The organism is Pseudomonas sp. TNT3 (assembly GCF_010095445.2).
In the GTDB taxonomy this organism is placed as follows: Bacteria; Pseudomonadota; Gammaproteobacteria; order Pseudomonadales; family Pseudomonadaceae; genus Aquipseudomonas.
Genome location: NZ_WFGV02000008.1, coordinates 1 through 113,873, shown reverse-complemented (window position 1 = coordinate 113,873; position 113,873 = coordinate 1). Strand labels below are relative to the sequence as shown.

The following is a 113,873-nucleotide window of genomic DNA, read 5'->3' as shown; positions in this document are numbered from 1 at the left end:
AAGCTGGATCAACCTAGGTGGATAAAAGCCATATCAGATATAGGCCAGCCTCCATCGATTTTAGTGGAGTTAAATGGCGAACCGCCCTCCATTTAGATATCACTGCGGAGGAATGCAGGGCGTTCGAACCAAGCAGCAACAGAGCCTACCGTGCTTCACCATTGAAAGGAGATCATCGTAGATATGCCTCGGTAATTTCAGAACGAAAGTGCCCAAGCTCCTGAGAGACAACGAGCTTTGCTTCCTCACGGGTGAGTATGTATTGCATTGTGCTCAGTCGCTCCTGAGCGTAACTATGACGGAGTCCGTGGGCACCTTTGGACCAGCCAAGTACTGTTTTCGAGACCGAACCGAACGACTTGCTCCATGGTTGGCCACCACCAATCGCGTACAGCTGTTGATAGCGAACTCCCCGATCAATGACGGTGCGCGCCTCTGATAGACGGGTCCACTCCAAACGCCTAGCCAAGTGAATTGGTATGCGCACTTCGCGGGTAAGACCGCCTTTGCCGTAAACCGTATAAGCAATGGAGCTCTCGCGGATGCCGGAAAATTTCAAGGGATGCGCAGGACGTACATCAGGAAATTTATGGTGGATACGCCGCAGCGTTAACAATTCATGGGCGCGCAGGCCTGAGGCATATGCGATCTCGGTTGCTAACTCATTGTGAGGTGACTGACGTGTTGCAATTAGAGCTACTTGTTCACGAGTGTAGGATCTCGACTGCTCAGACAATCGGCGTCCAAGAGTTGGCTGACCAGCCTTCCCCTTGGATGCAGTTGGGGCAGTGCTCTTGACGACTTCCAACTTGTTACCTGGTGCAAGCTGAAGAGTGAGGTACTGCATCATCGCTTGCAGCGCTTGCCGTTCCATATCCACAGTTTTCTGGCCAACAATCTCGGCGCGCTGCCGCAAGTAATCGAGTGCGCGAGCCGGTGTCATATCGCGGAGGCTGCCCAAACGATACTCTTGTAGGTAAACAGTGATCCGCTTTAAGCGCTGCTCGTAGTTTCGAACTGTACTTACTGACTTGATATGGTTGCCTTGTAGTTTTTTCATCACCGACGCGGCCTGCTTCGCTGGTTTGGCGAATTTAGCCATCTACACGATTCCTGTGAAGCCAGCGATTTACTGTGGAGCGTTCGACTTTAATTCCTTTTTCCGCTAGCCATCGTTTCAACTCACTACCATTACAACTAACCGAATCGAGCTGAAGCAACTCGTGCTTGTAGATGTCGAGCAATGAACGACGCTGGGCATAGGTTCTGGGTTTTCTCCGAATCCTAGATTCAGATTTGAGACGTTCGGCAACGGCCAGCGTATTGAATTCGCTCATATAGTATCTCTGTTTTGTAAGAACTTCTGACCGTTTCCGGTTCAGCGACACACATCTGAAGATAGTTCGTTATGTGCCTGTTCGCCCCCCTTTGCACTGGTATGCAGGCGGGGACTGTTCACGCCTCCTGGTTCACGTCCAGGCTTCGTTTTCGCCGTTTAAAGTCCGGCTTACGCGACCACTTCCCTTTCACTGGAGGGCTCCAGCACTCAATCGCCGCGAATGACACGGTTCGATTTCGTGTCCTGCCTTCCTTTATTGCGTCTGCGAATGACGTAGAGGCGTACGGACCGGGCAAGGCGGTTTTGAACTTGATCAGATTACGCAAAATAAGATATGTATGCAATAAAGTTAAGGTGCGTTATTTTTGTTGCGCTAATATGGTCTTGGCTTTGATTCCCGCTATGTAACTCGCCAGAATGGCGCGTTACATAGCGGGAATAAATTAACGCAACATTTTTATACGTGCTGCAACTAAACCAAGGCGAAAAAATGCAAAGAGCTGGGTGGAAACACGAGAAGGTTGTGAATAGGCTGATTAGCATCAACAACAAAACTTGAGAGCGGTATGCCTGAAAAAAATACACATGCGGCTATCCAGATCAGCATCGACCAAACCGGACAGATTGAGAGCCCTCACCTTATGGGGTTGGCTGAAAATGTGATTCATCGCTCTTGGGGAGGGTTTATCTTTCGTAAGGGGAAGGGCGTTAAAACAGCCAGTCTTCTGCCGCGAGATAAAACGGAGCAGTGGATCAATGTTTCTGGTGTGGTACGTGGCAGCTATCTGGTATTTGGCGCATCGATTAAGCAGCCAGACAATTCATGGGAAAAATCCCACTCGTATTACCGGGTTGAGCAGCGTTGCGAGCATTGGATCTCCCTATTACCTTTGACGGAATCGGAGGTGCCCTCTATCTACGATATAGCCCCGGCAGCCAGCCCGCGACTCTATGCATTAGAGGCTCATCTATCCATGCTTGAGCAGCAACTCGAAAATCTTCGGCAGCAAGTAGACCTTATGCGGACCTCTACGGATTGACTTAACAGTACCTCCCTTCCACTCCCCGTTCACCGTGGTCCTCCGTCGGGCACTCCTGTGCCCCTGAGGACTCACCTGGATTCAGTATCACACAACTCAAATACCTCTGAGAAACCATTGGGGTTCATCAAGGTGCCGTCAGCAGGATTTCTGAGACCACTGGAACATAGCTGGGAAAGCCTTTTGATGGCACTGGCAAACCACAGCGGTTCATAGCGGCACCTTGGCGAAACACTGATATTCATCCTCCCACCACTGAGATTTCACCGAGAGCCCTCTGGTCTGGCACTGCAATTCACGCCAGGGCATCCGGATAACTAGTGAATTCCCCAGAAAGCCCCTGTTTATTGTCGCAATGCACAAATCAGCGCGACGGTGTTGCCGTTCCTGGGTAAACCGTTGCGGAGCCCTCGCCCCCCAGCTGGGGAATTGACGATTTTTCGTGGCGTCCCGATGACACGCCCCGCCCCCCGGTTAGCGTTTGCCTCTCAAATGAAATCTGAGGTGTGAAATGAAGCGGCTGTGGATGACGCTTTTCTTCGTGGGACTGGGGTTCTGGATCGGTTCAAATCGCTGGTTGCCGCTGTGGGGCATTATTGCGTTGGCGGTGCTGGGCGCTGTTTTGTGGGGCTGGGGGGCATGGCTGGAACATCGGGAGAGGGCAGACCATGATGAGCGCTGATCTAGATGAGCTAATTCTCGTCAGTTGTCTCTGTCCGGGGCTGGTCTGGTCGGCATCCTCGACGCGGCCTTTGATCGTTGCAAGTGATGGAACGGTGCTGCGACTGTACTGGATGCCAGTGCTTCTGCGATTGGATCTATTTCGCGCTGAATTGTTCATTGGCGAGCTTAATGGCGAACGAAAGGTGATGTTGTCAAAATGACACCTTTATTTTGGCCTGTCATTTTGGCTATCCCTACTCCCCTCACAGGACGCTAGGAAACAGGCGTCATAGATATCAAGAAAGGATGTTATGCGCACTTTATTCGAACTGGCGGCAACGGTTGTTGCCGCCTCTCTCCTTGCTGGCTGCGGTGGCGAGGATTTCAATGGGGCTTACCGATTTAAAGACTCAAATGTGAAGGGGACCATGGTTCTCAATGTTCATGGTGATGAAGCAGAGCTATTTGTGGATTTTGAGAAAGACGGCATCAAACCTCTCGGTAAAATGAAGGTTTCGGTAAAAGAGGAAAAACTTATTCTTGATGCCGTGAATGGCTCTACACGTCTGGTGATGAGGCGTAACGTCGATGAGCGCAGCCTGGATTGCCTTAATTGCAAGGTGCTCGGCACGAAGAAGGATGATTTGGTTTGGAATTATGATCCTAACGGGCCATATGACGTAGGGCAGCTACTGAAGGATCAGGCCCGCAAGAATGAGGAAGCAATGAATGCCGAATTTGAAAAAATGCAGCAGAAAGCTCGGGAGCAAGATCGACGTAATGCAGAAGCCCCGAAACTGACGTCATATGAAGGTGACTGGGTCTATCAGCGCACCACGAAACAAGACCCGTTGACCATCATGACCATCTGGCGCAAAAGCCAGATCAAAATCTGGTCGTTTAACTTTGAGAACATGGATTATCGCCTGGGACATGAAGTTCCCAAGTTCGAGGTCACCGAAGCTGGCTTAAAAATCGGTGATGGCCCCAAAGCGCATCTTTACACCCTCAGCGCTGACAAAAATATACTGACCTGCATGGACTGTACGAAGTCTCAGCGTTGGGTCAAGACTGATCCTAAGAAGGATCTCAGTGACCGTCATTACGCCCGTCAGATGGCCGGCAATCCGTGACACTCATGATCTGTACGCGGGAAGAAAGGCAGCATAGATAATGAGCTAAGACGATATTGGTCAGCTGCTCCAGATGGCCCTGCGGCATCGATCCTGAAGCTGGTCGGTGCGGCAGGTATGGTTTACAACCTAATCCGCTCCACCTCATCCAGGCTGATCTCGTCGCGGCGCCAGTCATATACCTATTCGGATACGCAACAATAAGTTGAAGCGTCACGCAGATACGGTCCCTGGATGCAAATGCTAGCGGCAATCCACTCACCGAGCTTATGCTGGCCAATAGAGTCGCTTCAGTGGGACGATGCGTTTGGTTTCCGCGTCAGTGGCGTGGTAGTGCTCAATCAAAGCCCTCACCACATGATCCACAGTCCACATAGCCAATGGGATGGATGCACGGTCAGCCTCATACTGCGCGTCTTTGCTGAAACCGCCTGTACTAACATAAAGACCACGATCATCCTTGTGCCGGCCACCAAGAAAGCTGCGGATGTCCTGACTACCCATCTGACCCTTGCGATGCTTGACCTCAACCACAATGCGGGGGTGCTCAAAGCCGAAGCCATCGGGTGAGGCGACGATGTCTTTACCACGGTCAGAACCTGGTGGTGAAACCTGAGTCTTGTAGCCCATCGCACGTAGAATACCTGCGACCAGGTGCTGCATCTCATCCCAGTCGAGCTCACTCACTTGATCCTTGATTCGCTCTAACGCCTGAGACTCAATGTCGGCCAACGGATCAGCAATACTTTCTTCAGCCTCGTCCTCCACTTGCGGTACTGGATTGCCCTTCAATGCCGCGATCACTTCGGCTGCGGCACTGGAGGGCACTTTGAATAAGGTTAAAGTTGAGCCTAGGCTGTTCTTGGTACTAATACCCAAATTGTCACGCGGCAACTCCTGTTGCTGCCACTGCACTTTGCGCACCAGTGACATACCTTGCTCAGCCCATTCGGGATGGTATTCGGCCGCGCCCTTGACATTGCCGACCATATAAAGGCGATTGGCAGGTGAATAAGTCACTACCCAATCACCATCCTGAATCTCGTTCACGAAGCGCCACACTTGAGAGGCACCCGAAATCACCGTGCCTTGCTTCATCTGAGGCTCAACGGATTGGTAGAGAGCAATTAACTGTTTACGCCCGACGCCAGGCTTCGCATGCGCGGCCAACCGGCTCCACCCGATTGCGGCCACCTCACGCTCCCGAAAAGAGTCGTATAAGCTTCCAGCTTCACCACGCACCATCCACATCCGAGCCATCTTATCTCTCCTGACATCACACCATCATCACAATTAATCAACCACCTTAGATCGCGGCAAACTCAAAGAAACCTCGCGAAACGCGAGCAGAGCCGCTTCGAGATGATCAATGATCTCCAACTGCAAAACATCCGGTGGCGGCAGGTCATCTAAGTTGTCGAGGCTATCGTCTTTCAGCCAGAAAATGTCCAGACTGGCCTTGTCGCGGATCATCAAGTCATCGTAGCTAAAGTACCTGAAACGCTCGGTTTCCTGCCTCTCAAAACGGTTTTCCGCGTTGTAGCAGGTGATGAAATCTTGCAGGTCGTCCAGCTTCAGCGTGCGCGTCTTCAGCGTGAAGTGTTTGTTGGTGCGCAGGTCGAAGAACCAGACGCCCTTGGTGTGCACACGCCCATCTTTGGGCGCGCTGTCGAAGAACACCACGTTCGCTTTCACGCCCTGGGCATAAAAGATGCCCGTGGGCAGGCGTAGCACCGTGTGTACGTCGCAGTTCTCCAGCAACTTCTTGCGGATCTTTTCGCCTGCGCCGCCTTCAAACAGCACGTTGTCGGGCAACACCACAGCCGCTTTGCCGTCCACCTTCAGCATGCTAACGATGTGCTGCAAGAAGTTGAGCTGCTTGTTCGACGTGGTTTCCCAGAAATCCTGCCGCTCGTAGGTCAGCGCCTCTTTGTCTTCCTCGCCCTCTTCATTGGTGATGGTCATGCTGCTCTTCTTGCCGAAGGGCGGGTTGGCCAGCACGTAATCCACTTTCAATTTGGGCTCAGTGATCAACGCATCTGAACGCGCCACTAAGGGCTCACCATCCAACTCGCCAACGTTGTGCAGAAAAAGATTCATCAAGCACATGCGGCGCGTGTTTGGCACAATCTCGTTGCCGTGGAAGGTCTTGTCGCGCAGGAATTCCTTTTGTGACTTGTTCAGCTTGGCTCCAGGCCGCGTCAACCAGTTGTATGCTCCCAGGAAAAAACCGCCTGTGCCGCAGGCCGGATCCGCAATGGTTTTCATCGGCTCGGGGCGCACGCAGGCCACAATCGCCTCGATCAGCGCGCGTGGTGTGAAGTATTGGCCCGCGCCGCTCTTGGTGTCTTCCGCGTTCTTCTGCAGCAGGCCTTCATACAGATCGCCCTTGGTGTCAGCCCCCAGGCTGATCCAGCTTTCGGCATCAATCAGCTGTACCAGACGCGAAAGCTTGGCCGGGTCTTGAATCTTGTTCTGCGCCTTGAAGAAAATAGCGCCAAGCATGCCGGACCCTTGTCCCAGCTTGTGCAGCGTAGCCAGGTAATGCGCTTCCAGCGGTTCGCCCACTTTGGAGGTCAGACTGGCCCAGTCATAGCCCTTCGGGATGTGAGTATCGCGGTTGTAGGGCTCCTGCGCGTATTCGTGCGCCAGCTTCAGGAAAAGCAAGTAAGTGAGCTGTTCCAGGTAGTCTCCATAGCCCACGCCGTCGTCGCGCAGGGTGTGGCAGAAATTCCAGACTTTCTGGACGAGGGAGTTGGTATTCATAAAAGTGACTCCACCCAAGCCTTATCGCGATGTGTGCCAATGGCAGATCGGAAAAAACTCGCGTATTCGTGTTCGTAGGAAAGATGTTTTTTCAGTTCAGCAATGACGGCAGGATTGGCTGCGTCGCCTACGACAGCAAGCAACGTGGCGAGCGTCTGCCACCGACTGCGTTTGTCCTCAGGGCTGTTCCATTCGTTGAATCCAAGACGGTCAATCGTGTACCGCGCACGCTGGAATTCCCAAGTTCCAGTTGGAGCCACTGGCTTGACCTCGCCGTCTATACCGTGGGCTAGCAGTTCGCAGTCAGCAAACACGCACGGGTCCAATAGCATAGGCAGCTCCGCATCCAAAGGGGCTGCGGGTAGCGAGCAACGCTTTGCCTCATCCTGAATCGGAAACTCATTGGCTTTACCATGCAGGGTGTCACCCTCGTCTTTCTCTGGACGATTGCACCGTTGGCACGAAAGGCGGAAGTTCCACCATTCATAAGCCAACCAGAAGTATCCGTTATGATCAGCCAACTTGACCCCATCCACTGTAATGCCCAATTTGGGCCGAAAGTGGTCGACATCAAAAGGCGCGCGCGCGCTTTTCGCTTCGCAGTACCAGCACTTTTCTCCGCTGGCATTTGCGAGCCACTTTTTGAGCAAGCCCCAGCTACCGTTCTTCTTGATGTAAGCGGAGCGGAGATCATGCGAGGCGAACGCCCCAACCGTCGTTATTCTTCTGGAGTAGATTTTGGGCCAGCGCGCGGGCAAATGAGGTGGCAATGGAATCAGAATGAACCTCAAGTCTGCCCCTCCTGTAAACTGCGCAGCAGGCTTTGCACTAAGGCATCGAGGGCCTTTTGTTTGTTTTCTGGCGTGACAACGGCACCCTCGATATCGCCATCTGCAGCCAAATCAAATCTTGCACGAAGATACTCTTGCTCCAACCGGTCACGCGAAGCGAAGTTGAAGTCCAAACCTTCTAGCCGCTGGCGGATGTCTACCAACTTCTCCCGTTCAGCCTCGCTGAGAGGCTGCTGCTGGGTGGCGAGTTGATGCAATGCCAACAGGTCGTCATTAGTGGCTTTGTCCAAGCTGGTGCCCAAGCCGAACATATCGCTGGTTACGATGCCAGCGAATCCCAAGCCTTTAGGGTCGACGGCCGGGTTCTCCGCGCGCACCGTGCGGCTGTCTGTTTCGCGGTACAGTATTTGAACTTGTTCCTTGACCAGCTCTGCAATGGCCAAGGGGTTATGAGTCGTCAGCACGATATGGCTGTTATCTTGGCCGTCACTGTTCTGCCCGACAAATGATTTCAGGTAGTTAAGGTAGTCCACACACCACCGTGGATTCAGGTGCGTGTCGGGTTCATCCAGCAAGAACAGGCTTTCATCTTCAGCGGTAAAGCGCAGCAAGCCTAACACCGTCAGTAACTGTTGTTCACCCTCGCTGAGCTCACGAAACGTCACGCTGCCGTCGTTTTTCTTCAGACGCACGCGGATGCGCACCTCCTCGATCAATTCGGAGACGTAGGTACTTTCCAAGTCACGGAAGAACTCATTTGCTGGCTGACTACCTACAAGATCTCTCAGCGACTCCACATCCTTTATATACAGGTACTTATATTCGCGCTCAGACGTGTTCTTGTTCCATATGGACTTCTTCAACTTCCTTTTGATTGTGATCGGCGCCAGCGACACCTTCATCAGCCGATCTAGAAACCGCTGAACCAATCCTCTTGCGTACCAGAATCTAGGGTCTCCCTCTTTCGAACTCCAAGGCGGGTCGCGCAAGACAAAAAGAACGGACTCGATCCCATTATCTGGATCAATACCAAGTTCCGTCGCCAAAAAATCTTTCACTTTTTGGTCAGGCCGGATCAGGAATGCAAGAAGAACAAACTGGCTGTGGACAGGCAAAGCATAGAAGAGTCGCTTTGGCGCTGGGTCAGTCTCCGAATCTAGAAGATCCTTGTAATAGGTCTCCAGGTAAGGACGAAAAACCTCATACATACGCGGGCTCTCACCCGAGTAGTAGCTGAACACGTAGCGTGGCAAGTACTCGTAATCCGCACTCAAGAAGGCAGTGAGCTTGATAGACTCACCCTGTGGTGACTTGTCAGCATCGCCTTCAAAGTCAAAGACGCTATGGCCCAAGTCGCGCTGCTTGATTTGCCTGGCATCAGCGACGCGAATAAGAAAGGCATCCTTCTTACGGTCCGGGTCGGCATCAATTTGAATGTGGCGCAGGCTCTCGCCTGAGCCCATGCGGTATGCCAACTGAAAGGCAAAGACGGGGCTGCGCTTCTTAGCAATCAAATCTCTGAAGATGATAGCTAGCGCTTCTAGCACGTTCGATTTACCAGTGCCGTTCCAGCCAATTACGACCGTGACCCAGTGATCCTCATCGAAATCGATGGTAACGTTTTTCAAGTTCTTGAACTGGTGGGTCGGGCTGTCTTTCGCGCTGCCGATGGTGAGCTTGTCGAGGCGCATGGTTAGTTTGCCAATAGTTTCAAACGGTCGTGGAGCTTGCGGCCCTGCTCATCTGTGACCGCTTCAACGGCCAGCCGCCCCGCCTTGTCCAAGGCTCGCAGCTCGGCATAGAGCTCTTCAATCTGAGATGTCAGCGCACCATCGGCTACACCGCAGCGACGGAAAGCTTCTTGCGCAGGAGTCCAGTCACCCGCTTCGGCGAGCACATCAATCAGTTTGCTCACCACGGCGGCGATCTCCTTCTGTTGTTTGGTCTTGCGTACCTTGGGTAGCTTGTCGCGCTCCGCCTGCTCAGCGCGGATGCGATGCAGCATTACGCTGGCGGGTTCGTCGTTCGGGTTTTGCGGCACCAATTGACCTGCGAAGGCGGCGCGCAGGATGTTTTGGCGTTGGGCGGCGCATTGTTTGAGAGCTGCTGTGATCGCCGCTTCACTCTCGCCTGCTGCTTGCAGTTGAACGGCTACAGCACTCAACAGCGCACGAATTTCGAATGGGCCTGCGAGCGGTATCGACACGGCGGCAACCTGCTGCAGATTCAAGCCAGGTTTGCCTGCGCCATAGGCCTCCTTGTTCAATTGGCCGCGCCCCCCAGCGTCCGAGATGAGGAACAGATGTAAAAGCTCTGCGAGTTCTGGTTCGACAACTCGGATCAATGCTACATGTTGGCTGACGTAGGCCTCTTTCAACTCCGTTTCCACGAGCGCTGCTTTCCCAACATTGGCGCCCGTAATTGTCAGGAGAACGTCGTCTTGCTGGACCCGGGTTCGTGCGCCTTCCGATCCTTTCGGAGGATTCACGAATGCGATATCTGACAAATCCAACCAGTCCTTGTTGATGTTTTGAGAGCGAATAAACGTTGCACCGGTTTCTGAGTAATACTCGGCCCAGCCCCGCGAACCGCTCGTAACGAACTCAGTTAGCTGATCCACGCTCGCCCACACCCACTCTTCCGGCAACTCCGGTAAACCAGAGGTATCCGCCTGCATCGGGTTGGAATATTTCTTTTGCCAGTCTTTGGGCGGGGTTTTGCCTTGGTTCTTGAATTTTTCGAGCTGCTTGGCTTCCCAGCGGGTGCGACGCTCAGTGAGGATGCGCGCCAGCAATTGTGCGCCGGTCTCTTGCAGAGAGTTCTGTGCTCGCTGCTCTTCGCGCCACTTAGCGGTAAGCGTACCCTCCACGGCGGCTTTCAGCAGCGATTGGCGGTATTGCTTGAGCTTCTTCTGCGCGGCCTTGAGTTCGGCCAGACCTTCATCAAGGTCCGAGAGAAGTTCTTCGAGCTTGGCGACAATTCGGGTTTGTTCGGCGCGGGGTGGAAGATCTATCGCGAACTTTCCCAGGGCATCGTATTTCACTCGTGGTCTATCGCCTTCATATTGACTGCAGGCGAACTCAACAAAGTCGGATGTCGACATTCGACTCAACAGGAAATTAGAATCAAACACTTCCGATTCTGGATAGACGATGAACTCAGCTGAAGCCAGTCCGGCAAACTTTGGCCTAACGACTTTATTCAGGTACGGGCGCATACGACCGTACAAAACGTCGCCAGCCTCGAAGCTCGCTGAGCTACTTGACATGGTTGATGCAGGTACTGTCCCAAGGATCGTATTTGTATGAGCTTGCACATGCTCCAACCCAATATATGGAGCACTTGGGCTATTTGCTGGCGAAACACGCTCGCTCCTCGGGTGGATAAGCTTCTCCAGAGGCTCGCGCGCCCAACCCTTCGGCAATTCACTCACGCCACCAACTCCTCATTCATTTCGTTCATCAGTCCATCTAGTTCCTTGCCAAACAGCCCCCAGGCCTTTTGCAAACCACCCTTGTCGGCCAGTTCGGCATAGTCAAAATCGTCTCGGCTGATGCTACAGCTGCTGGCAATATGGTCTTTCATTAGGCGCAGCCATTCAGTTTGTTCAGCCGTGAAGGCATTGCCGCGCTGAGCGTTGTGACGGAAGATCCATGTTTGAAAACGCTTATCCACTTCATCAGCAAATGGCTTCAACTCAGCGTCCAACCCGAGTGCAAAACGCACCAGTGAGACGAGATCGGTGAGCTGGCGCTTGCGATCCACACCTTTGACTTGGCCGGCCTGCACGCGGGCATAGGCACTCCACAAACGTTCGGTGGTGAGCATCAGCGGCGGTTTGCTCAAGCGTTCGTGCAGGTCTTCGATCATTTCGAAGGTGAGCGCGCGGCGCTGGAAGGGTTGCTGGTAGAAAAAGTCCAGCGCAGCGATTTCATCTTTATGCTGCTTTATGTATCCGGCAAATGTTTGGATTACCGCCCTGGCTTGTTCTTCGGCCTGCTCGCTGAAACCGGAAAATGTCACCTGATCCAGATTGATGTGGTCGATAAGCTGCTCGCGCTCGCGGCGGGCGTATTCGATCTCGTCACGCAGCGTCGGTTGATCGAACGGGGCGCATGCGGCGGCCACACGCTCAGCGCGGGCGGCTTCAATCTCTTCGGGCAGCAAGGTGTCCTCAGAGCGGGTGATGCCCTTGGCCTTAGCGGCGTCCAAAGCGGCTTGCACGATGGCATCAGGGTCCAGCGCGGCAATCAGCCCCTTGCCCAGCTCGGCCACGGGAATGCCGCCGCTGGCTTTCTCGATCCGAGCCCGGGCCTTTTCGTCTAGTTGCTTGGCCAGCCGCACCAAGCGATTGGCGAGCGAAAGTACAGTGTCGTCGTCGCGACTACCCATCGCTACGCCTTGCAGCAGGTCCTTCAGCGCTATGCCGGGCTTTTTCTCCAGCGGGCGGCTTTCTGTTTTGAGGGACTTTTCCACGCCCACCGCGTCGATCAACACAAAGCGGGTTTTGGCACCATCGGCACTGTTGCTGACGCGTTTGAGGCTCTCGCCATCGAGGCTGCGCACACCGCGCCCCTTCATTTGTTCGTAGTAGCCCTTGCTGCGCACATCGCGCATAAAGAGCAGCACTTCCAGCGGTTTCACATCGGTGCCGGTGGCGATCATGTCCACCGTCACGGCGATACGCGGGTTGTAGTCGTTGCGAAAGCTGGCAAGAATGCTGTCAGCGTCTTCTTCAGCTTTGTAAGTGACTTTTTTGCAGAAGGCATTACCCTGCCCATAGACCTCGCGCAGGATGTTGATAATGTCGTCGGCGTGGCTGTCCGTCTTGGCAAAGATCAGCGTTTTGGGTGTTTCTTTGCGCGCCGGAAAAATCTGCGTTTCCACAGCAGCTTTCATGGCCCGAATCACCTGCCGAATCTGGCTCACATTCACCACAGAGCGATCGAGTTCCTTGCCGGTATAAGCCGTATCTTCTTCGGTTTCACCCCAGCGTTTCTTGCGCGTTTGCCGGTCACGGTGGTCGACATATTCCTTGGCTTTGAGTTCGGCACCTTTTTGGGTAATTTCGGTTTCAATCTCATACACGTCGTAACCGACGTTGACGCCATCAGCCACTGATTGCTCATAGGTATATTCGGCGACGATGTTTTCGTTGAAGAAGCCGAAAGTGCGTTTGTCTGGCGTAGCGGTGAGACCGATCAGACTGGCATCGTAATAGTCGAGCACCTGTTTCCACAGGTTGTAGATGCTGCGGTGGCATTCGTCGATGATGATGAAATCGAAAGTTTCCACTGGCACAACGGGGTTGTATCGGACGAGCTTCACTTGTTTAGCCGTCTGCTGCACTTCGTTGAGCGAGACATCTTCGACCGAGTCATCAATCGGCTCGCCGCTCAGAATGGAGTACATGCGCTGAATGGTGCTGATGCACACCTGCGAGTGCGGGTCGATGCTGGGCGAGGCCAACCGCTGCACATTGTAAAGTTCGGTGAACTTGCGGCCATCATCCGGCGGCGTATAAGCCATAAATTCCTGATGGGTCTGCTTACCGAGGTTGCGGGTATCGACCAGAAACAGGATGCGCTTGGCACCGCCGAACTTGAGCAGGCGGTATACGGCGGTAATGGCAGTGAAGGTTTTGCCCGCTCCGGTAGCCATGTGTACCAAGGAGCGAGGTTTGTTCAGTGCCAGCGACTGTTCCAAGCCGGTAACGGCGCCGATCTGGCAGTCGCGCAGGTTGCGCTCGGGCAGTGCGGGCATTTGCTCGGCCAGACGACGGCGTAGGGTTTCCGGTTGAGCCAACCAGATCGCAAGCGTTTCAGGCTTGAAGAAATTGAATATTTCGCGCGAGCGAGGCGCTGGATCAGCGTTGTCGGTAAAACGGATAATCTGTCCGGTGGCCTCAAACAGAAAACGCAGCGGCGTATTGTCCTTACGCCACTTGAGGTTGGAGATGGAGTAGCGCTCGGTCTGTCTTTCGGTGGCGGTGAGGTTTTCGCCATCGCTATCTTTTTTGGCTTCGATGACCCCCACAGCAGTGCGGTTCACGAACAATATGTAATCAGCCGGACCAGTGTCGGTCGAGACTTCACGCACGGCTACGCCAACACCTGCGGACAGGTTGAGCTCTTTCATGCCCTGGATAACCCAGCCGGCTTTTTCAAGCTTAGAGTCAATTTGCTGACGGGCTTTTAATTCTGGAGTCATGATGCTGATCCCTGCAAATTCCGTGCATATGGATAGGGACAAAAACCACTCCGCTTCCAAACCTCATCCTAATCCCACAGGACTGGCAAGCCAATCTCAATTGGCAACCAATTGGCAACGAAAACAGTAAAACTCTTTTCAAGAATAAAAAACGCAAAACATAAAAAAATCCAACCACCGCTAAGTGATTGGATTTCCTTGATATTTATGGTCGGGACGGAGTGATTCGAACACTCGACCCCTAGCACCCCATGCTAGTGCGCTACCGGACTGCGCTACGCCCCGACTAGGCGTGAAACTCGCCCCTCTTCTCGAAGGACGCTCAAGAATATATCGCAAGCTTTTGAAAACTGGAAGTATTTAAAAGCAGAAATTATTTCTTGAGAACAATCAGCACATCTTCCAATTCAGCAATCATCTGCCGAATCATCTGTTTGTACTGAGTGGTGTCGTCTTTGGCTTCATCGCCGGATAAACGCAAGCGTGCGCCGCCGATGGTGAACCCCTGATCGTAAAGGAGCGCGCGGATCTGCCGGATCATCAGCACGTCTTGTCGCTGATAATACCGGCGGTTTCCGCGGCGTTTGACAGGGTTGAGTTGAGGAAACTCCTGCTCCCAGTAGCGCAGCACGTGTGGCTTTACTGCGCACAGCTCGCTAACTTCACCAATGGTGAAGTAGCGTTTGCCTGGGATGACGGGTAGCTCGTCGTTATGACTTGGTTCCAGCATAAGCCTCAACTCGGGCCTTCAACTTCTGCCCTGGACGAAAGGTGACCACACGGCGAGCCGTGATCGGGATTTCTTCTCCCGTTTTCGGATTGCGGCCAGGCCGCTGGCGTTTGTCCCGAAGGTCGAAATTGCCGAAACCGGACAATTTGACTTGTTCGTTGTCTTCAAGAGCGTGCCTGATTTCCTCAAAAAACAGTTCGACCAATTCCTTGGCCTCCCGTTTATTCAGGCCCAGCTCTTCATACAGACGTTCCGCCATTTCAGCTTTCGTCAGAGCCCCCATACGTCACTTCCTTAACGTGGCGTTCAACCTTTGTTCGAGCGAGGTGAGGATGTTTTGTGTCGTGCTATTCACCTCATCGTCATTAAGAGTGCGCGATGGATGCTGCCAGGTCAAGCCGACGGCGAGGCTTTTTCTATCAGGATCAATGCCTTTACCCTGATACACGTCAAATAGCCTGAGGTCTGTCAGCCATTCGCCTGCATTTTCACGGATTACGTCCAATACGGCACTGGCTGCGACGTCTTTGTCGGCCAGCAGCGCGAGGTCACGACGCACTTCAGGAAAACGCGATAACTCCTGGAATTTAGGCATTTTGCCCAACGCCACTTCAGCTAAAACCAGCTCGAAGACGAAGACCGGACGGTCGAGACCGAGGGTTTTCGATAATTCAGGGTGGATAGCACCGACGAAGCCTACCAGGCGACCTTCTCGTTCGATGCGCGCGGTTTGACCCGGGTGCAGCGCAGGGTGTTTGCCCGGCACGAAGGTGAACGAATCGAGTGCGCCGGCGAAACCCAGCACCGCTTCCACGTCCGCCTTGACGTCGAAGAAGTCCACGACATCGCGACCCTGTGCCCAACCTTCCGGCAGGCGGCTGCCGCACACGACACCAGCCAACATCGGCTCTTGCTTCAAGCCTTCCAGCTGACCGACGAAGCGCAGACCGCTTTCGAAAAGACGGACGCGGTCCTGTTGACGGTTCAGGTTGTGCTGAAGCGCTTTGACCAGACCTGGCCACAGGGACGAACGCATGGCGGCCATGTCGTTGGAAATCGGGTTGGCCAGCAGCAGCGGCTCTACACCTGGATTAAACAACTCGAATTGTTTCGGATCGATGAAGCTGTAGGTAATCGCTTCCTGGTAACCACGGGCGACCAGCAGACGACGCAGTTCCGGCAGATCGCTGCGGGCTTCTGCCTTGGCTTGCGGAGCCAGGCGCGCTTGCGGGTAACGAACCGGCAGGCGGTTGTAGCCGTAAAGACGGGCCAGCTCTTCGATCAGGTCGACTTCCAGGCTGATGTCGAAGCGGTGGCTTGGCACTTCAACGCGCCACTGCCCTGCCCCATCGGCGGAAATTTTCAGGCCCAAGCCGTTGAGCAAGCGCTCGACTTCAGCCGATTCCATTTCCATGCCGAGCATCTGGCTGATGCGCTGGGAGCGCAAGGTCACCGGTGCGATCGACGGCAAGTGCTGTTCGCTGACGGTTTCGATGACCGGGCCAGCTTCACCACCGGTGATTTCCAGCAGCAGGCCAGTGGCGCGCTCCATGGCTTCACGGGCCAACTGCCAATCCACACCACGCTCGTAGCGGTGCGAGGCGTCGGTGTGCAGGCCATAGGAACGAGCCTTGCCAGCCACAGCGATCTGATCGAAGAACGCGCTTTCCAGGAAGATATCGCGAGTCGTCGCGGTGTTGACGCCGCTATGCTCACCGCCCATGACGCCAGCGATTGCCAGGGCACGGGTGTGGTCGGCGATCACCAGCGTATCGCTACGCAGGCTGACTTCCTGACCGTCGAGCAGTACCAGCTTCTCGCCTTCTTCGGCCATGCGCACACGGATGCCGCCATTGATTTCAGCGAGATCGAAGGCGTGCAGCGGCTGACCCAGTTCAATCATTACGTAGTTGGTAATGTCGACGGCGGCATCGATGCTGCGCACGTCGGAGCGACGCAGGCGCTCGACCATCCACAGCGGGGTGGGCTTGGACAAGTCGACGTTACGGATCACACGACCCAGGTAACGTGGGCAAGCTGCCGGGGCCAGCACCTCAACCGAGCGCACTTCGTCGTGCACGGCAGGAACGCTGGCAACCACTGGGCGAGTGACTTCGGCGTCATACAGCGCGCCCACTTCACGAGCCAGGCCGGCCAGGGACAGGCAGTCGCCGCGGTTCGGCGTCAGGTCGACTTCGATGCTGGCGTCGTCGAGTTTCAGGTATTCACGAATATCCTGACCGACCGGCGCATCAGCCGGCAATTCCATCAGGCCATCGTTTCCTTCACCGACCTGCAGCTCGGCTTGCGAGCACAGCATGCCGTTGGATTCAACGCCACGCAGCTTGGCTTTCTTGATTTTGAAGTCGCCCGGCAGTTCGGCACCGATCATGGCAAACGGGATCTTCAGGCCCGGGCGCACGTTTGGCGCGCCGCATACCACCTGGAAAGTCTCCGAGCCATTGCTGACCTGGCAAACACGCAGCTTGTCGGCGTCCGGGTGCTGTTCGGTGCTCAGCACCTCGCCCACGATCACACCGGTGAATTCGCCGGCGGCCAGCGTAACGCTATCGACCTCAAGACCGGCCATCGACAGACGAGCAACCAGCTCGTCGCGACTTACCTGCGGGCTTACCCAGCCACGCAGCCATTGTTCACTGAATTTCATCCTGCTCTCCTAAGAATTCGTTACGACTAGCGAAATTGCGCGAGGAACCGCAAGTCGTTGTCGAAGAACAGACGCAAGTCGTTCACGCCGTAACGCAGCATGGCCAGACGCTCAACGCCCATGCCGAAGGCAAAGCCCGAAAACTCTTCCGGGTCGATCCCGGACATGCGCAGCACGTTCGGGTGAACCATGCCGCAGCCCATCACTTCCAGCCAGCCAGTCTGCTTGCAGACGCGGCAACCTTTGCCGCTGCACATCACGCATTCCATGTCGACTTCGGCGGATGGCTCGGTGAACGGGAAATACGAGGGACGGAAACGCACTGCCAGTTCTTTCTCGAAGAACACGCGCAGGAACTCTTCGATGGTGCCCTTCAGGTCGGCGAAGTTGATATCGCGGTCGACCAGCAGGCCTTCGACCTGGTGGAACATCGGAGAGTGAGTGATATCCGAGTCGCTACGGTACACACGGCCTGGGCAGACGATGCGGATCGGCGGCTGTTTCGATTCCATGGTGCGGACCTGGACCGGCGAGGTATGGGTGCGCAGCAACATGTTGGCATTGAAATAGAAGGTGTCATGCATCGACCGGGCCGGGTGATGGCCTGGGATGTTGAGCGCTTCAAAGTTGTGGTAATCGTCTTCGACCTCAGGGCCTTCGGCGATGCCGTAGCCAATGTGGGTGAAGAACTGTTCGATACGTTCCAGAGTGCGAGTGACCGGATGCAGACCACCCGAGGTCTGGCCACGGCCAGGCAGGGTCACGTCAATGGACTCGGCAGACAGTTTGGCGGCCAGGTCGGCCTCTTCAAACAGTGCCTTGCGGGCATTGAGAACCTCTGTGACACGCTCCTTGGCAACGTTGATCAGGGCGCCGACTTGCGGACGCTCTTCTGCCGGCAAATTCCCCAGGGTCTTCATCACCTGAGTCAATTCACCCTTTTTGCCAAGGTAGTGAACCCGGATTTGCTCCAGGGCATTGATATCTTCAGCGCTTTGCACAGCCTCTAGAGCTTGAGAGACGAGCGCGTCCAGGTTTTCCATGTACAGACTCCAGATACAAAATAGGGGAAGAGCTTGAAGGCTCTTCCCCTATTTATGACGTTTAACACCTGGCCCCACAGAGATGGGGCCGGGTGACTGTCGGGGGTACTTAAGCCAAGGTGGCTTTAGCTTTCTCGACAATCGCAGCAAACGCCGCTTTTTCGTTCACTGCCAGATCAGCCAGAACCTTACGGTCGATCTCGATGGACGCTTTTTTCAGGCCGGCGATGAAACGGCTGTAGGACAGGCCGTTGATACGTGCACCAGCGTTGATACGAGCGATCCACAGAGCGCGGAACTGACGTTTTTTCTGACGACGGTCACGGTAGGCGTATTGGCCTGCCTTGATTACCGCTTGCTTGGCAACACGGAATACGCGCGAGCGAGCGCCGTAGTAGCCTTTAGCAAGTTTCAGAATTTTTTTGTGACGTTTACGGGCAATGACGCCACGCTTTACACGAGCCATGAGTTACTTCCTCTATTCTTGACTAAATTAACGAAGGCGCAGCATGCGCTCGACTTTTGCCACGTCACACGGTGCCAGCAAGCTGCTACCGCGCAGTTGACGCTTACGCTTGGTCGACATTTTAGTCAGGATGTGGCTCTTGAAAGCGTGCTTGTGCTTGATACCGTTAGCAGTTTTCAGAAACCGCTTAGCAGCACCACTTTTAGTTTTCATTTTTGGCATGTTCGGATACTCCGCATTCAGTTGATAAACATAATCAGAAGGCCTGCCGTGCCCTATTGATTACTTCTTCTTTTTCGGGGCGATGACCATGATCAGCTGGCGTCCTTCCATCTTAGGATGCTGTTCGACCGAACCGTACTCGAGCAAGTCACCTTCAACTCGCTTGAGGAGTTCCATCCCCAGCTCCTGGTGGGCCATCTCACGGCCGCGGAATCGCAAGGATACCTTGGCCCTGTCCCCATCACTCAGGAAACGTACCAGGTTGCGCAGTTTTACCTGGTAATCCCCTTCCTCCGTCCCTGGACGAAACTTGATTTCTTTAACCTGAATCTGCTTCTGGTTCTTCTTGGCTGCGGCAACCTGCTTCTTCTTCTCGAAGATCGATTTGCCGTAGTCCATCAGCTTGCAGACAGGAGGTACTGCATCGGCGGAAATTTCCACCAAATCGAGCTTGGCTTCTTCAGCCTTAAGAAGCGCGTCTTCAATTGACACAATCCCAAGCTGCTCGCCTTCAGCCCCAATTAACCGAACCTCGCGTGCCGAGATATTCTCGTTGATCGGGGCTTTCGGTGCAGCTCGTTTATCTTGTCTCATTTCACGCTTAATAGTAATTACTCCGAATCTGGGCGACCACGCCGGGAAACCGCTTGCGCGAGAAACTCAGCGAACTGGGCGACGGGCATCGAGCCCAGGTCAGCACCTTCACGAGTACGCACAGCGACAGTCTGCATCTCGACTTCCCGATCTCCGATAACCAAGAGATAGGGAACCTTGAGCAAAGTATGCTCGCGGATTTTAAAGCCGATCTTTTCATTTCTCAAGTCAGACTTGGCACGAAATCCGCTTTCGTTGAGAGTTTTTTCAACTTCAGCAGCGAAATCCGCTTGTTTATCAGTGATATTCATAATCACTGCCTGGGTCGGAGCCAGCCACGCAGGGAACGCGCCCTCGTAGTGCTCGATCAGGATTCCGACAAAACGTTCGAAGGAACCGAGGATCGCCCGGTGCAACATAACCGGGTGCTTGCGACTGTTGTCTTCGGAGACGTATTCGGCTCCCAGACGGACAGGCAGGTTAAAATCGAGCTGAAGGGTACCACACTGCCAGACACGGCCAAGGCAATCTTTCAGCGAGAACTCGATCTTCGGACCGTAGAACGCCCCTTCTCCCGGCTGCAGATCGTACGGCAGGCCAGCACTATCAAGGGCTGCAGCCAATGCGGCTTCGGCGCGATCCCACAGCTCGTCGGAACCCACGCGTTTTTCCGGACGAGTGGACAGTTTCATTTCGACGTCTTTAAAGCCGAAATCGGCGTAGACGTCCATGGTCAGCTTGATGAATGCAGCGGATTCGGCCTGCATCTGCTCTTCTGTGCAGAAGATGTGGGCGTCGTCCTGAGTGAACGCACGCACGCGCATGATGCCGTGCAATGCACCCGATGGCTCGTTACGGTGGCAGGCACCGAACTCGGCCAGACGCATCGGCAGCTCGCGGTAGCTTTTCAGGCCCTGATTGAAGACCTGCACGTGGCAAGGGCAGTTCATCGGCTTGATCGCGTAATCGCGGTTTTCCGACTGGGTGGTGAACATGTTGTCGGCGTAGTTGGCCCAGTGCCCGGATTTCTCCCACAGGCTACGGTCAACGACCTGGGGAGTCTTGATCTCCAGGTAACCGTTGTCGCGCTGAACCTTGCGCATGTACTGCTCGAGCACCTGGTACAGCGTCCAGCCGTTCGGGTGCCAGAACACCATGCCCGGCGACTCTTCCTGGGTGTGGAACAGGCCCAGACGCTTGCCGATCTTGCGGTGGTCGCGCTTTTCAGCTTCTTCGATGCGCTGAATGTAAGCCGCCAGCTGCTTCTTGTCGGCCCATGCAGTGCCGTAGACGCGCTGTAATTGCTCGTTTTTGGCATCGCCACGCCAGTAGGCGCCCGACAACTTGGTCAGCTTGAACGACTTCAGGAAGCGGGTGTTCGGCACGTGTGGACCGCGGCACATGTCGACGTATTCTTCGTGATAGTACAGGCCCATGGCCTGCTCATTCGGCATGTCCTCGACCAGGCGCAGCTTGTAGTCTTCGCCGCGGGCCTTGAACACTTCGATCACTTCGGCGCGCGGAGTGACTTTCTTGATCACGTCGTAATCTTTCTCGATCAGCTGCTGCATGCGCTGTTCGATGGCGGCCAGGTCGTCCGGGGTGAAAGGACGCTCGAAGGCGATGTCGTAATAGAAGCCTTCGTCAATGACCGGCCCGATGACCATTTTGGCCGTCGGGTACAACTGCTTGACCGCATGGCCAACCAGATGGGCGCAAGAGTGGCGAATGATCTCCAGCCCCTCTTCATCCTTTGGCGTAATGATTTGCAGCGTGGAATCGCTGTCGATGATGTCGCTGGCGTCAACCAGCTTGCCATTGACCTTGCCGGCCACGGTGGCTTTGGCCAGACCGGCACCAATGGATGCGGCGACCTCGGCTACGGAAACCGGGTGATCGAATGAACGTTGACTGCCGTCGGGAAGAGTAATAGTTGGCATGGCGCCTCCTCTCCTAGTGGTGACCCCTACCAAAGGTCACGTGGGTTGGGATGAGCCAGTACAAGATCCGGTCCAGGCCATTCAATAACGAACGCCTGCCTTACAGCGGCAGGAGCCTTGCGGCCAACCGGAAAACCGAACCAGAGTGACTGGGATTCAAATCAGGGTTATTCGGTCATCTGCCGCTGCCGGGACTGAAGGTCATCCGGAGCCTGCAAACGCCCGAGCGGGGCATGCTAGCACAGATGAACGGTCGTCGATGCAACGAGCCTTTAGACAAGGGCAGATCGGGCAATTTTGTGCCAGAGTGCTGAACTTGAACCCGGCTTTACCCCTCAGATAACAAGACATTGACCCACAAGGAGCATCCCAGCATGCGTCTGAATCGTTTATTCGCCGTCATCGCCCCCGTAGTCCTGCTGCTGCCGCTGACTGCCCATGCCGACTGGCCCAAGGGCGAGCGCGAGAAATACATGGCTCAGTGCACCCAGGCGGCCACCCCGCAGATTGGCGCGGCCGCGGCAAAAGCCCACTGCGCTTGCGGTGCTGATGCAATCAAGTCGTACCCGGCCAGCGACATTCAGGCATTGATGGACAACAAGGCCAGTGATGCCCTGAAACAAAAAGCACTGACCCAGATTTCTTCCTGCAAGGCCGATAACAAGGCAAAAAAATAAGCGCAAAGACGCGCTTTGAGGGGCTCAGCGACCCATGAAAAGCCCCTGAAAATCGTTTTTTCGTACAATTTATGCAGGTTTTACAGCTTTTTTTATCGTCTTTACTTTCGACTGAAAGCCCTTTAAACCGGGGCTTTCAGCCGATTCAAGCAACAAGAAAAGCGTGACAGCGGGGCAAACAGCTCCTCCGGGGGGCTCCCAAAGCGAACATTTCGACTATGATACCCCGGTGTGCCCAGTTGGCCTGAGCAGCACAGTACTACTGAAAATATATGTTTCTTGGAGATACACCATGTCTAATCGCCAAACCGGCACCGTTAAATGGTTCAACGATGAAAAAGGCTTCGGCTTCATCACTCCTCAAGGTGGCGGTGACGACCTGTTCGTACACTTCAAAGCTATCGAAAGCGACGGTTTCAAAAGCCTGAAAGAAGGCCAGACTGTTTCCTTCGTGGCTGAGAAAGGCCAAAAGGGTATGCAAGCTGCTCAAGTTCGCCCAGAGTAATTTCCAGGCGCACTAAAAAAACCCCGTCCATGTGACGGGGTTTTTTATGGGTCAAACAAAAGTCCGGAGCAATCAGCCGCAGTTGACGCGCGTGACCACCCGATTGGCATCGGTGTTCAGGTTCAAGCGGTCAGAGCGGTATTCCAGAGTGACCATGTCGTCGGGCATCAGAAACCGGGCATTTTGTGCGCCTGCGCGGGTACGCGCCTGTTCCAGCAATTCAGCGGAAGCCTTTTTGCCGATGGTGAATTCGGCTGCCTTTGCTTCGCAACGGCTATGACCTGCGTCAGTCGTCGTGACAGGGTCAGTTGCCGACTCGGTAGACGTACTGCTGCAACCAGCCAGCAACGTGGCGCCCAACAAAATACCCAATGACGCGAACTTCCAAGGCATGCAGCCTCCTCTTTTCAATAGTTATGCTGAGATTGTGCGACCACCGTTCCGACGTTTGGTTTCACCCAACGTGGTAGCACCTTGCCCTCAACGAATTAAACGCAGAGTTTGCCCGAGCGCTCGAGAGTTGTTCATCCCTCAATCGTGACCGGATATGAACAGTCCTTAATACACGTCGATGTAGTCGAACGGCGGGTTCGGCCAGTTCTCCTTGAGCGCGTTGAAGATTTGCATGACCCAAACCTCATCGCTGGCAGCGACTCGTCCGACATAGCCGGAGCCTTTCGCCCAGGTCTCCAGACGAAACAGCAGCCCGCCAATATCGGTGCCGCCAACAATGCCGGAAGACAGGTAGGCGATACCGCCTTTGGTCACCCGCAGCTGAGTGTGTTCATCATCACTGGCAGAGGCCAGGAGTTGACGGACGGACTCGAGGGTCAAGCCGCCAGGCGTGTTCAAATCGATCTGCACAACGAGGTCCTTGGAGAGTCTACAAAGGCCAAGTGTCGCATAGCCCTCTTCTCATGCCTAAGTCGGAGTGCCAAATGCCGCGCAAAATGGTTAACTCCACAGCCAGACATCCCCGACTTCACGAGCGCCTTCATGACCACCGTAAGTATCGACGCCGACATCAAAGCCAAGTGGCCGCAGGGTCACAGCTCCTACAGCCCCGGCAGCCCGGAAGAGTTGGCAATTATCGGCATAGATCTTTTGGTCAAGGAACTTGGTACCGAAGCAGCGCAGTCATTTATCGCGCAGATCTTCGAGAAGTACCCCCCAGACTATATGGGTGTGACGCAGTCAGGGCGAGGGTAAAACCCCGCAGGCTGGCGCCTGCGGGCGAATCTTATTTCAAACGGGCCAGACGCTGGGTCAGCAGGTCGAAGAAACCCTGAGCATCCCCGCTCTCAACCCAGAAAGCGTTCTTCGGCGCTTTCAGGCCGTCATACCAGTCGACGATAGTCTGGCCGAAAGTCGGACCTTCACGGCTATCAACCACTACGTTGACCGATCGCCCCGTGAACAACTCTGGCTTGAGCAGGTAAGCGACGACCGTGGCGTCATGCACCGGGCCGCCGGGAATGCCGTAGTGCTCCATATCGCCCTTGACGTATTCATTGAGAATATCGCCCACCAGCTTGCTGGCGTTGTTGTTGAGTGCCGCGATCTGTTTCAGCCGCGCTTCGCTGGTGAGGATTTTATGAGTTACATCCAGCGGCAGATAAGTCAGCTTCACACCGCTTTTAAGAACGACTTCCGCAGCCTGCGGGTCGGCGAACAGGTTGAACTCGGCCACCGGGGTGATATTGCCGCCATTGAAATGGGCGCCGCCCATAATCACCACTTCCTTGATGCCCTGAACGATTTCAGGCTCCTGGATCAGCGCCAGCGCAAGGTTGGTCTGCGGGCCAAGCATGGCGATCGTGATGCTGTGGGGTTTGGCTGCTTTCAAGGTATCGATCAGATAATTAACCGCGTTACCCTCGGCCAGGCCTTTCTTGGGTTCGTGCACCGTGACACCCGACAGACCTTCCTTGCCATGAATGTTCTCGGCATAGATAGGCGTGCGCATCAGCGGCCTCGGGGCACCGGCATAGACCGGCACCTCTTCGCGCCCCGCCCACTCACGAGCCAGCCGCGCATTACGGGAAGTCTTGTCCAGCCGCACATTGCCGGCCACGGTGGTCAGCGCTCGAATATTCAGCTCTTCCGGCGAGGCCAGGGCGAACAACAAGGCAACCACGTCATCCGCACCGGGGTCGGTGTCGATGATCAAATCGATTTTTTCCGCCGCCTGGGCGCTTGTAGCAGTAATCAGGGACAAAAGCAGAAGACTCCGAAGCATTTGGTGCAGTTTCTGAGCATAGCGGTGCATAGCGCACTCCTTGTGCGTGGGGAAACAAAATGAGTCAAAGGACTGTTAAAACGTAACGCCCGATATCAGGACGATGTTGCAGTAAGGCTGGCATTCGCCGGTACGAATCACCGCTCGCGCCTGCCGGCTAAGCACCTTGAATTGGTCGTGGCTGAGCAGCTCACGCCGCCCCAGATCGCCGGCGGCATTCAGCTCATCCAAAGCCGCCAGTGCCGTCGGCTTTTTGTCGAGAATCTCCTGGGCCAACACATGGCTTTCCACCTGCATTTCACTGAGCACGACCTTCAGGGTACTGGTGAAGTCCGGGATGCCGTGGGTCAACGCCAGATCGATCAGTTCCACTCCTGCAGGCACCGGTAGACCGGCATCGCCGATCACGATCATGTCGCCATGCCCCAGTGACGCGATCAGCCGCGAAAGCGCGACGTTGAGCAAAGGTGTCTTCTTCATTGTGTTTTAAAGGCCTGTACGTCGAGTAACGTGGGAATCGAAGGTTGCGCGCCAGCTCGGGTCACCGATAGCGCAGCGGCAATCTGGCCGAAACGGATCGCGTCGACTTCGTTTTGGCCCGTCGCCAGTGCGGCGGCGAATCCACCGACAAAGGTGTCGCCAGCTGCCGTGGTGTCGACAGCCTTCACCTGGGGCGCCGGAAAGTGTTCGAAGCGGCTGCCACTGGCAAACAGCGAGCCTTGAGCACCGAGCGTGATGATCACTTTGCCGGCGCCCAGGGCAATCAGCCGAGTGGCAGCAGCTTTGGCGGTTTCCAGAGAGTTCACAGGCAAACCGCTCAAGGCTGCGGCTTCGCTTTCATTGGGGATGAGGTAGTCGATGGCCGCATACCAATCCGCTGGCAGCGGATGACTGGCAGGCGCCGGGTTGAGGATCACGGTTTTACCCAGCTCTCGCCCGCGCTTGAGCGCATGACCAACGGTGGCATCAGGGATCTCAAGCTGACAGATGATCACGTCGGCAGCCTGCAGGACGGGATCGAAGCAACCGATGACCGCAGGCGTCAGCGCACCGTTGGCACCTGCGACGATCACGATTGCGTTCTGGCTGTTGTCGTCGACCACGATCAACGCCACGCCGCTCGACCCTTCTACGCAAGTGACCGCCTGGCAGTCGATCTGCTCGGCGAGCAACGCGCCGCGCAACTCCTCGCCGTAGGCATCGCTGCCAACGCAGCCGACCATCGACACCTGCGCACCGAGCCTTGCCGCAGCAACGGCCTGATTGGCGCCCTTGCCGCCGGACACTGTGGCAAAGGAGTTACCGATCAGCGTTTCGCCGCCTTGGGGCAGCCTTGGCGCCCGGGTGACCAGGTCCATGTTCAGGCTGCCTATTACCACTACTTTTGCTGACATTCGTCACTACTCGTCAATTCTGGTTTAGCGATATTCCGAGAACACCCCGGCCAATGGCGCAGTCGATTCTCGCAGGACAATGCTGGGCGTCACGATCCGTTGATCGGTGGCCATGTCCGGTGTGGCGATCCTTCGCAAAAGCACTTCAGCGGCCATCTCCCCGAGCTGCAGGATCGACTGCCCCACGGTCGTCAAGGCCGGGTAGACATAACGGCTCATCTGGATGTCGTCGAAGCCGATGACCGACAACTCGCTTGGCACGCGAATATTGCGCTCGGCAGCGGCTCGCAACACGCCGATACCGATCATGTCGTTACCGGCGAAAATAGCGGTGGGCGGATTGTTTTCCAGCAGGATCGCAGCCGCGCTGTAACCTCCCGTGCTGGTGAAGTCGCTTTCAAGCCTGCGCTCCGGTGCTACGTCGACGCCCGCCTCTTTCAAGGCCCGGCTAAAACCGGCCAGACGCATCTGGGCCACACTGGTACTCGCCGGCCCGCCGATCGTCGCGATGTCCCGATGCCCGAGTTCCAGCAAATGACGCGTCGCCAGGTACGCGCCATATTCGTGATCGATGCGTACCAGGTCGGCATTCACGCCTTCCAGATTACGGTCGACAATCACCATGGGAGTGCGCACACCGGCGAGACCTTCCGCCAGCCCGGCATCCCCACCGGCCGATGCCACGATCAGTCCGTCAATGCGCTTTTCCAGCAATACCCGCAGGTAGCTGCGCTGTTTGTCCGGATTATCGTCGGAGTTGCAAAGAATCACGCAGTAGCCATTGCGCTCACAATAATCCTCGATGCCGCGCGCGAGTTCGGCGAAGTATGGGTTGAGGCTGTTAGGCACCAGCAACCCGATGGTCGCCGTGGTTTTCGCCTTCAACGACCGGGCGACCGCGCTAGGCACGTAGTCGAGGCTTTTGATCGCCGCCTCGACTTTGATCCGCACTTCTTCGCTGACCGGCCGTGTCTTGTTCACCACGTGAGACACCGTGGTGTAGGAAATTCCTGCAAGCGCTGCGACATCCTTGATAGTTGCCATGAATCAGGTCCGCCGGCTTGCGCGCTGACTGCGATAAGTATCCAGCACCACGGCGATCACGATGACTGCACCGGTGATGATCCGTTTGGTCGGTTCCGTTGCGCCGATCTGTGCGAGCCCGGCCGCCAGGACGGAGATGATCAGAACGCCGAAGAAGGTACTGATCACCGAACCCCGGCCGCCCATCAAACTGGTGCCGCCGATCACCACCGCCGCGATCACCTGCAACTCCAGGCCTGAGCCGGCATTCGGATCCGCCGCTTCCAGCCGGGAAATCTGGAACAGTGCGGCAATACCGGCCAGCAGCCCCATCAGACTGAACACCAGAATCTTGTAGGGCTTCGGATTGATCCCTGCCAGGCGCACCGCTTCTTCATTGGTGCCGATACCGATCAGATAGCGACCGAACACGGTACGGGTCAACACTGCCTGAGCAATGATGATGATCAACAAAGCGATGATGAACGATGGCGAGATGCCAAATGCAATCGGGTTGGACAACCATGCAAAAGAATCACCAATGTACGCAGTGCGCGAACCGGTCATTTGGTAGGCCACGCCGCGGGCCATTTCCAGCACGCCCAGGGAAACAATGAACGACGGAATGCGCCATGCCACGGTGATCGAACCGGTAATGGTGCCGGCCAGCGCCGCAACTGCCATGCCGAGCAACGCCGCAGGCAGCACGCTCCAGCCCCAGCCCAGAATCGCCACGCTGACCGCCGACGCCGCAAGCGCCAACACCGAGCCCACCGACAGGTCGATGCCGCCGATGATCAACACGAAGGTCATGCCCACGGCCAGCACCATCAAGTCCGGAATCTGGTTGGCCAAGGTGCTGAACGTGTCGTAGGACAGGAAATGGCTGCTCAGGACCGAGAACAGCGCGATCATTGCCAGCAAGGCACCGGCCAGCCCCAAATAGGTGCCCAGGCCGTAAAAGTTGCCACTACGTTTGCCGACAGGTGCTGCAGTTTTCATGGAAGATCCCTTGGCGCCGCTTCGTTGAGCAACGCATCACGTTTTTGGTAGCCGGCAAACGCGGCTGCAAGCAAGTCATCCTGGGTCCAGGTATCGCGCTCGAAGGTTTCGATCAGGCGCCCCGCCGACAGCACGCCGATGCGGTCGCAGATCAGCATCAGTTCGCGCAGATCACTGGACACCACCACCAGAGCCTTGCCCTGGCGAGTCAGCTCACCGAGCAACGCATAGATGTCGAACTTTGCACCCACATCGATACCGCGAGTTGGCTCGTCGAACAACAGCACCGAACAATCGCGCTCAAGCCAGCGCCCTATCACGACTTTCTGCTGGTTACCCCCGGACAATTCCGACACCAGCTGCGTCGGGCTGGAACTGCGAATGCGCATGGCATCGATCTGGCGTTGGGCCAGGGACATTTCGTCACCATTGTTGACGATGCCGCCACTGGAAATCACCGGCATATTGCCCAACGCGATGTTGGCGCTGATCGACTGAGTCAGCAGCAAACCTTCGCCTTTGCGGTCTTCGGTAATCAGAGCAATGCCGTGACCGACGGCATCCGCTGGCGAGCGGATACTGACAACCTGCGCCGGTGAACCCAGCGCTACCGTGCCGCTGTCGGCAATGTCCGCGCCGAAAATCAGGCGCAGCAACTCGGTGCGCCCTGCCCCGATCAAACCGGAAACCCCGAATATCTCACCGGCACGGACTTCGAAAGAAACGTCGCGAACCTTGTCGGAACGGGTCAGCCCTTTGACCGTCAATGCGGGGGCGCCAATGTTGCGCGGCCCCATGTCCATGTGCTCGCCCAGTTCCCGGCCAACCATCAAGGTGACCAGTTGCTCGCTGTTGTAGTTGGCCATCGGTTCGATGCAGACCAGGTTGCCGTCACGCAGTACTGCAATGCGCTGGGCAACTTGCGCCAGCTCTTCGAGTCGATGCGAGATATAGATGATAGAGACGCCACGCGCTTGCAGGCGGGTGATCTGCTCGAACAGCATTTCGACTTCGCGGGCCGTCAACATGGCGGTCGGCTCATCGAGGATCAACACGTGGCAGTCGCCGATCAGGTTGCGGGCGATCTCCACCATTTGCTGGTGACCGATGCCAAGTTCGCCTACCAGCGTGTCCGGATCAATGGCGTCCAGGCCGACCTGGGCCATGGCTTCGATCGCCGCTTTGCGCAATTGCTTGCGACTGATCCAGCCGCCGCTGCTGGGCAGGTTATCGAGGAACAGGTTTTCCGCGACCGACAAGGTCGGCAACAGATTGAGTTCTTGCATGACCATGCGGATACCCAGGTCTTCAGCCTGGGTCCGGCTGCCGGGACGATAATCTTGTCCCTGGAATTGCATCTGACCGGTCGTCGGCGTCACCAGCCCACCGATGATCTTCGACAGCGTGCTTTTCCCGGCGCCGTTTTCACCAGTCAGCGCCAGCACTTCCCCGCGCATGAGCGTAAGGTCGATGCCGGTCAGGACCGGTTGGGCGTACGTCTTACCGATGCCGTTGACCGAGAGGACAGCGTTCGGGGCGGAAACTGACATAGAAATCTCCATGCACTCGCCCAGACGGGCGAGCACCGTAGTGTCACCAGAAGGACTACTTGGTCACCAGTTCGACTGGAGTTTCGATCACGCCATTGGGACCGCTGTCGACCTTCTCACCCTTGATGATTTTCAACGCGGTTTCGATACCGAAGACTGCTTGCTTGGCGGCGAATTGGTCCGCAGTGGCCAGGACACGGCCATCCTTGAGCATCGGTTTAATCGCGTTGATGTTGTCATAGCCGACCACTTGCACCTTGCCGGCCTTGCCTGCTGCGCGCACGGCAGACACTGCACCGACGGCCATGCTGTCGTTACCTGCCAGCAGGGCTTTGACTTGCGGATACTCGCTGAGAATCGAGGCGGCGACCTTGTTGCCTTTGTCGATTTCCCAGTCACCGGACTGCAACGAAACGACCTTGATCTGGGCGGCTTCCATCGCGTCCTTGAAACCAGCGGTGCGCGCCTGGGCATTGGTGGTGGTGGACACGCCTTCAATGATGCCGACTTCGTCACCGGCCTTCAGTTGCTTGGCCAGATACTCGCCGACCAGACGCGCGCCTTTGCGGTTGTCAGGCCCCACAAAAGGCACGGTGATATTTTTGCTTTTGACGACGGCTGGATCGAGTTGATTGTCGATGTTGATCACGGTGATACCGGCATCGATCGCTTTCTTGATCACCGGGACCATGGCTTTGGAATCAGCGGGTGCAATGACCAGCGCGTTGACCTTGGCCAGGATCATTTGCTCGACAATGCGCGTTTGTCCGGCGGTGTCGGTCTCGTCCTTGATGCCATTGGAGATCAGATCGAAATCTGCGGAATGATCTTTCTGGTAAGCCTTGGCGCCGTCTTCCATGGTCAGGAAGAATTCGTTGGCCAGCGACTTCATGACCAGCGCAACTTTAGGTTTCTCAGGGGTTTCGGCGAAGGCCGATGAGACAGGCAAAGCGGCAGATACGGCAGCCAGCACAGCGACAGCGAGAAGGCGTCCAGCGAATGGCAGCTTCATGGGTTCACTCCGATCTTATGATTATTGTGAGCAACGCTTGCGCAGGTTGGTTTAACAACGCTCTTTAAGGCAATCAGCCCGTCTGAAACATGTCGCAAACGTTTGCGTAGACCGAACTATGCGAACCCGGCCGAGATTTGTCAACGACCGAGAATGCCAATTTTTCGTTGTTACCCGAAATAACAAGACCTGAAAATCAAGCCGAGGTGCTAACCAAATTGCCGGTAGCAGCGCCTTTGGTTAACTCCGCTGCCAAGGCTGCCGCCACTTCTGAAATTGCCGCGGCGGTACCGGTGATTCGTTGCTGGATCGACACGATGGCTGTGATTTTGGCTTCTGCATTCGCAAACCTCGCCGCTTGCGTCGCCGCCAATTGCTGCTGTTGTTCACGCATTTGTTGTTGCAGCTCTTTCATCCGCTTGAGCAGCATCTGCACGGTAATGCTTTGAGTGCTGGCGGTACTTTCGGTCTTTGAATCGCCCTGCACACCCGCTGCGCCGACAGATTTTTTATCGCCATTTTCCAGCCCTGAGCCTGATGCGACCTTCTCTGTCGCATCGTAATTCAGGGTATCGACTGTCGTTGCAGTCTTACCGCCAATATTGATAACTGCCGCATTTGATGGACTGATTGTCAGCGACATCTGAATTCCCTCCCAAAAAAGATCCGTATGGAGGCATCGACCGCTACGCGAGTTTCTTTAAAGGTAATTTGGCAAACATGAGCGAGTGAAATTTCTGACAAGAAAGGGTGCGCAGCACTTTTCGGTGGGCCGAACGGAAAAGCCGCATACGTTCGGAAAGCCGGACGTTTCTTTGCGACCAAGCGGCTGCATAGATCAATAAATTCTTTATATATCATTTAGTTACATCATTAAATTAACTCTGGATATTACTGGTACAGCTCTTGCTCCTTTCCCTACACCTCAAGCGTTCAGATCGACCTGAGGCGTATCTAGATGAACCTGCACTCTGCACCGTCTCACCACTAGAGAGAAAAATAATGACATCTGCTTTGAAGACCTTTGTACCGGGCGCCTTGGCCCTTTTGCTCCTCCTGCCGACTGCCCTCCAGGCAAAAGAAGTTGAAACCCGACAGAAGCTCGCTAACGTGGTCATCCTCGCCACCGGCGGCACCATTGCCGGCGCAGGCGCCAGCGCGGCCAACAGTGCGACTTATCAAGCGGCGAAAGTCGGTATCGAACAATTGATCGCCGGCGTTCCGGAGCTGAGTCAATTGGCCAATGTTCGCGGCGAACAAGTCATGCAAATCGCCTCGGAGAGCATTACCAACGACAACTTGCTGCAACTGGGTCGTCGAGTGGCGGAGCTGGCCGACAGCAAAGACGTTGATGGCATCGTCATCACCCACGGCACCGACACTCTCGAAGAAACCGCCTATTTCCTCAACCTGGTGGAAAAAACCGACAAGCCGATCATAGTGGTCGGCTCCATGCGTCCAGGCACTGCCATGTCCGCTGACGGCATGTTGAACCTGTACAACGCCGTGGCGGTGGCCAGCAGTAAAGAGGCGCGAGGCAAAGGCGTGCTCGTCACCATGAACGACGAAATTCAGTCGGGTCGCGATGTCAGCAAGATGATCAACATCAAGACCGAAGCATTCAAGAGTGCCTGGGGGCCGCTAGGCATGGTGGTTGAAGGCAAATCCTACTGGTTCCGCTTGCCTGCCAAGCGCCACACCATGGACTCGGAATTCGACATCAAAACCATCAAGAGCTTGCCCGACGTCGAAATTGCCTATTCGTATGGCAACGTAAGCGATACCGCCTACAAAGCCCTGGCGCAGTCGGGTGCGAAAGCGATCATTCACGCCGGCACGGGCAATGGCTCGGTGTCCTCGCGAGTGGTCCCTACCCTGCAGGCCCTGCGCAAGGACGGCGTACAAATCATTCGCTCTTCTCACGTCAATGCCGGTGGTTTCGTCCTGCGTAACGCCGAACAGCCAGACGACAAGTACGACTGGGTTGTGGCTCACGACCTGAACCCACAGAAAGCCCGCATCCTGGCCATGGTCGCACTGACCAAGACCAATGACAGCAAAGAGCTGCAGCGGATGTTCTGGGAATACTGATTGACCCTCGCCCGGCCGGTTCCGGCCGGGCACCTCGATACAAATTTCTCCTGTCCTACACCAAACCACGAAAAACGCTGTCAGAAGATTTTCTTGAATTTTAAGCAGTTGCGATAATCCTTACAGTTTAATACTGTATGCACGTACAGCTTAATAAGGATAATTTTGTGGCCACCACTTCCGACTCCCCGGACGCCTATGCACGCATGGGCATGCGCGTTCAAAAAATCATCAATTCCCCTACCGCTCAGAAAGCCAAAGCGGCGCTGATCTTTCGCCTGCCGGACGAGCCGGTGGACGAGTGGGAGCAACTGCTCGAAGAAATCGACGAAAACGATAACGTCACCCTCGCCTATCGCGACGATGGTGGTGTGCAGATTTTCTGGGTTGTGCCGAAGGAAGATTGAGTCAATGAGTGTCCGTTTTTTTGCTGTGCTGTTTTTGTTCTGCGCCATGGGCGCCCAGGCTGCGGCCCCTCGAACCTTTGAAGAAGCCAAGAAAGTCGCCTGGAAACTCTATGCCCCGCAATCGACCGAGTTCTATTGCGGCTGCAAATACACTGGCAACAAGGTGAACCTCGCGGCCTGTGGTTATGTACCCCGTAAAAGTGCCAAACGCGCTTCTCGCATTGAATGGGAGCACATTGTGCCGGCCTGGCAGATCGGCCATCAGCGTCAATGCTGGCAAGAGGGCGGACGCAAGAACTGCACACGCTATGACCCGGTCTATCAGAAGGCCGAGGCCGATCTGCATAACCTTGTTCCCAGCATCGGCGAAGTGAACGGTGATCGCAGCAATTTCAGTTTCGGCTGGCTGCCGGTACAAACCGGTCAATACGGGTCGTGCCTGACCCAGGTCGACTTCAAGGCGAAGAAGGTGATGCCGCGCCCTTCAATACGCGGCATGATTGCCCGGACGTACTTCTATATGAGCAAACAGTACGGTTTGCGCTTGTCCAAACAGGACCGCCAGCTTTACGAAGCCTGGAACAAAACCTATCCAGTGCAGGCCTGGGAGCTTCAGCGCAACCAAACCGTCGCGTGCGTCATGGGCCGTGGCAACGAGTTTGTCGGGCCGGTGGACATGAAAACCTGTGGCTGACGGCTGGCTTGGAACACAAAGGCCTCGAGCATGAACCTCGAGGCCTTTTTTCGTTCTAGCCGCCAACTTTGTTGTAGCGCCAGTAACCAGGAAAGGGCTGAGCGTGGATTGTTGAAGCAGGATCGCGTCGAAAGGCTCGCAAGGGCTCGTGGAGGCCACAGAAGCACTCATTAACCGTGCTTGGAAACACGTCACCTTTCCACTTCCTTAGGACTCAGACTAACGGTGCCGGCATTAAGCCTGTTACTGCGCGACCGCATGCTCCACGACCAGCAGTTGAATGTTCTGCTTTTTCGCCCGGGTGAGCGCAGCGGCGACCTCTGCCTGTTTGGCCTCGGCCTCCGCTTTCGAATTGAAAGGCCCCATCAGAATGCGGGTCTTGCCATTTTCCTTGATGACATTGGCAACAAAACTGTGCTCGATCAGCCAGCCACTCAGATCGCTGACTGCCTGGGTAATCTCGCCCCGCACTTCCAGATCCCACTGCTGTGCAGGAGCCGTCACCGGCGCGGTCGACACCGCCGACTGGGGCTTCTGCCCTTCAACGCGCTTGCCTTCCCCGCATCCCGCCAACGCCAGTACCGCGATTACCAAGACCAATTTGCGCACGACGCTTCCCTCTGAAGGCTAAAAGACGGGATTTTAACATTCATGAATAGTTCTTTAGGGCCGCAAAATGGCCATAAAACAACGAGAATGATGGTTGCGGCCTCTGTATAGTTACGCCTTGGGAATTAATGCAGCATCTGCGCGTCAGAAAGAGGCACCCAAACTGTGAAACTTCGCACTAATCTATACGTACCACCGACCTCTGCACTGTTCGAATCAGGTGCCCTACAAAGCAATCAAGGAGAAGACCATGCTGATACTCACCCGCAAAGTCGGTGAAAGCATAAATATTGGCGATGACATTACGATCACCATCCTCGGCGTCAGCGGCCAGCAAGTCAGGATTGGCATCAACGCCCCGAAGGACGTTGCGGTGCACCGCGAAGAGATCTACCAGCGCATTCAGGCTGGTTTGACCGCTCCGGACAAACCGCAAAACTGAGTTCCGCAGCAGTCAGTAGCCAGCCTGTTCGCATTCCGAACCACGGCTGGCTAAGATTCAAGCGCAACGTGACTGCTGTTGCCCCCCGACTAACCCCATCCCACCCCTCGCGCCATGCCCGTGGCCGCTACCACCATCAGCAGCACCAGCATCGCCTCGACATGGCTGATTCGCGCAAACAGTTTTGCACGACGTTCATCGATAGCCCTGCCTTTCGCCAATGCAATCCGCCACTTGATCAGCGTCACCATCGGCGCTACTTCCAATAGCAAAATCACTACGAACAATGTCATTTTCAAATGGAACAGTGGCTGTTGAAGATAGTAGTCAGTGCCCTTTTCATACCCGCCAAACGCTCTTGTCCCACCAGTAACCAGCAGAATGACTGCGCAGATCCCCCAAAGATTATCCGCGATCAATACGCTTTTAGCCTGCCCCACCCCTGCAGACAGGCGCCTGAACGCAGTACCGCGTGACAGCACAGCCCAAAAACCCAATCCAAACGCTAACAGATGAATTGCAGCCAGAGACCAGTGGGTCAGCATCTAGATACTCCTATCGGAATGAATTGAGCCGGTCTGTCAGTAGTAGCCCATCAAACGATGTAGCGCACCCGCTCCGGAACTCGCCGCCTGGCAGGTTCAAACTACCTGGCTGACTGCGAAGCCGAAGAAATACATGGCGTCAGCGACTCGCTGGACTCCAACACGCCAGTGCGACAAGTTCCTGCAGGCAAAATCCAACAACACTTGTTCCCACCGCACTGAACCGAGTACACAAAATCATGTGTGAGCCATGTGATCCGAAACCTGCTGCAAAACTCAATGAGCGCCGCCAGTTTCTGCGCCTTGCCGGATTAGGGGCCGGCGCCCTGCTACTTGCAGGTATATTGCCCAACCGAATCATTCAGGCCGCCGAAATACCTTCGGCACCACCCAAACCGAAAAACGTCATCACCCCGGATCAAGCGCTTAAGCGGTTAATGGAGGGAAATGATCGGTACGTCAGCGGTAACTCAGTGACACACGACTTCAAGGACGAACGCGAAGCGCTGGTTTCCGGCCAGAACCCGTTCGTGGCAGTGCTGAGTTGCTCTGACTCGCGCATTGCACCCGAGTACGCCTTCGACACCGCGCGAGGTGATCTCTTTGCTGTACGCGTCGCTGGCAACTTTGTCACTGACGAAGGCCTGGCCAGTATTGAGTACGGTGTTGCTGTGCTGGGAACCCCGCTCATTCTGGTGCTGGGGCATGAGCGCTGCGGCGCCATCGAGGCGGGCATAAAAGCCGTTAAAGACCAAACGGTGTTCCCAGGGCATATCCCGAAACTGACGGACGCTCTCAAATCCTCGATTGAGACAGTGATCAAACAACCCGGAGATATCGCGGAAAACGCGACCGAGCAGAATGTCAAAGACTCGGTCGAGCGCCTCAAGAAAGCCACACCCCTGCTGACCGACGCGCTCGCAAGGGGCAAACTGAAGATAGTGGGAGGTATTTATCGCTTGGCAACAGGTAAAGTCGAATTGATCGCTTGAAGCTCCATCGATGCAAAAAAAACAGATACGAAGACCCCAACGAAAGGGTTACGCATGCCGACAAAACAGGTGGCAAGTACAGCGGCAGTGACTGCCGCCGAAATTGAGAGAGCTATCCAGGCCTTGAACAAGATGGCTGAGCGCCTTTGGGGAGAGGGTCGAGAAATCGAGGCGAAAGCCCTCCTGGATGCGCTGGACGCTCTAAACCGTGCGCTGGACCGGATCAGGATTGGTGAAAGTCGCAGGGTTAAAACGCTTCATTGAAAACGACCATGGGCTCAGTAAAAAGCCCCGACGCGAACGGACGGACAAACAGTTGGCAGATCTAATACAAGGGCTCGACGGCCCAAGAACAGCCCAACAAGAGCTGTTTTATGACCTTGAAGATGCGACCGCGATCATCGGCTGGTCCGCGACAGAGTTGAGCAACATGGCAGGCCGAGGCAAATCGCCTGAGGAAGCCATAACACTCAGCAAGATCTCGGCATTATTGAAGGATCAGCAAGCAATCATCAGCCTCTACGCGGATGAGGTGAAGGCAGGAAGGATAGTGCGAAGCAAAGCTGAGTAATTAGACGACGAGGCAACATAGGCAGAGGCTCGACGAAAAAATCATCCGCACCGACTGTGCAATGGCTTGAGGGCCTCTCTTCCACTGCTATGCTGATAGTGCCAACTCTCCACACCAGAGACGAACAGCATGGCAGCAGCAGGCATGCGATCCCCTCTTGCTTTTAAGGCTACGGCCTACTCGGCTGGAGGCTTGTTTGTCGCTTGGATTGTCACAAAGCTGCTCGATACTCACTTCGACTTGAAATTGTTTACAGATACCGAGGAATGGCTGTCAGTTGCCTGGGATTGGCTTACGCTGGAAACGCCAGTGCCGAACTGGTTGCTGCTGATGATCGCGCCTTTGATCGTTTTTCTGTCCGTGGCAATTTACTACACCCGCACGACTGAACCTGCGGACGGTGAATTACATGAAATAGAGCGAAGAGTTTACAAAAAGAACAACCCTCAGTTTCCCCAGCTGACAGACAACGAGACGATATTGATGGAAGCGTTGGCTTATCACGCAAACTTCAGGAAAATTGCAAATTTTGACTCGGTTTGCAAACTCGTTTCACTCAGCGCGCTGGAAGTTGAATCTGGTCTTAAGCAACTCGAAGTCAAACGCCTTGTGAAGCGGGATGTGACGCGGGGCACGTTTGGCTCCACCATCTTTATGCTTACCTTGGCCGGTAAGGATTATGCGTTAGAGCGACTTGAGCTAACGTAGGTGGGCAAATAGGCTTCATTTGAAAACGCAGGCTCAATTCAACAAGAGAAACACCACGTTTAACTGTCGAAAAACTTCACAAAGATTAGCTCTGGGTCCCCTGGGTCCAGGTTCTCTATCGTGCCGCTGGATTCATATCCAATCCGCACCAACAATTGCTGCATGGCTACATTCGACAGGTTGGTAGAAGTGAAGATTTTTTTAGCAGATGCGCCATGCTCCAAGTGAGTGATGATTTGCGTGGCCACCCCAGAACGTCGGTGAACGCTGGAGACAACTACCAGGGGTATGAACCATTCCCCAAAAAAGCATTTCTCCAGGCACCCGTAACCAATCGGAACATCAGGTTCGGTTCTTTCACATGCAACCAGGCATTCGCACTGCGCGACTGCCTTTTCGATGTACGACCGGCGGCCGCTTTCTTCTGCCGCTAAAGGATCCAGACGAACCAACCATTCGATATCGCTCAAAACCGCCTGTCTGATTTGCAGATTCATGATTGCACCTCCCGGTAAATGAGCCCGAATTTGATTTAATTGCGATGCCTCCCATGTCCCCGCTCAGCGAGGGAGGCTGACGGAAAGCCTGACGGATCGCCTTTAACTCAGACTGCCTGGCTGTGGTGGGCTTACCTGATACTTGAAATGTTAACCCGGACTAGCTAACCGAGGAGATCAGCAAGGCGTGACGCGACCATGATGACCGTTCGGCGGCCGACACTCATAAGCTGATATTTCTTCTCATTTACCGATTCCGTTTCGTCATATTTCAGCTCTACAATGCAGCCGCTGACCAGTCTCAGCTTGGAAAACCTCGTCAGGGAAGAGCGCAATGAAATCATCAGCAGTCTTTGCCACGCTTCTGCTCGCCGCCGTTACTTATTCCGCCAATACCCTTTCTGCCGCAGACGATTACTACGCCGCATACTCCATCGACAGAGTGATGGGCGACTCGCCTGTCCGCAATGTAGTGGTGAAAAGAAGCGGTCCAGAATTCACGTCCTATCGCGCCTTTCAGTTCGACTGTGCAAGCCAGGATTTTCGTCAGACTGGATTTTTCAGTTCGCCTGAGGGCGCCTTGGCCGAACTGGCGAGGACAACACGATCTGACAGTTACTACTCTTCGCTGATCGACACCGCCCGCGTAAAAGCGTGCGAACTTGAACCAGGGATGAACGTCAGCGATACCGCTCAGCCACCTAGCGCGTCGTAGGGCTTTTCACACGTCATTCAGCGGGCCCTTTGGTACCAGTTACCATCAATGCGCCCGCCCTTTGGTGGAGAAAGGCGCCGCACTGGCGTCTTGACTGAGGTTTTGCAACAGTTATGCGAATCGCAGGCAACAAAAAAGGGCCCACCTTTCGGTGAGCCCTTCTAGACCGCCCAGCAGAGCGGATTTTGTTTGGTAGGCGCGATTGGACTCGAACCAACGACCCCCACCATGTCAAGGTGGTGCTCTAACCAACTGAGCTACGTGCCTGCTGTGAGGCGGCATTCTACGGAATTCCGAAAGGGTGTCAACACCTTTTTTCGAGCTAACCCTATGAATATGCAAAATATTTAATTTCGCGGTCGTGAAGAAGATTTTACGGCGGCTGGCGCTCGATTTTTTACTCGGGTAGGATCGAAGCGCTCGTAAAATATATTAAACACAGAGGCAGCAGGATGGCGAACACCCCCTACCCACAGTCCTATTACGCCGCATCGGCGAATGCGGTTCCTCCGCGTCCGGCATTGCAGAACGATGTAGAGACTGACGTCTGTGTGATTGGCGCCGGCTACACCGGGTTGTCTTCTGCCCTGTTTTTGCTCGAGAGCGGTTTCAAGGTCACGGTGCTGGAAGCCGCCAAGGTGGGTTTTGGGGCGTCGGGCCGCAACGGTGGTCAGATTGTTAACAGTTACAGTCGCGACATCGATGTGATCGAACGCAGAGTCGGCCCCAAGCAGGCTCAACTGCTGGGTCAGATGGCGTTCGAGGGCGGGCGGATCATTCGCGAGCGGGTTGCCACGTATAATATCCAGTGCGACCTCAAAGACGGTGGCGTGTTTGCAGCCATCACCGCCAAGCAGATGGGTCACCTGGAATCCCAGAAGCGTTTATGGGAACGTTTCGGCCACACGCAACTTGAGCTGCTGGATCAGAAACGCATCCGTGAAGCAGTGGATTGCGATCAGTATGTCGGCGGCATGCTCGACATGAGTGGTGGACATATCCATCCGCTGAATCTGGCTCTGGGCGAAGCGGCCGCCGTCGAGTCACTTGGCGGGACGATTTATGAGCAGTCGCCAGCGGTACGCATCGAGCGTGGCGCGAATCCGGTGGTGCATACGCCACAAGGCAAGGTTAGGGCCAAATTCATCATCGTGGCGGGCAACGCCTATCTCGGCAATCTGGTGCCGGAACTGGCGGCCAAATCGATGCCTTGCGGAACCCAGGTCATTACGACCGAACCGTTGGGCGAAGCTTTGGCGAGCAGCTTGCTGCCTCAGGATTACTGTGTCGAAGACTGCAATTACCTGCTCGATTATTACCGTCTGACGGGCGACAAACGCCTGATTTTCGGTGGCGGCGTGGTCTATGGCGCGCGGGATCCGGCGAACATCGAGGCAATCATTCGGCCGAAGATGCTCAAGGCATTCCCGCAACTCAAGGACGTGAAGATTGATTACGCATGGACCGGTAATTTCCTGCTCACCCTGTCGCGCCTGCCTCAGGTGGGACGGTTGGGTGACAACATCTACTATTCCCAGGGTTGCAGCGGCCACGGCGTGACCTATACGCACCTCGCGGGCAAGGTGCTGGCCGAAGCGTTGCGCGGTCAGGCCGAGCGTTTTGATGCGTTTGCGGACCTGCCGCACTACCCGTTCCCTGGCGGCCAATTGCTGCGTACACCGTTTGCTGCGCTAGGGGCCTGGTATTACGGGCTGCGGGATAAGTTCGGTTTCTGACAGGCTTGTCACTCATTGATGTAACCGGCGCTTTCACAAGCGCCGGTGCGAAGGTCGTCAGAGCCGATCCCGTGCAATCCCGCTGCGGATGCGCAGGATGTCGGCGAGCACCGCCAAAGCGATTTCAGCGGGGGTTTTACTGCCCAGGTTCAGCCCGATCGGCGCATGAATTCGCGACAGCTCGGCATCCCCCAGCCCACCAATGCGCCGCAACCGCTCAAAGCGCTTTTGCGACGTCTGCATTGATCCCATCACGCCGATGTAAAACGCATCGGTGCGTACCGCTTCCATCATCGCCAAATCATCGATACGCGGGTCGTGGGTCAGCGCCACCACCGCCGTATCGCTGTGGCAGCCGCCATCGGCAATAAACACCGAGGGCAGTTGCCGGCGTATTTCGACGTTGTCGAGCACCACGCCTTCCAGCACTTCGTCCCGGGGATCGCAGAGAATCACTTCGAAACCCAGCCCGACGGCAAACTCCGCGCACGCCTGAGCGACGCTGGAGTAACCCGCCAGCAACAATCGCTGAGCTGCCCCGATCCGCACACGAACCCGATCGACTTCACGCTCGATGCGCACACCCTGCTCGCGATCGGTAAACAGACTGCGCGCACCGCTGACCAGATCGACCTCGCGGATAAGCCGCCGCTGACCCAACAACGCCGACTCAAGCTCGCGCAGATGGGCCTGAACCTCACACTCCGGCTCAAGCCTCTCCACCAGCACGTCAAGTATCCCGCCACAGGGCAAGCTGACCCGGGAGCGCGGGTCATCGCCTTCGCCATAACGCACCACATTGACCGGCTCAAAAAATGCGCCCTCGGCGACCCGTTCGAGAAAGTCTTCCTCGACACAGCCGCCCGACAACGAACCGATCCATTGCCCGTCAGCGTTCACCGCCAGCAGTGAGCCCGGCGCGCGAGGCGCCGAGCCATAGGTGGCGAGCACCGTGCACAGCCACACGCACTGCCCGGCCGCCGACCATTCAAGCGCCCGCCTCACCACTTGCAGATCGAGATGCTGCATATCAGTGCGCCTTGTGCTCGGCCGAAGGGGCATCCGCTTGCAGCTTCTGCACGTCACTGACGGCCAGATCACCGGCTTGCCCACCCCAACCCTGACGCAGGTAGTTGAGCAGATCGGCCAGCTGTTCCTGACTGAGTTTGTCGGCAAAGCCCGGCATCGGCTGCATGCGCTCGAAGCCGACGAACTGCTGCTCGCCAATCCCGTCCTCGATCACCCGCAACAGGTTGCGCGGATCTTCCAGGCGCAAGGTGGTATTGCCGCGCATGGCCACCGCGATGTGCGGTTTGCCCTCGCCCTCTACCGCATGGCAACCGGCGCAGACGTTCAGGTATTCCTGACGACCGCGCTGGGCGCTGGCGCTGAGTTTGTCCAACGGCACGTCGGTCAGCACCTTCGCTGCCGGCGGTTGATCGCCGAGCAGGTAAGTCGCCATCGCTGCCAGATCCGGGTCCGTGAGGCCTTGGGTGCTGTTGTGGAACACCGGGAACATCTCGTTGAACATCGTGCCCTGGGCGCTCATCCCGTGCTTGAGAAACGAGCTCAAGTCCTGGTGATTCCAGCCGCGCGCCGCCAGGTCGTTGGCCAGCAGGCTCGGTGCCAGATAGCCATTGAGCAGACCACCGGTCATGCGCTTGTCTTGTTGCATCGCGCCGGGCAAGCCGCGTGGCGTGTGGCATTCGCCACAGTGACCGAGGACGTCGACCATGTACTGGCCACGCTTGAACGCTTCGCTTTTGCCCTCGGTGGGCAACAGTTTTACGTCCTTGCCATAGAGCATGTTCCAGCCCATCAGACCCAAGCGCACGTTGAACGGAAAGCTCAAGCTGGTGACCGGTGCCGCACGCTCGATCGGCTCGATGGTTTTCATATACGCGTGGATCGCGTCAGAGTCTTCACGCGGCATCAGGTGGTACGAGGTATAGGGCATCGCCGGGTACAAGTTGGCACCATCGCGACGCTTGCCTTCAGTCAGTGCAGCGAAGAATTCGTCATCGCTGTACAGGCCGATACCGTGCTCTTTACTCGGGGTGATGTTGGTGCCGTAGATCGTGCCGAACGGCGAGACAATCGGCAGACCGCCCGCATACGGCGCACCACCTGGTGCGGTGTGGCACGCCATGCAGTCGGCAGCGCGCGCGAGGTATTCGCCGCGCTTGACCTGATCATCCGCATGAACCAGCAATACCGGTGCAGCCAGACCGACCGCCAACGCCAGGCGGGAAAGTAGATGCTTCATGCTTAACCCTCCTTGACCAGACCAAGATCGGTCAGCACGTTGCGCGTGGCGCTGTAATAGCGCACGTAGCCGGTGCAGCGGCAGACGTGGTGACCGAGGCTGTCCTCGATCACCTGTTCCAGCTGACTCTTGACGATTGGCTGACGCTGAAGCTTCTCCACCAATACGGTCGCGGCATTCACAAAACCTGGCGCGCAGTAGCTGCACTGGAACGCGAACTCATCCACAAAGCGCTGCTGGATCGGGTTCAGTTCGGTGACTTTGCCCTGCTCATCGCGGGTCGCGTGACCTTCGATGGTCCGCACTTTCTTGCCTTCGAAATAATGCGCACCCGTGATGCAGGTGCGCACTTCTTCGCTGGTGCCGTCCGGGTTGTCGACAATCACCACGCAGGCGTGACAGATGCCCTGACCGCAACCCAGTCGGGAGCCCGTGAGGTTCTTGTATTCGTGCAGGTAGTCGATCATCGGCAGGTCATCAGGGATGTCCACCGGGCCGACGGATTGACCGTTGAGGGTCAGTTGAAGCGGACGGTTAGCCATTGAGGGCCTCCTTGATGCGTGCAGAAGTGATAGGCAGGTCGCGAACACGTTTGCCGATGGCATGGGCCACGGCGTTACCGATGGCGCCCACCACCGGGATCATCACCACCTCGGCGATGCCCTTGGACGGGTCGCTCGGCGACAGCGGCGGCAAAATCTCGGCCGTCTGGTTCCACACAGCCACGTGTCGCGCCATGGGCAAACGGTAACGGTTGAAGTTCCAGTCGCCCTCCCCCGGCCCGCCTTCGTACAGCGGCATTTCTTCCAGCAACGCGTGGCCGATGCCCATGGCGATCCCACCCTCGAGCTGACCCTTGACCAGTTCTTCCACCAGCACCCGACCGCACTCGACCCACGAGTGATGGTTGAGGACTTGCACTTCGGCGGAGCCCTTGTTCACTTTCAATTCCACCAGCGTCGCCACCGGGCTGTAGTACGTCACCGCGGCGTTGTTCAACTGGGTGTCCGGGTAATGGACGTTCTTGCGATCCAGCAGGTGGAAACCGTTGCTGGTCATCTGCGCCAGTTTTGCCTTCGGCGCGCCGTCGCCGTACTTCACGGCCAGACCATCGAGGGGCAGACGCTCGCGCACGCCGTCGATGCTGAACTCGGCCTCGGCCCAGCTCCAGCGGTTGAAACCGTGCACGGTGGCACCCGTCACCAGACCTTTTTCATGGGCGTGTTTTGCCAACTGTTCAAAGCTCAGTGGCTGCATGCCGTTGGCGGTGAGTTTACCGTCGACCCAATGGGCGTCTTCGCGGCGCACCACATAAGGATTGGCCTGACCGCCGTAAGGGCCCTGGCCCCAGATCTGTAGCGCCGCTGGCCACAAGCCGTGGTTGAACAGCACACGCGCCGCTTCACGGGTGGCGTGGCTGAAGTAATAGGCGGAGTTGGTCGCCGACGAGGCCGAGGCCAGCTTGCCGACCCAGCGTGGATTGCGCAGGAAACCGTCCTGTTCGGCCTGACTCATGATGTAGGGGTTGCCGCCGGTGATCAGCTGCAACTCCTTCCATTCGGTTTCGCCAGTCTTCACTTCAGTGGCCGGGATGCCGATGAAATCCGCCACCACCAGGGCTTGCGAGGTGGACATGCCCGTGCCGATTTCGATGCCGATGTGGCGCAGGGTCACGTGGCCTTCGGCGGTGAATTCGATGCTGGCCATCGGCGCTTCGGAGCCGGTGCCGAAGTCTTTCTGGCAAATGGCGAAACCGACGCCGTACCAGTGATCCGGGTCCTGGGCCTCGCGCTGCTGCTTGATCGCATCGCGGCTTTTCCAGACGTCGTGCACGGCCGCCTTGTCGAGAATCTCGTGCAGGCGCAACGCACCCGCCGGCACCGCGCCCTGGGTGTTTTTCATACCCGAGACCATGGCGTTTTTCTTGCGCAGGTCGATGGCGTCGATGCCAAGACGACCGGCAATTTCGTCGACCATCATCTCGGTGGACGCCATGCTTTGCAGCGTGCCATAACCACGCATCGAGCCCGCTTCAACCGCGCGGGAATGGTAGGCCGTGACCTGCAAATCGTTCTGTGGCATGTAGTAGATCGACTGCGCCGCCGTCGCGCCTACCGCTGCCACTGAAGGGCTGTAGTTGATTCGTCCGCCGCCATCGACACTCATCTCGGCGCGAAAAATCTTGAAGCTGTGATCAGTCTTGTCGACCGCCAGCTGGTAGCGGATGTCGAACGGGTGACGCTTGATGCCGCTCTGGAACTGCTCGTAGCGATCGTTCGCCAGACGCACCGGCACACCGGCGCCGTACAACGCAGCAAGGGCTGCGTAGTAGACGAAGATGTTGTGATCTTTGGAGCCGTAGCCGACGGTGTAGCCAGGGTGCATGTTCAGGTTGGCCAGGCCGAAACGCGACGGCGCGATCATCTTCGCGGTCTCGGTGGCGGCTTCCAGCGGGCACTGGGTGGCGACGACGAAATGCAGGGTCTTGGTCGCAGGATCGTACCAGCCGTTGCCGTTGTCCGGCTCCATTGCGGCCGGTTCGATCGACGGGGTTTTGTAGCGCTCGTCGAACACCAGCCAGTTGTCTGGCGGCGAGTCGATTTGCTGCTTCATGCGGTCGGCGTAAAACAGCCCCCGTTCGGTCAGGTTACCGTGCAGGTCCGGCTGGGAATTCCACACCGGGCGACGGTTTTTCAGCATCGGGAACAGGATCGAATCCTTGAGGCTGGCGAATTCATCCTCGTCCGCCGAGGTCGCGCCGCCGACGCGTACGTAGCGGAAGCTGCCGTAGGGATCGCCTTCGTAGAAAGGCACCTGGGCGCCATAACGAATCGCTTTGTCATTGAATTTGAGTTTGGCTTTGGCCTGACGGAAGCGCTCGAAATCATTCCAGATCAGGATCGCCACCGGGTGACCGATGAACATCGGCACTTTGCCCACGGGCAGTAATGGATCCGGCGCGTGCTCCTCCGGAAAGACGATGCCGTCCTTTTCCAGGTCTTCGGCGGTGACAATGCGGTCAGGCTGCAAGTCAGCACCGAGCCACGACAAGTCGTAACCGGCGTACAGGCGGTCGGCCTTGGTGATTTTCAGCAGCATGGCGTGCCCTTGCTGCTCAGGCCAGCCCGGCATGTCCTTGGCACGGATGTCGCGGGCAAAAACTTTGCTGCCGCAGACTTTGGACAAGGCATCGTTACGCGAGCGCGCCTTGCCGTTGTTGCCGAGCCATTGCTCGGACGGCACGGTCACGCTGTTTTCCATCAAGGCAGCCAGCGCCTGGGTGCTGAGCGGTGTAAGCGTCACGCTCACACCTGCCACCAGCCCGCCCTGAAGGAACGAACGCCGGGATATATCACGGTTGGACATGGATCATCCTCTGGGCGGTTATAGGCCCGCCCTTCTGGTTATGTTCTGGAAATCTCGAGTCTTGCAGGAACCCTTTTTGGACGAAGCAAAGGGCTGTGTTGACAGTGCAAAGCTGACCGAAAGGTTAACTTTAAAGGTTTATGCGCTCGCGGCAAACAACCAGTTACAAAAAACTGACTGAAAGATCAAATTAAGGCAGCGTTGCACCGCATTAACGTTAGAAAGCCCTGCTCCAGCTGACGCGCGGCTTGAGCAGGATGTATGAAAACAAGGGATTTCAGAAGACACGCGTTCCCTGTAGCAGCTGTCGAGCCTGCGAGGCTGCGTTCGGCTGCGCAGCAGTCGCTAAACCCTGGGAAACCGGGGTGTTTGATTTGACGACTGCTTCGCAGCCGAACGCAGCCTCGCAGGCTCGACAGCTGCTACAAATGCTGCAAGTGCTGCAAGTGCTGCACACGTGCAGCGGGTGTGACGCTGGCCTCAGAAATCGACAGTCGCCGACAGCAGGTAAGTACGCGGGGTCGATAGCGTCAAACCGGGCTCGCTGTCATCCGATGCGCCCGCCGAACTCCAGTAGCGCTTGTCGGCTACGTTCTCGATATTGCCACGCAGGGTGATGGTCTTTTCGTCGACCCGGAACGCATAACGTGCGCCCACGTCGAAACGCTCCCAGGAGTCGATTTCCTTGTTGTTGGACTGATCCAGGTACTGCGAGCTGGAATAGAGGCCGCGACTGGTCAAGGTCAGGCCCTGCACGGTCGGCACATCCCACTCGGCACCAAGGTTGACGTTGTATTTCGGCGTGGCAGGCGCCCGGTTGCCATCAAACGTGCCATTGGTGGTGCTGGTCAACTCGCTGTCGATGTACATGACACCGCCGAGCAGGCGGAACCCTGTTAGCGGCTCACCAAACACGCTCACTTCAACACCGTCGTTTTGACGCTTGCCGTTCGGACCGAAGACGCGAGTCGTGGCATTGGTCTCGTAGGCCGGTTGCTTGATCCGGAACACTGCGGCGGTCACGGCAAAAGGGCCCGCGTCATACTTGGCGCCGACCTCAACCTGGCGGCTGATGAACGGCGGGAAGATTTCGTCCTCGTTCACCGAAGTCGATGGCGCGATCTTGCCCTGGCTCAGGCCTTCCATGTAGTTGGCGTACAACGACAGCTTGTCGGTCGCCTTGAACAAGATGCCCCCCGATGGCGACACCTTTTCCTCGTCATAAGCGGTGTCGCCTTTGATGTTATCCGACCAGTCGTCGACCTTCACTCGCTGCCAGCGGGCGCCGAGTGTCAGCAGCAGCCGATCATCAAAGAAGCCCAGCGTGTCGGACAACGCGACACCGCTGAAACGGTTCTCGGTGTACACCTTTGAATCGAATCGCGTCGGGGTTCCAGGCTTCGGTGTTTCGACCGGGTCGTAAAGGTTGCTGGGAGCCGAGGCGTACCGGGCACCGCCGTTTTCAAAGTCCATGTAGAAGTAGCTGGCAGCCAGATTGACCTCATGGCTCACCGGACCGGTATGAAACCAGTTGCGTACCCCTGCCGTGGCCGTCCGGACATTTTCGTCACGGGTGAAGTCGCGAGGTTGAACGCTGAAGTCCCCAGCATCGTTAGTGACCGAGACGGCATGACGGAGAAAGTCATGATTGCTTTTACGCGCGCCCACGCCGCCGTACAACATGACGGCATCGCTGACGTCGAATTCGCCGTTCGCTGTCCCGAACGTATCTTTGGTGCGCGCCTTGCTCCAGGCCTGCGCATAGTTGTGGCGGACATCGCTGGCACGGGGAACCTGGGCATTGGCGCCAACCTGCACGCGCTCCTGCGGTGCATCGGTGTCACGTTCGGTGTGCCCGATATCCGTTGAGAGCCGCAGGCGTTCACCACGGAAATCCAGGCCCAGCACCGCCATATCGCGATCGACGCTCTGGTGATCCCATTCGGTATCGCCGGACTGCTTCACGCCATTGAAGCGGATGCCGAACTTGTCATCCTCACCAAAGCGCCGACCGACATCCACGGCGCCGCCGAGCTGGTTGTTGGACGCGTAACTGCCGGTGAACGAAGTGATCGGCTTGTCGGTTGCACGCTTGGGTACCACGTTGATGCCGCCACCCACACTGCCCCGAGGCGAGATTCCGTTGATGAGCTGGGTAGGACCTTTGAGAATGTCGACGCGGTCGGCCATCTCCATATCAATCGTATAAGTGGGCAAGACACCGTAGAGGCCATTGTAGGCAACATCACTGTTGAACAGGCTGAGCCCACGAATGGTGAATTGCTCGTAACGACCACCCGCCGGGTTGGTGGCGCGAACCGACGGATCGTTAGCGATCAAGTCGCCCAAGGTACGCGCCTGCTGGTTTTCGATCACCTCACTGGTGTAGGTGGTCATGCTGAACGGCGTTTCCATGAAGTCTTTCGAGCCCAGCAACCCTTGCGAACCGCGTCGCGCAACCTGGCCGCCAGCGTACACCTCGCCATCCGCCCCGCCCGTGGCACCGAGAATCGAGGTCGGCGCCAGTTGCAGGCTGCTGCCTTCTGGCGCCGGTGTCAGGATGTACGCTTGTTCGCCCACCGGCTGCAGTTGTAGACCGGAACCCTGCAACAGTCGAGCGAAGCCCTCCTCCACCGCGAACTCGCCGGCAAGACCGGGGCTGCTACTACCACCCACCAGTGTCGGGTCCACCGACAGATTGACGCCAGCCAACCCGGCGAAACGCGTCAGCGCGGCACTGAGACTGCCTGCCGGCACCTGATAACTGCGTCGAGACGCGTCTTCAGCCCAACCGGCGGTGATGAACAACGGACAAGCACTCAGACTCAACAACAGGCTCAAGTGCAACAACGGACGACGGCTGGCGGGGACCAAACGCGGACTGGACGGGAACACTGCAGGCATTGAAAAAGTTCTCTTGGTTCGTTCACTTGCCTTGAATGACAATCGATACGAAAAAAGGGGACACGCCTTACACACTATTTTTGCGCGGCAGCAGCGTTACCCAATAACGCGTACGCGAATGCACCTCCAGTGGAAGGCTGGCCGCCAGCAGCGCCAGGATTCGATCGGTATCTTGCAGACGAAAACTGCCGGTGACGCGCAGGGATTCCAGCGATGGCTCCCAGCGCAAGACGCCCGGACGATAGCTGCTGAGCTCGCGCAAGAAATCACCCAAGGGTTGGTTCTGCGCCATCAGTACACCCTCACGCCAACCTGGCGCGAGTACGTCAAAGGGTTCAATAGCGCCCGCACCCGCTGCTTGAAGACTGACTTGCCGGCCGGCTTGCAACGAGAAGTCCGGTCCACGCAACGGTTGCAATCGCACCGCTCCTTTCAAGACTGACACCTTGCAACCCGTCTGCCCCTGACGAACGCACACTTCACCCTGACTGACGATGACTTGCCCGAAGTGGGTCTGCACGGTCAGCGGCGAGGAACCAGGAACGCTCAGCGCTATCTCGCCCTCCACGAGTTTCAACCAACGCTTCGTCAGATCGATGTCGACGGCGCTTGCGGTGTTCAGTTGCAGCGAGCTGCCATCGGCCAAGCGGACCGTCTTGCCTTCTCCGGTCGCGGTTCGCAGGTCCGCGCTCCAGACATCCAGTGGTAACTGTCGACTGATCAGCCAGGCAGCCGGCACCAATGCCACCGCCCCCAAGGCACGCTTGAGTACGGTACGCCGGCTTTCCTGCGGTCGATCGAGACTGGCCATCGCCAGCGCTGACGGCAGTTCGGCAAAGCGCTGACGCAGGAGTTGGGCTTTCTGCCAGGCCTGCTCGTGACTGGAATGGCTGTTTCGCCAGGTCTGCAGTTCGGCGCGATCCCGCTCATTGGCAGCACCGGATTCCATAAGCGCCAGCCATTGTGCAGCGGCCCGTACGGCCTGGCGGGCTTCAGCCGACGGCGCTGAGCCGATCACAGCATCACCAGCAGGCAATGTTCATAAGCCTGGGCCATGTAGCGCTTGATCGTGCGCTCCGAGACGCCCAGGCGCTCGGCGATGTCCTGATACGTCAAACCTTCCAATTGACTCCACAGAAACGCCCTGCGCACCGGTCTTGGCAGTCCATCGAGCAATTCATCGAGGGCTTGCAGGGTTTCCAGGAGGATCCAGCGCTGTTCAGGAGATGGGACACAATCTTCCGGCAAGAAGGCCAGCGCATTGAGGTAGGCCTGTTCGAGGCTGCGACGCTTGTAGAAATTGGTCAGGAGCCGCTTGCCGACAGTCGCCAGATAGGCACGGGGTTCTTGCAGATCAGCAATGCTCTGAGAGCTGGCGAGTAAGCGTACGAAGGTGTCCTGGCTGAGGTCCGCCGCATCATGGCCATTGCTCATGCGCCGCCTCAACCAGCCTTCCAGCCAACCACGATGATCGCGGTAGAGGTCGTTGAAAGATTGCTCCTCTGGCATTACTGCATCACTCATCTCAAGAAGCCCTGTGCCAACGAGTTATCGTTAATGAGAGTGATTCTAATTAATGTCAGCCGTGCGAAGGAAGCGCTTTATGTGTCAGTTGAGCAGAAAGGCTGGACGGGGAGGATAGGGAGGGAGAAATCGCTGAATCGCAGACACAAAAAACCCCGGTCTTTCGACCAGGGTCTTTGCTATCGACTCGAAGACAGCCTGAGGCTTTTCTTCGTAGCTCCAAGGCGTTCAGTGGGCCTTGTAGCAGATATGGCGCAGCGGACGGGACTCGAACCCGCGACCCCCGGCGTGACAGGCCGGTATTCTAACCGACTGAACTACCGCTGCGTATCGCTTTGGACTTGCGTCCAAGTAACTCGTCTGACTGAAAGCTTCGAGGCTTATCAATCTCGAACCAGGTAAAACCTGCTTCGGAAATATGGCGCAGCGGACGGGACTCGAACCCGCGACCCCCGGCGTGACAGGCCGGTATTCTAACCGACTGAACTACCGCTGCGCGTCGGTGGAGGCTTTTAAAAGCTTCCATCTTGCTTTCGCAAGACTCTCGGAAGTGGTGGGTGATGACGGGATCGAACCGCCGACATTCTGCTTGTAAGGCAGACGCTCTCCCAGCTGAGCTAATCACCCGGTTTGCATCTCCGAGGCCGCGAAATTTACGCAGGTAGCGAACCTAAGTCAATAGCAGGATTGAAGTTTTTCTGAAAAAGACAAAATCGTGTCGGTGGCTGGTGACAGTGGTGACGGCCAGACCGTCATCGCGAGCAGGCTCACTCCCACAATAGTCTGCGTTGCACCTGTGGGAGTGAGCCTGCTCGCGATAACAGAAGAACAGCCACCATCGATGCTTCAGCCTGTCACTCGCTGTAAATCATCTTCTTGGTCATCCCGCCATCCACCACGAACTCCTGGCCCGTGACGAACCCTGCATTGCGCGACAGCAGCCATGCCACCATCGCCGCCACGTCCTCGACCGTCCCTACCCTGCCCGCCGGGTGCTGGGCATGGTCGGCATCGGTAAGAGGTTCGGCGCGACGGGCAGACGGATCACGCGTATCGATCCATCCCGGACTGACGGCATTAACGCGAATCTCCGGCCCAAGGCTGATTGCCAGCGCATGAGTCAGGGCCAACAGCCCTCCCTTGCTCGCCGCGTACGCCTCAGTGTCAGGTTCCGACTGCCCGGCGCGGGTCGAGGCCAGATTGACGATAGCCCCGCTGTGAGCTCGCAGGTAAGGCGCGCAATGCTTTGCCAACAGCATCGGCCCGCTGAGGTTCACCGCCAGCACCCGATTCCAGTAAGACAGATCGAGGCTTTCCAGCGTGATGTTGTGCGGATCGGCAATGGCCGCATTGCACACCAGCGCATCAAGTCGGCCGAACTGTCCCAACACCTCGGCTACACCCAATGCCACCTGACCTTCGTTGGACACGTCCATGGCGATGAACCAGGCGTTTTCGCCCAGCACCTTGGCCACTTTCGAACCGCGGACCCGATCCAGGTCGGTCAGCACGACTTGCCAGCCTTCGCTGACCAGCCAGGCCGATATCCCCAGACCGATGCCCCGCGCAGCACCCGTGACCATCGCGACACGGCCATTGGTGCCAGTACCCGGCGTCGACAATTCGATCACAGCGCAGCCAGACCGCGCGCCAGATCGGCTTGCAGGTCTGTCACGTCTTCGAGGCCGACCGCGATGCGGATCAGGCTGTCACGAATACCCGCCGCTTCCCGCTCCTGCGGCGCCAGACGACCGTGGGAGGTGGTGCTTGGGTGAGTGATGGTGGTCTTGGTGTCACCGAGGTTAGCCGTGATGGATATCAGGCGGGTCGCATCGATAAAGCGCCAGGCGCCCTCTTTGCCACCCTTGACTTCGAAACTCACGACCGCGCCAAAGCCCTTCTGCTGGCGCTGGGCCAGTTCGTGCTGAGGATGACTATTAAGGCCGGCGTAATGGACTTTCTCGATGCCTTCCTGCTGCTCCAGCCACTCGGCCAGTTGCTGGGCGTTGGCGCAGTGAGCCTTCATCCGCAGGTTCAGGGTTTCAAGACCCTTGAGGAAGATCCAGGCGTTGAACGGACTCAGGGTTGGGCCTGCAGTGCGCAGGAAGCCGACCACTTCCTTCATCTGCTCGCTGCGTCCGGCCACGACACCGCCCATGCAACGACCCTGGCCGTCGATGAACTTGGTTGCCGAGTGCACGACGATGTCTGCGCCGAGTTTCAATGGCTGCTGCAATGCCGGGGTGCAGAAGCAGTTGTCGACCACCAGCATCGCGCCTTTGGCGTGAGCGATTTCCGATAACGCAGCGATGTCCACCAGTTCGGCCAGCGGATTGGAGGGAGACTCGACGAACAGCAGTTTAGTGTTGGCCTTGATCGCCGCATCCCAACCGGACAAATCTGCCAAGGGAACGTAATCGACTTCGATACCGAAGCGCTTGAAGTACTTTTCGAACAGGCTGATGGTCGAGCCAAACACGCTGCGAGACACCAATACATGGTCGCCGGCGCTGCACAAGCTCATCACCACCGCCATGATCGCAGCCATGCCGGTTGCGGTGGCGACGGCCTGCTCGGCGCTTTCCAGCGCGGCAATACGCTCTTCGAACGCACGCACGGTCGGATTGGTGTAGCGCGAGTAAACGTTGCCCGGGACTTCCCCGGCAAAGCGTGCCGCGGCATCGGCAGCGGTGCGGAACACGTAACTGGAAGTAAAGAACATCGGATCACCGTGTTCGCCTTCTGGCGTACGGTGCTGACCGGCGCGTACGGCCAGGGTATCGAACGCTACGCCGTCGAGGTCGCTGTCCAGCCGACCGGCATCCCAATCCTGACTCATGCTGTCACTCCTTGCCTTGCTCTTTTAGTAGATACAAAACCGGCCCCTCAGGGCCGGTAGTTACTCAGTTGTTATACAGATCAATGATCGCACTGACTGCCTGCGTCTTGACCTTGGAGGCATCATTGCGAGCCTGCTCGATCTTGTTCAGGTAAGCCTCGTCGACGTCGCCGGTAACGTACTGGCCGTCGAACACTGCGCAATCGAACTTCTCGATCTTGATCTTGCCGCCACCGACTGCTTCGATCAAGTCAGGCAGGTCCTGATAGATCAGCCAGTCAGCGCCGATCAGATCCGCCACGTCCTGGGTCGAACGGTTGTGTGCGATCAGCTCGTGAGCGCTCGGCATGTCGATGCCGTAGACGTTCGGGTAGCGAACGGCCGGTGCCGCGGAGCAGAAGTAAACGTTCTTGGCGCCCGCTTCGCGAGCCATCTGGATGATCTGCTTGCACGTGGTGCCGCGTACGATCGAGTCGTCCACCAGCATCACGTTCTTGCCGCGAAACTCCAGCTCGATGGCATTGAGCTTCTGGCGTACGGATTTTTTTCGTGCAGCCTGGCCAGGCATGATGAAAGTCCGGCCGATGTAGCGGTTCTTCACGAAGCCTTCGCGGAACTTGACGCCCAAGTGGTTCGCCAGCTCGAGCGCTGCGGTGCGGCTGGTGTCAGGGATCGGGATGACCACGTCGATGTCGTGTTCCGGACGCTCGCGCAGGATCTTCTCGGCAAGTTTCTCACCCATACGCAGACGGGCCTTGTAGACCGACACGCCGTCGATGATCGAGTCCGGACGCGCCAGGTAAACGTGTTCGAAGATGCACGGAGTCAGGGACGGGTTGTTTGCGCACTGACGGGTGTGCAGCTTGCCGTCTTCCGTGATGTAGACCGCTTCGCCCGGCGCGAGGTCGCGAATCAGGGTGAAACCGAGCACGTCCAGGGAGACGCTCTCGGAGGCAATCATGTACTCGACGCCTTCATCGGTGTGACGCTGACCGAAGACAATCGGGCGGATGCCATGCGGGTCGCGGAAACCGACGATACCGTAACCGGTCACCATCGCAACGACCGCGTAACCACCCACGCAACGGTTGTGCACGTCAGTGACGGCAGCAAATACGTCTTCTTCGGTAGGCTGCAGCTTGCCGCGCTGGGCCAGCTCGTGCGCGAACACGTTCAGCAGTACTTCCGAATCAGAGTTGGTGTTGACGTGGCGCAGGTCAGATTCGTAAATCTCCTTGGCCAGCTGTTCAACGTTGGTCAGGTTACCGTTGTGCGCCAGGGTGATGCCGTAAGGCGAGTTGACGTAAAACGGTTGAGCTTCAGCCGAAGTCGAGCTGCCTGCGGTCGGGTAACGCACATGGCCAATGCCCATGTGCCCGACGAGGCGCTGCATGTGACGCTGATGGAACACGTCACGTACCAGGCCATTATCCTTGCGCAGGAATAACCGGCCGTCATGGCTGGTCACGATACCGGCAGCGTCCTGGCCGCGGTGCTGGAGCACGGTTAGCGCGTCATACAGCGCCTGATTGACGTTCGACTTACCGACGATACCGACGATGCCACACATGCGACGCAACCCCTACTTAATGGATCTGAACTGAACAACACTCACTGAGGCGTTTTGGCCGTCGGCAAGAGGTGCTCCTTGAACGGTATCTCAGCGGGTACGCTGATACCGCTGGCAAGCCACTGACTGCTCCACCCGAGAATCAGGTTTTTGGACCAGTCTGCGACCAATAGAAACTTTGGCACGAGCTGTGATTCTTTCCACCACCCGTCCTGCTGTACCGGCCCCAGGCTCAACAGCCCGACCGCCACGACCACCAGCAACACGCCACGCGCTGCGCCGAAGGCCATGCCGAGAAATCGGTCGGTCCCGGATAGCCCGGTGACGCGAACCAACTCGCCGATAAGATAATTGATCATTGCGCCTACGATTAACGTGGCGACAAACATGATGGCACAGCCCGTGATTACACGAGCCGATGGCGTTTCTATGTATCCGGCGAGGTACTCGGACAATGAACCACCGAACATCCAGGCGACGACTCCTGCGATGATCCAGGTCACCAGCGATAATGCTTCTTTGACGAAGCCGCGGCTCAGACTGATCAATGCGGAGATGGCGACTATTGCAACGATCGCCCAATCAACCCAGGTAAATGGCACAGTGCAGCCTACAGACGGATAAGGCGGCGCATTTTAGCAGAGCCCATGCTGATCGGTAAGCTGCGATTGTCAGTGCATTTCAAATCGGGGTGATAGTTTTAACCCTTATCGAAACTGCACTCGCCCCTGTAGCAGCTGGCGAAGCCTGAGTCCGGCTGCTCAGCAGCCGTAAAATCAGGCAATTGGGTCTATTTGGCACACCGTGCAAGCGTGATTGACGGCTGCTTCGCAGCCGGACACAGGCTGCGCCAGTTGCTACAGGGATAAGCGCGTTTTAGCCGCGCTCGGGCTGGAAGCGCACTACAAAACCCTTGAGGTTCTGCTGGCGGCTTAGCAAGTCGCGCAAACGGTCGGCTTCTGCGCGCTCAATGAGCGGCCCGACGAATACCCGGTTCTTGCCGTCCGCTGTGCGGATGTAGGCGTTGTAGCCTTGGCTGCGCAAGGATTTCTGCAGGCTTTCAGCGCTGGCACGGTTCGACAGGCTGGCCAGTTGCACCGACCAACTGACCGACAGGCCATTGGCATCCACGCGACTTTGCGTGGTATCGGGTTTGCCAGGGGCCGCGGTGATTGGCTGGGCAGGCGGCGTGCTTGGCTTGGCCGCCATCGCTGGTACAGGCGCCGGCGCGACGGGTTTGGCAGCAGGTGCAGGCGCGACAGGGGCAGTCGGAGCGATAGGCATCGAAGGCTCTTCCTGCTGGGCGATTTCCTCATCGCTCGGTACCGGCTCTTGCGCAAGCGTCTGCGGCTCGGGCACGACCACGGGCTCGACCTGCACTTGCGGCATCGAAGGTGCTTGCGGTGCGGCGGGCGCCTCAACGGTCACCTGGCGTTGTTCATCCTGACGCGAAAACAGCATCGGCAGGAAAATCACCGCCAGTGCCACTAGAACCAAGGCACCGACCATCCGCTGTTTGTAGGCTTTATCCAGCAATGCCATTTGCCGCTTCCTCCGTGGAGCGCCGGGCCAACCATTCAAGGGCCTCGGCGACACAATAAAATGATCCGAACAACAGAATCTCGTCGTCGCTCGTAGCCAATGCACACTGCCCATCGAGGGCTGCAGCCACGCTGTCATAGGACGTTACCGATGCGCCAAGGTTCTGCAACACCCCGTTCAAATCGGCAACTGGCCGTGACCGGGGCGAATTTAGCGGCGCAACCGCCCAGTGCTGGACACTAGCATTCAACTCGCCCACAACACCATCGAGATCCTTGTCCGCCAGCAATCCGAACACGGCCAGACGCTTGCCTGCCGGTGGCCGACTGGCCAGTCGACGAGCCAGGTACTCGGCCGCATGAGGATTATGCCCCACGTCCAGCAACAGGCTCAGGCGCTTGCCTTGCCAATCGAACTGACGGCGATCAAGACGCCCTACCACCCGCGTAGCCTTCAGGGCATCGACAATCTGTGCGTCCACCCACGGCAGGTCCATCAGCAGATAAGCCTGCAGCGCCAGCGCGGCGTTTTCCATCGGCAGGTCAAGCAATGGCAGATCACGCAGCTCAATCACCTGCCCTTGAGCGTCGACACCGCGCCATTGCCAGTGATGATCGGTCACACCCAGATCAAAATCACGCCCGCGCAGGAAAAACGGACAAGCCAGCTCGCGCGCCTTATCAAGCAAAGGTTGTGGAGGATTCAGATCGCCGCAAAGCGCAGGCGCGCCCTGGCGGAAGATTCCGGCTTTTTCGTACGCCACGGATTCCCGGGTATCACCCAGATAGTCGGCATGATCGACGCCGATGCTGGTGACCAGTGCCATGTCGGCATCCACCACGTTGACTGTATCCAGACGCCCGCCCAGACCGACTTCCAGCACCACCGCGTCAAGCCCGGCCTGTTGAAACAGCCAGAACGCCGCCAGGGTGCCCATTTCGAAGTACGTCAGGGAAGTTTCGCCGCGGCCCGCCTCGACTGCAGCAAAGGCTTCGCACAGTTCGGCGTCGGTTGCTTCAACGCCGTTGACCTGCACCCGCTCGTTATAACGCAGCAGGTGCGGAGAATTGTAGACACCGACGTTCAGGCCTTGCGACCGTAGCAACGAAGCCACGAATGCGCAGGTAGAACCCTTGCCGTTGGTGCCGGTGACCGTAATCACCCGAGGCGCCGGCTTGCCCAGTCCCATGCGGGACGCTACCTGTTGCGAGCGCTCCAGGCCCATGTCGATGGCCGAAGGGTGCAACTGCTCAAGGTAGGCGAGCCACTCGCCAAGGGTACGTTGGGTCATATGTTGGCAGGCACCGGCGGAACCACGATTGGCTCGATAGGTGCGGCGACGAATTTAGGCGTCGGCAGGCCCATCATCTGTGCCAGCAGGTTGCCCAGACGCGGACGCAGCTCCTGACGGTGAATGATCATGTCGATCGCGCCGTGTTCGAGCAGGAATTCGCTGCGCTGGAAGCCTTCCGGCAATTTTTCACGCACGGTCTGTTCGATGACGCGCGGACCGGCAAAGCCGATCAGGGCTTTCGGTTCGCCGACGATCACATCGCCCAGCATCGCCAGACTGGCGGAAACGCCGCCGTAGACAGGGTCAGTCAGTACCGAGATGAACGGAATGCCTTCTTCACGCAGACGCGCCAGCACCGCGGAGGTCTTGGCCATTTGCATCAGGGAGATCAAGGCTTCTTGCATCCGCGCGCCGCCGGAAGCCGCGAAGCAGATCATCGGGCATTTGTTTTCCAGTGCGTAGTTGGCAGCGCGTACAAAGCGCTCACCGACGATGGCACCCATCGAACCGCCCATGAAGGAGAATTCGAAAGCCGACACCACGACCGGCATGCCCAGCAGCGTACCGCTCATGGAGATCAGGGCATCTTTTTCGCCGGTCGCTTTCTGTGCGGCGGTCAGGCGATCCTTGTACTTCTTGCCGTCACGGAATTTCAGACGGTCGACGGGCTCAAGCTCAGCGCCCAGTTCGGCACGGCCTTCAGCGTCGAGGAAAATGTCGATACGGGCGCGGGCGCCGATACGCATGTGGTGATTGCACTTGGGGCAAACGTCCAGGGTCTTTTCCAGCTCCGGACGATACAGCACAGCCTCGCAAGACGGGCATTTGTGCCACAGACCTTCAGGCACCGAGCTCTTCTTGACCTCGGAACGCATGATCGAAGGGATCAGTTTGTCTACTAACCAGTTGCTCATGCTTTCTTTCTCCAGTACCGGCGGCTCGAACACTTTGGTTCGCAGCCCCGCGTATGCCCTTGAGCTAAATTCATATGTGCGGCGATGATCGACTGGGTGGCCGGATCAGCAAACGTGACCTGCGTACCACCCAAAAACCCTCAGCCATGCCTGTGGACGGCGGCAGTGTGCCAGCCGTCACATCAACGTGCCGCGTACTGCCTTGATGAACGCCTGAACCTTTGCGTGATCCTTGATTCCCTTGCTCGCCTCTACCCCGCCACTGACGTCGACCGCGTAAGGCCGGACCCGCGCAATCGCTTCGGCAACGTTGTCCGGTGTCAGGCCACCCGCCAAAATGATCGGTTTGCTCAACCCTTGAGGTATCAGAGACCAGTCGAACGCTTCCCCGGTTCCCCCAGGCACGCCCTCGACGTAGGCATCCAGCAGGATACCGCTGGCACTTGGAAAGGCATCGCAAGCGGCCGCAATGTCGTCACCGGCCTTGACCCGCAGCGCCTTGATATACGGACGGTGCCAGCCTTCACAATCCGCCGCCGTTTCATCACCATGGAACTGCAACAGATCCAGCGGCACGGCGTCGAGCAGTTCGCCCAACTCGCAACGGCTGGCGTTGACGAACAATCCCACGGTGGTCACGAACGGCGGCAGCGCCTTGATAATGTCCCGCGCTTGCTGAAACGTCACGGCACGCGGGCTTTTTGCATAGAAGACGAATCCGATCGCATCTGCCCCGGCCTCTACCGCTGCCAACGCATCTTCTATGCGGGTAATCCCGCAAATCTTGCTGCGAACGGCTGACATGTCGATAGAACCCCAAGGCAAATCCGAGAAAGTCCCGGATGGTAACAAATGCGTTCGAGGGCGTCAGCCGTCAAGTTCGGTGAAACCGGTCAAGAAGTGCGGGCCAATGTAACGCTGCGGCAATTCGAACTCGTCGCGGTATTCAACCTGCACCAGATACAAGCCGAAAGGATGCGCGGTCACCCCGCCAGAACGACGGATCCGGCTCTCCAGCACCTCTTTCATCCACTCCACCGGGCGCTCGCCGGCACCGATGGTCATCAGCACGCCGGCAATGTTGCGCACCATGTGGTGCAGGAACGCGCTGGCACGGATGTCCAGCACGATCATCTTGCCGTGGCGAGTGACTCGCAGGTGATGAAGTTCCTTGATCGGCGACTTGGCCTGGCACTGACCCGCGCGGAAAGCGCTGAAGTCATGGGTACCCACCAGACACTGCGCCGCCTCGGCCATACGGTCGACGTCCAGGGGCCGGTGGTTCCAGGTGATTTCATCGTTCAAGTGCGCCGGACGGATCTGATCGTTGTAGATCACGTAGCGATAGCGCCGGGCAATGGCTTTGAACCGCGCATGAAAATCCGCCGGCATGGCCTTGGCCCAGCTGACACTGATGTCGTGGGGCAAGTTGATGTTGGCCCCCATGACCCAGGCTTTCATCGAGCGCTCGACCTGCGTGTCGAAATGCACCACCTGTCCGCATGCGTGCACGCCGGCGTCAGTGCGACCGGCGCAGAGCAGCGAGACAGGCGAGTCGGCGACTTTCGACAACGCCTTTTCCAGGGTTTCCTGCACGGTGAGCACGCCGGAGGCCTGACGCTGCCAGCCGCGATAACGCGAGCCTTTGTATTCAACGCCCAACGCGATCCGGAAAAAGCCGTCGGCCGCCATTTCGGCGGCAGGATTATCTATATTTGCCAAGGAGTGACAGCCTGCTGATGTACGCAAAGGCGGGCATTATAAGGCGGCGGGACGTGGAAGCCAGTGCAACTGTCGACACGATGTTGAATGTCAGGGCCTCATCGCGGGCAAGCCCGCTCCCACAGGTTTTGTGAACAGCGCAAATCACTGTGGGAGCGGGCTTGGTCTGGGCGGCATTCCGACGATGACCATCCCACCACCACCCTCGCACTCCCGGCAGAAACAAAAACGGCAGCCTCAATGGGCTGCCGTTCTCTTTACGACTTACCGAGCATTCAAGCCAGACGCGACAACATCTCCTTTGCTTCGCTCTTCTGCCCGTCATCACCCTCGGTCACCACCTCGTTAAGGATGTCCCGCGCACCGTCGTTGTCGCCCATGTCGATGTAGGCCTGGGCCAGATCGAGTTTGGTCGCCACTTCGTCGGTACCGGAAAGGAAGTCGAACTCAGGCTCGTCAGCGGCGGAAGCCATGGCGTCTTCCGCTGAAAAGGTCGGCCCGCTGATGTCCTGGGACAGGCGGTCGAGCTCCGCGCTGAAGTCGTCCGGCTTGGCGGACAAATCGTCGGCAGCGACGGGGGCGTCCATTTCGTCCGCCAGCGACAGGTCGAAGTCGGCCGGCAACTCCAGATCGTCCAGTGCTACTTCCGGGACGGTCGGCGCTTCGGCAACCGGCAGATCCTTGGCATCGTCGTCCAGGTTCAGCAGGAAATCATCTTCGGCCAACGTGGCTGGCGACGCTTCACCCCCGAGGTCCATGTCCAGATCAAAATCAGACAGGTCGTCGAGGTTTTCCTTGATGTCAGTCTGCTGCTGCAACACCGACTCAAAGCTCAGGTCATCGTCAGACGGGAATGCGTCCAGCTCTTCCACGGGGTCCGCTTCGGGAGAAACGACGGCCGGAGAAGCGGCTTCCAGATCATCCAGGCTCAAGTCGAAGTCATGATCAAAGTTGTCATCAGCCGGCACCACTGGCGCAGGCGCCTCCGGCTCATCCAGCATCAGGTCCTTGACGTACTGGGCATCCATTTGCGCTGCGATAGCCGCAGCGCCGATACCACCCGCCGCCACGAGCGCCATGGCCGGGAAGCGGCTTTTCAACTGCTCGACCTGAGCGAAGTTGTCGCCGTTGGCAATCAGCTTGCGCTCCTGGGCGACGAACGCATCGCGATCGCCCTGCTGCCCGTAGACTTCCATCAGCTTCAAGCGCAAATCACTGCGTTGCGGTTCCTGCTTGATGCCATCTTCCAGTATCGCGGCGGCCTGATTCAGGCGACCGGCAGCAATGTGCGACTGCGCCCGGCCCAACACATCATCATTGTGTTCGGCGGCTGGCGAGATCAGCGGCGCTGCGATCGGTGGCGTTACGATGACCGGAGCGATCACTGGCGCCGGTGCAGGCACAGGCGCTGGAGTCGGCTCTACAGCCGGCGCGGTGGCGAGCTTCACGCTTGCAGGCGGAACTTCCAGGCCTTCGAAACTGCTTTCCGGCAAATCGTGATCGACCGAGAATTCTTGCTCCTCGGACAATGCGCGAGCCATGCGCAGATGCTTTTCAGCCTCCTGTTGAGCTTTGCGCCGACGGGCCAGCAACAGCAACAGAAGCAGCAGGATGACTGCGCCACCGCCGACCATGCCCAGCAACCATGGATTGGTCAGCAGCTCATTGAATTTCTGATCGTCAGTAGTTTTAACCGGCGTCGGCTCGACAGGCTTCTCGGCAGGTGCCGGCGAGGCCTCGGGTACCACCGCCTCAGGCGCTGGCGTCACCGGTGCTATCGGCGCGACTTCAGCAGGCGTCGCGGCCGCTGGACTGCCTGCCAGTTCCGCCGACATGGCGGGCGCGGCAGCCGCATCCGCTGGAGCGTCTGCAGCGCCCTCAGCCTGCAACTTGGCCAATTGGTTGTTCTTCAGTTCAATCAGGCGTTGCAGCTTGTCCAGCTGACTTTGCAGATCGGTCATGCGGCTTTTCAGTTCGGCGTTGTCACGACGGGTCGTGTCGAGGCTTTCCTGGGTCACCGCCAGCTTGTTGCTCAATTTCTTCGCATCGCCCGCAGCGCCTTTGGCACCGGGCTTGCCCGTCTCGGCCGAGACCAGGCTCAAGTTGTCCTTGGGAGCTTGCGAGGTCGCGCCATCACCGCGAGGACGGTTAGTGGCATCCAGTTGTTGCTGGCCAGCGCCCGCCTTGGGTACATAGCGACGGCCCTGACGCCAGGCGGTGTTCTGTGCGGCGACTTCGGCGATGGCTTTAGGTTGCGGCAGATTGGTGCTTTGCGCCTGATCCGGCAGACGCAGCACCTGACCGGTTTTCAACCGGTTGATGTTGCCATCGATAAAGGCATCCGGGTTAAGTGCCTGGATGGCCAGCATGGTCTGCTGAATCGAACCGCCATTACGCGCCTTCGCAGCGATTTCCCACAAAGTATCGCGCGGCGTGGTGGTGTACTGGGCGGGTTTGGTCGCGCCGGTGACCGGTGCAGCGACAGTTTGCGTCGGTGCAGGCTGAGCAGCCGCGTCAGCGGTCTGCGGCGAGAATTTGGAGGGATCGAGCAACACGCTGTAATCGCGCATCAACCGACCGCTTGGCCACATGACCTGAACCAGGAATTTCACCATCGGTTCGGACAGCGGCTTGCTGGATGTCACACGCAGGATGCTTTTACCGCCGGGGTTGAGCACCGGCGTAAAGGTCAGGTCGTTGAGAAACGCCTGGCGGTCGACACCGGCCTTGGCGAAATCTTCGGGTGAGGCCAGGCTCGGCACCACTTCAGCAGCAGTGAGCTCCTTGACATCAAGAAGCTCGATTTCCGCCACCAGCGGCTGGTTCAGCGTCGACTTCAGGGTCAGCTCCCCGAGCCCGAGGGCATGCGCCACACCGGAGGACAGCGCCGAGGCGGCCGCTATTGCTAACACCAGTTTGCGAACTTGAACCATAGCCTCATCCTTTGTTTGAACATTCCTCGGCCAGCGAGAAGGTGTTGATAGTCGCTGCCGTAAGGCATTGCGCGCGGCGGCGAAGGGTCGTCGCGCGCGATCTTTTCTTTCTTGCCACGCGAAGCCCCGAAGGGTGACTCGCGATCAGCACTTCGGCCAAGCATAGCGCCCGGCCAGATTCAGTCGACAAATTGTTGCCAAGTATCTTTTACGCTAGGTCTTTTATCAACAATTCAGCCACCTGCACAGCATTGAGCGCGGCACCTTTGCGTACGTTATCTGACGTCAGCCAGACATTAAGTTCCGACGGGTCGTCGATTCCCCGGCGGACCCGACCGACGTACACCACATCCTGCCCTACCGCGTCGCCCACCGCTGTCGGGTAATCGCCAGCTTCTACCAGTTCGATGCCTGGTGCGTCTTCGAGGGCCGCGTTGACTTTCGCCAGGTCGACCTCACGCGAAGACTGCAGGGTCACACTAAAGCTATCGCCAAAAAACACCGGCGCTTGAATGCACGTAACGGAAATCTTTAACGAAGGCAGCGCCAACACCTGACGCACTTCGCGAACCAGGCGTTTTTCCAGCAAGGTATGGCCCTGTTCATCCGGCTTGCCGACCTGAGCCAGGAGGTTGAACGCCATCTGCCGATCAAAGAACGTCGGCTCCAGCGGACGCACATTCAGCAGCTCGGCGGTTTGCCGGGCCAGTTCAGTCACGGCTTCACGACCCTGGGCTGATACCGCCAGACTCGCCGTCAAATTGATACGTTGCAGGTCGATGATGCTGAGCAACGGCGCCAGCAGCACGGCCAGGGTGGTGGCCGAAGGACTTGGGCTGCTGACTTGGAAAGGTTGTTTCATTCCGGCGAGGATATCGCCATTGGCCTCAGGCACGACTTGCGGCGCCTGGTCGGCGGGCAACGCGCCGGACAGGTCGATCAGCGAGCAGCCGGCCGCCGTGGCGCGCGAGGCGAAGCTGAGGGTGACCGCGGGACCGGCGGCGAAGAACACCAGCTGGACCTTGCTGAAGTCAAACTCATCGACTTCGCGCACACGTACGTTCTTGCCGCGAAATGGTACCGAATGCCCGGCGGACTCGCTGCTGGCAAGCAGGTGCAGGTTGCCCACCGGGAAGTCGCGCTCTTCGAGAATCTGCACAAGCGTTTCGCCGACAGTACCGGTCGCGCCGATCACGGCAATATCAAGGGTCTGGCTCATGGTTTTACCTCTGGCGAAACGGGGGGAGCGGCACTTTACCGGGTGGGTGGCATGCAAGCAATTGATCGGCGAAACCTTGTAGCAGCTGCCGAAGGCTGCGTTCGGGGACGAAGTCCTCGCTTAGGGGATCCCTCAATCGTTCAAAAGAACCCAGCGTTCAGTTTCTACGACTGCTTCGCAGCCGAACGCAGGCTTCGCCAGCTGCTACAGGGGTTAATCGGCGCGTAAAAAAACCCGCACCTCTTTCAAGGCACGGGTTCTTTCATTGCATCAATCGATCAACGCTCAAGCAGAATCCGCAGCATGCGACGCAGCGGTTCGGCCGCGCCCCACAACAGCTGGTCGCCGACGGTGAAGGCACCGACGAATTGCGAACCCATGTTCAGCTTGCGCAGACGGCCAACCGGTACATTCAAGGTGCCGGTGACCTTTGTCGGGCTCAGCTCCTGCATGCTCATCTCACGGTTGTTCGGCACCAGCTTGACCCATGGGTTGTGCTGGCTGATCAGCCCTTCGATGTCGGCGATCGGCACGTCTTTGTTCAGCTTGATGGTCAGCGCCTGGCTGTGGCAACGCATGGCGCCGATGCGCACGCAGATACCGTCGACCGGAATCGGGTTCTTGAAACGACCCAGTATCTTGTTGGTCTCGGCCTGAGCCTTCCACTCTTCGCGGCTCTGACCGTTCGGCAGTTCCTTGTCGATCCACGGGATCAGGCTGCCGGCCAACGGAACACCGAAGTTTTCGGTCGGGTACGCGTCGCTGCGCATGGCTTCGGCCACACGACGGTCGATGTCGAGGATCGCGCTGGCAGGATCCGCCAATTGATCGGCGACAGCGCCGTGGGTCACGCCCATTTGCTTGATCAGCTCACGCATGTGCTGCGCGCCGCCACCGGAGGCCGCCTGATACGTCATGGCGCTCATCCACTCCACCAGACCGGCTTCGAACAGACCGCCAAGGCCCATCAACATCAGGCTGACGGTGCAGTTGCCGCCGATGTAGTTCTTGGTGCCCGCATCGAGCTGCTGGTCGATAACCTTGCGGTTTACCGGGTCCAGCACGATCACCGCGTCATCCTGCATGCGCAGGCTGGAAGCGGCGTCGATCCAGTAACCCTGCCAGCCAGCTTCGCGCAGTTTCGGGAAGACTTCGCTGGTGTAGTCGCCACCCTGGCAGGTCAGGATCACGTCGAGGGTCTTCAGCTCTTCAATGCTGTAAGCGTCCTTGAGCGGCGCAATATCCTTGCCCACGGACGGGCCTTGGCCACCGACATTGGAAGTGGTGAAAAACACCGGCTCAATAAGATCGAAATCCTGCTCTTCCAGCATCCGCTGCATGAGCACGGAACCGACCATACCGCGCCAACCGATCAGACCTACACGTTTCATCGCAACTACACCTTCTTTAAAAAGTGGGCCGCTGCTTTCGACGTTGAAAGTGGCAGCGGGCCCGAGAGATTACAGATTCCGCAGCGCGGCGACTACTGCGTCGCCCATTTCCTGCGTACCGACCTTAGTGCAACCCGTCGACCAGATGTCACCGGTACGCAGGCCTTGATCCAGAACCAGGCTCACGGCTTGCTCGATGGCATCAGCGGCAGCCTGTTGGTTGAAGCTGTAACGCAGCATCATCGACACCGACAAAATGGTCGCCAACGGGTTGGCAATGCCTTTGCCTGCGATGTCCGGCGCCGAACCGTGGCACGGCTCGTACATGCCCTTGTTGTTGGTGTCCAGGGACGCCGACGGCAGCATGCCAATGGACCCGGTCAACATGGAAGCCTGGTCAGACAGGATGTCGCCGAACAGGTTGTCGGTCACGATCACGTCGAACTGCTTGGGTGCGCGCACCAGTTGCATCGCGGCGTTGTCGACGTACATGTGGCTCAGTTCGACTTGCGGGTAATCCTTGGCCACTTCTTCGACGATTTCACGCCACAGTTGGCTGGACGCCAGCACGTTGGCCTTGTCCACCGAGCACAGCTTCTTGCCGCGCACCATGGCCATGTCGAAACCGACACGGGCGATACGGCGGATTTCGCTTTCGCTGTAAGGCAGCGTGTCGTAAGACTGACGCTCGCCGTTTTCCAGGGTACGTGTACCGCGCGGCGCGCCGAAGTAGATGCCGCCGGTCAGCTCGCGAACGATCAGGATATCCAGACCGGAAACGATTTCCGGCTTCAAGCTGGAGGCGTCGGCCAGTTGCGGGTAGAGGATCGCCGGACGCAGGTTGCCGAACAGGCCTAATTGCGCACGGATTTTCAGCAGACCGCGCTCTGGACGGATGTCACGCTCGATGGTGTCCCATTTCGGGCCGCCCACGGCGCCCAGCAACACAGCGTCAGCCGCGCGGGCACGCTCCAGGGTTTCGTCGGCCAGCGGCACGCCGTGTTTGTCGATGGCCGCGCCGCCGATCACGTCGTGGCTGAATTCAAAGCCCAGGCTGTACTTGTCGTTAGCCAGCTCCAGCACCTTGACCGCTTCGGCCATGATTTCCGGGCCAATACCGTCACCTGGGAGAATCAGAATCTGCTTGCTCATGCTTTCCTCATGTCATCAGTCGGTGCACCCCTTGGGCGCACCCGGAAAAATTCTATCGTCCGGCGGCTATCGTTCAGTGCTTAGCGTTCTGCAAACAGAACCAGCACATCGGTACTGAACGAACCATCGGCCTCAATCTCAAAATATTCGCGCACTTCGTTGCCCATCGACTGCTGCAACTCGCGGATCGCCGCGCGCATCACCTGTGGCGTGCGCATGCGTTCGACCCAGGAGTTGTATTCCAGGCGCAGACGTTGACGGGTGGTGCTGCGGGTATGCAACCCCGCCTCACTGACCTGACGCAACCACTCACCGGCGCAATAGTCGCGCACATGGCTGGTGTCGCGCAGTACTTCGACGCTTTGCAGGTAAGTGTCGAACAGCGGGCTACCTGGTGACAACACATCGATGAACGCTGCCACGCCACCCGGCTTCAGTACCCGACGGACTTCGCGCAACGCCAACCCCAGATCGCTCCAATGGTGCGCGGAGTAGCGACTGAAGACGAAGTCGAATTCACCGTCGGCGAACGGCAGGCGTTCCGCAGCGCCAAGGACCGTCGACACGTTGCTCAAGCCCCGGTCAGCAGCAGCACCGGCCACCACGTCGAGCATCTGCTGCGACAGGTCATAAGCCACCACGTCCTTGACCAGCGAGGCGACGTGAAAACTCACGTGACCGGCGCCGCAACCCACGTCCAGCACCCGTGCATCGCCCTGCCCTGCCAGTTCGGCCTGTAGCAGCGCGAATTCGGTGCCTTGAGCGTGTACGGCGCTGCTCAAGTAGGCGGAGGCCTGTTCACCGAATTGCTTTTGTACAACCTGACTGTGGGCGGTGCTGGTCATGGGGATTTCCTTTTGGGTTTAAGCCTTGTGTTGCCTGGTCGGGCCTCATCGCTGGCAAGCCAGCTCCCACAGGGTTTTTTGAACCCCGCAAATCCAATGTGGGAGACAGCCTGCTGGCGATGGCGTCATCACGCCTTACGCAAATTTACGCGTCACGAAACAACCAAGGCTGACTCGCCCGGTGCTTGCCTTCAAACGTCGCAATCGCCTCGTGGTCCTGCAACGTCAGGCCAATGTCATCCAGACCATTCACCAGGCAATGCTTGCGGAATTCATCCAGCTCAAAGCTGTAGACCTTGCCATCCGGCCGGGTCACGGTCTGGGCTTGCAGGTCGACCGTCAACTCGTAGCCAGGATTCGCTTCAACCTGCTGGAACAGCTCATCAACCTCAGCGTCACTCAAGATGATCGGCAGCAAGCCGTTCTTGAAACTGTTGTTGTAGAAGATGTCGGCATAGCTCGGCGCGATGATGCTACGGAAACCGTATTCTTCCAGGGCCCACGGCGCGTGTTCACGGCTGGAACCACAACCGAAGTTCTCACGGGCCAGCAACACACTGGCGCCCTGATAACGCTCGGCGTTGAGCACGAAATCCTTGTTCAGCGGACGCTTGGAGTTGTCCTGGTAGGCGTAGCCCACGTCCAGATAGCGCCACTCGTCAAACAGATTCGGACCAAAACCGGTGCGCTTGATCGACTTCAGAAACTGCTTCGGAATGATCTGGTCGGTGTCGACGTTGGCCCGGTCCAATGGCGCGACCAAACCGGTGTGTTGGGTAAAAGCTCTCATGTGCGGTTCCTCAGATCAGTTCGCGAACGTCGATGAAACGACCGTTGACGGCAGCCGCCGCGGCCATGGCCGGACTCACCAGGTGCGTACGGCCACCGGCGCCCTGACGGCCTTCGAAGTTGCGGTTGGAGGTCGAGGCGCAATGCTCGCCCGACTCCAAACGGTCCGGGTTCATCGCCAGGCACATCGAGCAACCCGGCTCACGCCATTCAAAACCGGCTTCGAGGAAAATCTTGTCCAGACCTTCAGCCTCGGCTTGGGCCTTCACCAGGCCCGAGCCCGGCACGACGATAGCCTGCTTGATGGTCGAAGCGACTTTGCGGCCCTTGGCAATCACGGCAGCAGCACGCAGGTCTTCAATTCGCGAGTTGGTGCACGAACCAATGAATACGCGGTCCAGCTGAATATCGGTGATCGCCTGATTGGCGCTCAAACCCATGTACTTCAAGGCGCGTTCGATGGAACCGCGTTTGACCAGGTCCATTTCCTTGGCCGGGTCCGGCACGTTCTGATCAACGGCCAGGACCATCTCTGGCGAGGTGCCCCAGCTGACTTGCGGCTTGATCTGGGTCGCGTCGAGTTCAACCACGGTATCGAACTTGGCATCAGCGTCGGACACCAGGTCTTTCCAGGCTTCGACCGCCATGTCCCATTCCGCGCCTTTCGGGGCGAATGGACGGCCTTTGACGTACTCCACGGTTTTTTCGTCCGCAGCGACCAGACCTACCCGAGCGCCGGCCTCGATGGACATGTTGCAGATGGTCATGCGGCCTTCGATCGACAGATCACGAATCGCGCTACCGGCGAACTCGATCGCATGACCATTACCGCCAGCGGTGCCGATCTTGCCGATTACCGCGAGCACGATGTCTTTGGCGGTGACGCCGAACGGCAATTGGCCTTCGACGGACACCAACATGTTTTTCATTTTCTTGGCGACCAGGCACTGCGTGGCGAACACATGCTCGACCTCGGAAGTGCCGATGCCGTGTGCCAACGCGCCAAACGCGCCGTGGGTCGAGGTGTGCGAGTCGCCGCAGACGACAGTCATGCCCGGCAAGGTCGCGCCCTGTTCCGGGCCGATCACGTGAACAATCCCCTGACGCACGTCATTCATTTTGAATTCAGTGATGCCATATTCGTCGCAATAGTCGTCGAGGGTCTGAACCTGCAAACGCGAGACCTGGTCGGTGATTGCTTCGATCCCGCCCTTGCGATCCGGGGTAGTCGGCACGTTGTGGTCCGGGGTGGCGATGATCGAGTCAACGCGCCAAGGCTTGCGCCCGGCCAGGCGCAGGCCTTCGAAAGCTTGGGGCGAAGTCACTTCATGGATGATGTGGCGGTCGATATAGATCAGCGACGACCCATCGTCGCGCCGTTTCACTTCATGGGAATCCCAAAGCTTGTCGTAAAGCGTTTTGCCGGCCATCAGACGGTCCTCATCAGCTTGTTTCTATGCCCTGGGCTTTTTCAATAACCCCTTGGCTTGTGAGGTCGATCCTAGGGGGTTACATTAAATAACTCAAATTCATATTTTTTATGCTTTGGATAACCAACTGGAATACTGCAATGGACCTCGCCAACCTCAATGCTTTTATCGCGATTGCCGAGACCGGCAGCTTCTCTGGCGCAGGCGAACGGTTACACCTGACCCAGCCTGCGATCAGTAAACGCATCGCCGGTCTGGAGCAGCAATTGAAGGTACGCCTGTTCGATCGCCTGGGCCGTGAAGTCGGTCTGACCGAGGCTGGTCGCGCCCTGCTGCCGCGGGCTTATCAGATCCTCAATGTGCTCGACGATACCCGCCGCGCCCTGACCAACCTGACCGGCGAAGTCACGGGCCGCCTGACCCTGGCCACCAGTCACCACATCGGCCTGCACCGATTGCCGCCCTTATTAAGGGAGTTCACACGACGCTACCCCCAGGTCGCGCTGGATATTCAGTTCCTCGATTCGGAAGTAGCCTACGAAGAAATCCTCCACGGTCGCGCCGAACTGGCGGTCATCACCCTCGCACCAGAGCCCCACTCGCTGGTTAAGGCCACACCAGTGTGGGACGACCCGCTGGACTTTGTGGTCGCGCCGGAACATTCACTCATCAGCAACGGTGCCGTCAGCCTGGCGGACATTGCCCTGCATCCGGCCGTGTTCCCCGGCGGCAACACCTTTACCCACCACATCGTCCAGCGTCTGTTTGAAGCGCAGGGCCTGACGCCAAACATCGCCATGAGCACCAATTACCTGGAAACCATCAAGATGATGGTCTCGATTGGCCTGGCCTGGAGTGTATTGCCACGCACCATGCTCGATGATCAAGTGGCGCGTATACCTTTGCCGGGCATACAGCTCACTCGCCAGCTAGGCTATATCGTGCACACCGAACGGACGCTGTCGAATGCGGCACGGGCCTTTATGGCCTTGCTGGATGCACAAATCGATCGGCCAGGGACTCATGGCTAACGTGTGCTACGCCTATAGAGCCGCGAGACCCTGCGCCTAACGCCCACTCAGCTTAAGGCTTGCCAATGCCGAAATCTGTTGACCGAATTCCGCCAATGCCGCGTATTCAGGCGCTTGACCCAAAACAGTCAGAGCAGAGCTGGGAAAGCGCACCGCAATTGCTGGCCGCCCTTAACGGTGCACGCCTGGGCGCCTGGTATTGGGATATCGAGCGCGGGCAGATCAGCTGGTCACGGGGCACTCAAGCGCTGTTCGGCTTCGACCCGCACGCGCCATTGCCCGCCGATCTGGAATACCTCGACCTGCTGCCGCCAGAAGATCGGGCGAAGACCGTCCGCGCCTTTAACGCAGTGATCGCCGGCGCACCGCTGGCACAGGCGATGCACCACCGTATTCGCTGGCCCGATGGCAGCCTGCATTGGCTCGAAATCAATGGCAGCCTGCTGCCAGACAAGGATGGGCACCCACGCATGATCGGCGTAATCCGCGAAATCACCCATCAGCGCCAGCGCGAACAAGCCCTGACCAGCTCGGAGAAGCGCTTCGCAACGCTGTTTCACCTGTGCCCGAACATGGTGCTGCTGACTCGTCAGGAAGATGGCCTGATCACCGAGGCCAACCAGTATTTCGAGAGCCTGTTCGGCTGGCCCGTGCAGGATGCCATTGGCCGCACCACCCTCGAGCTTGGCTTGTGGGTGCACCCGGAACATCGCGAGCACCTGGTCAAAGCCACCAAGGCCAAAGGCGAGCTGGTCAGCATGGAAGTGCAGTTTCGCGCCAGCAACGGGCAAATCCACGACGGCATCCTCAGCGCACAAAAGGTCGAGCTCGAAGGCCAACCGTATCTGCTGAGCACCTTCCTCGACACGACTGAACGCAAGGCCGCCGAGCATGCCCTGAAAGACAGTCAGGAGCGTCTGGACCTGGCGCTGGATTCTGCGCAACTCGGCACCTGGGACTGGCACATTCCCAGCGGCATGCTTTACGGCTCGGCGCGCGCTGCGCAATTGCACGGAATGGAAGCCAAACCCGTCCATGAATCCTTCGACGAGTTTTTCGAGGGTGTGCCCGGTGAAGAGCGCGACACCATGCGTGACGCCTACCGCAGCTTGCGCGAAGGTCCCGCCGGCAATTATCAGCTGACCTATCGAGTGCAATTGGCGGACGGCACTTCGCGGTATCTGGAGAGCCGCGCCCGCCTCTATCGCGATGAAAATGGCACGCCCTTGCGCATGGCTGGCACCCTGCTGGATATCACCGAACAGGTGGAGCGCGAACAGCAGTTGATTGCCTCGGAAGAAAAGTTCGCCACGCTGTTCCAGGTCAGCCCGGATCCGATTTGTGTCACTCATCAGGACAGTGGCCAATTCATCGAAATCAACTCCAGCTTTACCCAGACGTTCGGCTGGAGCGCCGCCGATGTGATCGGTCGAAGCGCCGATGAAATCGGCCTGTGGGACGCCTCGTCCAAAAGCCTGCAGCGGATCGAACAGGTCATCCGTGAACAGGGATTGAGCAACGTGGCGATCCACGTCCAACACAAGAACGGGCAGTCGTTGACCTGCGTGATCTCCAGTCGCCAGATCAGCGTCGGCGACCAGCCGTGCATCGTCACCAACCTGCGTGACATCACGCAACAGCAGCGCTCCGAAGCGGCACTCAAGGCCAGCGAAGAGAAGTTCGCCAAGGCGTTTCACTCCAGCCCCGACGCCATCACCATCACCGAGCGCGACACCGGACGCTATCTGGAGGTCAATGACGGGTTCTGCCGACTCACCGGTTACCGCGCCGATGAAGTCATCGGGCGGACGGTGTACCAGGTGGGCATTTGGGCCGAAGAAAAACAACGGTCCTCGCTGCTGGCCGAGTTACAGCTCAAAGGCCGGGTTCACCACCAGGAAATGCTCGGGCGCAACAAACGGGGCGAATTGCTGACCGTCGAAGTTTCGGTAGAACCGATCACCCTTAACGAAACCGCGTGCCTGCTGTTGACCGCGCGTGACGTCAGTCTGCTGAAGAACGCCGAAGCGCAGATCCGTCACCTGGCCTATCACGATCCACTGACCAATTTGCCCAACCGCGCACTGCTGATGGATCGCCTCAGCCAACAGATCGCCCTGCTCAAGCGCCACAACCTGCGAGGCGCGCTGCTCTTTCTCGATCTCGATCACTTCAAGCACATCAACGACTCGCTCGGCCATCCGGTCGGCGATACGGTGCTGAAAATCATCACCGCGCGCCTTGAAGCCAGCGTGCGCATGGAAGACACGGTCGCGCGCCTGGGCGGCGATGAATTTGTCGTGCTGCTGAGCGGCCTGGAAGGCTCGCGCAACGAAGTCAGTGCCCAGGTGCGCGAGTTGGCAGACACCTTGCGCGAACTGCTGTCGGAACCGATGTTCCTCGACGGCCAGCGCCTGCAAGTGACGCCGAGTATCGGTATCGCCTTGATTCCCGATCATGGCTCGACGCCAACCGACCTGCTCAAACGCGCGGACATCGCGCTGTATCGGGCCAAGGATTCAGGCCGCAACACCACGCAGATGTACCACAACACCATGCAGAAGGCCGCGAGCGAACGTCTGCGCATGGAAACCGACCTGCGCCTGGCACTTTCAAGGGGCGAGTTTCGCGTGCACTACCAACCCCAGGTGGACGCCAGGGATAACCGCATCGTCGGCGCGGAAGCGCTGGTGCGCTGGAATCACCCGGAACTCGGCGCGCAATCGCCCACCGAGTTCATCAAGGTGCTCGAAGACAGCGGACTGATTCTCGAGGTCGGCGCCTGGATCGTCGACGAGGCCTGCGACGCCTTTAAGCAATTGATGGCCCAGGGTCTGATCGATCCGCTCAATTTCAGCCTGTGCGTGAACATCAGCCCACGACAGTTTCGCCAGAATGACTTCGTCGAGCGCATCGAACACAGCCTCAGCAGTCATGGGCTGCCCTGCTCACTGCTGAAACTGGAAATCACCGAAGGCATCGTCATCCAGAACCTGGAAGACACCATCAACAAAATGCGCCGCCTGAAAAAACTCGGCGTGAGTTTCGCGATGGATGACTTTGGCACCGGCTATTCCTCTTTGACCTACCTCAAGCGCCTGCCGGTCGACACCCTGAAAATCGACCAGTCATTCATCCGCGACGCAACCAACGACCCCAACGACGCCGAAATCATCCGCGCCATTGTCGCCATGGCCCGAAGCCTGGAGTTGAAGGTGATTGCCGAAGGGGTTGAGACAGCGGAGCAATTGGAGTTTTTGCAGGGGCTGGGCTGTCATTTTTATCAGGGGTATTTGCACAGTCGGCCGTTGCCGGTGGAGGAGTTTCAGTTGTTGTTGAGTACAGTGGGAACGTAATGGTCCCCTCCCTTGAGGGCTAGGCTCGATCCAAGAACATTCCTACGTCAAACAACGAAATGTCTGATTTATTGGACGGCATCTCCTAGCCTAGCGTGTTCAGCTCGTAGAAAAACAAGGACACATTCAGCCTGCGACCTCGCCCATTCCCCCTCGAGCTTGCTGCCGCAGGAAGGCATCTACACTGAGAACTCGAATTACCGACTACCTCCCATACCACCGGCCGAGATCCGATTAACGTGCCCAGCATCTACCAGATCAAACCTGCTTTTCAAAACCTCTTGCGACCGCTGGTAAAACGATTGTTCGAAAACGGCACGACAGCCAACCAAATCACGTTGATAGCCGGTATCGGCTCAGTATTGGTGGGAGCGCTTATCGCGGGCTTTGTGCATCACACGTGGGTATTTGGGCTGGTACCGGCCTGGATGATAGTGCGCATGGCACTGAATGCCATCGATGGCATGCTGGCCCGGGAGTTCAATCAGCAGTCGCACCTTGGCGCCTATCTCAATGAGCTATGCGATATCGCAGCGGACTGCGCCCTGATCCTTCCTTTCGCGCTATTGCCGGACGTCAGCCTGTGGCTGGTGCTGTGGGTGACCCTGCTCGCCTTGTTCAGCGAATACGCCGGCGTACTGGGTCCCATGGTGAGTGCCTCGCGACGCTATGACGGCCCCATGGGGAAGAGTGATCGTGCGTTCATCTTAGGCGTCCTGGCTGCAGGTATCGCTCTGGGCTGGGTCAGCGCCTTCTGGATCAATTCGGTGTTCGCAGTCATCGCATTGCTGTTGGTTTACACGCTGATTAATCGAGTCAGGCAGGGCCTCCGGGAAGCAAGACAAAACAGCCCCTCAGCATAAGGAAATGACAATGCGCGATGCTCAACATCAAACATTCACGACGCATGACGGTGTGGAACTGGCCTACCGATATTGGCCAGGGTCCCCCGCCCCGGACGAACCTCACAAAGCCGTGCTGCTGTTTCACCGCGGCCACGAACACTCAGGGCGAATTGCTCACTTGGTAGATGAACTCAATCTGCCTGAATTTGCTTTCTTCGCCTGGGACGCTCGCGGCCACGGTCTCTCGCCCGGCCTTAGAGGTGACAGCCCGAGTTTTGCCACCAGCGTGCGCGATGTGCAGACCTTCTGCGATCACCTAAGCGCGACCTACCAGATTGATGAAGACAACATGGCGGTCGTTGCTCAAAGCGTCGGCGCGGTCATAGTCGCCACCTGGGTCCACGATTACGCACCGCGTATAAGGTCACTGGTGCTGGCATCACCGGCATTCAAGGTCAAGCTGTACGTGCCTTTTGCCCGACAAGGGCTCGCTCTGATGCGAAGGTTGCGTGGCAACTTTTTCGTCAACAGCTATGTGAAAGCCCGCTTCCTCAGCCATGACCCTCAACGCGTCGCCACCTACGACAGCGACCCGCTTATCACCAAGGCGATTTCAGTCAATGTTTTGCTCGGCCTTTACCAGGCCGCCGAGCGGGTCGTCGCCGATGCCCAGGCCATTCAAGTCCCTACACAGCTATTGATTTCCGGCGCGGATTTCGTGGTCCATCGCCAGCCTCAGGAACAGTTTTTCGATCGACTTGGCAGCCTGCACAAGGAAAAACATACTCTGCCCGGTTTTTTCCACGACACCCTGGGCGAGAAAAATCGTTGTTCAGCCGTTGCCAGCGCACGTCGCTTTATCCTACACAACTTCAAACAACCGACGGGTCGCCCCTCCCTGTTGGCCGCCGATCATCTGGGCCTGACCTGCGCTGAATCGGAATCCCTGGCCGCACCGCTGCCGCACAACTCCCTGCATGATCTGTACTGGCGAATGACCCGCGCCGGCATGCGTCTGGGCAGCCATCTGTCGTCCGGACTCAAGCTGGGTTTCGAGACCGGTTTCGACTCCGGCAGCACTCTGGACTACGTCTACCGTAATACACCCACCGGCACTTCTATCCTGGGTCGGATGATCGATAGCAATTACCTGAACTCCATCGGCTGGCGCGGGATTCGCCAACGCAAGTTGCACATCGAAAAACTTCTGCGCGTGGCCATGGCGCGCCTGCGCGACCAGGGTCGCGAAGTGCGAATCGTCGACATTGCCGCCGGGCACGGGCGGTACATCCTCGAAGCGTTGCAAGGCGTCAGCCCGTTACCCGAGTCGATACTGCTGCGCGATTACAGCGACATCAACGTGCGCGACGGCAGTGCGCTTATTACCGAGAAAGGCCTCGAGTCCATTGCCCAATTCGTCAAGGCCGATGCCTTCGACCAGGACGATCTCGCCGCACTCGAGCCCAAGCCAACCCTTGCGGTGGTATCCGGCCTGTACGAGTTATTTGCTGACAATCAAATGGTGGGCGCTTCCCTCGCCGGGCTGGCCGCAGCCGTCGAGCCTGGCGGTTATCTGGTTTACACCGGCCAGCCCTGGCACCCGCAGCTTGAACTGATCGCCCGCGCCCTGACCAGCCACCGCGCGGGCCAGGCCTGGGTCATGCGCCGACGCACCCAAGCGGAAATGGATCAGTTGGTAGCGGCCGCCGGCTTTCGAAAAATCGAAATGCGGGTCGATGAGTGGGGCATTTTCACCGTGTCCCTCGCCCAGCGGGTGAAGTGATGCCGCTGACATCTTCGTTGGAACGCGAGCCAGGCCTGCTCAAACCCGCCGTGCTCTGGCTGCTGCTCTTAGCGCCGCTGTTCTTCGGGTCCTATGGCTTTGCCACCTGGGTCACCACCCAGCGCGACGATGTCGGCAGCTTGGTGTTTGGATGGGAACAATACATACCGTTCTGGGGCTGGAGCATTATCCCCTACTGGTCCATCGACCTGCTCTATGGCCTGTCACTGCTGCTGCCCAAAACCCGCGAGGCACTCAAACGCCACGCTTTGCGCCTGATTACGGCCCAACTGATCGCCGTCAGTTGTTTTCTGATCTGGCCGCTGCGCTTTACCTTCGTACGACCCGAACTGGACGGCATATTCGGCTGGCTGTTCGATGTCCTCGCGGGTTTCGACAAGCCGTTCAATCAGGCGCCTTCATTGCACATTGCGCTGCTGGTGGTGTTATGGACCTGCTATCAACAGCACTTGCGGGGCATCTGGCGAGGTTTGATGCATGGCTGGTTCATCCTGATCGGTGTCTCGGTACTGACCACGTACCAGCACCACTTCATTGATCTGCCGACCGGCGCCTTGCTCGGCTGGCTGTGCGTCTGGCTGTGGCCACTGGATGCTCCCAGCCCTTTACACGGTGCCGGCCTGACCAGGAACAGAAAACGCTGGCAACTGGCGCTGTATTACAGCCTGGGCGCTGCGGTCTTCATGATCCCGGCGTTCACGTGGGGCGGCGCGTGGCTCTGGTTTATCTGGCCAGCGGTGGCGCTGCTACTGGTAGCACTCAATTACGCCCTGCTCGACGCTCGGGGTTTTCAAAAGCGCCCCGATGGCAGGCTGCCACCTGCGGCACGCTGGCTGCTCGCACCCTACCTGGCAGCGGCCAGCCTCAACTTGCGCTTGTGGACCCGGAACCATCCCCAACCTGACCTTTTAACCGACGACGTTTGGCTCGGACGCCTGCCTGGCCGAAGGGAGCTTGAGAATTCGCCGTTCAAGGCCCTAGTCGATCTGTGCGCCGAACTGTCAGTCAATCCAGGCTCGATCACTTACTACTCGCTGCCGATACTGGACCTTACGGTTCCGACCGCCGCGCAATGCCAGCAGGCGGCCGAAGCGATCGAAAAGCTGCGCCAACACGGTCCGTTGATTGTCTGCTGCGCCTTGGGCTATTCACGCAGTGCGACCGCGTGCGCCGCCTGGCTGTTGCACAGCGGTCGGGCTGCAAGTGTGGATGAAGCCTGCCGGCTGATTCAGCGTGCGCGTCCCGGTGTCGTTTTAGGCCCTCAACACCGACTGACGCTGGGACAAGTGTTCTCCAGCACGGAGCGTGCTCGTGTCCATTGATATGCACCTGCAAGTAACGGCCAGCTTACTGCGTCGTGGCGGCTCACTGGACCGACTGTCTACTGGCATCACCCTGCTGGGAGCCCTTCTCGGTCTCAGCCAGTATTTTATGACCAGCCTGGAGTACTGGGGGCTGGTCTGCAGCGCCTCGCTTGTGCTGCTCGGCGTTTTGCAAAAATACTGGGCACTGCGGGTCGCTTTCGACGCGGACCTGTTCCAGAACCTGGCCACCGACGCTCACCACATCTCTGACCTTACCGAAGCGCTGGACCAAGCGCTCGCGGCGCTGCGTCTGCAGTCCAGTGGCCGGGGCGGTCGTCCCTGGAACGAACGTATAAACGGTGCGCTGAAGCTTTTGCGCCGCCAGGCGCTGCTGGTGGCTGCACAAGTCCTGCTAACCGCGTTCTTCATCCTGGCTGGCCCTTGGCTAACCTTTACTGGATAAGGAGGTTTCATGTTCGAGCCTGTGGTTGCCACTTTCATTACTTCTGGCGCCCGCCTTCTGACGGGAGCTCGCAGCCTGTGGCTTGGTTGTGCGCCGCAAGCGGAACAACGCATCTACTTTGCCAACCACAGCAGTCATGGCGATTTCGTCCTGTTGTGGGCTTCATTACCACCGGCGTTGCGCACCATTACCCGGCCAGTGGCCGGCACGGACTACTGGCTCAAAAGCGGTCTGCGTCGATACCTCATCAACCGGGTATTCAACGGTGTACTGATTGACCGTGAGCGCAAGGAGCCCAGCGAGAACCCCTTGCAGCCAATGCTGGACGCCTTGGCAAAGGGTGATTCGCTGATCATCTTTCCCGAAGGCACACGCAATCTGGAGGACGGCCTGTTGCCGTTCAAAAGCGGGTTATACCACCTCGCGAAATCTTACCCCCAAGTCCAATTGATTCCAGTCTGGATAGCCAATCTCAACCGCGTCATGCCCAAGGGACGAGTCCTCCCTTTGCCACTGCTATGTACTGTCAGCTTTGGCGCCGCACTGTCCGTGGACGAGGACGAAAGCAAGACGCAGTTTCTTGAACGCAGCCGCAATGTGCTGCTGAGCCTGGCTGAGGAGCAAGCCTGACATGGATAGGCAAACATTGATGTTGTTCGCCGGAATTGGAGCGTTTCTGCTGCTGGCTTCTGTGACTGGGTTCTTCCTCAAACGCCGCAGTCACGGCACATCCAACCCTGTGATCGACAACCTCAACGCACGGATCAACGCTTGGTGGGTGATGGTGCTGGTCATCGGGATTGCCTTCTGGTTGGGCACCACCGCTGTGATCCTGCTGTTCTACACCGTGTCCTTCTATGCCCTGCGCGAGTTCATGACCCTGACGCCGACCCGCCGCAGCGATTACCCGGCGCTGGTGGCGGCTTTCTACCTGGCGCTGCCACTGCAGTACCTGCTCATCTACTACGATTGGTACGGGCTGTTTTCGATCTTTATTCCGGTGTACGTTTTCCTCCTCCTGCCAATCCTGGCGTCGCTCGGAGGCGACAGCACGCACTTCCTGGAACGCGCCTCGAAAGTCCAGTGGGGCCTGATGATCGCCGTGTTCTGCGTATCGCACGTGCCCGCCCTGCTGACCCTCGACATTGCCGGTTATGAAGGGCGAAACCTGCTGTTGATCGCCTACCTGGTGATCGTCGTGCAAATGTCGGATGTACTGCAGTACGTGTGCGGCAAACTGTTCGGCAAACGCAAAATCGCCCCCAACCTGTCGCCGTCCAAGACACTGGAAGGCTTTATTGGTGGCATCCTGCTAGCGTCACTTATCGGTTGCGGATTGTGGTGGATCACGCCGTTCACTCCATGGCAATCATTGCTCATCGCTCTGCTGATCAACCTGCTGGGTTTCGCCGGTGGAATCGTGATGTCAGCGATCAAGCGTGACCGTGGCGTGAAGGATTGGGGGCACATGATCGAAGGTCACGGCGGCATGCTAGACCGGCTGGATTCAGTGTGCTTTGCAGCCCCAATCTTCTTTCATCTGGTTCGGTATGGGTGGACCTGATTGCTTTCGTTTTGGAGGTGACTCGGGTGATCCAGCCTATGCGATATTAGGAATCACTCGAACACAAAAAAGGGCGCCATTGGCGCCCTTCTTGATTGCTCTGAATCAATGCTGCAGAGCAGGTTGCTGCGTCCCGTTGATAGGGATGCGCTTGGCTTTCGCCTCTTCCGGCACGACGCGCAGAAGGTCAATGCTCAGCAGACCATTACGCAGGTCGGCGGCTTTGATCTCGATGTGGTCCGCCAGGCGGAACGACAACTTGAACGCACGTTGGGCGATGCCTTGGTGCAGGAAGGTCACGCCTTCGGTTGCATCGCGTTTGCCACCACTGATGGTCAGCACACCCTTCTCGACTTGCAGGTCCAGGTCTTCTTCCTGGAAACCGGCTGCCGCTACGACGATGCGGTATTGATCGTCGCCGTGTTTTTCAACGTTGTAAGGCGGGTAGGTGCTGCCTGGTTCGTTGCGCAAGGCGGTTTCAAACAGGTCGTTGAAACGGTCGAAACCCACCGAGGAACGGAACAGGGGCGCCAGGGAAAATGCAGTACTCATGATTCAAAATCTCCTGAAGATAATCAGCAAGGTTCTATGTCTCCGCGACCCGAATTCGGCATCGCGTAACCCTTAGATAGGGACCACTGATTACATTTCAAGAGGTTTTTTGAAGATTTTTTCAGGCCGCTTCGCGAACTTGCAAACCCAATAAACGCGAGACCTGATCGAGTTCGGTTTCGCGTCGCAGCACGGTGAACAATTCGACTGCTTCGGGGTAGTTGCGGGTCAGCATCGCCAGCCATTGCTTCAGGCGGCCGGGTGATTGGCGGGGTGTCATCTGTGCCTTGGCTTGCAGCCAGAAGTCCTGGATGAGCGGCAACAGTTCGGCCCAGGTCATCTCGACGACGTCTTTACCGGCTCGCGCCGCAGCGATTTGACGCGCCAGGTCGGGACGCGACACCAGGCCGCGACCGAGCATGATGTCTTCCACGCCACTGATTTCGCGGCAGCGACGCCAGTCTTCGACGCTCCAGATATCGCCGTTGGCGAACACGGGCACCTTGACCACGTCCTGCACTCGCGGGATCCATTCCCAATGAGCAGGTGGCTTGTAACCGTCGGTCTTGGTTCGTGCGTGCACGACGATGTGAGCCGCACCGCCTTCGGCCAGCGCCGTGGCGCAGACCAGCGAGCCGTCAGGACTGTCGAAACCCAGGCGCATTTTGGCGGTGACCGGGATGTGAGCCGGAACCGCGCGGCGCACATGCTCAACGATCTGGTTCAGCAGCTCAGGCTCTTTGAGCAGAACGGCGCCACCGCGGGATTTGTTCACGGTTTTGGCCGGGCAACCGAAGTTAAGGTCGATTACCTGGGAGCCCAGTTCGCAGGCCAGCGCGGCGTTTTCCGCCAGGCAAACCGGGTCGGAACCCAGCAACTGCACGCGCAGGGGCACGCCGGCAGCGGTTTTGGCGCCGTGCAGCAGTTCAGGGCCGAACTTGTGGTAATAGGCAGGCGTGAGCAGCTGGTCGTTGATGCGGATGAACTCGGTCACGCACCAATCGATGCCGCCCACACGAGTCAGCACGTCCCGCAGGATGTTGTCGACCAACCCCTCCATGGGCGCCAAAGCAATTTGCATGAAAAACACACTCGACGAAAAACGTGCCGCAGTTTACTGGATTGCGCGGGGAATCGCAGATTCCTTGTAGGAGTGAGCCTGCTCGCGATAAACGATGACGCGGTGTAATGGCTAAACCGCGCCGCCCGAATCGCGAGCAGGCTCACTCCCACACTAGATTTGGGTGGTGTTCAATTCTTGCGACAACAACGCCGGCCCGTAGCCCTCGATAAACTCTGCCGGCATGCGCTTGGGCTTGCCGGTGGACAGCTCGATGCAGACGAACGTGGTTTGCGCCCTCAGCAACGTGGTGTTGTCACTGGGGCGCTTGAGTTGAAAGTGCCGGGTCATTTTCAGGCGCTGGTCCCAATCGACAATCCAGGTTGCCAACTGTAATTCCTCGCCTTCATAGGCGGCCGCGAGGTAATCGATCTCGTGACGCACCACGGCCATCGCCCGGTCCAGACGCCGATACTCGACCAGATCCAGGCCCAGACGCTGGGAGTGGCGCCAGGCGCAACGCTCGAGCCAGGTCACATAGACCGCGTTGTTCGCGTGCCCCAGCCCGTCGATGTCCTCGGCGCCCACTTCCAGGTCAATGATAAATGGCGTTGCCCGATCCCAGCCCATGCCCCACTCCCAGTCAGAATTTTCGACCGGGGCAGTGTAACGGATGCTCAAGCGGATTGGCGCGATTGCAGGCTACGTCCGGCCAACAGTGATAACACGCCATCAATGACCCGAGGATCGGCCAGCACTCGCTGATGACCGCCCGCCTCCAGACGCAACAGGCGACTGTCAAACCAGGCTTCATGGATCAGCTGAGATTCTTTGGCCAGGACAAAATCATCATCGTCGGCATGGACGATCAGGCCCGGCATGTCGAGCTGATAGTGCGCAACATCCAGCGTGGTGGCGCGCATGCCGACGTCGTTCTCGACCTGACGAATGAATGCCGAGCGCGCCTTGGGCGGCAGCCGCACGTAGCGCGCAAAACCACGCAGGACCCCAAGAATTCGTGCCGGGGCCGCAATGGTTACCAGGGTTTCAGTGCGCAGGCCCAACTGCACGGCGAGCATCGCACTGGCGCCCCCCATGGAATGGCCGATGACAGCGCGCAGCGGTGGCAACTCAGCGGCGGCTTCGAGCATGGCGCGGGCGAAGAGCACGACATTTGCCTCTCTACCCGGAGAACGACCATGTGCCGGGCCATCCAGCGCAACCACGCTATAACCGGCCTCTACAAGTGCGGTGATCAGACTGGCGAACTGCGTGGGGCGCCCTTCCCAACCGTGCATCAGCAAGACCGCCGGCCCCTGCCCCCAGCGCAGTGCGGAGAGACCGAAGCGCAACGTGATGCGCTCGGAATTTGCCAGCAACGGCAACTCCCAATCACGCGGTGGCCGCGTGCGCGGGGTCATGAATGCGAGTCGCATTTTGCTTGCGACCAACTGCGGTGCAAACCAGCCCAAGGTGCCATTAACGCCACGAACCCACTTTAACGCGTTCATCGCTCTCACTCCCCAGGCGTTCGCCTTCAGGTCATTGCACCGCTGATTTTGCGGCGCGCAGCAATCGATCAGACAACTCTCCCGGCCCCAGCGCCCGCGCCAGAGCCAAACCACCCACCATCAAAGCCATGTCGGCCAGGGCCTTTTCGGTTTCTTCCGGGCTGGCCGCCAACTGCGCGACCATCATCTCCACGTGCTCATTCAGCGCGACACGAAATGCGTCTGGCAGCCGCCCCAATTCGCCGACAGACGCCGGGATCGGGCAAGCGGAATCAGAAGAGTCACGGTGTTTGCGCGACAGATAAAACGCAGCGACCAACGCCCGCCGCTCTTCACCGGTCAACTGGTCATCCATATCGGCGATCAGCTCACGACGATGACCGAGCAACTGTTTGAACGCCTCCAGCATCATGGCGTCCTTGCTTTCGAAGTGCGCATAGAAGCCGCCAACCGTCAGGCCAGCAGCCCCCATCACCTCGCCCACGCTCGGTTCGGCCGGGCCGCGCTGAATCAGCGCTGCGCTGGCGGCCTTGAGGATGCGTTCGCGGGTTTGAGCTTTTTTATCGTTCATCGTTGCCTCCGAATATTACGACTAGAATATTATTCTCATAATAATTTTCCGCAAGTCGTGGATGTGACCGCTGGTCTGAAGAACAGTGTGAGAGAAATTGGGGGGTTTGGCCAAACGCCAGACAAACAAAAGGGCCATTCAATAATTGAATGACCCTTATAAAATCCCGCAGAGCGGGTAATCGTGGCGTCCCCTAGGGGACTCGAACCCCTGTTACCGCCGTGAAAGGGCGGTGTCCTAGGCCACTAGACGAAGGGGACGCAAAACCTTCTATACAACTGATCAGTGCTGAGAGCTGATCGATTCAAGGCCGGTGTGGCCAGACCTTGAACTGTAAAATTGGTGGAGCTTAGCGGGATCGAACCGCTGACCTCCTGCATGCCATGCAGGCGCTCTCCCAGCTGAGCTAAAGCCCCGGATTTTTCGCCTCGCGGCGGAGCGACATCTTGCAACATCGCTTCTGTAAAACTGGCGTCCCCTAGGGGACTCGAACCCCTGTTACCGCCGTGAAAGGGCGGTGTCCTAGGCCACTAGACGAAGGGGACGCAAACCCTTCTATACAACAGATCAACGCTGAGTGTTGATCGCTTCAAGGCCGGTGTGGCCAGACCTTGAAGTGTAAATTGGTGGAGCTAGACGGGATCGAACCGTCGACCTCTTGCATGCCATGCAAGCGCTCTCCCAGCTGAGCTATAGCCCCTCATCGCTGAGGACGGGGCGAATCTTAATGGCGCATCGAAAGGCTGTCAAACTTATTTTTAAAATATTTCAAAGTTTTTTGCCGACATAACAATCACTTACCGCCCTTCCCCCGTAAATCCGGGGATGTATCCGTTCCTGTAGCAGCTGCCGCAGGCTGCGTTCGAGTGCGTAGCACTCGCTCCACCGGACGCCTTGCCCTTTCAGGCAGATTACGTGGCGGCCATCAAGGACTGCTTCGCAGCCCAACGCAGCCTTCGGCAGCTGCTACAGGTGAACGTCATCAATGACGGGTGAGCGTCAAGGGTTCGGCAGGTCAGGCGATGTTGCCCAAGAGTTTTTCCCACTCTTTGTTTTCTTTCTTCGACACACCACCGAGCAAGTCGATCGCCTGGCGCAGACGGAAACGAGTCAGGTCCGGCCCAAGGATCTCCATCGCATCCAGCACCGAGACCGAACTGGCCTGGCCCGTGATCGAGGCGAACATCAGCGGCATGGCGTCACGCAGCTTCAGTTCCAGGGATTCGACCACCGCCTGAATCGTCGCGGTGATGCTGTCCTTCTCCCACTGCCGCAGGCTCTCAAGCTTCCACAGGATCAACTGCATCAGCTGACGCACCTGATCGCTCGACAGCTTCTTCGATTCAAACAGCTTCGCATCCGGGTTCACGCCGCCAGCGAAGAAGAAGCCGGCCAGCGGTGCGACCTGGCTGAACGTTTCAACCCGGCCCTGTACGTGCGGTGCGATCTTCATCATGTATTCAGGATTCAGTGCCCAGGTCTGCAGGCGCGAAGCAAACTCTTCCACCGGCAGATCACGCAGCCACTGGCCGTTGAGCCAGGACAGTTTCTCGATGTCGAAAATCGGCCCGCCCAGGGAAACGCGCTTCAGGTCGAAGTTGTCGACCATTTCCTGCAGCGAGAACTTCTCGCGCTCGTCCGGCATCGACCAGCCCATGCGGCCCAGGTAGTTCAGCATCGCTTCCGGCATGAAGCCCATGCGCTCGTAGAACGTCACCGAGGTCGGGTTTTTGCGCTTGGACAGCTTGCTCTTGTCCGGGTTACGCAGCAGCGGCATGTAGCACAGCTCTGGTTGTTCCCAGCCGAAGTACTCGTAAAGCAGGATCAGTTTCGGCGCCGATGGCAGCCACTCTTCACCACGCAGCACGTGGGTGATGCCCATCAGGTGGTCATCGACCACGTTGGCCAGGAAGTACGTCGGCAGGCCGTCGGTCTTCATCAGTACTTGCATGTCCATGCGATCCCACGGGATCTCGACGTCGCCACGCAGCATGTCCGGAACCACGCAAACGCCTTCACTCGGCACTTTCATGCGGATCACATGAGGTTCGCCAGCGGCCAGGCGGCGCGCGACTTCCTCAGCGGACAGCAGCAGCGCACGGCCGTCGTAGCGCGGGGTTTCGCCACGCGCCATCTGCTCGGCGCGCATCTGGTCCAGTTCTTCGGCGGTGCAGAAACACGGGAACGCGTGGCCCATTTCGACCAGCTGCTGGCAATACTTCTGATAGATCTCGCCCCGCTCGCTTTGACGATAAGGACCGTGCGGGCCGCCCACGTCCGGACCTTCGCTCCAGTCGATACCCAACCAGCGCAGGGCGTCGAAAATCTGTTGTTCGGACTCGCGGGTCGAACGCAATTGATCGGTGTCTTCAATCCGCAGGATGAACTCACCGCCATGCTGCTTGGCAAAGCAATAGTTGAACAAAGCGATGTAAGCGGTACCTACGTGGGGATCCCCGGTAGGCGATGGCGCGATGCGAGTGCGGACGGTGGTCATGGCAAGTCTCGAAATGAAGATAAAACAAAGGGCGAATGGTAACAGGCGACAGCGGCCCGGCTCCAGTCAGCAGGGCATTTAAGCCAAGGTTGCGCCTACAAAGTGCTGATTGCCCGGTGAATGGCCAAATATCAGCCAATGGCATTTACCGTTTATCGGCTGTATGCGAGATTCACCGGCTGATAACTTTCCTTACAATTTCTCGACTACAGTCTGCCCCATGCCTGCCCAACTCAAGCGTCGCCTGTTTATTTTCCTGTTGATCGTCCTGTTGATCGCCGGGGGCTTCTTTGCCCATTGGTTCTTCAAGGGACGGTTTTACGAAAGCACCGACAACGCCTATGTGCAGGGCGAGATCACCCGCGTCTCGAGCCAGCTGGGGGCGCGTATCGATGAGGTGCTGGTGCATGACAACCAGCACGTGGAGAAAGGCCAGTTGCTGATCAAGCTTGAAGGCGATGATTTCCACCTCGCAGTCGACCGGGCCAATGCCACCCTCGCCACTCGCCAGGCCGAACGCCTGCAAGCCCAGAGCAAACTCACTCAACAAGCCAGCCAGATCGCCGCCAGCGACGCACAGGTCGCCTCCAGCCAGGCCAGCCTCAGCCGCTCGCAGATCGATTTATCCCGCGCCGAAACCTTGCGCAAACCCGGCTATGTATCGGAAGAACGGGTCACCACTCTCTCCGCTGACAATCACATTGCGCGCTCGCAAGTGACCAAGGCCCAGGCGGATGCGCAAAGTCAGCGCCAGCAAGTCAACGCCCTGAGCGCCGAAATCAAGCGCCTGGACGCCATGATTGCCAACGCCAAAACCGACCTGGCCCAGGCCGAACTGAACCTCACTCGCAGCGAAATCCACGCGCCCATCAGCGGCCTGATCGGCCAACGCGCCGCGCGCAATGGCCAATACGTGCAGGCTGGCGCCTATTTGCTGTCGATCGTGCCGGATCAGGACATCTGGATTCAGGCCAACTTCAAGGAAACCCAGATCGGCCACATGCAGCCCGGCCAGAAAGCCGAACTGACGTTCGACGCCTACAGCGACACCCCGATCGAAGCCCGGGTCGACAGCCTGTTCGCCGCCTCGGGCGCACAGTTCAGCCTGCTGCCGCCGGACAATGCGACCGGCAACTTCACCAAAGTCGTACAACGGATTCCGGTAAAACTGACCTTCGCCGCGGACAATCCGCTGCACGGCAAGATTCGCCCGGGCATGTCGGTCACCGCCAAAGTGAACATCAAAGACGCCCCTGACGATGGCCGGTGATCAACTGATCCGCCCGGCCGGCGAACCGACTCGCCGGGACTGGATCGCCGTCATGAGTGTGATGCTCGGCGCCTTCATGGCCGTGCTCGATATCCAGATCACCAACTCGTCGCTCAAGGATATTCAAGGCGCACTGTCGGCCACGCTCGAAGAAGGCTCGTGGATTTCCACCTCCTACCTGGTCGCGGAAATCATCATGATCCCGCTGACCGCCTGGCTGGTGCAGTTGCTCTCGGCACGCCGGCTGGCGGTGTGGGTTTCGCTGGGATTTCTCGTGGCCTCGCTGCTCTGCTCGATGGCCTGGAGCCTGGAAAGCATGATCGTTTTCCGCGCCCTGCAAGGCTTCACGGGCGGCGCACTGATCCCGCTGGCGTTTACCCTGACGCTGATCAAGCTCCCCGAACACCACCGCGCGAAAGGCATGGCGATGTTTGCCATGACCGCCACGTTTGCACCTTCAATCGGCCCGACGCTGGGCGGCTGGCTGACTGAAAACTGGGGCTGGGAATACATCTTCTACATCAACATCCCACCGGGCCTGATCATGATTGCCGGCCTGATGTATGGCTTGGAGAAGAAGGAAGCACACTGGGAACTGCTCAAAAGCACGGACTACATGGGCATTCTCACCCTGGGTGTCGGCCTCGGCTGCTTGCAGGTTTTTCTGGAGGAAGGCCATCGCAAGGACTGGCTGGAATCGAGCCTGATTGTTTCCCTGGGCAGCATTGCGCTGATCAGCCTGATCACCTTTGTGATCGTGCAAGTGTCAAAACCCAATCCGCTGATCAACCTCGGCATCTTGCGCAATCGCAACTTCGGCCTGTCGAGCATTTCCAGCCTGGGGATGGGCGTCGGGCTGTACGGTTCGATTTACCTGCTGCCGTTGTACCTGGCGCAGATCCAGAACTACAACGCCTTGCAGATTGGCGAAGTGATCATGTGGATGGGCGTTCCGCAGCTGTTCCTGATTCCGCTGGTGCCCAAGCTGATGAAGTACATCTCGCCCAAGTGGCTGTGCACCCTGGGCTTCGGGCTGTTCGGGCTGGCGAGTTTTTCGTCAGGGGTGCTGAACCCGGATTTTGCCGGGCCGCAGTTCAATCAAATCCAGATTATTCGCGCGCTGGGCCAGCCGTTGATCATGGTCACCATTTCGTTGATCGCCACCGCCTACATCCTGCCCCAGGATGCGGGGTCGGCATCGAGCCTGTTCAATATCCTGCGTAACCTGGGCGGCGCGATTGGCATCGCCCTCCTCGCCACGCTGCTGGACGCGCGAACGAAGACGTATTTTGATTACTTACGCGAGGCGCTGGTGCCCACCAACCCGCAGGTGGCCGAGCGAATGGCGTCGATGGCGGACAGGTTCGGCAGTGAAACGGCGGCGCTGGGCAAGCTGAGCGAGATCGCCCATCAACAGGCGTCGATCATGGCGTACAACGATGCGTTTCATTTTGTGGGGATTGCGCTGGGGATCAGCATGATCGCGGTGTTGCTGACCAAGAAATTGCCGGTGGGGCTGAAGGCTGGCGAGGCTCATTGAAACCGGGTTGCCCCCATCGCGAGCAGGCTCACTCCTACAGGTTTTTCGGGTATTCACGCGATCGTGAACGTTGCGAAGCCCATTGTAGGAGTGAGCCTGCTCGCGATGAGGCCAGCCCAGGCACCGCGAATATCAAACAGCAATCAACCGATCCCGCAACTTGGTGATTTCATCGCGCATCTGCGCCGCAGCCTCAAACTCCAGATCACGCGCAAGCTGATACATCTTCTCTTCCAGGGCCTTGATGCGCTTGGCCACTTCGCCCGGCGAGCGCAGTTCGGCTTCGTACTTGGCACTTTCCTCGGCAGCCTTGGCCATGCCTTTGCGCTTCTTGCTGCGCGAACCCGGCACGGTGGCGCCTTCCATGATGTCGGCAACGTCCTTGAACACACCCTTGGGCGTGATGCCGTTGGCCAGGTTGAACGCGATCTGCTTGTCGCGCCGGCGTTCGGTTTCGCCAATCGCGCGCTCCATCGAACCGGTGATCCGGTCCGCGTACAGAATCGCCCGGCCATTGAGGTTACGCGCCGCGCGCCCAATGGTCTGGATCAACGAACGCTCGGAGCGCAGGAAGCCCTCCTTGTCCGCATCGAGGATCGCCACCAGCGAGACCTCTGGCATGTCCAGGCCTTCACGCAGCAGGTTGATCCCCACCAACACATCGAACGTGCCCAGGCGCAGATCGCGAATGATTTCGACCCGCTCCACGGTGTCGATGTCCGAGTGCAGGTAGCGCACCCGCACACCATGATCCGCCAGGTAATCGGTCAGGTCTTCGGACATGCGCTTGGTCAACGTCGTCACCAGCACTCGCTCTTCGAGGGCCACACGCTTGGTGATTTCCGACAGCAGGTCGTCGACCTGAGTCAACGCCGGACGGATCTCGATTTGCGGATCCACCAGGCCGGTCGGCCGCACCAATTGCTCGACAACGCGCCCGGCGTGCTCCGCCTCATAGTTACCCGGCGTGGCGGAAACGAAGATGGTTTGCGGGCTGATGTTTTCGAACTCATCGAAACGCATCGGCCGGTTATCCAGCGCCGACGGCAGGCGGAAGCCGTACTCCACCAGGGTTTCTTTGCGGGAGCGGTCGCCCTTATACATCGCGCCCACCTGCGGCACGCTGACGTGGGATTCGTCGATCACCAGCAAGGCGTCGGCTGGCAGGTAATCAAACAAGGTAGGCGGCGCCTGGCCGGACTCACGGCCAGAGAGGTAGCGCGAGTAGTTTTCGATGCCGTTGCAGTAGCCCAGTTCGAGGATCATCTCCAGGTCGAAACGGGTGCGCTGCTCCAGCCGCTGCGCTTCTACCAGCTTATTGTTGGAACGCAGATAGTCCAGGCGCTCCTGCAACTCGACCTTGATCCCTTCGATGGCGCCGAGCAGGGTTTCTCGCGGTGTCACGTAGTGGCTTTTCGGATAAAACGTGAAGCGCGGCAGTTTGCGGATCACTTCACCCGTCAACGGATCGAAAGCTGACAGGCTCTCGACCTCGTCATCGAACAGCTCGATGCGAATGGCTTCGAAATCGGATTCCGCCGGGTGAATATCGATCACATCACCGCGCACCCGGAAGGTCGCACGAGCAAATTCCATGTCGTTGCGGGTGTATTGCAGGTCCGCCAGGCGACGCAGCAAGGCACGCTGATCGAGCTTGTCGCCACGATCCACGTGCAAGACCATCTTCAGATAGGTTTCCGGGCTGCCCAGGCCGTAGATGCACGACACCGTGGTGACGATGATCGCGTCCTTGCGCTCCAGCAACGCTTTGGTCGCGGACAGTCGCATCTGTTCGATGTGGTCGTTGATCGAGGCGTCTTTCTCGATGAAGGTATCCGAGGACGGCACATAGGCTTCAGGCTGATAGTAGTCGTAGTAGGAAACGAAATACTCGACGGCGTTATTGGGGAAGAACGCCTTGAACTCGCCATACAGCTGCGCGGCCAGTGTCTTGTTCGGCGCCAGCACCAGGGTTGGACGCTGAACCTGAGCGATGACGTTGGCGATGCTGAAGGTCTTGCCCGAGCCGGTCACACCGAGCAACGTCTGGTGCGCCAGCCCGGCTTCGATGCCCTCGACCATCAGGCGGATGGCTTCCGGCTGATCGCCGGCGGGCTCGAAGCGGGTGACTAGCTGAAATTCAGACATGCATACCTCATGGTTCTCGGAGCAAAGAGTCGCGCCAGTCCGGTCAAACCGGCAGCAACGAGAAAGGCCGCAAACGACTGACGTCGCCCGAGGAAAAAACTTGATTGTGGTCAATGTGGAGTCGATTGCCCACGCTTTCAAGGCAAAAGTCCTACATCCCTTGAAGTCTTTGACGCGGGCATTCGACTAACGGTCGAAAAATATTCCAAAAAACTTACCCGAAAAGCCGATTCGTCTGTCGCCTTCAATCGCCGATGGCCTCTATACTAGCTCCCCGTTTGTGCACCGCTCTAGTGCATTCGGCTGGAGCGCGACACGTCCCTCCACTCTCCATTCAGAGCCGCCGCAAAAATGAGCCTGTTCTCCGCTGTCGAAATGGCACCACGCGATCCAATCCTGGGCCTCAACGAAGCATTCAACGCCGATACCCGTACCAATAAGGTCAACCTGGGGGTGGGTGTTTACTGCAACGAGGAGGGGCGAATTCCACTCCTGCGCGCCGTTGTCGAAGCCGAGACGATTCGCGTCGCTCAACACGCTTCCCGTGGCTACTTGCCGATCGACGGTATCGCCGCCTACGACCAGGCCGTGCAAAAACTGCTGTTTGGCAATGACTCGCCGCTGATCGCTTCCGGCCGCGTCCTCACCACCCAGGCTGTTGGTGGTACCGGCGCACTGAAAATCGGTGCCGACTTCCTCAAGCAGTTGCTGCCGAACGCTGTCGTGGCAATCAGCGACCCGAGCTGGGAAAACCACCGCGCTCTATTTGAAACCGCCGGTTTCCCGGTGCAGAACTATCGCTACTACGACGCGGCAACACACGACGTCAACCGTACGGGTCTGCTGGAAGACCTGAACGCCCTGCCGTCCGGTTCGATCGTTGTGCTGCACGCTTGCTGCCACAACCCGACCGGCGTTGACCTGAGCCCGGCAGACTGGAAAAACGTCCTGGAAGTGGTGAAAGCCAAAGGTCACGTGCCGTTCCTCGACATGGCGTATCAAGGTTTCGGCGATGGCATCGACGAAGACGCCGCCGCCGTGCGCCTGTTCGCGGATTCGGGCCTGACCTTCTTTGTCTCGAGCTCGTTCTCCAAATCCTTCTCGCTGTACGGCGAGCGCGTTGGCGCCCTGTCGATCGTCAGCGAATCGAAAGAAGAAAGCGCGCGCGTGCTGTCGCAAGTGAAACGCGTGATCCGCACCAACTATTCCAACCCGCCGACCCACGGCGCAAGCATTGTTGCTGCCGTGCTGAACAGCCCGGAATTGCGTGCGAAATGGGAAGAAGAACTGGCTGAAATGCGCCTTCGCATTCGCGGCATGCGCACCCAGATGGTCGACCTGCTGGCAAAAAACGCCCCGCAGCGTGACTTCAGCTTCGTGGGTCGTCAGCGCGGCATGTTCTCCTACTCCGGCCTGACGGTTGAGCAAGTCACCCGTCTGCGCAACGAGTTCGGGATCTACGCCCTGGACACCGGCCGTATCTGCGTGGCTGCACTGAACCAGAGCAACATCAAGGCCGTTACGGATGCGATTATTCAGGTTATCTGAAGCGCGTCGTGATGTGAAAAAACGGGAAGCCATCGAGCTTCCCGTTTTTTATTTGTTGCAGATAAATCTCAAAGCCGAGGCTCAGCCCTCTAAACTCCACACATCTACCCTGTAGGAGCGAGCTTGCTCGCGAAGGACGTTAACGATAACGCGTACTATCTGGTGAGCTCACCGCCCTCAAGTTTTTCGCGAGCAAGCTCGCTCCTACAGGTGTGATGTACATCCCGAGATTTTGACGAGAACCCACATGAAAAACGATGACCTACGCGCTGACCGCGATGATCTGGATGAACTGGACCATTTCGTCCCTCGCACCCCGGCCAAACGTGGCAATAACCTTGTGATGCAAGTAGCCGCTGGCGTGTTTCTCGGCGGCCTCGCCTTATGGCTGGTGCAACTGGCCGCCACGACGCTCTACGCCAAACTGATGCTGGGCACTTTTACCTTTGGCGGTTAAGCCAGTTCGGTTGCACGCTGGCTGGCGGCGTCGTCATAGGCAACATAGAGCGATTCAGCGACCTGGCTTTTGATCGCCTTGGTGCTTTCCAGACCGAGGACGAAGCCTTCAGCCTTACCGCCCGCCCGATTCAATTCGTCAGCCGTGCTGGCCTGAGTGATTGCATCGAATAGTTTCTCGGCGTGGGGGCCGACACCTTTAGGCAGGCTGATCTGAGCGATAGTCATGCGATCACCTCGGTAGTTTGAGGCGGGAGGACTGAGTGATTCATAACGCGTACCTTTTCGGCGAATGGCCGGCAGCGCGTGTAACCACTTCCGGGCGGCCATGGTAGACCTCTGAACCGATTCTGGTAACCGCCAATGACCGATTAACCACCGCCCGTCCCGATGAATCCGTCAAGTTAGCAACAGATGCTTGACTTCTCTTTTTGAATCAGTAACATACACGCCATTCCGCGATAGCTCAGTTGGTAGAGCAAGTGACTGTTAATCACTGGGTCCCTGGTTCGAGTCCAGGTCGTGGAGCCAGACAAGGTTCCAGAGAAGGCTACTAAAATCTCTGAAACCCCCGAAAAACCCGCCTTCTGGCGGGTTTTTTCGTTTTTGCGTTCCGTCGGATTCCGGTGGATGCCACTGCAGCCAGATTGCGCCGAAAGTCCTCAACGCTGTTGGCCTGCGGGGAGCGGCCGTGGCACTCGTGCAGGGTCAGGGTTTCGACTTCGGAGACCTCTTCAATAAGGGCTTGCGTCAGTTGGCAGCTCCTTTACGGGTGACAGGCTCGGCAGCAGGATTGAAGACCGGCTCGCGACGGGGCAAACGGCCGTTGAGTACGGCGTACGCCACCAGACCAATCAGCAGCCCCCAGAACGCCCCACCGATCCCGAACAAAGTGATGTTGGCGGCAGCAGCCAGGAAGGTAATCAGCGAGGCTTCGCGGGATTTGGCATCGACCATTGCACTGGCCAGGCTGCCGCCGATGGTGCCCAGCAGGGCGAGCCCGGCCAGAGTCGTGATGAAGGATGCCGGGAAAGCCATGAACACCGCAGCGAGGGTCACGCCGAAGACCCCTACGAGGATATAGAAGACGCCCGCAGCAATGCCGGCGATCCAGCGCTTGGAGGGTTCTTCATGGGCCTCCTTGCCGGTGCAGATGGCTGCTGTAATCGCCGCGATGTTGAACGCGTGGGAACCAAAGGGCGCCATGAGCAAGGAGCCCAACCCGGTGAGGGTCACGATCGGATTGGCACTGGTGCTGAACCCATCGTTACGCAGTACCAGCATGCCAGGCATGTACTGACCGGTCAGGGTGATCAGAAACAGCGGCAGCGCGACACTGAGCAAAGCATTGAGCGAGAACTCAGGCACGGTGAATACTGGTGCCGCGAGTTGCAGCCCCAGCCCCGACAAATCGACACGCCCCTGAATCAGCAGGAAGGCCAGCCCCAATGCCAGAATGCCCACCACCGCGTAGCGTGCGGTAAATCGTTTGAGCAGGATGTAGGCAACAATCAGCAACCCGACCAGCATCGGGTCAATGCTCATGCCGCCAAAAGCACTGATGCCAAACTGCAGCAGGATACCGGCCAGCAACCCTGCGGCCACACCAGGCGGGATCAGTCGGATGACTTTTTCGAAGTAGCCGGACAAGCCCAGCAGCACGAAGGCAGCAGCCGAGATCATGTACGCGCCCACCGCCTCGGCATAGGGCGTGGTGGCCAGGGCGACGACCAGGAACGCCGCTGCGGGTGTCGACCAGGCGGTGATGATCGGCTCGCGAGAAACCCAACTGAGGAACAGCCCGGTAACGCCCACGCCAATCGACACGGACCACACCCACGAAGCTGTCAACTCAGGGCTCAGCCCAGCTACCTTGGCTGCCTGGAAGACCAGAATGAAGGTGCCGCCATAGTTGACAATGACCGAGATCAGACCGGCGACAATCGGGTGAATGAGATCGCTGAAGCGAACAGATGACTTGGATGTTGACGAAGGCATGGCTTAACTTGCTCCTTGCAAAGCGAGGTACTTGGCCTCGACTGGAAAGTGATTTATAGCGCTGAAATGGCCCGTTTGACCCATACACTTTTGCGCATGAAACCAGACCGCTTGTCGGGCCTGCGGCGGTCCTTGCCTGGCCATGCACGCGTGCCCGCAGGTCTTGTTCGGCCTGATAGGCAAGTTCCATGAACACCACCAAGCGTTGGATCGCCGAGCACAAAGGCAATAGCGATGGACAGAGTCTACGGGTAGACTGGCCTGCCTTTGCAGGCCAATTTATTCATCTATGGCAGACCGCATGGCGAAAACCTTCGAACTCGAAACGCTGAAAATGCGACTCAACGACGCCGAGTTTCAGCTGCTGGATCTACACCAGCGGATTCAGCGCGCCCTGCGTGCACTGATCCTCGACGGTGCCCTTGACTCTGGCCTGAAGCTGCCGGCAACCCGGGTCCTGGCCAAGACGCTCGGCGTTGCCCGCGACACGGTCGAGAACGCCTACGTGCAATTGCACCGTGATGGCTTCATCGTGCGGCGCGAGGGCTCGGGCAGTTATGTATCCGAGACGGTGGGCACTGAATTGCGCGGGGCTGCGCGCCGGCGCCTGAAATTGCAAGACACCAAACGCAGCGAGGCGGCGCCAGGACCGGGCTTGAGCCGGCGCGGCCGGATGATTTTCGACAGTGGTGGAGTTACCGATCAACAGGTGATCAAGGCCTTTGCCACAGGGCTGCCGGAAACCCGCACCTTCCCCACCGATGTCTGGGAACGCCTGCAACGCCAGGTCATGAAGGACTACCGGGGCAATGTTCTGCTGCACGGAGACCCGCAAGGCGCAGAGCCTCTGCGCAAGGCCATCGCCACCTACTTGAACCTCGAACGCGGGGCCAAATGCTCCCCCGACCAGATTCTGGTGTTGAGCAGTACTCGCCAAGCCCTGTTCCTGTGTGCCCAGTTGCTAGTGGACGCCGGCAAACCGATCCTGCTGGAAAACCCGGGGTACTACGGCGCCAAGAAGGCCTTTGAAACGGCCGAGACCAAGGTCGTGCCCATTGACGTCGATGCCCTGGGCATACGTACGGATTTGCTGCAGGCAGACCGCAGCGGCGCCAATTGCGTCTATGTCACGCCTTCACATCAATACCCCACCGGAGCGACCTTACCGCTGGAACGCCGACTCGAACTGATCAATTGGGCGGCCGAACATGGCAAGTGGATCATCGAAGACGACTACGACAGCGAGTTCCACTATGAAGGGCTGCCGACCGCGTGCGTGCAGGGCCTGGACAAATACCAGCGCACGATCTACCTCGGCACCTTCAGCAAGACGCTCTATCCGGGGTTGCGGATGGGCTACATGGTGCTGCCTTTCGAGCTGGTCAAAGCCTTCACCTACGCGCGCAGCATCATGGATGGCCACACGCCACAGATCCTTCAACTTACCCTGGCGCGCTTCATGGAAGACGGCCACTACAACTCCCATGTCCGGGCCATGCGCAAACTCTACGCCGGACGCCGTGCAATCATGCTCAATGCCATTGACAAGCACCTGGACGGTATTGCCACGGCCTTATGCCCTCAAGGCGGGCTGCAGATTCCCTGCCTGCTGGCCGATGGCTGGTCGGAGGAAAAGACCATCCGCCAAGCTGCCAGCGCGGGCGTGCAACTGCCCGGCCTCAGCCGGCTGTACGCGGGCGCGGAGAAGAAACAAGGTTGGCTATTGGGGTATTCGTCCTTGAATGCCCATGAAATCGAAGCAGCCATGCTGCGCCTGGCCAATGCGCTGAAGGACAACAAATAGCTGGCCGGGCTGCAGCACACCGTGTCCTTTTCTGCGCAACGTTTCCGGAACAAACACGTTTCATGCGCTGCCACGTGCCTACGATGAAGGCCACGCGGTAACGCTTGAACAGGCATATGGGTGAGCAGCGTTTCACATTCGTCGTGTCGCAAGATGCGGGCATTTTTCTTATGCGTATTTTCAGCGTTTGACCGGGATAGATTGCGTTTTCACACAACCTGTCCTGCCGGTTTTTTTCGTTTCTGATGATCTAGATCTAGAACCGGCTCACGCTTGTGACTTCACCGTTTGCTTGGGCAACTCTCCAAAACGCTGCCGATAATAATTGGCAAACCGCCCCACGTGCCCAAAGCCAAATTCAAGCGCTACCTCGGTCACGCTGGCGTGTGGCCTGGCCAGCAAATACTCCCGAGCGGCTTGAAGGCGCAACCCACGCAATCGGTCCATCGGACTTTGGCCGTACTCGCGCTGGCACAGGGTATTCAAACTGCGAATGCTCATGCCCACGGCTGTCGCCAGTTCAGCCAGGCTGATGCCCTGGGCAAGGTGCTCGCGCATACAGGCGTCGATTTTATGCAATTGAAGGGTAGGCTGCCGCAGCGAAGGCGACGTTTGCTGGGCAACCCCGCAATGGCTGAGCAGAAACAGCGGCAGGCTTTGCTCCAAATGCTGTAACCAGCGCGAAGGCGTTGTGCTCGCCGGGCCCTCGGGCAGGTGCTCCAGCAATTCGCTGACCAGACGAAACCAGCGCATTGCCAGCGGCCGTTGCAGGCGGCTGACCGGCGCCAGGGTGAATCCCGAAGGCAAGTCATCGGCCAGCGCCCGCTGGCTCTCGTCGAGTAGTGCCCGTGGCAGTTTGAGGATCAGTTGCTCGCAGCCCTCCTCCCACACTACTCGGGCCTGTTCACGCGGCGACAGAATCGCCACTTCTCCAGGACTGACGCTAAAACCCATGCCGTCAGACTCCAGGGTGGCGCTGCCGCGCAGTGGCATCTGCACCAACACGAAATCTTCGAAAGGCTGCGGGCGGATTTCAACCTGGCCGCCGTAGCGCAGCGCATACAGTTCGCAGCTGGCGACCTTGCCGCGATAGAACGCCGTATCGACACCGCCTCGCGGCCAATCCAGCTCATGTTCCACCAGCGCTTGCCCCATCAACCGCTGGGTTTCCTGCGCCGAGCGGCTGGTGAAGACCGGCTCGCGGCACATTAGCGACAAGTTCAGGCCGACGCTGTTGGCGGTGGCCGCGTGAAAAGTCGTCATTTCAAAGCGACCGGTTGCGACGGGCTTCGCTGCGTTGCAGGGTTTTGCTGGGCGTTTCGTTGAACAGCTTGCGGTATTCGCTGGCGAACCGCCCCAGGTGCGAAAATCCCCAGCACATCGCGATCACGGATATGTTGCGCACCGAGGCGTCTTCAAGGATTTCCTGGCGCACGGCGCCGAGGCGAAACTTTTTCAGGTAAGCCATGGGCGAGACGCCGAAGTGTTTGCGAAAGCCTTCGAACAGTTTGAAACGTGACACACCTGCCGCCGCCTCGATGTCTTCCAGGTGCATGTCTTCGCGGGCGTTGCTTTCAATGAAATCCTTGGCGCGCACCAGGTAGTACGGCAACTTGGCGCCCAGCTGCTCACGCAACTCGGCACTGTAGTTGTTGGGCTGAGAAAGGATGAGGCCCTTGATCAGCGCGCTTTCGATATCGCGGGTGAAATACACCTGGTTAAACAGGTCGTGGCCGCGCTCCAGCTCATCAATGTAGTGACGGGCCAGCCGCCACCAGGAGGCTGAGGCGCCGTTGACCGCATCCATCACAGGTTCGAATTTCAGCGGCGTTTCCAGTGGACGCTGCAGCATGCCTTCGAGGGTCTGACGCATCGCCATGCGGGTGATCACCACGGAGATTTTGTGGCAATCGCCGGCCATGCTCAGTGACTGGGTTTCGTGAGGCGTCACGATCAGGCCCTGGTCCTGACTGGAGTACAACCGGCGGCCGTCCTTGATCAGCTCCTGCTCGCCGCGAATGGGCAGGCTGAGGCTGTAGCAATTGAGGTGTTCGACATCCTCGACGCCGATGGTCACGTCGGTGCCGTACTCCATCCGGCCCAAGGTCGTCGACATGGACTTGAACACATTGGCCTTGTGGTGAAACTGAATCCGGTTCGGTTGAGAGGTCTGCAATTCGTGCGGCCCGCAAATGCCGGCCATCCATGCACGGGCGCCGGCCAGGTCATAGCGGTCTATACGGATATCTCGAAACTGGGCAACGTTTGGTTCGGTCATTTCAGTACACCCACGGCAATGAACATCGACACGCTCTTCGGCGCGTATTCTCAATGGATTAGCAAGGGCTATGCCCAGCCGGTGCGAACAGGCGGTATCCGCATTTTCAGGCTAGTAATCGGACACTATCTGGATATCGAGCGCATCGTGCGGCGTTGACGCGCACAGCAACGGTGCCGATCAGGGTCGACGCCCCGGGTAATGCGCTACCCAAGGCGTCACTTCAGCGCCCAACCGCGCTCGATTTGAGGGCAGGACGTTACCAAAATTTCCAGGTGTAAGTGGTGATCAGGCGGTTCTCCACCCAGTCATTACCGTGGCTGAATTTGGCGACGACGTTGCCGGCCTCCACACCGACGCCTTTGAGCGGACCGCTTTGCACCACATACGACAGCACCAGGTTGCGTTCCTGCTCTGCTGCCTGGCTGAGGTCGCCGCCGCGGTCCACCGATGTGCCCTTGAAGTAACGGGTCATGAAGGTCAGGCCCGGGACGCCGAGGGCGGCAAAGTCGTAGTCATAACGCAATTGCCAGGATTTTTCGTTGGGCTTGATGAACGCGACCCGCGACCAGTTCACCAGAAACGGCTGCGGGACATAGCCGCCCAAGGTCGGGAAGTTGCTGTCGCCAAGCATGCGCTGGTAGCCCACGCCAAATCGATGCCCGCCCTTTTTCAGCGAGGTCATGGCGCCGTAGGAGCGGTTGTCGATGTCGCCGTAGAGGGCGTCGCCATCTTCGTTGTTGTTGAAGTAACGCAGGTCGGTCTTCAGCCCATAACCGTCACCCAGGTCTGCCAGATGGGTGATACCCAGGTAGTGCTGTTGGTAGATGTCTTCCAGTTGGGCGTAGAAGTAGGTGCCGGTCAACGACGGGGTGAAGGCATAGCTGGCGCCGGCGAGGTTAAGGCCATCACTGCCGTGGCGCACGCCGGAGCCGGTCTGCAGGTACAGCTTTTCGTAGTTGGAAGAGTTACGCGCCCCGATCTCCGTCAGCCGTCCGGCGGTCAATGTCAGACGGTCGACCTCCTTGGACTCGAGCAAGGCACCGCGATAGGTCGTGACCAGTTGGCGCGAGTCGTCGATGATCACCACGGGCAGAAACGGCCGCAACTCACCGACTTTCAGCTCGGTTTTCGAGTAGCGCATTTTCAGCGTCACACCGCCACGGCCATAGTCATCGGCCTGCTCCTGACGGCTTTGGCTGTAGGGGATGATGGAGTCATCTCCGCGCCCGCCACCGCCGTCCAGACGATAGGCATACTGCGCCTCTGCATCGAGGCCGAACTGCACCGGGCCTTCGGTATAGCCGGAAGCGAAACGCAGGTCGAAACCCTGGGTCCAGCTGCCCACCCGTGAATGCGGCGGGTTGTCCTCTTTGTAATCCCGATCGATGTAAAAGTTACGGGTCCCCAGCGTCAGCTTGCTGTCACTGACCACATCCGCCTGTGCCAATAATGGCGTCAACAAGCCAACTGTTTGAACGCCCCGTATGAGCCACGTCTTATCCAACATATTATTTATTCCCCCTGCCGCGTATAGAACAAACATTAATAGAAGGCCCTTCTGGCACAGAACCCAAGGCCATGAGCAATGGCAGTTTCCAGTGACCTGCAGCGAGACACTCTGGTGGTGCTTCGATTGAAATTAAGCCGCAATAAGTTCGTCAACGGCTATCCCGTTACTGAAAGACAATTAGCCGATTGCTCAGCCACCAGCCGCAACAAAAGCCCGTATTTACTGGGCTAATGCGCTATCAACCAAAAATAAAGCTTATTTTGCGGATGGGTTTCCACTAATAACCGGATAGACCGGGCTCGCCACCACGTCATTAAATGAACCCATGAATTAGCCCATTGGCCGAGGACCGGGATATGACAACTGCACGAAGTGTCGAACAGTGGAAAAGTTACATAGAAAGTTGCCTGGACTTCCGTCCGCAAGACGGTGTTTATCGTATTGCCCGCGATATGTTTACCGACCCGGAATTGTTCGATCTGGAAATGGAACTGATATTCGAGAAGAACTGGATCTACGCCTGCCACGAAAGCGAGATCGCCAATAATCACGACTTCATGACCCTGCGTGCCGGGCGCCAGCCGCTGATCATCACCCGCGACGGTGAAGGTCGTCTCAACGCCCTGATCAATGCCTGCCAGCACCGCGGCACCACCCTCACCCGCGTTGGCAAGGGTAACCAGTCAACCTTCACCTGCCCCTTCCACGCCTGGTGCTACAAAAGCGACGGCCGACTGGTAAAGGTCAAGGCGCCGGGCGAATACCCCGAAGATTTCGACAAGGCCACCCGTGGTCTGAAAAAGGCTCGTATCGAAAGCTACAACGGCTTTGTGTTCGTCAGTCTCAACGTGGAAGGCACCGACACCCTCGAAGACTTCCTCGGTGACGCCAAAGTCTTCTTCGACATGATGGTCGCGCAGTCGCCGACCGGTCAGCTCGAAGTCCTGCCGGGCAAGTCGGCCTACACCTACGAAGGCAACTGGAAACTGCAGAACGAGAACGGCCTGGACGGTTATCACGTCAGCACCGTGCACTACAACTACGTGGCCACCGTGCAGCACCGTCAGCAGGTCAACGCCGAAAAAGGCCTCACTGCCAGCGACACCCTTGACTACAGCAAGCTGGGTGCCGGAGACAAGGAAACCGACGACGGCTGGTTCGCGTTTCACAACGGCCACAGCTTGCTGTTCAGCGACATGCCCAACCCGGCCGTGCGCCCGGGCTACGCCAGCATCATGCCGCGCCTGGTCCAGGAACACGGCCAGGGCAAGGCCGAGTGGATGATGCATCGCCTGCGCAACCTGAACGTCTACCCGAGCATGTTCTTCCTCGACCAGATCAGCTCGCAGTTGCGGATCATCCGCCCGCTGGCCTGGAACAAGACCGAGATCAACAGCTTCTGCCTGGGCGTGGTCGGCGAGTCAGATGCGGATCGGGAAAACCGCATCCGTCAGTTCGAAGACTTCTTCAACGTGTCCGGCATGGGCACCCCCGATGACCTGGTGGAATTCCGTGAAGCCCAGCGCGGCTTCCAGGCCCGCCTGGAACGCTGGAGCGACATTTCCCGTGGCCACGGCAAGTGGGTCGAAGGCGCCACCCGCAACAGCGAGACCATCGGCATCGCTCCGGCACTGACCGGCACCGAATTCACCCATGAAGGCCTGTACGTCAATCAGCACGCCAACTGGCAGCGCTTTTTGCTCGAAGGCCTGGCGCGCAAGGCGGCCGAACAACAACCGTTGAAACTGCGTGAGGTGTGAACATGAATTCGCAACTGCAATACCGCGTCGAGCAATTTCTTTACCGCAACGCCGAAGCCTGTGATGCCCAGGACTGGGACACCTACCTGGACACGTTCAGCGACGACAGCGAATTCCACCTGCCGCAATGGGATTCGGAGCACGTCTACACCACCGACCCGAAAAAAGGCATGTCGCTGATTTATTACCCCAACCGGGGCGGCCTGGAAGACCGGGTGTTCCGCATTCGCACCGGCAAGGCCGCGTCGACCATCCCGATGCCGCGCACCCTGCACCTGATCAGCAACGTGCGCATTGCGCCGCTGCAGGACGATGAGCTGGAGGTGCGCGTCAACTGGAGCACCCTGTACTACCGCATGCAGACCGCCGAGCAATTCTTCGGCCGCGCCACGTACCGCCTGCGCCCCGACGGGGAGAGCTGGAAAATCGCCCGCAAACACGTGGTGCTGCTCAACGACACGATCAACTCCGTGCTCGATTTCTACCATCTTTGAACCCTGCGGATTAACGCTTATGACGCACAAGGTCGCCTTCAATTTCGCCGACGGCAAAACACTCTTCTGCAACGTGCAGAACAATGAAATCCTGCTCGACGCGGCCCTGCGCAGCGGGATCAAGATTCCGTTGGACTGCCGCGAAGGGGTTTGCGCGACCTGCCAGGGCCGCTGTGAATCCGGGCAGTACACCCAGGACTACGTGGACGATGAAGCCTTGTCGGCCAGCGACCTGGCCGAACGCAAGGTGCTGACCTGCCAGACGCGCGTGCAGTCGGACGCTGCCTTCTACTTCGATTTCGATTCCAGCCTCTGCGGCAGCAACGGCCCGAGCAGCTTGCAAGGCACTGTCAGCGAGGTGCGGCAGGTCTCTCCGACCACCGCCATCGTGCACGTGGAGGTCGGTGCAGCGGGCGCAGCGCTGGACTACTTGCCGGGCCAGTACGCCCGCCTGCAAGTACCGGGCACCGAGCATCGGCGTTCGTATTCCTTTGCCTGCGCGCCGGGCAGCAGCCACTTGCAGTTTCTTATTCGGCTGCTGCCCAGCGGCGTGATGACGGACTACGTGCGCGATCGCTGCCAGGTCGGTGACGTGATCCACATGGAAGCGCCCCTGGGTGCCTTCTACTTGCGCCATATCGACCGCCCACTGGTGATGGTCGCCGGCGGCACCGGGCTGTCGGCCTTCCTCGGCATGCTCGAGCAGATTGCCGACCGGCAAGGCTGCGGCCACCCGGTGCACCTGTACTACGGCGTGCGCGAAGCCGCGGACCTGTGCGAGGTCTCGCGCATCGAGGCCTATGCCGCACGGATTCCAGGGTTTCGTTTTACGCCAGTGGTCAGCAATCCCAACCCCGACTGGCCGGGCAAGACCGGTTACATCGCCGAACACCTCGAACTGGCTGAACTGCGCGACCAGCCGTTCGACCTGTACCTGTGCGGCCCGCCGCCAATGGTCGAGTCGATCAAGGACTGGCGCCAGCAACACGGCCTGGATCAAAGCCGCCTTTACCTGGAGAAGTTCACCGAGAGCAACAGCTGACACCGCACCCCATAACAACAATTAATCGGCCCGACCGAACACTGCATCACTGCCCTCATCGACATCTACCGTGCGTTGGCACGACCTACTTCATAGGCCGCCTCATGAAAAACCTGGTATTGCGTGCATGTCTGGCAACTTCCCTCTGCGCCGCGACGGCTGCGCAGGCCGTGGAGCCTGTCCGAATCGGCTTCATCACCACCCTCTCCACCCCCGCCGGTTACCTCGGCGAAGACTCGCGCGACGGCTTCCAGCTGGCGATCGACCAGGAAGACGGCAAGCTCGGCGGCGTGCCGGTGCAACTCATTGTGGAAGACGATGGCCTGCAACCGGCCAAGGCCAAGCAGATCGCCGACCGTATGAGCCTGGACGGCATCTCGTTGTACACCGGAGTGATTTTTTCCAACGTACTGGCGGCCGTGATCAACACCACCACCAAGGACGCGTTCTACGTCAGCAACAACACCGCGCCTTCGACCCTTGCCGGCGAAAAGTGCATGGCCAACTACTTCGTCGGCTCCTACCAGAACGATACCCCGCACGAAATGGCCGGTGTCGCCGCCAACGAGCTGGGCTACAAGAAAATGGTGATTCTGGCGCCTAACTATCAGGGTGGCCGTGACGCGCTCGCCGGCTTCAAGCGCACCTACAAGGGCGAAGTGACCGAGATCTACACCAAGCTCAATCAGCTCGACTTTTCGGTAGAACTGGCACGTGTGCGTTCACTGGCGCCGGACGCAATCTTCCAGTTTCACCCGGGCGGCGGCGGTATCAACTTCGCCAAGCAATACGGCGGCTCGGGCCTGTCGGCACAGGTTCCGATGGTCGTACCGGTGTTCTCCATGGATGAACGCATGCTCGCCGCTGTCGGCGACGTGGCCAAGGGCACCAACGTTGTGACCTTGTGGAACCCGCAATCGGACAACCCGGCCAACCAGGCCTTCATCAAGGCCTTCACCGAGAAGTACAAGCGCGTACCTACGGTGTACGCCGCTCAGACCTACGACACGGCACGGCTGATCGGCGCCGCCCTGAAAGCCTCCCAGGGCAATTTGAAAGACCAACCGGCCTTTCGCGCGGCGATGAAGAACGTCAAGTTCGACTCCATTCGCGGTGACTTCAGCTTCGCCCAGAACCGGCACCCGGTCATCGACTGGTACCTGTTGCAAGTGCAGACCGGCGCCGACGGCAAGCTGATCGAAGTGCCGATCAAGACCCTGGCGACCCGCCACGTCGACAGCTACGCCGCTCAATGCTCGATCTGACCGGTCTCTGAGCCCCGTCCTCGCCCCGCAGAACACCTGCGGGGCGTTTTCATGAGGAACGCAGTCATGTTATTGCTCGAACAGATTCTCAACGGCCTGCAATACAGCGCTTTGCTGTTTCTGCTGGCCTCCGGCCTGACCCTGATTTTCGGCATCATGGGCGTGATCAACCTCGCCCATGGTGCCTTTTACATGGTGGGCGCCTTCTGCGCCGCCTACACCGCCATGGCCACCGGTTCGTTCTGGCTGGGTGGCCTGGCGGCGCTGATCGGCTCGGCCTGCTACGGCGTGCTGATCGAAACCTCGATCATGCGCCGCCTCTACCAACGCGATCACCTGGATCAGGTGCTGGCGACCCTGGCCGTGGTGTTCTTCAGCAACGAACTGCTGACCCTGATCTTCGGCCGCAGCCCACCGGCAATGCCCACGCCTGAGTGGTATTCAAGCTTTGTCGAAGTGCTGCCGGGTTTGATGTACCCGGTCAGCCGGCTGCTGTTTATCGCCGCCGGGCTGCTCGTGGCGATCGGCATGTGGCTGCTGATCAACCACACGCGCCTGGGCATGCTGATTCGCGCCGGCGCCGACGACCATGAAATGGTCGGTGCACTGGGCGTCAACATCGCCCGGCTGTACACCCTGGTGTTTGTCTTTGGCTGCGTGCTGTGCGGGCTGGCCGGTTTCATGGCGGCACCGTTGCTGTCGGTGGAGATCGGCATGGGCGAGAAGATCCTGATTACCACCTTCGTGGTCATCGTCGTCGGCGGCGTCGGCTCGGTGCGCGGTGCGCTGGTGGGCGCCTTGCTGATCGGCATGGTCGACAGCCTGGGCCGTGCCTACATTCCGCCGTTGCTGGACCAACTGCTGCCCAGCGACACCAGCAGCACCCTGAGCGCCGGGCTGATTTCCGCCAGCGCCTACATCGTCATGGCCCTGGTGCTGCTGGTGCGTCCGCGCGGCCTGCTGCCGGCCCGCGCCTGAGGAGAACGCTATGTCACCCCGTCTCATCATCGACCTTGCGTGCCTGGCGACCTTCGCCTGCATGCCGCTGCTGGCCCACTGGTTACACGAACCTTATCTGGTCAGCTTTTTCACCCGCCTGGCGATCTACGGCATGGCGGCTGTCAGCCTGGACCTGCTGATCGGTTACGGCGCCATGGTCAGCTTCGGCCATGCCGCGTTCTTCAGCCTGGGCGGATACATCGTCGGCATCGTTGCCTTTCACACCTCGCAAGGCATGCCGCTGTGGGGCTGGCAAGGCAGCAACAGCGCGCTGGTGGTGTGGCCGCTGGCCCTGCTGGTGTGTGCGCTGCTCTCGCTGCTGGTGGGTTATCTGTCGCTGCGCACCAGCGGTGTGCAGTTCATCATGATCACCCTGGCGTTCGGCCAGATGCTCTATTTCGTGCTCGGATCGCTGTCGCTGTATGGCGGCGACGACGGCATTCTGCTCAACGGGCGCAATACCCTCGGCACACTGGACCTGGGTGACCCCAACCACTTCTATTACCTGTGCGTAGCGCTGCTGGCCGGCTGGTTGCTGCTGTGCCGGCGGCTGGTCAATTCGCGTTTCGGTTACGTGCTGCGCGGGCTCAAGCAGAGCGAGCGGCGCAGCGTCAGCCTGGGCTTCAAACCCTTGCGCTACCGCCTGACGGCGTTTGTGATCGCCGGCACCGGCGGTGCCCTGGCAGGGATTCTGTGGGCCAACTACGCACTGTTCGTCAGCCCCGACATGGGCGCCTGGCACAAGTCCGGCGAGCTGATGGCGATGGTGATCCTCGGCGGCGTCGGGACCCTGATCGGCCCACTGCTGGGCGCGGCCACCTACCTGGGCCTGGAACAGGTACTGAGCCAATGGACCGAACACTGGATGTTGATCTTCGGTCCCCTGTTGCTACTGGTGGTGCTGTTCGGCAAGAAAGGCGTTTACGGATTGCTGCTGAGCGTGTTGCAGCGCAAACCGAAGGTGGTGGCCGTCAAACCGAACGTCGCCGTGGAGGCACGCCCATGAGCTCGCAACTGTCGATTCGTGATTTGTACAAATCCTTCGGTGCAGTGAAAGCCACCAACGGCGCCAGCCTTGAATTGGCCAAGGGTGAATTGCACGCCATCATCGGCCCTAACGGCGCCGGTAAATCCACGCTGATCGCGCAGATCGCCGGGGAGATTTTCCCCGACCAAGGCCAGGTCCACCTCAACGGCAAGGACATCACTCGCATACCGGCCTGGCAACGGCCGCGCCTGGGTCTGGCACGGGCTTTCCAGGTGAGTCAGCTGTACACCGAGTTTACGCTGCTGGAGAACATCGCCCTGGCCATCGCCGCCCGCGAAGGCAAGGCGTTCGGCATGTGGCGTCCGTTGAGCCGCGACACCCGCCTGCTGGAACCGGCGCTGGGCTATTTGCAGCAGGTGGGCCTGGGCCCTCGCGCGCAAGACCCGGTCCACGAGCTGTCCCATGGCGAACGGCGGCAATTGGAGATCGCCTTGGCACTGGCACAGGAAGCGTCGGTGCTGTTGCTCGATGAGCCGATGGCCGGGATGGGCGCCGACGAATCCGCGCGCATGACCGAGCTGCTGCAAAGCCTCAAGGGCCGCTACGCAATCCTGCTGGTTGAACACGACATGGACGCGGTATTCGCCCTCGCCGACCGCATTACGGTGTTGGTGTACGGCCAGACGGTGCTGACCGGCAGCGTCGAGCAAGTGCGCAACGATCCGCAAGTGCGGGCCGCTTACCTGGGAGAAGAACATGCTTGAAGTTCAAGGCTTGAAAGCGGGCTACGGCTTGAGCCAGGTGCTGTTCGACATGCACCTGAGCATCGAGCAAGGCCAGGTGGTATCGCTGATCGGCCGCAACGGCATGGGCAAGACCACCACGGTCAAATCGATCATGGGATTACTCAAGCCCAGTGCCGGCAGCATCCGCATCAACGGCATGGAAATGCGCGGTGCAGCGCCCTTTCGCATCGCCAAGGCGGGCCTCGGGCTGGTGCCGGAGGGCCGCCGCGCCTTCGGCACCTTGAGCGTGCGGGAAAACCTGCTGGCCACCGCCACGCGGGGCAAGTGGGACCTGGCGCGGGTCTATGAACTGTTCCCGCGTTTGCTGGAACGCCAGGACCAGCTGTCGCGCACCCTGTCGGGCGGCGAGCAACAGATGCTGGTGGTCGGTCGCGCACTGCTGACCAACCCCAGCCTGCTGATTCTCGACGAAGCCACTGAAGGCCTGGCACCGATCATTCGCGAGCAGATCTGGCGTTGCCTGGCCACGCTCAAGGCCGAGGGCGAGACGATTCTGGTGATCGACAAGAACCTCAAGGAAATGGCGCGGGTGGTCGACCGTCATCACATTATCGAAAAGGGACGCCAGGTCTGGGACGGCACACCGCTGGAACTGGCGGCACAACCGGAACTGTCGCAACGCTACCTGGGAGTGTGAGCCGCCATGAACCTCGATCAGGCCTACAACAATGTTGCCGCCGTGGGTGATTTTCCACAGATCATGCAGCGTTTTCGCCAGTGCAGCGCCGAGACCTACGCACGCCATGCCTGGCAACGAGACGTGCCGTATGGCGAGGCCCTGCGCGAGCGTTTCGACTGGTATGCCCAGGCGGATGCCGGGGCGCCGACATTGCTGTTCATTCATGGCGGTTACTGGCAGGCCTCGGACAAGGACGACTATGCCTTCGTCGCCGAAGGCCTGATCGAAGCCGGGTTCAATGTCGGATTGCTGGAATACACCCTGGCGCCCGAAGCGAGCATGGGCACCATCGTCGGGCAAATCGGCAAGGCACTGGACTATCTGCTGACGCATCGCGAAGCCTTGAACATCGGTCAGCAGGTGGTGCTGTGCGGACACTCGGCGGGCGGGCATCTGACTGCGCTGTATCGCCAGCATCCGCTGGTGACGCTGGCCATGCCCATCAGCGGCCTGATGGAACTGGACCCCATCAGTCGCTGCTGGCTGAACGACAAGCTGCAACTGAGCGCAGAAGACATCCAGCGCTACAGCCCCCAGCGGCTGATCGGCGATGGCGCGCCGTTATTGCTGACCGTGGGCGCCGATGAATTACCGGAACTGATCCGGCACTCACGCGACTACGCCAGTGCCTGTCACGAGGCCGGGCAGGCCGTGAGCCTTGTCGAGCTTGCGGGGCGTCATCACTTTGCAGTGCTGGACGACCTGGCCCGGGCGGATGGCGAACAGTTGCGCGCCCTGCTCGCCTATTTGAAGCGTTAATCCGATTGCGTTGATGCCGATCTTTCAAGCCGCACCAGAACCTGTAGCAGCTGGCGAAGCCTGCGTTCGGCTGCGAAGCAGTCGTGAATACTGAAAACCCGGTTTACTTGATGCACCGCACTGCCTGACCCAGCGACTGCTTCGCAGCCGAACGCAGGCTTCGCCAGCTGCTACAGGTTGCGGTGCAGCTTGAAAGATCGGCTTCGTGATCACTCTCGCCAGAAGTGGCTACCGGTTTGCCGTTTGCGGCTTTTTTGACCCCCTCAAGCTTCATACAGTGGCTACGAATTCAGACAGGAATTGCGTATGTCCAGCCTCTCGCTCAGGGTCCAACAGATCGAGTCCTTGACCCCCAGAATCCGCCGCATGTTGCTGGTATCCAGCAACGCGCAGAGACTGCCGGGCTTCACCGCCGGGGCGCACCTTGAGTTGCATGTCCCTGGCCATCGCGCCCAACGCCGTGCCTATTCCCTGGTCAACCTGCCTGACGGCGAGCACTACGAAATCGCCGTCCAGCTCGAAGAGACGAGCACAGGGGGATCGCGCTGGGTGCACTCGCTCAAGGTCGGCGATGAACTGCTGGCCGATGCACCACGCAACCACTTCCCGCTGTGTGAAAACACCGAACACGCCCTGCTGATCGCCGGTGGCATCGGCATCACGCCCATGTTGAGCATGGCCAGATCGCTGCAAGCAGCGGGCAAGCCGTTCACCCTGCACTACGCCGGTCGTGATGAAGTGCAGATGGCGTATCTGCCAGAGGCCCGCGCCTGCCTGGACCACCACTGCTGGATCAGCGGCGGCGACCCGCAAAAGCGCTTCCCGGCCCCCGAAATCCTGGCCTCGCCAAGACCGGGCCTGCACCTCTACATCTGCGGCCCGACCGCCCTGCTCAACAGCGTACTGGCCTGCGCCCGCGATCAGGGTTGGGCCGAAGATCACCTGCATTACGAACTGTTCAGCGGCGCCCTGGAAATGGCCGGTGATCACGGTTTTGAGGTGCACCTGCGCGAGAGCGGCGTGAGCCTGCAAGTCGCCTCCGGGCAAAGCGTGCTGGACGCCATGCTCGCGGCTGGCCTGGACCCGATGTTCGATTGCCGGCGAGGTGACTGTGGCGTGTGCGTCGCCCAGGTCATCGACGGTCAGCCCGATCACCGCGACATCTGCCTGTCGGCGCGCGACCGCGCCAGCGGCAGTTTCTGTACCTGTGTCTCCCGTGCCAGCAGCGCGCTGCTGGTGCTCGATCTGTGACAAGCCGAGGACATCCCGTGATACCGACCAATGAGCAAATCGCTGCCTTGATCCGCGAGGACAGCGTTCACAAGAGCGTCTACACCGACCCGACCCTGTTCAAGCTGGAAATGGAGCGCATCTACGGCAACGCCTGGATCTACGTCGGCCACGAAAGCCAGGTCAAGAACCCCGGCGACTACCACACCACGCGCATCGGTGATCAGGATGTCATCATGGTGCGCGGCGCCAATCAGCAAGTCAGCGTGCTGTACAACCGCTGCCCGCACAAGGGCGCGAAACTGGTGGCCGACGGTGACGGCAGTGTCGGCAAATTCTTCCGCTGCCCGTACCACGCCTGGACCTTCAAGCTCGACGGCCAGCATCTGTCGGCGCCGCTCAAGAGCGGTTTCGAAGGCACCTGCTACGACCCCAAACATCCGGATTTCTCCATGGCCAGTGTGGCCCGCGTCGACACCTATCGCGGGTTTGTGTTTGCCAGCCAGGCAGCATTCGGACCGGACCTGAAAGCATTTCTGGGCGGCGTCATCACCTCCATCGACAACCTGTGCGACCGCTCACCGGTCGGTGAAGTCGAAGTGGCGGGCGGCATTTTCCGCGTCAAGCAACGCTCGAACTGGAAGGTGTTCTACGAGAACCTGCACGACACCATGCACGCTCGCGTGACCCACGAATCGTCGGTTGACGCTGCGCGTGGCGAAGCCGAAGCCATCGGTGAAATGCCCTTCGAGCTGCTGATCATGGACGGCAACGGCGAGCCCTATGACTTCTGGGAAAAGCTCGAGCTGCGCGCCTACCACAACGGCCACGGCTACATGGAAGCCATCTTCGACCCGGCCGCCGCCGAGCGCGACGAGGTCTCCCGCGCTCATTTCGAATGCCTGAGCCAGGCCTACGGCGAACAGCGTGCCAAGGAGATCCTGGGCATGAACCGCCACAACACGGTGATCTACGGCAGCGGCTCGCCGCACACGGTGTTCATGCAATTCCGGGTGATCCGCCCGATCGCCGTCGACCAGACCATGGTCGAGATCCAGACCTTCCGCTGCAAAGGTGCGCCGGAGGCCGTGTTCGATCGCGCGCTGACCTACGCCAACGTCATCAACTCGCCCTCCTCCAACGTGATGCCCGACGATGTTGAGGTTTATGCGCGCTGCCAGGAAGGCAACATGACCCGCGGTGGCGAGTGGATCAGCATGCACCGCTACGTCGGTACCGATCAGCTGCTGGACGACGGCGCGGTGTCCACCAACGGCACCAGCGAACTGCCGATGCGCAACCAGTTCGCCGCCTGGAAACAGTTCATGACCGCCACCCTGATCGCCAAGGAGAGCACCCATGCTGCTTGACCGCCGAATCGACGTCGACACCCGCCAGTTGACCCCCGCCCATGTGCCCGTCGAGACCCTGCGCCAGCTCGAACAATTTCTTTACCGGGAGGCGCGCCTGCTGGATGAGCGGCGTTTCTGGGAGTGGGACAAGCTGTTCACCGACACCGGTATGTACTGGGTGCCGCACAAGCACGAGCAGGCCAACCCGTTCGACCATATCTCGCTGTTCTGGGAAAACCGCATGCTGCGCGAGGTGCGGATCCGGCGGGTGGAGAACGCTCGCAACTGGTCCCAGCAACCCCAAACCCAAACCGCGCACCTGGTCGGCAACGTGATGGTCGAGGGGCTCGATGCCGAGGGCCTGCTGGTGATCAGCGCGAGCTTCCAGTACAGCGAATGGCGCCTGGAACAGCGCCAGCTCGCCGGTCGCTACACCTATAAATTGGCCGCTCAGGACGGTGGTGGCTGGCAGATCCAGCTCAAGCGCGTGGACCTGATCAACTGCAACGACGTGTTCGCCAATCTTGAGGTGTTCGTGTGATGAACGCGCCGGTGGTGATCGCCCTGCACTATCAGAACGACGTATTGCACCCGGAGGGAAAGATTCGGTTCGGGCTGGGCACCGATGACCGCGCGCGTGCTGCGCTGCTCAACGCGGCCGGCCGACTGCTC

106 protein-coding genes and 10 tRNA genes (1 of these 116 running past the window's edge) are annotated in these 113,873 nt (G+C 58.4%); 43 read left to right on the top strand and 73 right to left on the bottom strand.

Annotation, left to right across the window (positions count from 1 at the left end; translation table 11 throughout):
• Positions 1–25, top strand: partial view of a replication initiation protein gene (locus tag GBC55_RS07730; RefSeq protein WP_162437705.1) — the final stretch only. Its footprint begins 908 nt before the window's first position; the window shows 25 of its 933 coding nt (coding positions 909–933); the start codon falls outside the window, past its left edge; its stop codon occupies positions 23–25.
• Positions 26–172: 147 nt separating this feature from the next.
• Here GBC55_RS07730 and GBC55_RS07725 read toward each other — a convergent pair whose 3' ends face one another.
• Positions 173–1,102 (bottom strand): site-specific integrase, encoded by a 930-nt coding sequence (locus tag GBC55_RS07725; protein ID WP_162437706.1) that lies wholly within the window; start codon positions 1,100–1,102, stop codon positions 173–175.
• Positions 1,095–1,337 carry a hypothetical protein gene (locus tag GBC55_RS07720; RefSeq protein WP_162437707.1) on the bottom strand — a complete coding sequence of 81 codons (243 nt, stop codon included), beginning with the start codon at positions 1,335–1,337 and terminating at the stop codon, positions 1,095–1,097. The genes GBC55_RS07725 and GBC55_RS07720 overlap by 8 nt, the downstream gene beginning before the upstream one ends.
• Positions 1,338–1,905: 568 nt before the next feature.
• Between GBC55_RS07720 and GBC55_RS07715 the strand changes: the two genes are divergently transcribed.
• From GBC55_RS07715 to GBC55_RS07705, 3 genes are all read left to right on the top strand, one after another.
• Positions 1,906–2,379 (top strand): hypothetical protein, encoded by a 474-nt coding sequence (locus GBC55_RS07715; protein WP_162437708.1) that lies wholly within the window; start codon positions 1,906–1,908, stop codon positions 2,377–2,379.
• Positions 2,380–2,890: 511 nt separating this feature from the next.
• Positions 2,891–3,061, top strand: coding sequence for a hypothetical protein (locus GBC55_RS07710; protein WP_162437709.1), 171 nt, complete (start codon positions 2,891–2,893; stop codon positions 3,059–3,061).
• Between the two features lie 292 nt (positions 3,062–3,353).
• A complete protein-coding gene (locus GBC55_RS07705) occupies positions 3,354–4,175 on the top strand; it encodes a hypothetical protein (RefSeq protein WP_162437710.1) in 822 nt (273 codons plus the stop codon).
• A 267-nt stretch (positions 4,176–4,442) separates the two neighbouring features.
• Here GBC55_RS07705 and GBC55_RS07700 read toward each other — a convergent pair whose 3' ends face one another.
• From GBC55_RS07700 to thrS, 15 genes are all read right to left on the bottom strand, one after another.
• Positions 4,443–5,435, bottom strand: a complete 993-nt coding sequence (locus tag GBC55_RS07700; protein WP_162437711.1) for a restriction endonuclease — start codon at positions 5,433–5,435, stop codon at positions 4,443–4,445.
• Positions 5,436–5,468: 33 nt separating this feature from the next.
• Positions 5,469–6,941 carry a class I SAM-dependent DNA methyltransferase gene (locus GBC55_RS07695; protein ID WP_162437757.1) on the bottom strand — a complete coding sequence of 491 codons (1,473 nt, stop codon included), beginning with the start codon at positions 6,939–6,941 and terminating at the stop codon, positions 5,469–5,471.
• A complete protein-coding gene (locus GBC55_RS07690) occupies positions 6,938–7,732 on the bottom strand; it encodes an HNH endonuclease signature motif containing protein (protein ID WP_162437712.1) in 795 nt (264 codons plus the stop codon). The genes GBC55_RS07695 and GBC55_RS07690 overlap by 4 nt, the downstream gene beginning before the upstream one ends.
• Complete coding sequence (locus tag GBC55_RS07685) at positions 7,729–9,423, bottom strand: ATP-binding protein (protein WP_162437713.1); 1,695 nt, start codon at positions 9,421–9,423, stop codon at positions 7,729–7,731. The genes GBC55_RS07690 and GBC55_RS07685 overlap by 4 nt, the downstream gene beginning before the upstream one ends.
• A gap of 2 nt (positions 9,424–9,425) precedes the next feature.
• On the bottom strand, positions 9,426–11,165 hold the full coding sequence (locus tag GBC55_RS07680; RefSeq protein WP_162437714.1) for a restriction endonuclease: 1,740 nt from the start codon (positions 11,163–11,165) through the stop codon (positions 9,426–9,428).
• Complete coding sequence (locus tag GBC55_RS07675; RefSeq protein ID WP_162437715.1) at positions 11,162–13,942, bottom strand: type I restriction-modification enzyme R subunit C-terminal domain-containing protein; 2,781 nt, start codon at positions 13,940–13,942, stop codon at positions 11,162–11,164. Before GBC55_RS07675 ends, GBC55_RS07680 begins: the two co-directional genes overlap by 4 nt.
• A gap of 208 nt (positions 13,943–14,150) precedes the next feature.
• Positions 14,151–14,227 (bottom strand) — tRNA-Pro (locus GBC55_RS07670).
• A gap of 88 nt (positions 14,228–14,315) precedes the next feature.
• A complete protein-coding gene (locus GBC55_RS07665) occupies positions 14,316–14,672 on the bottom strand; it encodes a MerR family transcriptional regulator (RefSeq protein ID WP_093218077.1) in 357 nt (118 codons plus the stop codon).
• Positions 14,653–14,955 carry an integration host factor subunit alpha gene (gene ihfA, locus GBC55_RS07660; RefSeq protein ID WP_002553164.1) on the bottom strand — a complete coding sequence of 101 codons (303 nt, stop codon included), beginning with the start codon at positions 14,953–14,955 and terminating at the stop codon, positions 14,653–14,655. Before ihfA ends, GBC55_RS07665 begins: the two co-directional genes overlap by 20 nt.
• Positions 14,956–14,958: 3 nt before the next feature.
• Positions 14,959–17,340 carry a phenylalanine--tRNA ligase subunit beta gene (gene pheT / locus GBC55_RS07655; protein ID WP_162437716.1) on the bottom strand — a complete coding sequence of 794 codons (2,382 nt, stop codon included), beginning with the start codon at positions 17,338–17,340 and terminating at the stop codon, positions 14,959–14,961.
• Between the two features lie 26 nt (positions 17,341–17,366).
• Complete coding sequence (gene pheS, locus GBC55_RS07650) at positions 17,367–18,383, bottom strand: phenylalanine--tRNA ligase subunit alpha (protein WP_007905876.1); 1,017 nt, start codon at positions 18,381–18,383, stop codon at positions 17,367–17,369.
• A gap of 109 nt (positions 18,384–18,492) precedes the next feature.
• Positions 18,493–18,849: a 50S ribosomal protein L20 gene (gene rplT, locus GBC55_RS07645; RefSeq protein ID WP_007905879.1), complete on the bottom strand. Its 357-nt coding sequence runs from the start codon at positions 18,847–18,849 to the stop codon at positions 18,493–18,495.
• Between the two features lie 27 nt (positions 18,850–18,876).
• Entirely contained in the window at positions 18,877–19,071 is a 195-nt protein-coding gene (rpmI, locus tag GBC55_RS07640) for a 50S ribosomal protein L35 (protein WP_008145659.1), read from the bottom strand.
• A gap of 60 nt (positions 19,072–19,131) precedes the next feature.
• A complete protein-coding gene (infC, locus tag GBC55_RS07635; protein ID WP_176469887.1) occupies positions 19,132–19,683 on the bottom strand; it encodes a translation initiation factor IF-3 in 552 nt (183 codons plus the stop codon).
• A complete protein-coding gene (thrS, locus tag GBC55_RS07630) occupies positions 19,683–21,605 on the bottom strand; it encodes a threonine--tRNA ligase (protein ID WP_010455934.1) in 1,923 nt (640 codons plus the stop codon). Before thrS ends, infC begins: the two co-directional genes overlap by 1 nt.
• 374 nt (positions 21,606–21,979) lie before the next feature.
• Between thrS and GBC55_RS07625 the strand changes: the two genes are divergently transcribed.
• A complete protein-coding gene (locus tag GBC55_RS07625) occupies positions 21,980–22,282 on the top strand; it encodes a hypothetical protein (protein ID WP_162437717.1) in 303 nt (100 codons plus the stop codon).
• A gap of 292 nt (positions 22,283–22,574) precedes the next feature.
• A complete protein-coding gene (locus tag GBC55_RS07620; protein ID WP_003179963.1) occupies positions 22,575–22,787 on the top strand; it encodes a cold-shock protein in 213 nt (70 codons plus the stop codon).
• A 72-nt stretch (positions 22,788–22,859) separates the two neighbouring features.
• On the opposite strand, the gene GBC55_RS07615 is transcribed toward GBC55_RS07620, so the two are convergent.
• Both GBC55_RS07615 and GBC55_RS07610 read right to left on the bottom strand, forming a co-directional pair.
• Complete coding sequence (locus GBC55_RS07615) at positions 22,860–23,180, bottom strand: I78 family peptidase inhibitor (RefSeq protein ID WP_162437718.1); 321 nt, start codon at positions 23,178–23,180, stop codon at positions 22,860–22,862.
• Between the two features lie 165 nt (positions 23,181–23,345).
• Positions 23,346–23,651 carry a hypothetical protein gene (locus tag GBC55_RS07610; protein ID WP_162437719.1) on the bottom strand — a complete coding sequence of 102 codons (306 nt, stop codon included), beginning with the start codon at positions 23,649–23,651 and terminating at the stop codon, positions 23,346–23,348.
• A 132-nt stretch (positions 23,652–23,783) separates the two neighbouring features.
• Here GBC55_RS07610 and GBC55_RS07605 point away from each other — a divergent pair, with 132 nt between their 5' ends.
• Complete coding sequence (locus GBC55_RS07605) at positions 23,784–23,996, top strand: hypothetical protein (RefSeq protein WP_162437720.1); 213 nt, start codon at positions 23,784–23,786, stop codon at positions 23,994–23,996.
• 31 nt (positions 23,997–24,027) lie between these two features.
• On the opposite strand, the gene GBC55_RS07600 is transcribed toward GBC55_RS07605, so the two are convergent.
• The 8 genes from GBC55_RS07600 to GBC55_RS07565 form a co-directional block, all read right to left on the bottom strand.
• Positions 24,028–25,056 (bottom strand): nucleoside hydrolase, encoded by a 1,029-nt coding sequence (locus GBC55_RS07600; protein WP_162437721.1) that lies wholly within the window; start codon positions 25,054–25,056, stop codon positions 24,028–24,030.
• A 45-nt stretch (positions 25,057–25,101) separates the two neighbouring features.
• The gene (gene rbsD / locus GBC55_RS07595) at positions 25,102–25,506 is read right to left on the bottom strand and encodes a D-ribose pyranase (RefSeq protein ID WP_162437722.1); all 405 of its coding nucleotides are present in this window, start codon (positions 25,504–25,506) and stop codon (positions 25,102–25,104) included.
• On the bottom strand, positions 25,503–26,420 hold the full coding sequence (gene rbsK, locus GBC55_RS07590; protein WP_162437723.1) for a ribokinase: 918 nt from the start codon (positions 26,418–26,420) through the stop codon (positions 25,503–25,505). The genes rbsD and rbsK overlap by 4 nt, the downstream gene beginning before the upstream one ends.
• 24 nt (positions 26,421–26,444) lie before the next feature.
• Positions 26,445–27,464 carry a LacI family DNA-binding transcriptional regulator gene (locus GBC55_RS07585; protein WP_162437724.1) on the bottom strand — a complete coding sequence of 340 codons (1,020 nt, stop codon included), beginning with the start codon at positions 27,462–27,464 and terminating at the stop codon, positions 26,445–26,447.
• A gap of 3 nt (positions 27,465–27,467) precedes the next feature.
• The gene (locus GBC55_RS07580) at positions 27,468–28,445 is read right to left on the bottom strand and encodes an ABC transporter permease (RefSeq protein WP_162437725.1); all 978 of its coding nucleotides are present in this window, start codon (positions 28,443–28,445) and stop codon (positions 27,468–27,470) included.
• Positions 28,442–29,995 carry a sugar ABC transporter ATP-binding protein gene (locus GBC55_RS07575; RefSeq protein ID WP_162437726.1) on the bottom strand — a complete coding sequence of 518 codons (1,554 nt, stop codon included), beginning with the start codon at positions 29,993–29,995 and terminating at the stop codon, positions 28,442–28,444. The genes GBC55_RS07580 and GBC55_RS07575 overlap by 4 nt, the downstream gene beginning before the upstream one ends.
• A gap of 55 nt (positions 29,996–30,050) precedes the next feature.
• The gene (locus tag GBC55_RS07570; RefSeq protein WP_162437727.1) at positions 30,051–31,007 is read right to left on the bottom strand and encodes a sugar ABC transporter substrate-binding protein; all 957 of its coding nucleotides are present in this window, start codon (positions 31,005–31,007) and stop codon (positions 30,051–30,053) included.
• A 196-nt stretch (positions 31,008–31,203) separates the two neighbouring features.
• Positions 31,204–31,650 (bottom strand): hypothetical protein, encoded by a 447-nt coding sequence (locus tag GBC55_RS07565; RefSeq protein ID WP_162437728.1) that lies wholly within the window; start codon positions 31,648–31,650, stop codon positions 31,204–31,206.
• A 359-nt stretch (positions 31,651–32,009) separates the two neighbouring features.
• Between GBC55_RS07565 and GBC55_RS07560 the strand changes: the two genes are divergently transcribed.
• From GBC55_RS07560 to GBC55_RS07550, 3 genes are all read left to right on the top strand, one after another.
• Positions 32,010–33,098: an asparaginase gene (locus GBC55_RS07560; protein ID WP_162437729.1), complete on the top strand. Its 1,089-nt coding sequence runs from the start codon at positions 32,010–32,012 to the stop codon at positions 33,096–33,098.
• Positions 33,099–33,265: 167 nt separating this feature from the next.
• A complete protein-coding gene (locus tag GBC55_RS07555) occupies positions 33,266–33,505 on the top strand; it encodes a DUF1654 domain-containing protein (protein WP_247266876.1) in 240 nt (79 codons plus the stop codon).
• A gap of 4 nt (positions 33,506–33,509) precedes the next feature.
• Positions 33,510–34,199 carry an endonuclease I family protein gene (locus GBC55_RS07550; protein WP_162437731.1) on the top strand — a complete coding sequence of 230 codons (690 nt, stop codon included), beginning with the start codon at positions 33,510–33,512 and terminating at the stop codon, positions 34,197–34,199.
• A 243-nt stretch (positions 34,200–34,442) separates the two neighbouring features.
• On the opposite strand, the gene GBC55_RS07545 is transcribed toward GBC55_RS07550, so the two are convergent.
• Positions 34,443–34,808 (bottom strand): SPOR domain-containing protein, encoded by a 366-nt coding sequence (locus GBC55_RS07545; RefSeq protein ID WP_162437732.1) that lies wholly within the window; start codon positions 34,806–34,808, stop codon positions 34,443–34,445.
• A gap of 250 nt (positions 34,809–35,058) precedes the next feature.
• On the opposite strand from GBC55_RS07545, the gene csrA reads away from it, so the two are divergent.
• Positions 35,059–35,250, top strand: a complete 192-nt coding sequence (gene csrA / locus GBC55_RS07540; protein ID WP_045057924.1) for a carbon storage regulator CsrA — start codon at positions 35,059–35,061, stop codon at positions 35,248–35,250.
• Positions 35,251–35,339: 89 nt separating this feature from the next.
• Here csrA and GBC55_RS07535 read toward each other — a convergent pair whose 3' ends face one another.
• Positions 35,340–35,795: a DUF2214 family protein gene (locus GBC55_RS07535; protein ID WP_162437733.1), complete on the bottom strand. Its 456-nt coding sequence runs from the start codon at positions 35,793–35,795 to the stop codon at positions 35,340–35,342.
• A 239-nt stretch (positions 35,796–36,034) separates the two neighbouring features.
• Between GBC55_RS07535 and GBC55_RS07530 the strand changes: the two genes are divergently transcribed.
• The 4 genes from GBC55_RS07530 (at position 36,035) to GBC55_RS07515 (ending at position 38,066) form a co-directional block, all read left to right on the top strand.
• The gene (locus tag GBC55_RS07530; RefSeq protein ID WP_162437734.1) at positions 36,035–36,787 is read left to right on the top strand and encodes a carbonic anhydrase; all 753 of its coding nucleotides are present in this window, start codon (positions 36,035–36,037) and stop codon (positions 36,785–36,787) included.
• 54 nt (positions 36,788–36,841) lie between these two features.
• Complete coding sequence (locus tag GBC55_RS07525) at positions 36,842–37,051, top strand: hypothetical protein (RefSeq protein WP_162437735.1); 210 nt, start codon at positions 36,842–36,844, stop codon at positions 37,049–37,051.
• Positions 37,052–37,103: 52 nt separating this feature from the next.
• Complete coding sequence (locus GBC55_RS07520; RefSeq protein WP_162437758.1) at positions 37,104–37,358, top strand: hypothetical protein; 255 nt, start codon at positions 37,104–37,106, stop codon at positions 37,356–37,358.
• A 129-nt stretch (positions 37,359–37,487) separates the two neighbouring features.
• A complete protein-coding gene (locus GBC55_RS07515) occupies positions 37,488–38,066 on the top strand; it encodes a hypothetical protein (protein ID WP_162437736.1) in 579 nt (192 codons plus the stop codon).
• 59 nt (positions 38,067–38,125) lie between these two features.
• On the opposite strand, the gene GBC55_RS07510 is transcribed toward GBC55_RS07515, so the two are convergent.
• Positions 38,126–38,563 (bottom strand): GNAT family N-acetyltransferase, encoded by a 438-nt coding sequence (locus GBC55_RS07510; protein WP_162437737.1) that lies wholly within the window; start codon positions 38,561–38,563, stop codon positions 38,126–38,128.
• Between the two features lie 334 nt (positions 38,564–38,897).
• Here GBC55_RS07510 and GBC55_RS07505 point away from each other — a divergent pair, with 334 nt between their 5' ends.
• Positions 38,898–39,278, top strand: coding sequence for a hypothetical protein (locus GBC55_RS07505; RefSeq protein ID WP_162437738.1), 381 nt, complete (start codon positions 38,898–38,900; stop codon positions 39,276–39,278).
• A gap of 190 nt (positions 39,279–39,468) precedes the next feature.
• On the opposite strand, the gene GBC55_RS07500 is transcribed toward GBC55_RS07505, so the two are convergent.
• A tRNA-Val gene (locus GBC55_RS07500) sits at positions 39,469–39,545 on the bottom strand.
• A gap of 185 nt (positions 39,546–39,730) precedes the next feature.
• Here GBC55_RS07500 and GBC55_RS07495 point away from each other — a divergent pair.
• Complete coding sequence (locus tag GBC55_RS07495) at positions 39,731–41,014, top strand: FAD-binding oxidoreductase (RefSeq protein ID WP_162437739.1); 1,284 nt, start codon at positions 39,731–39,733, stop codon at positions 41,012–41,014.
• A gap of 57 nt (positions 41,015–41,071) precedes the next feature.
• On the opposite strand, the gene GBC55_RS07490 is transcribed toward GBC55_RS07495, so the two are convergent.
• The 26 genes from GBC55_RS07490 to leuC all read right to left on the bottom strand — a co-directional run bounded on the left by GBC55_RS07490 (position 41,072) and on the right by leuC (position 70,714).
• Positions 41,072–42,043 carry an XdhC family protein gene (locus GBC55_RS07490; RefSeq protein WP_162437740.1) on the bottom strand — a complete coding sequence of 324 codons (972 nt, stop codon included), beginning with the start codon at positions 42,041–42,043 and terminating at the stop codon, positions 41,072–41,074.
• Between the two features lies 1 nt (position 42,044).
• Positions 42,045–43,280: a cytochrome c gene (locus tag GBC55_RS07485; protein ID WP_162437741.1), complete on the bottom strand. Its 1,236-nt coding sequence runs from the start codon at positions 43,278–43,280 to the stop codon at positions 42,045–42,047.
• A 2-nt stretch (positions 43,281–43,282) separates the two neighbouring features.
• Entirely contained in the window at positions 43,283–43,822 is a 540-nt protein-coding gene (locus GBC55_RS07480) for a (2Fe-2S)-binding protein (RefSeq protein ID WP_162437742.1), read from the bottom strand.
• Positions 43,815–46,646 carry a xanthine dehydrogenase family protein molybdopterin-binding subunit gene (locus GBC55_RS07475; RefSeq protein WP_162437743.1) on the bottom strand — a complete coding sequence of 944 codons (2,832 nt, stop codon included), beginning with the start codon at positions 46,644–46,646 and terminating at the stop codon, positions 43,815–43,817. Before GBC55_RS07475 ends, GBC55_RS07480 begins: the two co-directional genes overlap by 8 nt.
• A 480-nt stretch (positions 46,647–47,126) precedes the next feature.
• Positions 47,127–49,550 (bottom strand): TonB-dependent receptor, encoded by a 2,424-nt coding sequence (locus GBC55_RS07470; RefSeq protein WP_162437744.1) that lies wholly within the window; start codon positions 49,548–49,550, stop codon positions 47,127–47,129.
• A gap of 67 nt (positions 49,551–49,617) precedes the next feature.
• Complete coding sequence (locus GBC55_RS07465; protein WP_162437745.1) at positions 49,618–50,568, bottom strand: FecR domain-containing protein; 951 nt, start codon at positions 50,566–50,568, stop codon at positions 49,618–49,620.
• Complete coding sequence (locus GBC55_RS07460) at positions 50,565–51,074, bottom strand: sigma-70 family RNA polymerase sigma factor (RefSeq protein WP_162437746.1); 510 nt, start codon at positions 51,072–51,074, stop codon at positions 50,565–50,567. Before GBC55_RS07460 ends, GBC55_RS07465 begins: the two co-directional genes overlap by 4 nt.
• Positions 51,075–51,324: 250 nt before the next feature.
• A tRNA-Asp gene (locus tag GBC55_RS07455) sits at positions 51,325–51,401 on the bottom strand.
• 92 nt (positions 51,402–51,493) lie between these two features.
• Positions 51,494–51,570, bottom strand: a tRNA-Asp gene (locus tag GBC55_RS07450).
• A 55-nt stretch (positions 51,571–51,625) separates the two neighbouring features.
• A tRNA-Val gene (locus GBC55_RS07445) sits at positions 51,626–51,701 on the bottom strand.
• Positions 51,702–51,928: 227 nt separating this feature from the next.
• Positions 51,929–52,705: an SDR family oxidoreductase gene (locus GBC55_RS07440; RefSeq protein WP_162437747.1), complete on the bottom strand. Its 777-nt coding sequence runs from the start codon at positions 52,703–52,705 to the stop codon at positions 51,929–51,931.
• Positions 52,702–53,913, bottom strand: coding sequence for an O-succinylhomoserine sulfhydrylase (locus GBC55_RS07435; RefSeq protein ID WP_162437748.1), 1,212 nt, complete (start codon positions 53,911–53,913; stop codon positions 52,702–52,704). Before GBC55_RS07435 ends, GBC55_RS07440 begins: the two co-directional genes overlap by 4 nt.
• A gap of 64 nt (positions 53,914–53,977) precedes the next feature.
• On the bottom strand, positions 53,978–55,483 hold the full coding sequence (purF, locus tag GBC55_RS07430) for an amidophosphoribosyltransferase (RefSeq protein ID WP_162437749.1): 1,506 nt from the start codon (positions 55,481–55,483) through the stop codon (positions 53,978–53,980).
• Between the two features lie 41 nt (positions 55,484–55,524).
• Positions 55,525–56,085: a CvpA family protein gene (locus tag GBC55_RS07425; RefSeq protein ID WP_162437750.1), complete on the bottom strand. Its 561-nt coding sequence runs from the start codon at positions 56,083–56,085 to the stop codon at positions 55,525–55,527.
• A gap of 274 nt (positions 56,086–56,359) precedes the next feature.
• A complete protein-coding gene (locus tag GBC55_RS07420; protein WP_162437751.1) occupies positions 56,360–57,025 on the bottom strand; it encodes an SPOR domain-containing protein in 666 nt (221 codons plus the stop codon).
• Complete coding sequence (gene folC / locus GBC55_RS07415) at positions 57,009–58,316, bottom strand: bifunctional tetrahydrofolate synthase/dihydrofolate synthase (protein ID WP_162437752.1); 1,308 nt, start codon at positions 58,314–58,316, stop codon at positions 57,009–57,011. The genes GBC55_RS07420 and folC overlap by 17 nt, the downstream gene beginning before the upstream one ends.
• Positions 58,313–59,233 carry an acetyl-CoA carboxylase, carboxyltransferase subunit beta gene (accD, locus tag GBC55_RS07410; protein WP_162437753.1) on the bottom strand — a complete coding sequence of 307 codons (921 nt, stop codon included), beginning with the start codon at positions 59,231–59,233 and terminating at the stop codon, positions 58,313–58,315. Before accD ends, folC begins: the two co-directional genes overlap by 4 nt.
• A 177-nt stretch (positions 59,234–59,410) precedes the next feature.
• On the bottom strand, positions 59,411–60,037 hold the full coding sequence (locus tag GBC55_RS07405) for a phosphoribosylanthranilate isomerase (RefSeq protein ID WP_162437754.1): 627 nt from the start codon (positions 60,035–60,037) through the stop codon (positions 59,411–59,413).
• 63 nt (positions 60,038–60,100) lie between these two features.
• Positions 60,101–60,925 (bottom strand): tRNA pseudouridine(38-40) synthase TruA, encoded by an 825-nt coding sequence (truA, locus tag GBC55_RS07400; RefSeq protein ID WP_162437759.1) that lies wholly within the window; start codon positions 60,923–60,925, stop codon positions 60,101–60,103.
• Between the two features lie 305 nt (positions 60,926–61,230).
• A complete protein-coding gene (locus tag GBC55_RS07395) occupies positions 61,231–63,888 on the bottom strand; it encodes a FimV/HubP family polar landmark protein (protein WP_247266875.1) in 2,658 nt (885 codons plus the stop codon).
• A gap of 208 nt (positions 63,889–64,096) precedes the next feature.
• Positions 64,097–65,107 carry an aspartate-semialdehyde dehydrogenase gene (locus GBC55_RS07390; RefSeq protein WP_162439718.1) on the bottom strand — a complete coding sequence of 337 codons (1,011 nt, stop codon included), beginning with the start codon at positions 65,105–65,107 and terminating at the stop codon, positions 64,097–64,099.
• A 278-nt stretch (positions 65,108–65,385) separates the two neighbouring features.
• A complete protein-coding gene (gene asd, locus GBC55_RS07385) occupies positions 65,386–66,498 on the bottom strand; it encodes an aspartate-semialdehyde dehydrogenase (RefSeq protein WP_162439719.1) in 1,113 nt (370 codons plus the stop codon).
• A gap of 69 nt (positions 66,499–66,567) precedes the next feature.
• A complete protein-coding gene (gene leuB / locus GBC55_RS07380) occupies positions 66,568–67,650 on the bottom strand; it encodes a 3-isopropylmalate dehydrogenase (protein ID WP_162439720.1) in 1,083 nt (360 codons plus the stop codon).
• A gap of 80 nt (positions 67,651–67,730) precedes the next feature.
• A complete protein-coding gene (locus GBC55_RS07375) occupies positions 67,731–68,495 on the bottom strand; it encodes a class I SAM-dependent methyltransferase (protein ID WP_162439721.1) in 765 nt (254 codons plus the stop codon).
• Positions 68,496–68,640: 145 nt separating this feature from the next.
• Positions 68,641–69,285 carry a 3-isopropylmalate dehydratase small subunit gene (leuD, locus tag GBC55_RS07370; protein ID WP_162439722.1) on the bottom strand — a complete coding sequence of 215 codons (645 nt, stop codon included), beginning with the start codon at positions 69,283–69,285 and terminating at the stop codon, positions 68,641–68,643.
• A 10-nt stretch (positions 69,286–69,295) separates the two neighbouring features.
• Positions 69,296–70,714, bottom strand: a complete 1,419-nt coding sequence (gene leuC / locus GBC55_RS07365; RefSeq protein WP_162439723.1) for a 3-isopropylmalate dehydratase large subunit — start codon at positions 70,712–70,714, stop codon at positions 69,296–69,298.
• A gap of 140 nt (positions 70,715–70,854) precedes the next feature.
• Here leuC and GBC55_RS07360 point away from each other — a divergent pair, with 140 nt between their 5' ends.
• The 8 genes from GBC55_RS07360 to GBC55_RS07325 all read left to right on the top strand — a co-directional run bounded on the left by GBC55_RS07360 (position 70,855) and on the right by GBC55_RS07325 (position 81,081).
• Positions 70,855–71,745: a LysR family transcriptional regulator gene (locus tag GBC55_RS07360; RefSeq protein WP_162439724.1), complete on the top strand. Its 891-nt coding sequence runs from the start codon at positions 70,855–70,857 to the stop codon at positions 71,743–71,745.
• A 65-nt stretch (positions 71,746–71,810) separates the two neighbouring features.
• A complete protein-coding gene (locus GBC55_RS07355) occupies positions 71,811–75,101 on the top strand; it encodes a PAS domain S-box protein (RefSeq protein ID WP_162439725.1) in 3,291 nt (1,096 codons plus the stop codon).
• A gap of 239 nt (positions 75,102–75,340) precedes the next feature.
• Positions 75,341–75,964: a CDP-alcohol phosphatidyltransferase family protein gene (locus tag GBC55_RS07350; protein ID WP_162439726.1), complete on the top strand. Its 624-nt coding sequence runs from the start codon at positions 75,341–75,343 to the stop codon at positions 75,962–75,964.
• A 10-nt stretch (positions 75,965–75,974) separates the two neighbouring features.
• Entirely contained in the window at positions 75,975–77,729 is a 1,755-nt protein-coding gene (locus GBC55_RS07345; protein ID WP_162439727.1) for a bifunctional alpha/beta hydrolase/class I SAM-dependent methyltransferase, read from the top strand.
• Positions 77,729–79,072, top strand: a complete 1,344-nt coding sequence (locus GBC55_RS07340) for a phosphatase PAP2/dual specificity phosphatase family protein (RefSeq protein WP_162439728.1) — start codon at positions 77,729–77,731, stop codon at positions 79,070–79,072. Before GBC55_RS07345 ends, GBC55_RS07340 begins: the two co-directional genes overlap by 1 nt.
• Entirely contained in the window at positions 79,062–79,517 is a 456-nt protein-coding gene (locus tag GBC55_RS07335) for a hypothetical protein (RefSeq protein WP_162439729.1), read from the top strand. Before GBC55_RS07340 ends, GBC55_RS07335 begins: the two co-directional genes overlap by 11 nt.
• Positions 79,518–79,526: 9 nt before the next feature.
• Positions 79,527–80,147 (top strand): lysophospholipid acyltransferase family protein, encoded by a 621-nt coding sequence (locus GBC55_RS07330; protein WP_162439730.1) that lies wholly within the window; start codon positions 79,527–79,529, stop codon positions 80,145–80,147.
• A 1-nt stretch (position 80,148) separates the two neighbouring features.
• Positions 80,149–81,081 carry a phosphatidate cytidylyltransferase gene (locus GBC55_RS07325; RefSeq protein WP_162439731.1) on the top strand — a complete coding sequence of 311 codons (933 nt, stop codon included), beginning with the start codon at positions 80,149–80,151 and terminating at the stop codon, positions 81,079–81,081.
• Between the two features lie 105 nt (positions 81,082–81,186).
• On the opposite strand, the gene GBC55_RS07320 is transcribed toward GBC55_RS07325, so the two are convergent.
• The 10 genes from GBC55_RS07320 to gltX all read right to left on the bottom strand — a co-directional run bounded on the left by GBC55_RS07320 (position 81,187) and on the right by gltX (position 87,272).
• Positions 81,187–81,633 carry an Hsp20 family protein gene (locus tag GBC55_RS07320; protein WP_162439732.1) on the bottom strand — a complete coding sequence of 149 codons (447 nt, stop codon included), beginning with the start codon at positions 81,631–81,633 and terminating at the stop codon, positions 81,187–81,189.
• Positions 81,634–81,754: 121 nt separating this feature from the next.
• Positions 81,755–82,714 carry a tRNA-dihydrouridine synthase gene (locus GBC55_RS07315; protein ID WP_162439733.1) on the bottom strand — a complete coding sequence of 320 codons (960 nt, stop codon included), beginning with the start codon at positions 82,712–82,714 and terminating at the stop codon, positions 81,755–81,757.
• A 153-nt stretch (positions 82,715–82,867) separates the two neighbouring features.
• A complete protein-coding gene (locus GBC55_RS07310) occupies positions 82,868–83,323 on the bottom strand; it encodes a thioesterase family protein (protein WP_162439734.1) in 456 nt (151 codons plus the stop codon).
• A 47-nt stretch (positions 83,324–83,370) separates the two neighbouring features.
• Positions 83,371–84,204 (bottom strand): alpha/beta fold hydrolase, encoded by an 834-nt coding sequence (locus tag GBC55_RS07305; RefSeq protein WP_162439735.1) that lies wholly within the window; start codon positions 84,202–84,204, stop codon positions 83,371–83,373.
• A gap of 31 nt (positions 84,205–84,235) precedes the next feature.
• The gene (locus tag GBC55_RS07300) at positions 84,236–84,775 is read right to left on the bottom strand and encodes a TetR/AcrR family transcriptional regulator (RefSeq protein ID WP_162439736.1); all 540 of its coding nucleotides are present in this window, start codon (positions 84,773–84,775) and stop codon (positions 84,236–84,238) included.
• Between the two features lie 184 nt (positions 84,776–84,959).
• Positions 84,960–85,035: transfer RNA gene (locus tag GBC55_RS07295), tRNA-Glu, on the bottom strand.
• Between the two features lie 80 nt (positions 85,036–85,115).
• A tRNA-Ala gene (locus tag GBC55_RS07290) sits at positions 85,116–85,191 on the bottom strand.
• Between the two features lie 53 nt (positions 85,192–85,244).
• A tRNA-Glu gene (locus GBC55_RS07285) sits at positions 85,245–85,320 on the bottom strand.
• Between the two features lie 79 nt (positions 85,321–85,399).
• Positions 85,400–85,475, bottom strand: a tRNA-Ala gene (locus tag GBC55_RS07280).
• 315 nt (positions 85,476–85,790) lie between these two features.
• Positions 85,791–87,272 carry a glutamate--tRNA ligase gene (gene gltX / locus GBC55_RS07275; RefSeq protein ID WP_162439737.1) on the bottom strand — a complete coding sequence of 494 codons (1,482 nt, stop codon included), beginning with the start codon at positions 87,270–87,272 and terminating at the stop codon, positions 85,791–85,793.
• 220 nt (positions 87,273–87,492) lie between these two features.
• Here gltX and GBC55_RS07270 point away from each other — a divergent pair, with 220 nt between their 5' ends.
• Entirely contained in the window at positions 87,493–88,542 is a 1,050-nt protein-coding gene (locus GBC55_RS07270; RefSeq protein WP_162439738.1) for an HlyD family secretion protein, read from the top strand.
• Positions 88,532–90,082: an MDR family MFS transporter gene (locus GBC55_RS07265; protein WP_162439739.1), complete on the top strand. Its 1,551-nt coding sequence runs from the start codon at positions 88,532–88,534 to the stop codon at positions 90,080–90,082. Before GBC55_RS07270 ends, GBC55_RS07265 begins: the two co-directional genes overlap by 11 nt.
• Positions 90,083–90,214: 132 nt before the next feature.
• Here GBC55_RS07265 and uvrB read toward each other — a convergent pair whose 3' ends face one another.
• Positions 90,215–92,230 (bottom strand): excinuclease ABC subunit UvrB, encoded by a 2,016-nt coding sequence (gene uvrB / locus GBC55_RS07260; RefSeq protein WP_162439740.1) that lies wholly within the window; start codon positions 92,228–92,230, stop codon positions 90,215–90,217.
• A gap of 351 nt (positions 92,231–92,581) precedes the next feature.
• Here uvrB and GBC55_RS07255 point away from each other — a divergent pair, with 351 nt between their 5' ends.
• Positions 92,582–93,778, top strand: a complete 1,197-nt coding sequence (locus tag GBC55_RS07255) for an amino acid aminotransferase (protein WP_162439741.1) — start codon at positions 92,582–92,584, stop codon at positions 93,776–93,778.
• A 247-nt stretch (positions 93,779–94,025) separates the two neighbouring features.
• On the top strand, positions 94,026–94,235 hold the full coding sequence (locus GBC55_RS07250) for a hypothetical protein (RefSeq protein WP_162439742.1): 210 nt from the start codon (positions 94,026–94,028) through the stop codon (positions 94,233–94,235).
• Here GBC55_RS07250 and GBC55_RS07245 read toward each other — a convergent pair.
• The gene (locus GBC55_RS07245) at positions 94,232–94,462 is read right to left on the bottom strand and encodes a hypothetical protein (protein WP_162439743.1); all 231 of its coding nucleotides are present in this window, start codon (positions 94,460–94,462) and stop codon (positions 94,232–94,234) included. The genes GBC55_RS07250 and GBC55_RS07245 overlap by 4 nt on opposite strands.
• A gap of 227 nt (positions 94,463–94,689) precedes the next feature.
• On the opposite strand from GBC55_RS07245, the gene GBC55_RS07240 reads away from it, so the two are divergent.
• A tRNA-Asn gene (locus GBC55_RS07240) sits at positions 94,690–94,765 on the top strand.
• Between the two features lie 219 nt (positions 94,766–94,984).
• Here the strand turns inward: GBC55_RS07240 and GBC55_RS07235 are convergent.
• Entirely contained in the window at positions 94,985–96,232 is a 1,248-nt protein-coding gene (locus GBC55_RS07235; protein ID WP_162439744.1) for a benzoate/H(+) symporter BenE family transporter, read from the bottom strand.
• 301 nt (positions 96,233–96,533) lie between these two features.
• On the opposite strand from GBC55_RS07235, the gene GBC55_RS07230 reads away from it, so the two are divergent.
• Positions 96,534–98,036 (top strand): PLP-dependent aminotransferase family protein, encoded by a 1,503-nt coding sequence (locus GBC55_RS07230; RefSeq protein ID WP_162439745.1) that lies wholly within the window; start codon positions 96,534–96,536, stop codon positions 98,034–98,036.
• Between the two features lie 267 nt (positions 98,037–98,303).
• On the opposite strand, the gene GBC55_RS07225 is transcribed toward GBC55_RS07230, so the two are convergent.
• The 3 genes from GBC55_RS07225 to GBC55_RS07215 form a co-directional block, all read right to left on the bottom strand.
• A complete protein-coding gene (locus GBC55_RS07225; protein WP_162439746.1) occupies positions 98,304–99,299 on the bottom strand; it encodes an AraC family transcriptional regulator in 996 nt (331 codons plus the stop codon).
• 1 nt (position 99,300) lies between these two features.
• Positions 99,301–100,314, bottom strand: a complete 1,014-nt coding sequence (locus tag GBC55_RS07220) for an AraC family transcriptional regulator (protein WP_178114324.1) — start codon at positions 100,312–100,314, stop codon at positions 99,301–99,303.
• A 259-nt stretch (positions 100,315–100,573) separates the two neighbouring features.
• A complete protein-coding gene (locus GBC55_RS07215; protein ID WP_162439747.1) occupies positions 100,574–101,824 on the bottom strand; it encodes an OprD family porin in 1,251 nt (416 codons plus the stop codon).
• A 359-nt stretch (positions 101,825–102,183) separates the two neighbouring features.
• Here GBC55_RS07215 and antA point away from each other — a divergent pair, with 359 nt between their 5' ends.
• The 12 genes from antA to GBC55_RS07155 all read left to right on the top strand — a co-directional run bounded on the left by antA (position 102,184) and on the right by GBC55_RS07155 (position 113,742).
• Positions 102,184–103,587 (top strand): anthranilate 1,2-dioxygenase large subunit, encoded by a 1,404-nt coding sequence (gene antA, locus GBC55_RS07210; RefSeq protein ID WP_162439748.1) that lies wholly within the window; start codon positions 102,184–102,186, stop codon positions 103,585–103,587.
• A 2-nt stretch (positions 103,588–103,589) separates the two neighbouring features.
• Positions 103,590–104,081 (top strand): anthranilate 1,2-dioxygenase small subunit, encoded by a 492-nt coding sequence (gene antB, locus GBC55_RS07205; protein WP_162439749.1) that lies wholly within the window; start codon positions 103,590–103,592, stop codon positions 104,079–104,081.
• Between the two features lie 19 nt (positions 104,082–104,100).
• Positions 104,101–105,123: an anthranilate 1,2-dioxygenase electron transfer component AntC gene (gene antC / locus GBC55_RS07200; protein ID WP_162439750.1), complete on the top strand. Its 1,023-nt coding sequence runs from the start codon at positions 104,101–104,103 to the stop codon at positions 105,121–105,123.
• 104 nt (positions 105,124–105,227) lie between these two features.
• Positions 105,228–106,388 carry an ABC transporter substrate-binding protein gene (locus GBC55_RS07195; protein WP_162439751.1) on the top strand — a complete coding sequence of 387 codons (1,161 nt, stop codon included), beginning with the start codon at positions 105,228–105,230 and terminating at the stop codon, positions 106,386–106,388.
• 66 nt (positions 106,389–106,454) lie between these two features.
• A complete protein-coding gene (locus GBC55_RS07190; protein WP_162439752.1) occupies positions 106,455–107,366 on the top strand; it encodes a branched-chain amino acid ABC transporter permease in 912 nt (303 codons plus the stop codon).
• Between the two features lie 10 nt (positions 107,367–107,376).
• Positions 107,377–108,393, top strand: coding sequence for a branched-chain amino acid ABC transporter permease (locus tag GBC55_RS07185; protein WP_162439753.1), 1,017 nt, complete (start codon positions 107,377–107,379; stop codon positions 108,391–108,393).
• Positions 108,390–109,139 (top strand): ABC transporter ATP-binding protein, encoded by a 750-nt coding sequence (locus GBC55_RS07180; RefSeq protein WP_162439754.1) that lies wholly within the window; start codon positions 108,390–108,392, stop codon positions 109,137–109,139. Before GBC55_RS07185 ends, GBC55_RS07180 begins: the two co-directional genes overlap by 4 nt.
• Positions 109,132–109,818 carry an ABC transporter ATP-binding protein gene (locus GBC55_RS07175; RefSeq protein WP_162439755.1) on the top strand — a complete coding sequence of 229 codons (687 nt, stop codon included), beginning with the start codon at positions 109,132–109,134 and terminating at the stop codon, positions 109,816–109,818. The genes GBC55_RS07180 and GBC55_RS07175 overlap by 8 nt, the downstream gene beginning before the upstream one ends.
• A gap of 6 nt (positions 109,819–109,824) precedes the next feature.
• A complete protein-coding gene (locus GBC55_RS07170) occupies positions 109,825–110,619 on the top strand; it encodes an alpha/beta hydrolase (protein ID WP_162439756.1) in 795 nt (264 codons plus the stop codon).
• Between the two features lie 306 nt (positions 110,620–110,925).
• Positions 110,926–111,870 (top strand): PDR/VanB family oxidoreductase, encoded by a 945-nt coding sequence (locus GBC55_RS07165; RefSeq protein ID WP_162439757.1) that lies wholly within the window; start codon positions 110,926–110,928, stop codon positions 111,868–111,870.
• Positions 111,871–111,887: 17 nt separating this feature from the next.
• The gene (locus tag GBC55_RS07160) at positions 111,888–113,219 is read left to right on the top strand and encodes an aromatic ring-hydroxylating dioxygenase subunit alpha (protein WP_162439758.1); all 1,332 of its coding nucleotides are present in this window, start codon (positions 111,888–111,890) and stop codon (positions 113,217–113,219) included.
• The gene (locus tag GBC55_RS07155; RefSeq protein WP_162439759.1) at positions 113,209–113,742 is read left to right on the top strand and encodes an aromatic-ring-hydroxylating dioxygenase subunit beta; all 534 of its coding nucleotides are present in this window, start codon (positions 113,209–113,211) and stop codon (positions 113,740–113,742) included. Before GBC55_RS07160 ends, GBC55_RS07155 begins: the two co-directional genes overlap by 11 nt.
• Positions 113,743–113,873: the final 131 nt, after the last annotated feature.

What these genes read in the sequence shown, in the direction of transcription:
- GBC55_RS07700 (WP_162437711.1), bottom strand. Translation starts at nt 5,435, where the DNA reads ATGGCTCGGATGTGGATGGTGCGTGGTGAAGCTGGAAGCTTATACGAC.
- GBC55_RS07585 (WP_162437724.1), bottom strand. Translation starts at nt 27,464, where the DNA reads ATGGCAACTATCAAGGATGTCGCAGCGCTTGCAGGAATTTCCTACACC.
- GBC55_RS07495 (WP_162437739.1), top strand. Translation starts at nt 39,731, where the DNA reads ATGGCGAACACCCCCTACCCACAGTCCTATTACGCCGCATCGGCGAAT.
- GBC55_RS07170 (WP_162439756.1), top strand. Translation starts at nt 109,825, where the DNA reads ATGAACCTCGATCAGGCCTACAACAATGTTGCCGCCGTGGGTGATTTT.
- folC (WP_162437752.1), bottom strand. Translation starts at nt 58,316, where the DNA reads ATGACCCAACGTACCCTTGGCGAGTGGCTCGCCTACCTTGAGCAGTTG.
- GBC55_RS07420 (WP_162437751.1), bottom strand. Translation starts at nt 57,025, where the DNA reads ATGGCATTGCTGGATAAAGCCTACAAACAGCGGATGGTCGGTGCCTTG.
- GBC55_RS07155 (WP_162439759.1), top strand. Translation starts at nt 113,209, where the DNA reads ATGCTGCTTGACCGCCGAATCGACGTCGACACCCGCCAGTTGACCCCC.
- GBC55_RS07525 (WP_162437735.1), top strand. Translation starts at nt 36,842, where the DNA reads ATGCCGACAAAACAGGTGGCAAGTACAGCGGCAGTGACTGCCGCCGAA.
- GBC55_RS07175 (WP_162439755.1), top strand. Translation starts at nt 109,132, where the DNA reads ATGCTTGAAGTTCAAGGCTTGAAAGCGGGCTACGGCTTGAGCCAGGTG.
- GBC55_RS07165 (WP_162439757.1), top strand. Translation starts at nt 110,926, where the DNA reads ATGTCCAGCCTCTCGCTCAGGGTCCAACAGATCGAGTCCTTGACCCCC.
- GBC55_RS07300 (WP_162439736.1), bottom strand. Translation starts at nt 84,775, where the DNA reads ATGAACGATAAAAAAGCTCAAACCCGCGAACGCATCCTCAAGGCCGCC.
- GBC55_RS07580 (WP_162437725.1), bottom strand. Translation starts at nt 28,445, where the DNA reads ATGAAAACTGCAGCACCTGTCGGCAAACGTAGTGGCAACTTTTACGGC.
- GBC55_RS07560 (WP_162437729.1), top strand. Translation starts at nt 32,010, where the DNA reads ATGACATCTGCTTTGAAGACCTTTGTACCGGGCGCCTTGGCCCTTTTG.
- GBC55_RS07575 (WP_162437726.1), bottom strand. Translation starts at nt 29,995, where the DNA reads ATGTCAGTTTCCGCCCCGAACGCTGTCCTCTCGGTCAACGGCATCGGT.
- GBC55_RS07485 (WP_162437741.1), bottom strand. Translation starts at nt 43,280, where the DNA reads ATGAAGCATCTACTTTCCCGCCTGGCGTTGGCGGTCGGTCTGGCTGCA.
- leuC (WP_162439723.1), bottom strand. Translation starts at nt 70,714, where the DNA reads ATGGCCGGCAAAACGCTTTACGACAAGCTTTGGGATTCCCATGAAGTG.
- purF (WP_162437749.1), bottom strand. Translation starts at nt 55,483, where the DNA reads ATGTGTGGCATCGTCGGTATCGTCGGTAAGTCGAACGTCAATCAGGCG.
- GBC55_RS07305 (WP_162439735.1), bottom strand. Translation starts at nt 84,204, where the DNA reads ATGAACGCGTTAAAGTGGGTTCGTGGCGTTAATGGCACCTTGGGCTGG.
- GBC55_RS07625 (WP_162437717.1), top strand. Translation starts at nt 21,980, where the DNA reads ATGCGTCTGAATCGTTTATTCGCCGTCATCGCCCCCGTAGTCCTGCTG.
- GBC55_RS07180 (WP_162439754.1), top strand. Translation starts at nt 108,390, where the DNA reads ATGAGCTCGCAACTGTCGATTCGTGATTTGTACAAATCCTTCGGTGCA.
- GBC55_RS07725 (WP_162437706.1), bottom strand. Translation starts at nt 1,102, where the DNA reads ATGGCTAAATTCGCCAAACCAGCGAAGCAGGCCGCGTCGGTGATGAAA.
- GBC55_RS07570 (WP_162437727.1), bottom strand. Translation starts at nt 31,007, where the DNA reads ATGAAGCTGCCATTCGCTGGACGCCTTCTCGCTGTCGCTGTGCTGGCT.
- rbsK (WP_162437723.1), bottom strand. Translation starts at nt 26,420, where the DNA reads ATGTCAGCAAAAGTAGTGGTAATAGGCAGCCTGAACATGGACCTGGTC.
- GBC55_RS07340 (WP_162439728.1), top strand. Translation starts at nt 77,729, where the DNA reads ATGCCGCTGACATCTTCGTTGGAACGCGAGCCAGGCCTGCTCAAACCC.
- GBC55_RS07470 (WP_162437744.1), bottom strand. Translation starts at nt 49,550, where the DNA reads ATGCCTGCAGTGTTCCCGTCCAGTCCGCGTTTGGTCCCCGCCAGCCGT.
- antC (WP_162439750.1), top strand. Translation starts at nt 104,101, where the DNA reads ATGACGCACAAGGTCGCCTTCAATTTCGCCGACGGCAAAACACTCTTC.
- leuD (WP_162439722.1), bottom strand. Translation starts at nt 69,285, where the DNA reads ATGAGAGCTTTTACCCAACACACCGGTTTGGTCGCGCCATTGGACCGG.
- GBC55_RS07360 (WP_162439724.1), top strand. Translation starts at nt 70,855, where the DNA reads ATGGACCTCGCCAACCTCAATGCTTTTATCGCGATTGCCGAGACCGGC.
- GBC55_RS07550 (WP_162437731.1), top strand. Translation starts at nt 33,510, where the DNA reads ATGAGTGTCCGTTTTTTTGCTGTGCTGTTTTTGTTCTGCGCCATGGGC.
- GBC55_RS07675 (WP_162437715.1), bottom strand. Translation starts at nt 13,942, where the DNA reads ATGACTCCAGAATTAAAAGCCCGTCAGCAAATTGACTCTAAGCTTGAA.
- GBC55_RS07530 (WP_162437734.1), top strand. Translation starts at nt 36,035, where the DNA reads ATGTGTGAGCCATGTGATCCGAAACCTGCTGCAAAACTCAATGAGCGC.
- GBC55_RS07330 (WP_162439730.1), top strand. Translation starts at nt 79,527, where the DNA reads ATGTTCGAGCCTGTGGTTGCCACTTTCATTACTTCTGGCGCCCGCCTT.
- GBC55_RS07310 (WP_162439734.1), bottom strand. Translation starts at nt 83,323, where the DNA reads ATGGGCTGGGATCGGGCAACGCCATTTATCATTGACCTGGAAGTGGGC.
- GBC55_RS07620 (WP_003179963.1), top strand. Translation starts at nt 22,575, where the DNA reads ATGTCTAATCGCCAAACCGGCACCGTTAAATGGTTCAACGATGAAAAA.
- pheS (WP_007905876.1), bottom strand. Translation starts at nt 18,383, where the DNA reads ATGGAAAACCTGGACGCGCTCGTCTCTCAAGCTCTAGAGGCTGTGCAA.
- GBC55_RS07515 (WP_162437736.1), top strand. Translation starts at nt 37,488, where the DNA reads ATGGCAGCAGCAGGCATGCGATCCCCTCTTGCTTTTAAGGCTACGGCC.
- truA (WP_162437759.1), bottom strand. Translation starts at nt 60,925, where the DNA reads ATGGCGGCCGACGGCTTTTTCCGGATCGCGTTGGGCGTTGAATACAAA.
- rplT (WP_007905879.1), bottom strand. Translation starts at nt 18,849, where the DNA reads ATGGCTCGTGTAAAGCGTGGCGTCATTGCCCGTAAACGTCACAAAAAA.
- antB (WP_162439749.1), top strand. Translation starts at nt 103,590, where the DNA reads ATGAATTCGCAACTGCAATACCGCGTCGAGCAATTTCTTTACCGCAAC.
- GBC55_RS07405 (WP_162437754.1), bottom strand. Translation starts at nt 60,037, where the DNA reads ATGTCAGCCGTTCGCAGCAAGATTTGCGGGATTACCCGCATAGAAGAT.
- GBC55_RS07190 (WP_162439752.1), top strand. Translation starts at nt 106,455, where the DNA reads ATGTTATTGCTCGAACAGATTCTCAACGGCCTGCAATACAGCGCTTTG.
- GBC55_RS07435 (WP_162437748.1), bottom strand. Translation starts at nt 53,913, where the DNA reads ATGAGTCAGGATTGGGATGCCGGTCGGCTGGACAGCGACCTCGACGGC.
- thrS (WP_010455934.1), bottom strand. Translation starts at nt 21,605, where the DNA reads ATGCCAACTATTACTCTTCCCGACGGCAGTCAACGTTCATTCGATCAC.
- GBC55_RS07355 (WP_162439725.1), top strand. Translation starts at nt 71,811, where the DNA reads ATGCCGAAATCTGTTGACCGAATTCCGCCAATGCCGCGTATTCAGGCG.
- GBC55_RS07325 (WP_162439731.1), top strand. Translation starts at nt 80,149, where the DNA reads ATGGATAGGCAAACATTGATGTTGTTCGCCGGAATTGGAGCGTTTCTG.
- GBC55_RS07600 (WP_162437721.1), bottom strand. Translation starts at nt 25,056, where the DNA reads ATGCACCGCTATGCTCAGAAACTGCACCAAATGCTTCGGAGTCTTCTG.
- ihfA (WP_002553164.1), bottom strand. Translation starts at nt 14,955, where the DNA reads ATGGGGGCTCTGACGAAAGCTGAAATGGCGGAACGTCTGTATGAAGAG.
- GBC55_RS07615 (WP_162437718.1), bottom strand. Translation starts at nt 23,180, where the DNA reads ATGCCTTGGAAGTTCGCGTCATTGGGTATTTTGTTGGGCGCCACGTTG.
- GBC55_RS07320 (WP_162439732.1), bottom strand. Translation starts at nt 81,633, where the DNA reads ATGAGTACTGCATTTTCCCTGGCGCCCCTGTTCCGTTCCTCGGTGGGT.
- GBC55_RS07510 (WP_162437737.1), bottom strand. Translation starts at nt 38,563, where the DNA reads ATGAATCTGCAAATCAGACAGGCGGTTTTGAGCGATATCGAATGGTTG.
- gltX (WP_162439737.1), bottom strand. Translation starts at nt 87,272, where the DNA reads ATGACCACCGTCCGCACTCGCATCGCGCCATCGCCTACCGGGGATCCC.
- GBC55_RS07685 (WP_162437713.1), bottom strand. Translation starts at nt 9,423, where the DNA reads ATGCGCCTCGACAAGCTCACCATCGGCAGCGCGAAAGACAGCCCGACC.
- GBC55_RS07345 (WP_162439727.1), top strand. Translation starts at nt 75,975, where the DNA reads ATGCGCGATGCTCAACATCAAACATTCACGACGCATGACGGTGTGGAA.
- GBC55_RS07505 (WP_162437738.1), top strand. Translation starts at nt 38,898, where the DNA reads ATGAAATCATCAGCAGTCTTTGCCACGCTTCTGCTCGCCGCCGTTACT.
- GBC55_RS07255 (WP_162439741.1), top strand. Translation starts at nt 92,582, where the DNA reads ATGAGCCTGTTCTCCGCTGTCGAAATGGCACCACGCGATCCAATCCTG.
- GBC55_RS07490 (WP_162437740.1), bottom strand. Translation starts at nt 42,043, where the DNA reads ATGCAGCATCTCGATCTGCAAGTGGTGAGGCGGGCGCTTGAATGGTCG.
- GBC55_RS07710 (WP_162437709.1), top strand. Translation starts at nt 2,891, where the DNA reads ATGAAGCGGCTGTGGATGACGCTTTTCTTCGTGGGACTGGGGTTCTGG.
- GBC55_RS07720 (WP_162437707.1), bottom strand. Translation starts at nt 1,337, where the DNA reads ATGAGCGAATTCAATACGCTGGCCGTTGCCGAACGTCTCAAATCTGAA.
- antA (WP_162439748.1), top strand. Translation starts at nt 102,184, where the DNA reads ATGACAACTGCACGAAGTGTCGAACAGTGGAAAAGTTACATAGAAAGT.
- GBC55_RS07390 (WP_162439718.1), bottom strand. Translation starts at nt 65,107, where the DNA reads ATGAGCCAGACCCTTGATATTGCCGTGATCGGCGCGACCGGTACTGTC.
- GBC55_RS07480 (WP_162437742.1), bottom strand. Translation starts at nt 43,822, where the DNA reads ATGGCTAACCGTCCGCTTCAACTGACCCTCAACGGTCAATCCGTCGGC.
- GBC55_RS07395 (WP_247266875.1), bottom strand. Translation starts at nt 63,888, where the DNA reads ATGGTTCAAGTTCGCAAACTGGTGTTAGCAATAGCGGCCGCCTCGGCG.
- GBC55_RS07565 (WP_162437728.1), bottom strand. Translation starts at nt 31,650, where the DNA reads ATGTCGCTGACAATCAGTCCATCAAATGCGGCAGTTATCAATATTGGC.
- pheT (WP_162437716.1), bottom strand. Translation starts at nt 17,340, where the DNA reads ATGAAATTCAGTGAACAATGGCTGCGTGGCTGGGTAAGCCCGCAGGTA.
- GBC55_RS07605 (WP_162437720.1), top strand. Translation starts at nt 23,784, where the DNA reads ATGACCACCGTAAGTATCGACGCCGACATCAAAGCCAAGTGGCCGCAG.
- GBC55_RS07230 (WP_162439745.1), top strand. Translation starts at nt 96,534, where the DNA reads ATGGCGAAAACCTTCGAACTCGAAACGCTGAAAATGCGACTCAACGAC.
- GBC55_RS07315 (WP_162439733.1), bottom strand. Translation starts at nt 82,714, where the DNA reads ATGCAAATTGCTTTGGCGCCCATGGAGGGGTTGGTCGACAACATCCTG.
- GBC55_RS07235 (WP_162439744.1), bottom strand. Translation starts at nt 96,232, where the DNA reads ATGCCTTCGTCAACATCCAAGTCATCTGTTCGCTTCAGCGATCTCATT.
- GBC55_RS07270 (WP_162439738.1), top strand. Translation starts at nt 87,493, where the DNA reads ATGCCTGCCCAACTCAAGCGTCGCCTGTTTATTTTCCTGTTGATCGTC.
- leuB (WP_162439720.1), bottom strand. Translation starts at nt 67,650, where the DNA reads ATGAGCAAGCAGATTCTGATTCTCCCAGGTGACGGTATTGGCCCGGAA.
- uvrB (WP_162439740.1), bottom strand. Translation starts at nt 92,230, where the DNA reads ATGTCTGAATTTCAGCTAGTCACCCGCTTCGAGCCCGCCGGCGATCAG.
- GBC55_RS07185 (WP_162439753.1), top strand. Translation starts at nt 107,377, where the DNA reads ATGTCACCCCGTCTCATCATCGACCTTGCGTGCCTGGCGACCTTCGCC.
- GBC55_RS07250 (WP_162439742.1), top strand. Translation starts at nt 94,026, where the DNA reads ATGAAAAACGATGACCTACGCGCTGACCGCGATGATCTGGATGAACTG.
- GBC55_RS07695 (WP_162437757.1), bottom strand. Translation starts at nt 6,941, where the DNA reads ATGAATACCAACTCCCTCGTCCAGAAAGTCTGGAATTTCTGCCACACC.
- GBC55_RS07265 (WP_162439739.1), top strand. Translation starts at nt 88,532, where the DNA reads ATGGCCGGTGATCAACTGATCCGCCCGGCCGGCGAACCGACTCGCCGG.
- GBC55_RS07195 (WP_162439751.1), top strand. Translation starts at nt 105,228, where the DNA reads ATGAAAAACCTGGTATTGCGTGCATGTCTGGCAACTTCCCTCTGCGCC.
- GBC55_RS07225 (WP_162439746.1), bottom strand. Translation starts at nt 99,299, where the DNA reads ATGACGACTTTTCACGCGGCCACCGCCAACAGCGTCGGCCTGAACTTG.
- GBC55_RS07715 (WP_162437708.1), top strand. Translation starts at nt 1,906, where the DNA reads ATGCCTGAAAAAAATACACATGCGGCTATCCAGATCAGCATCGACCAA.
- GBC55_RS07460 (WP_162437746.1), bottom strand. Translation starts at nt 51,074, where the DNA reads ATGAGTGATGCAGTAATGCCAGAGGAGCAATCTTTCAACGACCTCTAC.
- rpmI (WP_008145659.1), bottom strand. Translation starts at nt 19,071, where the DNA reads ATGCCAAAAATGAAAACTAAAAGTGGTGCTGCTAAGCGGTTTCTGAAA.
- GBC55_RS07665 (WP_093218077.1), bottom strand. Translation starts at nt 14,672, where the DNA reads ATGCTGGAACCAAGTCATAACGACGAGCTACCCGTCATCCCAGGCAAA.
- GBC55_RS07245 (WP_162439743.1), bottom strand. Translation starts at nt 94,462, where the DNA reads ATGACTATCGCTCAGATCAGCCTGCCTAAAGGTGTCGGCCCCCACGCC.
- rbsD (WP_162437722.1), bottom strand. Translation starts at nt 25,506, where the DNA reads ATGAAGAAGACACCTTTGCTCAACGTCGCGCTTTCGCGGCTGATCGCG.
- csrA (WP_045057924.1), top strand. Translation starts at nt 35,059, where the DNA reads ATGCTGATACTCACCCGCAAAGTCGGTGAAAGCATAAATATTGGCGAT.
- GBC55_RS07375 (WP_162439721.1), bottom strand. Translation starts at nt 68,495, where the DNA reads ATGACCAGCACCGCCCACAGTCAGGTTGTACAAAAGCAATTCGGTGAA.
- GBC55_RS07535 (WP_162437733.1), bottom strand. Translation starts at nt 35,795, where the DNA reads ATGCTGACCCACTGGTCTCTGGCTGCAATTCATCTGTTAGCGTTTGGA.
- accD (WP_162437753.1), bottom strand. Translation starts at nt 59,233, where the DNA reads ATGAGCAACTGGTTAGTAGACAAACTGATCCCTTCGATCATGCGTTCC.
- GBC55_RS07475 (WP_162437743.1), bottom strand. Translation starts at nt 46,646, where the DNA reads ATGTCCAACCGTGATATATCCCGGCGTTCGTTCCTTCAGGGCGGGCTG.
- GBC55_RS07215 (WP_162439747.1), bottom strand. Translation starts at nt 101,824, where the DNA reads ATGTTGGATAAGACGTGGCTCATACGGGGCGTTCAAACAGTTGGCTTG.
- asd (WP_162439719.1), bottom strand. Translation starts at nt 66,498, where the DNA reads ATGAAACGTGTAGGTCTGATCGGTTGGCGCGGTATGGTCGGTTCCGTG.
- GBC55_RS07220 (WP_178114324.1), bottom strand. Translation starts at nt 100,314, where the DNA reads ATGACCGAACCAAACGTTGCCCAGTTTCGAGATATCCGTATAGACCGC.
- GBC55_RS07705 (WP_162437710.1), top strand. Translation starts at nt 3,354, where the DNA reads ATGCGCACTTTATTCGAACTGGCGGCAACGGTTGTTGCCGCCTCTCTC.